General features: G+C 71.3%; 68 protein-coding genes and 1 pseudogene. 34 read left to right on the top strand and 35 right to left on the bottom strand.

Features of this window, described 5'->3' with window-relative positions; translation table 11 throughout:
* On the bottom strand, positions 1–723 hold a 723-nt coding region (locus MHY49_RS05250; protein WP_239203029.1), incomplete at its 3' end, for a pirin family protein.
* Positions 724–977: 254 nt separating this feature from the next.
* Here MHY49_RS05250 and MHY49_RS05245 point away from each other — a divergent pair.
* From MHY49_RS05245 to MHY49_RS05225, 5 genes are all read left to right on the top strand, one after another.
* Positions 978–1,757: a TetR/AcrR family transcriptional regulator gene (locus MHY49_RS05245; RefSeq protein ID WP_239203028.1), complete on the top strand. Its 780-nt coding sequence runs from the start codon at positions 978–980 to the stop codon at positions 1,755–1,757.
* Positions 1,754–2,752: an ABC transporter ATP-binding protein gene (locus tag MHY49_RS05240; RefSeq protein WP_239203027.1), complete on the top strand. Its 999-nt coding sequence runs from the start codon at positions 1,754–1,756 to the stop codon at positions 2,750–2,752. The genes MHY49_RS05245 and MHY49_RS05240 overlap by 4 nt, the downstream gene beginning before the upstream one ends.
* Complete coding sequence (locus MHY49_RS05235; RefSeq protein WP_239203026.1) at positions 2,749–4,419, top strand: ABC transporter permease; 1,671 nt, start codon at positions 2,749–2,751, stop codon at positions 4,417–4,419. The genes MHY49_RS05240 and MHY49_RS05235 overlap by 4 nt, the downstream gene beginning before the upstream one ends.
* A 255-nt stretch (positions 4,420–4,674) precedes the next feature.
* Positions 4,675–5,688, top strand: a complete 1,014-nt coding sequence (locus MHY49_RS05230) for a Gfo/Idh/MocA family protein (RefSeq protein ID WP_239203025.1) — start codon at positions 4,675–4,677, stop codon at positions 5,686–5,688.
* The gene (locus MHY49_RS05225; RefSeq protein WP_239203024.1) at positions 5,682–6,776 is read left to right on the top strand and encodes a Gfo/Idh/MocA family protein; all 1,095 of its coding nucleotides are present in this window, start codon (positions 5,682–5,684) and stop codon (positions 6,774–6,776) included. The genes MHY49_RS05230 and MHY49_RS05225 overlap by 7 nt, the downstream gene beginning before the upstream one ends.
* Positions 6,777–7,028: 252 nt before the next feature.
* Here the strand turns inward: MHY49_RS05225 and MHY49_RS05220 are convergent, their stop codons facing one another.
* The 9 genes from MHY49_RS05220 to MHY49_RS05180 all read right to left on the bottom strand — a co-directional run bounded on the left by MHY49_RS05220 (position 7,029) and on the right by MHY49_RS05180 (position 18,925).
* A complete protein-coding gene (locus MHY49_RS05220; RefSeq protein WP_239203023.1) occupies positions 7,029–8,843 on the bottom strand; it encodes an ABC transporter ATP-binding protein in 1,815 nt (604 codons plus the stop codon).
* Positions 8,840–10,714, bottom strand: a complete 1,875-nt coding sequence (locus MHY49_RS05215) for an ABC transporter ATP-binding protein (RefSeq protein WP_239203022.1) — start codon at positions 10,712–10,714, stop codon at positions 8,840–8,842. Before MHY49_RS05215 ends, MHY49_RS05220 begins: the two co-directional genes overlap by 4 nt.
* A gap of 65 nt (positions 10,715–10,779) precedes the next feature.
* On the bottom strand, positions 10,780–11,859 hold the full coding sequence (locus tag MHY49_RS05210) for a LacI family DNA-binding transcriptional regulator (protein WP_239203021.1): 1,080 nt from the start codon (positions 11,857–11,859) through the stop codon (positions 10,780–10,782).
* 18 nt (positions 11,860–11,877) lie between these two features.
* Positions 11,878–13,017 carry a Gfo/Idh/MocA family protein gene (locus MHY49_RS05205; protein ID WP_239203020.1) on the bottom strand — a complete coding sequence of 380 codons (1,140 nt, stop codon included), beginning with the start codon at positions 13,015–13,017 and terminating at the stop codon, positions 11,878–11,880.
* Positions 13,017–13,838 carry a ThuA domain-containing protein gene (locus MHY49_RS05200; protein WP_239203019.1) on the bottom strand — a complete coding sequence of 274 codons (822 nt, stop codon included), beginning with the start codon at positions 13,836–13,838 and terminating at the stop codon, positions 13,017–13,019. Before MHY49_RS05200 ends, MHY49_RS05205 begins: the two co-directional genes overlap by 1 nt.
* A gap of 82 nt (positions 13,839–13,920) precedes the next feature.
* Complete coding sequence (locus MHY49_RS05195; protein ID WP_370645990.1) at positions 13,921–14,781, bottom strand: carbohydrate ABC transporter permease; 861 nt, start codon at positions 14,779–14,781, stop codon at positions 13,921–13,923.
* 5 nt (positions 14,782–14,786) lie between these two features.
* On the bottom strand, positions 14,787–15,803 hold the full coding sequence (locus tag MHY49_RS05190) for a carbohydrate ABC transporter permease (protein ID WP_239203018.1): 1,017 nt from the start codon (positions 15,801–15,803) through the stop codon (positions 14,787–14,789).
* Between the two features lie 16 nt (positions 15,804–15,819).
* Positions 15,820–17,160 carry an extracellular solute-binding protein gene (locus MHY49_RS05185; protein ID WP_239203017.1) on the bottom strand — a complete coding sequence of 447 codons (1,341 nt, stop codon included), beginning with the start codon at positions 17,158–17,160 and terminating at the stop codon, positions 15,820–15,822.
* A 355-nt stretch (positions 17,161–17,515) separates the two neighbouring features.
* Entirely contained in the window at positions 17,516–18,925 is a 1,410-nt protein-coding gene (locus tag MHY49_RS05180; RefSeq protein WP_370645987.1) for an MFS transporter, read from the bottom strand.
* Positions 18,926–19,258: 333 nt separating this feature from the next.
* On the opposite strand from MHY49_RS05180, the gene MHY49_RS05175 reads away from it, so the two are divergent.
* Entirely contained in the window at positions 19,259–21,058 is a 1,800-nt protein-coding gene (locus MHY49_RS05175) for a dihydroxyacetone kinase family protein (RefSeq protein WP_239203016.1), read from the top strand.
* Positions 21,059–21,330: 272 nt separating this feature from the next.
* Here MHY49_RS05175 and MHY49_RS05170 read toward each other — a convergent pair whose 3' ends face one another.
* The 3 genes from MHY49_RS05170 to MHY49_RS05160 all read right to left on the bottom strand — a co-directional run bounded on the left by MHY49_RS05170 (position 21,331) and on the right by MHY49_RS05160 (position 24,582).
* Positions 21,331–22,020 carry a GntR family transcriptional regulator gene (locus MHY49_RS05170; RefSeq protein ID WP_239203015.1) on the bottom strand — a complete coding sequence of 230 codons (690 nt, stop codon included), beginning with the start codon at positions 22,018–22,020 and terminating at the stop codon, positions 21,331–21,333.
* 132 nt (positions 22,021–22,152) lie between these two features.
* The gene (locus MHY49_RS05165; protein WP_239203014.1) at positions 22,153–23,493 is read right to left on the bottom strand and encodes an MFS transporter; all 1,341 of its coding nucleotides are present in this window, start codon (positions 23,491–23,493) and stop codon (positions 22,153–22,155) included.
* Positions 23,494–23,607: 114 nt separating this feature from the next.
* The gene (locus tag MHY49_RS05160; protein ID WP_239203013.1) at positions 23,608–24,582 is read right to left on the bottom strand and encodes a 3-hydroxyacyl-CoA dehydrogenase family protein; all 975 of its coding nucleotides are present in this window, start codon (positions 24,580–24,582) and stop codon (positions 23,608–23,610) included.
* Positions 24,583–24,981: 399 nt separating this feature from the next.
* Between MHY49_RS05160 and MHY49_RS05155 the strand changes: the two genes are divergently transcribed.
* Positions 24,982–26,013 carry a 2-keto-3-deoxygluconate permease gene (locus tag MHY49_RS05155; protein WP_239203012.1) on the top strand — a complete coding sequence of 344 codons (1,032 nt, stop codon included), beginning with the start codon at positions 24,982–24,984 and terminating at the stop codon, positions 26,011–26,013.
* Here MHY49_RS05155 and MHY49_RS05150 read toward each other — a convergent pair.
* The 7 genes from MHY49_RS05150 to MHY49_RS05120 form a co-directional block, all read right to left on the bottom strand.
* Complete coding sequence (locus tag MHY49_RS05150) at positions 26,010–26,798, bottom strand: SDR family NAD(P)-dependent oxidoreductase (RefSeq protein WP_239203011.1); 789 nt, start codon at positions 26,796–26,798, stop codon at positions 26,010–26,012. The two genes, MHY49_RS05155 and MHY49_RS05150, sit on opposite strands and share 4 nt — an antisense overlap.
* Positions 26,795–28,081 (bottom strand): alpha-hydroxy acid oxidase, encoded by a 1,287-nt coding sequence (locus tag MHY49_RS05145; RefSeq protein ID WP_239203010.1) that lies wholly within the window; start codon positions 28,079–28,081, stop codon positions 26,795–26,797. Before MHY49_RS05145 ends, MHY49_RS05150 begins: the two co-directional genes overlap by 4 nt.
* An 88-nt stretch (positions 28,082–28,169) precedes the next feature.
* Positions 28,170–29,168: a 2-hydroxyacid dehydrogenase gene (locus tag MHY49_RS05140; protein WP_239203009.1), complete on the bottom strand. Its 999-nt coding sequence runs from the start codon at positions 29,166–29,168 to the stop codon at positions 28,170–28,172.
* 64 nt (positions 29,169–29,232) lie between these two features.
* Positions 29,233–30,564 carry an MFS transporter gene (locus tag MHY49_RS05135; protein WP_239203008.1) on the bottom strand — a complete coding sequence of 444 codons (1,332 nt, stop codon included), beginning with the start codon at positions 30,562–30,564 and terminating at the stop codon, positions 29,233–29,235.
* A 130-nt stretch (positions 30,565–30,694) separates the two neighbouring features.
* Positions 30,695–32,155, bottom strand: coding sequence for an MFS transporter (locus tag MHY49_RS05130; RefSeq protein ID WP_239203007.1), 1,461 nt, complete (start codon positions 32,153–32,155; stop codon positions 30,695–30,697).
* Between the two features lie 98 nt (positions 32,156–32,253).
* Positions 32,254–33,027, bottom strand: a complete 774-nt coding sequence (locus tag MHY49_RS05125) for an SDR family NAD(P)-dependent oxidoreductase (RefSeq protein WP_239203006.1) — start codon at positions 33,025–33,027, stop codon at positions 32,254–32,256.
* 54 nt (positions 33,028–33,081) lie between these two features.
* Entirely contained in the window at positions 33,082–34,002 is a 921-nt protein-coding gene (locus MHY49_RS05120) for a sugar phosphate isomerase/epimerase (RefSeq protein ID WP_239203005.1), read from the bottom strand.
* Between the two features lie 653 nt (positions 34,003–34,655).
* Here MHY49_RS05120 and MHY49_RS05115 point away from each other — a divergent pair.
* Positions 34,656–35,417, top strand: a complete 762-nt coding sequence (locus MHY49_RS05115; protein WP_239203004.1) for a triose-phosphate isomerase — start codon at positions 34,656–34,658, stop codon at positions 35,415–35,417.
* Positions 35,418–35,572: 155 nt separating this feature from the next.
* Positions 35,573–36,334, top strand: a complete 762-nt coding sequence (locus MHY49_RS05110; protein WP_239203003.1) for an SDR family NAD(P)-dependent oxidoreductase — start codon at positions 35,573–35,575, stop codon at positions 36,332–36,334.
* A gap of 57 nt (positions 36,335–36,391) precedes the next feature.
* On the opposite strand, the gene MHY49_RS05105 is transcribed toward MHY49_RS05110, so the two are convergent.
* Positions 36,392–37,486, bottom strand: coding sequence for a LacI family DNA-binding transcriptional regulator (locus MHY49_RS05105; RefSeq protein ID WP_239203002.1), 1,095 nt, complete (start codon positions 37,484–37,486; stop codon positions 36,392–36,394).
* Positions 37,487–37,813: 327 nt separating this feature from the next.
* On the opposite strand from MHY49_RS05105, the gene MHY49_RS05100 reads away from it, so the two are divergent.
* The 4 genes from MHY49_RS05100 to MHY49_RS05085 are packed head-to-tail and all read left to right on the top strand — an operon-like array spanning position 37,814 to position 42,010.
* Complete coding sequence (locus MHY49_RS05100; protein WP_239203001.1) at positions 37,814–38,860, top strand: nucleoside hydrolase; 1,047 nt, start codon at positions 37,814–37,816, stop codon at positions 38,858–38,860.
* A 59-nt stretch (positions 38,861–38,919) separates the two neighbouring features.
* Positions 38,920–40,179, top strand: coding sequence for an ABC transporter substrate-binding protein (locus MHY49_RS05095; protein ID WP_239203000.1), 1,260 nt, complete (start codon positions 38,920–38,922; stop codon positions 40,177–40,179).
* A 5-nt stretch (positions 40,180–40,184) separates the two neighbouring features.
* Positions 40,185–41,120 carry a carbohydrate ABC transporter permease gene (locus tag MHY49_RS05090; RefSeq protein ID WP_239202999.1) on the top strand — a complete coding sequence of 312 codons (936 nt, stop codon included), beginning with the start codon at positions 40,185–40,187 and terminating at the stop codon, positions 41,118–41,120.
* A complete protein-coding gene (locus MHY49_RS05085) occupies positions 41,117–42,010 on the top strand; it encodes a carbohydrate ABC transporter permease (protein ID WP_239202998.1) in 894 nt (297 codons plus the stop codon). The genes MHY49_RS05090 and MHY49_RS05085 overlap by 4 nt, the downstream gene beginning before the upstream one ends.
* Positions 42,011–42,126: 116 nt before the next feature.
* Here MHY49_RS05085 and MHY49_RS05080 read toward each other — a convergent pair whose 3' ends face one another.
* The 6 genes from MHY49_RS05080 to MHY49_RS05055 form a co-directional block, all read right to left on the bottom strand.
* Entirely contained in the window at positions 42,127–43,065 is a 939-nt protein-coding gene (locus MHY49_RS05080) for a phosphogluconate dehydrogenase C-terminal domain-containing protein (protein ID WP_255719412.1), read from the bottom strand.
* A gap of 107 nt (positions 43,066–43,172) precedes the next feature.
* A complete protein-coding gene (locus tag MHY49_RS05075) occupies positions 43,173–44,000 on the bottom strand; it encodes a TIM barrel protein (protein ID WP_239202997.1) in 828 nt (275 codons plus the stop codon).
* 229 nt (positions 44,001–44,229) lie between these two features.
* Positions 44,230–44,967: a FadR/GntR family transcriptional regulator gene (locus MHY49_RS05070; protein ID WP_239202996.1), complete on the bottom strand. Its 738-nt coding sequence runs from the start codon at positions 44,965–44,967 to the stop codon at positions 44,230–44,232.
* A gap of 12 nt (positions 44,968–44,979) precedes the next feature.
* Positions 44,980–46,977: a hypothetical protein gene (locus MHY49_RS05065; protein WP_239202995.1), complete on the bottom strand. Its 1,998-nt coding sequence runs from the start codon at positions 46,975–46,977 to the stop codon at positions 44,980–44,982.
* A 17-nt stretch (positions 46,978–46,994) separates the two neighbouring features.
* Positions 46,995–48,386 (bottom strand): MFS transporter, encoded by a 1,392-nt coding sequence (locus MHY49_RS05060; RefSeq protein ID WP_239202994.1) that lies wholly within the window; start codon positions 48,384–48,386, stop codon positions 46,995–46,997.
* A gap of 189 nt (positions 48,387–48,575) precedes the next feature.
* Complete coding sequence (locus MHY49_RS05055) at positions 48,576–49,427, bottom strand: helix-turn-helix domain-containing protein (RefSeq protein WP_239202993.1); 852 nt, start codon at positions 49,425–49,427, stop codon at positions 48,576–48,578.
* 99 nt (positions 49,428–49,526) lie between these two features.
* Between MHY49_RS05055 and MHY49_RS05050 the strand changes: the two genes are divergently transcribed.
* From MHY49_RS05050 to MHY49_RS05030, 5 genes are all read left to right on the top strand, one after another.
* Entirely contained in the window at positions 49,527–50,393 is an 867-nt protein-coding gene (locus tag MHY49_RS05050) for a DUF4232 domain-containing protein (RefSeq protein WP_239202992.1), read from the top strand.
* A gap of 180 nt (positions 50,394–50,573) precedes the next feature.
* A complete protein-coding gene (gene melA / locus MHY49_RS05045; RefSeq protein WP_239202991.1) occupies positions 50,574–51,989 on the top strand; it encodes an alpha-galactosidase in 1,416 nt (471 codons plus the stop codon).
* A 117-nt stretch (positions 51,990–52,106) separates the two neighbouring features.
* Entirely contained in the window at positions 52,107–53,390 is a 1,284-nt protein-coding gene (locus tag MHY49_RS05040) for a sugar ABC transporter substrate-binding protein (RefSeq protein WP_239202990.1), read from the top strand.
* A gap of 49 nt (positions 53,391–53,439) precedes the next feature.
* The gene (locus MHY49_RS05035; RefSeq protein ID WP_239202989.1) at positions 53,440–54,288 is read left to right on the top strand and encodes a carbohydrate ABC transporter permease; all 849 of its coding nucleotides are present in this window, start codon (positions 53,440–53,442) and stop codon (positions 54,286–54,288) included.
* Positions 54,285–55,211 carry a carbohydrate ABC transporter permease gene (locus tag MHY49_RS05030; protein WP_239202988.1) on the top strand — a complete coding sequence of 309 codons (927 nt, stop codon included), beginning with the start codon at positions 54,285–54,287 and terminating at the stop codon, positions 55,209–55,211. The genes MHY49_RS05035 and MHY49_RS05030 overlap by 4 nt, the downstream gene beginning before the upstream one ends.
* Here the strand turns inward: MHY49_RS05030 and MHY49_RS05025 are convergent.
* Both MHY49_RS05025 and MHY49_RS05020 read right to left on the bottom strand, forming a co-directional pair.
* Positions 55,204–56,691: a sulfatase-like hydrolase/transferase gene (locus MHY49_RS05025; RefSeq protein ID WP_304502667.1), complete on the bottom strand. Its 1,488-nt coding sequence runs from the start codon at positions 56,689–56,691 to the stop codon at positions 55,204–55,206. The two genes, MHY49_RS05030 and MHY49_RS05025, sit on opposite strands and share 8 nt — an antisense overlap.
* 197 nt (positions 56,692–56,888) lie before the next feature.
* Positions 56,889–58,163, bottom strand: a complete 1,275-nt coding sequence (locus MHY49_RS05020; protein ID WP_239202986.1) for a hypothetical protein — start codon at positions 58,161–58,163, stop codon at positions 56,889–56,891.
* A 386-nt stretch (positions 58,164–58,549) separates the two neighbouring features.
* Between MHY49_RS05020 and MHY49_RS05015 the strand changes: the two genes are divergently transcribed.
* The 4 genes from MHY49_RS05015 (at position 58,550) to MHY49_RS05000 (ending at position 63,090) form a co-directional block, all read left to right on the top strand.
* Complete coding sequence (locus MHY49_RS05015) at positions 58,550–59,077, top strand: Dps family protein (protein ID WP_239202985.1); 528 nt, start codon at positions 58,550–58,552, stop codon at positions 59,075–59,077.
* Positions 59,078–59,240: 163 nt separating this feature from the next.
* Entirely contained in the window at positions 59,241–60,158 is a 918-nt protein-coding gene (locus tag MHY49_RS05010; protein ID WP_239202984.1) for an endo alpha-1,4 polygalactosaminidase, read from the top strand.
* A gap of 122 nt (positions 60,159–60,280) precedes the next feature.
* Positions 60,281–61,582 (top strand): heparan-alpha-glucosaminide N-acetyltransferase domain-containing protein, encoded by a 1,302-nt coding sequence (locus tag MHY49_RS05005; RefSeq protein WP_239202983.1) that lies wholly within the window; start codon positions 60,281–60,283, stop codon positions 61,580–61,582.
* Positions 61,583–61,734: 152 nt separating this feature from the next.
* The gene (locus MHY49_RS05000; protein WP_239202982.1) at positions 61,735–63,090 is read left to right on the top strand and encodes a thermonuclease family protein; all 1,356 of its coding nucleotides are present in this window, start codon (positions 61,735–61,737) and stop codon (positions 63,088–63,090) included.
* A 52-nt stretch (positions 63,091–63,142) separates the two neighbouring features.
* On the opposite strand, the gene MHY49_RS04995 is transcribed toward MHY49_RS05000, so the two are convergent.
* From MHY49_RS04995 to MHY49_RS04985, 3 genes are all read right to left on the bottom strand, one after another.
* A complete protein-coding gene (locus tag MHY49_RS04995) occupies positions 63,143–63,880 on the bottom strand; it encodes a CPBP family intramembrane glutamic endopeptidase (RefSeq protein WP_239202981.1) in 738 nt (245 codons plus the stop codon).
* An 81-nt stretch (positions 63,881–63,961) separates the two neighbouring features.
* The gene (locus tag MHY49_RS04990) at positions 63,962–64,732 is read right to left on the bottom strand and encodes a MerR family transcriptional regulator (RefSeq protein ID WP_239202980.1); all 771 of its coding nucleotides are present in this window, start codon (positions 64,730–64,732) and stop codon (positions 63,962–63,964) included.
* Between the two features lie 49 nt (positions 64,733–64,781).
* Positions 64,782–65,522: a sulfite exporter TauE/SafE family protein gene (locus tag MHY49_RS04985; protein ID WP_239202979.1), complete on the bottom strand. Its 741-nt coding sequence runs from the start codon at positions 65,520–65,522 to the stop codon at positions 64,782–64,784.
* A 447-nt stretch (positions 65,523–65,969) separates the two neighbouring features.
* On the opposite strand from MHY49_RS04985, the gene MHY49_RS04980 reads away from it, so the two are divergent.
* From MHY49_RS04980 to MHY49_RS04970, 3 genes are all read left to right on the top strand, one after another.
* Positions 65,970–66,932 (top strand): universal stress protein, encoded by a 963-nt coding sequence (locus MHY49_RS04980; protein ID WP_239202978.1) that lies wholly within the window; start codon positions 65,970–65,972, stop codon positions 66,930–66,932.
* Positions 66,929–67,753 (top strand): helix-turn-helix domain-containing protein, encoded by an 825-nt coding sequence (locus MHY49_RS19295; protein WP_239202977.1) that lies wholly within the window; start codon positions 66,929–66,931, stop codon positions 67,751–67,753. Before MHY49_RS04980 ends, MHY49_RS19295 begins: the two co-directional genes overlap by 4 nt.
* A gap of 122 nt (positions 67,754–67,875) precedes the next feature.
* On the top strand, positions 67,876–68,985 hold the full coding sequence (locus MHY49_RS04970; RefSeq protein ID WP_239202976.1) for an iron-siderophore ABC transporter substrate-binding protein: 1,110 nt from the start codon (positions 67,876–67,878) through the stop codon (positions 68,983–68,985).
* Between the two features lie 27 nt (positions 68,986–69,012).
* Here MHY49_RS04970 and recQ read toward each other — a convergent pair whose 3' ends face one another.
* On the bottom strand, positions 69,013–70,998 hold the full coding sequence (recQ, locus tag MHY49_RS04965; RefSeq protein WP_239202975.1) for a DNA helicase RecQ: 1,986 nt from the start codon (positions 70,996–70,998) through the stop codon (positions 69,013–69,015).
* A 200-nt stretch (positions 70,999–71,198) separates the two neighbouring features.
* On the opposite strand from recQ, the gene MHY49_RS04960 reads away from it, so the two are divergent.
* From MHY49_RS04960 to MHY49_RS04950, 3 genes are read left to right on the top strand one after another with little or no spacing between them, the layout of a single operon-like run.
* Complete coding sequence (locus tag MHY49_RS04960) at positions 71,199–72,224, top strand: hypothetical protein (protein WP_239202974.1); 1,026 nt, start codon at positions 71,199–71,201, stop codon at positions 72,222–72,224.
* 47 nt (positions 72,225–72,271) lie between these two features.
* Positions 72,272–73,168 (top strand): hypothetical protein, encoded by an 897-nt coding sequence (locus MHY49_RS04955; RefSeq protein WP_239202973.1) that lies wholly within the window; start codon positions 72,272–72,274, stop codon positions 73,166–73,168.
* On the top strand, positions 73,165–73,878 hold the full coding sequence (locus tag MHY49_RS04950) for a hypothetical protein (protein WP_239202972.1): 714 nt from the start codon (positions 73,165–73,167) through the stop codon (positions 73,876–73,878). Before MHY49_RS04955 ends, MHY49_RS04950 begins: the two co-directional genes overlap by 4 nt.
* A gap of 41 nt (positions 73,879–73,919) precedes the next feature.
* Here the strand turns inward: MHY49_RS04950 and MHY49_RS04945 are convergent, their stop codons facing one another.
* The gene (locus MHY49_RS04945) at positions 73,920–74,414 is read right to left on the bottom strand and encodes a hypothetical protein (protein ID WP_239202971.1); all 495 of its coding nucleotides are present in this window, start codon (positions 74,412–74,414) and stop codon (positions 73,920–73,922) included.
* Between the two features lie 108 nt (positions 74,415–74,522).
* Between MHY49_RS04945 and MHY49_RS04940 the strand changes: the two genes are divergently transcribed.
* From MHY49_RS04940 to MHY49_RS04915, 6 genes are all read left to right on the top strand, one after another.
* Positions 74,523–74,879, top strand: a complete 357-nt coding sequence (locus tag MHY49_RS04940) for a hypothetical protein (RefSeq protein WP_239202970.1) — start codon at positions 74,523–74,525, stop codon at positions 74,877–74,879.
* A gap of 30 nt (positions 74,880–74,909) precedes the next feature.
* A complete protein-coding gene (locus MHY49_RS04935) occupies positions 74,910–75,674 on the top strand; it encodes a C2 family cysteine protease (protein ID WP_239202969.1) in 765 nt (254 codons plus the stop codon).
* Between the two features lie 123 nt (positions 75,675–75,797).
* Positions 75,798–76,790 (top strand): carbohydrate ABC transporter permease, encoded by a 993-nt coding sequence (locus tag MHY49_RS04930; protein WP_239202968.1) that lies wholly within the window; start codon positions 75,798–75,800, stop codon positions 76,788–76,790.
* A complete protein-coding gene (locus tag MHY49_RS04925) occupies positions 76,787–77,626 on the top strand; it encodes a carbohydrate ABC transporter permease (protein WP_239202967.1) in 840 nt (279 codons plus the stop codon). Before MHY49_RS04930 ends, MHY49_RS04925 begins: the two co-directional genes overlap by 4 nt.
* Positions 77,627–77,738: 112 nt before the next feature.
* Positions 77,739–79,055 carry an ABC transporter substrate-binding protein gene (locus MHY49_RS04920; RefSeq protein WP_239202966.1) on the top strand — a complete coding sequence of 439 codons (1,317 nt, stop codon included), beginning with the start codon at positions 77,739–77,741 and terminating at the stop codon, positions 79,053–79,055.
* Positions 79,056–79,061: 6 nt separating this feature from the next.
* Positions 79,062–80,162, top strand: coding sequence for an ABC transporter ATP-binding protein (locus tag MHY49_RS04915; protein WP_239202965.1), 1,101 nt, complete (start codon positions 79,062–79,064; stop codon positions 80,160–80,162).
* 80 nt (positions 80,163–80,242) lie between these two features.
* Here MHY49_RS04915 and MHY49_RS04910 read toward each other — a convergent pair.
* Positions 80,243–80,774 (bottom strand): annotated as a pseudogene (locus tag MHY49_RS04910) (MFS transporter); the annotation flags it as partial.

Raw genomic sequence — 80,774 nt, 5'->3', positions numbered from 1 at the left:
CTGCGCCTCCGCGACGAGAACAGCGGGTCCCGCACCCGAGCCCGAGCCCACCCGCACCCTCCCGATGTCCACGAGCAGGCCGTGCTCGAAGGTCGGATCCAGCGCGAGCTCGAGATGCGCACCCGCCGGGAGCAGGATCTCGGCGGCGAGGGCCGGGGTGCGGGTGACGATGGGTGAGGACGTGCCCTCGGCGAGCTGCCCGAGATAGGTGCGCACCTGCGCGCCGCCCGTCTCGACGAGCGGGGCGACGTGGTGCTGGGAGGCGGGCGCGCCGCCGCGCTCGGCATCGGGCAGCGCGTACCAGAGCTGCGCGCCGTGCAGCACGGCGGTGCTCGCGGTCGAGAACTCCGAGTGGGAGACGCCGCGGCCAGCGATCATCAGGTTCACCTCGCCCGGGCGCACCGTGTTCGCGAATCCCGTGGAGTCGATGTGGTCGATCTGCCCCTCGAACAGCAGCGTCACCGTCGCGAGGCCCGTGTGCGGGTGACGCGGGACGGCCATGCCGCCGGTCGCGGCGACGTCGTCGGGGCCGAAGTGGTCGACGAAGCACCAGGGGCCGATGAGCGAGCGGGCCCGCTGCGGCAGGGTGCGGCGCACGGTCATGGCGCGCGGCCCGCCCAGCGGCACGTCGCGCGGGGCGAGCACGTTCGAGCGCGGGGTCGGGGACGTGCTCGAGGCGGCCGAGCACAGCAGCTCGACCAGGTGCTTCTCCGTGGTGGACATCGTCGCCTCTCCTCGTCCGCCTCCGCCGTGAGGCCGCAGCGCGCAGCGGAACGCACGACCGCGTGGGAGTTCAGACTAAGCGGTCGACGCCGGGCCGCACGGTGCCGGCGCGAGCCGGCGCCCCGGGGCCGGCTCGTCGGCGCTGGGCGATGTCCTGCGGCGCTCGGTGCGGGGCTTGTGGTCCTGTGAACGCGTGTTCATACTGGGGGCAACGACCCGTGAACGGACGTTCACGCCCTGTGCCAGGAGGCGGGATGAGCAGCGAGACCACGGATGGAGGGCCGACTGCCGCTCGTGGGGTGCCCGAGGGCGGCACCGATCGCGAGAACGCGGGTCCGATCGAGGATCCGCTGATCGCCGCGGCGATCGAGCAGTTCGCCCGTGCGGGCTCGGCGGCGACCCTCCGCAGCATCGCCGCCGAGGCCGGCGTCAGCGCTGCGCTGCTGGTCAAGCGCTTCGGCTCGAAGGAAGCCCTGCACAGGGCGTGCGACGAGGCCGTGCTCGCGAAGATCGTGCGCATGAAGGAGCGTTCGATCGCCGCGGCCAGCGAGCATCAGCCGATGATGTGGGGGCTCGCGCCGGGGACCGACGGCGAGCAGTCGGTGCTGCTCGGCTACGTGCTCCACGCAGTCCTCGAAGGCGGCCCCGCGGGTCGGGCGTTCCTCGACGGGATGATCGAGGACGCCCGGAGATACACCGAGGACGCGGTCGCGCGGGGCGTCGTCCGCCCCAGCCGCGACGAGTCGGCGCGCGCTCGATACCTGGTGACCAGCGGCCTGGGCGCGATGCTCCTGTCGGTCCTCCTGCCCGAGGACCCCGAAGACACCGGGGGCACAGCGGGCACCGGGGGCACAGCGGGCACCGAGGGTGCCGACCTCTCCTCCCGACTGCGTCGCGCCCGTTCCGAGGTCACCGGTCCTCTCCTCGAGCTGTGCACCGCCCCGTTCTTCACCGATGACAGGATCCTGCGCGACTACGTGGACAGGGCCGACGTGCCCCGGAGCGCGCGGCGCGAGTCCCCGGAGGAGCCATGAGCATCATCGACATCCGCGGACTCACCAAGTCCTTCGGCCGCTCCCGGGCTCTCGACGGTCTGGACCTGCAGCTCGAACAGGGAGAGGTGCGCGGCTTCCTCGGCCCCAACGGAGCGGGGAAGTCGACGACGCTCCGCATCCTCCTCGGGCTGCTGCGGGCCGACGGCGGCACCGCCCGGCTGTTCGGCGCCGATCCCTGGAAGGATCCCGTGCCCCTGCACCGTCGTCTCGCGTACGTGCCCGGGGACGTCGCGCTGTGGCCGAACCTCACCGGCGGGGAGTGCATCGACTACCTGTGCCGCCTCCGCGGCCCGATCGACACCACGCGCCGCGATGAGCTCCTCGAGCGGTTCGAGCTCGACCCGCGCACCCGCGCCCGCGCGTACTCGAAGGGCAACCGCCAGAAGGTCGCGCTGGTCGCCGCGCTCGCGAGCGATGCGGAGCTCCTGCTGCTCGACGAGCCGACGTCCGGCCTCGATCCGCTGATGGAGGCGGTCTTCACCGACGAGGTGCGCCGTCAGCGCGAGCGCGGACGGGCGGTGCTGCTCAGCAGCCACATCCTCAGCGAGGTGGAGAAGCTCTGCGACACCGTGACCATCATTCGCGCGGGTCGAGCCGTGGAGTCCGGGACCCTCGCGGAGCTCCGCCACCTCAGCCGCACGCGCGTCAGCGCCGTCGTGCGGGGCGATCCGAGCCCCCTCGCCGCTCTCGCGGGCACCCACGAGGCGGTGCTCGAGCCGACCGAGGAGGGCACGCGCGTCACCGTCGACGTCGATGCCTCCGCTCTCGACGCGGTGCTACACGTGCTCGCGGGGCTCGAGGTGACCGCGATGACCGCGGCGCCGCCGTCCCTCGAGGACCTGTTCCTGCGCCACTACGGGGAGGAGCGGCGGCGGGCCGACGACGGACGGGGACGAGGCGAGCGGCAGGGACAGGACGAGGAAGTCCCGGGACCGCGCGGCGAGGAGACCGCGAAGGGCAGGAGAGCGCGATGAGGCCGCGGACGCCCGCGGCGCTCGAGGGCACGGGTCGGATCGCCCGCCACATCCTGCGGCGCGATCGCCTGCGCATGGCCGTGTGGGTGCTCTCGATCTCCGCATTCCTCCTCTACTTCTCCGCGGTGCTGCGCTCCGTGTTCGATCCGGCATCGCTCTCCGCTCGCGCCGCCGTCATGCGCACGCCCTCCGGAATCGTCATGGGAGGCCCGGGCTACGGGCTCGACCACTACACGCCGATGGTCGCGGTCGCGAACGAGGGCACCGGCTGGCTGATCGTCGCCCTCGCGGTGATGAGCATCCTCCACATGGTCCGGCACACCCGCGGCGAGGAGGACGCGGGCCGGGCCGAGCTCATCGAAGCGGGGCCCGTCGGCCGCCGCGCCCCTGCCGCGGCGGCGCTGCTGACCCTGCTGGGGCTGCTCGCGATCATCGCGGTGGTCGGCGCCGCGACGACCCTGGTCGCGGGGAGCGACGCCTCCTTCGTGAACGGGCTCGCGCTGACCGCGGGGAGCGCTCTCGCGGCGTTCGTGTTCGGCTGCGCGGCGCTCCTGACCAGCGAGATCTGTGCATCCGGGCGGTCCGCGACAGGCCTTGCGCTCGTGGTGCTCGGAGCGGCCCTGGTGGTGCGCGCCGCCGGTGACCTGATCCGACTCGGCGGCTCCGTCCTCTCCTGGTTCTCACCGATCGCCTGGGCGCAGCAGACGCGCGCATTCGTCGACCTGCGCTGGTGGCCCCTGATGCTTCCCGTCGCCGCGTGCGCGGCGCTGCTGGTCCTCACCGTGCTGGTCGCCGCGCACCGCGACATGGGTCGGGGAGTGCTCGCCGACAGAGTGGGGCGGGCCCGCGCGGGATCCATGCTCCGAGGGCCCCTCGGCCTGGCGCTGCGACAGCAGCGGGGCGCACTCATCGCGTGCGGGGCGGGCCTCGGCCTGCTGTGGTTCGGCACGGGCACGATGATGTCCACGCTCTCCGCCTCGGGGCGTGACCTGGTGAGCCGGACCCCCGCGCTGACCCAGATGCTGGGAGCGGACGCCGCCGACTTCGCGCCGCGGTTCTTGCAGGTCATGATGCTGTTCGTGGCGCTGTGCGCGGCGGCGTACGGGATCGTCGCGGTGCGTCAGCTCGCACGTGCGGAAGAGGAGTCGGGGCGTCTCGAGCTCGTGCTCGCGGCCCCGTCGGGCCGCATGAGGTGGTGGGGTGCGCAGCTGGTCGTCGCCCTCGGCGGGACGGCTGCGCTCCTCGCGGTGAGCGTGGCCGGGTTCGGAGGAGGGGCACTGCTGGTCGGCGTCGACGATCCCGACGCCGGTCAGTACCTCCTCGCGCTCCTCGCCCACCTGCCCTCGACCCTGGTGTTCGGCGCACTCGCCGGGGCGCTCTTCGGATGGTGGCCGCGCATGGCCGGGCTGGCCTGGCTGCTGGTGGCCGCCGCGTGCGCGATCTCCCTGTTCGGGGCCGTGCTCGACCTTCCCGCCGGGCTGCTGGGCGTCTCGCCCTTCCACTGGGTGCCCGAGGCGTTCTCGGACACGGGGGACGGTTCCGGGACCACGCCGTCGGCCGGGGGCATCGGGTCGTCGGGGCCGATCCGGGTGGCCGTCGTCGATGTCGTTCTCGTCCTCCTCGCGCTGAGCGGGTTCCGGAGGCGTGCGGTGCGCGCGGGCGAGTGAGACATGGGTGAGGGACAGCCCGGCGCGCGACGGAGCGGAGTCCCCTGGGCGTTCTCCCGCGCCCTCCCGCGCCAGGTCGGTCGCGTGGACGCCCGAGCTGCGAGGAGTCGGCGTTCGGCGCTTCCTTGCCGGGCCGTCGGGCCGACGGTAGTGTCCAGGACCAGCGCTGATACCGACGTACGCAGCGACAACAGCGGCCCGCCGGCGTCCCCGGACCCACGCGGGCGTCGCGATGAGCCTCACGAGGAGTGAGAGATGACTGCCCCTTCGACCGGCGCCGCGCGAGCGGGCGGCTCCGCCCGCCTTCGAGCCGGCATCATCGGCACCGGCGGGATCTCCCGCGCGCATGCCCCCGGTTGGATCGATGCCGGCGCCGAGCTGCACGCCTTCAGCCTCGAGGGCGCCGAGGACTTCGCCGAGCAGTTCGGTGCGATCGTCCACGAGGACCTCGACGAGCTGCTCGCCGCGGTCGACGTCGTCGACGTCTGCACCCCCACCCCCAGTCACCCCGGGATCGTCCATCAGGCACTCGATGCCGGTCGCGACGTGGTCTGCGAGAAGCCGCTCGCCCTGCGCGCGCAGGACGCCCGCGACCTCGTCGAGCACGCCGAGCGCGCCGGTCGCCTGCTGTTCCCCGCGCACGTGGTGCGCTTCTTCCCGCAGTACGCGGCGGCGAAGCAGGCGATCGACGACGGCGCGATCGGCACGCCCGCGGTGCTGCGCTTCGAGCGCACCGGCGCGATGCCGACGCAGCCCTGGTTCGCCGACGAGTCCCGATCGGGCGGCATCGTCATGGACCAGATGATCCACGACCTCGACCAGGCCATCTGGATGGCCGGTCCCGTGACCAGCGTGTTCGCTCAGCAAAACCGGCGCGGTGAAGGCGGCTCCCTGCGCACCGCGCACGTGGTCCTCACCCATGCGGGCGGCGCGATCAGCCACTGCCGCGGTCTCTGGGGCGCCCCCGGGACCGTCTTCCGCTATACGTTCTCCCTCGCGGGGGACGGCGGACGCCTCGAATACGACTCCGCGAGCGGCGACGGCGTCGCCCGGGACGAGGTCGCCGCGGCCCGCCGCAGCTCCGACGGCGACTACCTGCCCGACGTCTCCGGCATGGCGAGCCCCTACGCCCTCGAGATCCGCGACGCCGTCGCGGCCCTCGAGACCGGCTCCACCCCGCGCGTGAGCGGGGCCGACGGAGTCACGGCGGTCGAGGTCGCACTCGCCGCCCTCGAATCCATCGCGACCGGACGGAGGATCGCATGCTGACCGCGGACGACCAGGCGGCAGGCCGGCCCGAGGACGCGGCCGGTCGGCCCGACGGCGCGGGGAATCGCCGCGACGGTGCGGCGGACCGCCCTCTGCGCATCGCCCTGCTCAGCTGCGCCCACACCCACGCCGCGGGCTACGCGGCCCTGCTCGATGCACGGGAGGACGTCGACCTCGTCGTCTCCGACCCCGACGGCTTCGGCGACGTGCACGTCTCCGAGCGCTCGCGGATCGTCGGCAGCCACGAGGAGGCGCTCGACGCCTGGTCCGACGGGCCGGACGGGCCGGATGCCGTCGTCGTCACCAGCGCGAACGCCCATCATCGCGACCTCGTCCTCGAGGCCGCGCGGCGCGGCGCGCACGTGCTGTGCGAGAAGCCGCTGGCGACCACCGTCGCCGACGCCGAGCAGATGGTCGAGGCCTGCCGCGAGTCGGGAGTGCTGCTCATGACCGCCTTCCCCGTGCACTTCGCTCCGCAGGTCGCATCGTTGCGCGAGGCGGTCGCGCGGGGCGGCATCGGCGAGGTCGTCGGCGTGACCGGCACCAACAACGGCAAACTGCCCACTGGCCGCGACTGGTTCACGGACGTCGAGCTCTCCGGCGGCGGCGCGCTCGTGGACCACACCGTGCACATCGCCCAGATCCTCGACTCCGTGTTCGGGGAGCCGGAGACCGTCCACGCCGTCACCAACCGGATCCTCTTCGCGGATCGCGCCGGGGACGGCGCCGAGACCGGCGGACTCGTGACCCTCACCTACGCCGACGGGCTGGTCGCGACCATCGACTGCTCCTGGTCGCAGCCGGCCGACGCCCCCACCTGGGGCGGCGTCACCATCCAGGCCGTCGGCACCCAGGGACAGCTCGCCGTCGACCCGTTCTCGCAGCACGTGGGCGGATTCGGCCAGTGGCTGCCCTACGGCGCGAACCTCGACGAGCTCATGCTCGATGCGTTCCTCGACGCCGCGCGCCAGGGGAACGGCAGCGACGTCGAACCGAGCGGCGAGGCCGGCCTGCGCACGGTGAAGATCGTCGCCGCCGCGCAGGAATCGGTGCGCACCGGCCAGCCCGTCGCGCTCGCCGACCTCTGATCGACTGCTGACCGACGTCAGACCGGTCCCTGTCCGACCTCGGGCCCGCGCCCGATCAGTTCGTCCGACGCGTTCTCGCCCGAAGGCTCTGTCGCGGCCTCTTCCCGAAGGACGTGTCGCCGACGGGCCGATGGTGAGGAGCCGTGGCGATATCGCCACGGCTCCTCACCACAGGCCCGTCCGCGACATCGGCGTCGGGCATGCCGGTGCTGATCGCAGCTCGGGCCCGCCCAGGGCGTGCCCCGCGCCCGATCAGCGGGCCGTCCACGCCTCCCACAGTCGCGCGTAGAGACCGTCGCCGCCGGCCAGGTCCTCGTGCCGGCCGATCTCGGCGATCCGTCCCTGCTCCATGACCACCACCCGATCCGCCGAGGCCGCCTGGGACAGCCGGTGGGCGACGACGAGCCCGCCGCGACCCGCGAGCACCGCCTCGGCGGAGGACTCGAGCGCACGGGCTCCGGAGGAGCCGGCCTCTGCGGTCGCCTCGTCGAGGACCACGAAGTCGGGGGCCGCGAGCACGATGCGGGCGAGCGCGAGCATCTGCTCCTGCATCGCCGTCAGCCGGTGCGCGCCCTCGCCGACCAGGGTCGCCAGTCCCTCCGGCAGCGCCGCCGCCCACTCGAGCGCGCCCACGTGCGCGAGCGCCCGCTCGACCTGGGCGTCGTCGGCCCGGGGACGCGGAAGGCGCACGTTCTGCGCGACCGTGCCGTGGAAGACGTGCACCTCCTGGCTGATCATCGCCACCCGTCGCCGCAGCTCTCGGGCGGGGAGCGCGCGCACGTGCTCCTCCCCGAGGCGCACGCTGCCGGTGCTGGGCGGGACGATGCCCGCCGCGATCTGGGCGAGCGTCGACTTGCCCGCGCCGGTCGCGCCCACCACCGCGACCACCTCCCCGGGGGTGATCGTGAGGTCGACGTCGGCGAGCACCATGCGCTCGGGATCGTAGGCGTGGGCGATGCCCTCGAGCACGAGGGGCGCGGGACCGTCGGCCCGCTCGCCCTCGACCGGCTGGGCCGCGTCGTCGCCCTCGGCGCCGAGCAGGCTCTCGCGGACCCCGTCGGCCGGCAGGTCGATGACGCCGACCATGCGGGCGAGCGAGGCACCGGCGGACTGGATCTCGTCGAACATGCCCACGAGCGCGCCGATCGGGTTGAACAGGCGATGGAACAGCAGCGCCGCGGTCGCGACGCCGCCCGCGCTGAGGCCGCCCGACTCGACGAGGAAGAAGCCCACGACCAGCAGGACCACGAGGGTCACGGCCTCGGCGCGGTTGTTGCGCGAGAAGGCCCTGGTGAGGAAGCGGAACACGTGGATCGAGAGATCGCGGGCGCGGGAGGAGGCGGCGTCGATCCGGTCCAGCTCGGTGCGCTCGGCCTCGAAGGCGCGCAGCGTCGCGGCGCCGCCGATCCCGCCGAGCATCCGCTGCGAGCGCACCCCGAAGGCGATCCGCTCCTGCGCGTAGATCGGTCCCGACCGCGGCAGGTACCAGCGCAGCGTCAGCCAGTACATGGGCACCGCGACCAGGCCCGCGATTCCCAGCCGCCAGTCCACCGCGGTCATGCCGGCCGCGGAGACGACCACCACGAAGAGCGACTGCAGGAACATCGGCAGGATCAGCGAGGCCGCGTCGGTGACCACGCGGGAGTCCTCGGCGACGCGGGAGACCAGGTCGCCGCGGCCGCCGCTCTCGACGACCGCCGAGTCCACGGACAGCGCGGCGTCCATGACGTCCTCGCGCAGCGAGGCGACCGCCGGCTCGGCGAGCGCGGAGGTCCACCAGCGGCCGAGCCATGTGGCCAGGCCCCCGACGATCCCGGCGCCGAGCACCCAGATCGCGCCGGTCACGACCGGCCGCATCGTCGGATCCGCGGTGAGCTCGTCGACCAGGTCGCCGACGATCCACGGGCCCACCAGCCCGCAGATCGCGGAGACGACGCCGGCGGCGACGATCGCGAGCAGCAGCAGCGGGCGCCGCGTGAGCATCGGTCGGATCTCGGCGAGGATCCGGCGCGGCGGCGCGGTGGGCAGGAGCGGCGAGGCGGCCGACGGGGCGGTGCTGGTCGTCATCGCTGCACGCTCCTGACCAGGGTCGGCTCCGCGTCCTCGGGGATCTCGACGACGAGGTCGGCGAGGGCTCGGAAGGCGGGGGAGGCGGTGAGGACGAGGGTCGAGCGCTCGGCGCGCAGCGCCTGGACGCCGCGGGCGATCGTCCACTCGGTCACCGAGTCGACGGCGCTCGTGGGGTCCTCGAGCACGAGCACGTCCGGGTCGGCGTGCAGGGCGCGGGCGAGGGCGATGCGCTGGCGCTGACCGCCGGACAGGTTGCTCCCGGCCTCGCGGACCTCGTGGTCCAGCCCTGTGCCGACGGCCTCGAGCACCTCGTCGGTCGCCGAGGCGGCGAGCACGGCGGGGGAGATCTCCGGTGCGATAGCCGAGGAGGCCTCGTCGAGGTCGTGGGTCAGCGTGATGTTGGAGCGGATGGTGCCCTCGAACAGGTCTGCCGCGTGGGGCGAGAGCACCATCCGCGGGGCGACGGGACGGGACGCGCGGCTCCGGTCCGTCCCGCCCAGCAGCACATGACCGGTGCTGTCGTGGCCGGCCAGGGCGTCCGCGAGGCGCGTCGCGACGCTCGGCTGCGCGGCGTCGATGATCACGAGACCGGCCGGAGGGACCGCGAGGTCAAGGGTGCGCGGGGCCTCGGCGTCGGCCGCGTCGAGAGGGAGCCCGCGGATCTCGAGGGCCGAGCTGGTGGGGGCGGGGGAGTCGACGGCCTCGACCTCACCGGTCGAGAGGTAGTCGGCGAGGCGCTGCGCGGCGCCGTGGGAGCGCGCGAAGACGGTGACGGTCATGGTGAGCGCCTGCACGGGCTCGGAGAAGAAGGCGGCGACGCCGACGATGGAGACCAGCTGCCCGACGCTCAGATCGCCGCTGGTCACGCGCCATCCGGCGAGGAGCAGGACCCCGGCGAGGATGATCGCGACCGAGAGCGTGCCCAGGCCCGTGACGCGTCCGGAGAGGTCGGCGGTGCGCACTCCCGCGCGGGCGGCCTCGCGCGAGGTGCCGTGGTAGCGGGCCGACGCCCAGCGCTCGCCGCCGATGGCCTTGAGGATCCGCAGCCCGCCCATGGTGTCCCCGGCGGCGGCGCTGGCCTCGGCGATCGCGGCCTGCTGCACGCCGCTGCTGCGCGAGATGAGCCTCGAGGGCCCCGCGATCACGAGCAGCGTCAGCGGCACGCCGACGATCACCACGAGCCCCACCAGCACGTCCGTCCACAGCAGGTACAGCGAGGCGCCCGCGAGGCCCACCACGGCGGAGCCGCCGACGGCGAGCTGGCGGAAGATCGTGGCGGCGACGTCGGCGTCGGCCGTGGAGAGGGAGAGGACCTCGCCCGGGCGCCGGCCGCTGAGCGCGCCGCGCATGAGCAGGGCGTGGCGGGCCACCTCCACCCGCAGGGCGTGCGCCTCCCGCAGCAGCGAGAAGTGCATGCATCGGGAGCCGAAGCGGTAGGAGAAGGACAGCACCGCGAACAGCGCGAGCAGGGCGAGCATCGAGATCAGCAGTGCGAGGCGATCCATCGGCACCACCGCGCGGTCCACGATCACGCCGATCGCGATCGGCACGATCGCCTCGCACGTCTGCCACAGCGCCATCAGCAGGAAGCCGGGGATCACGGCCCCCAGGTGCCGGCGCAGGGCGCGGCGGATGAGCGCCCACGCGGTGCGCGGCGGGGCGGGACGGTATGCGGGCCCTTGTGCGGCGGCGGCACAGGTCCCGTCACCGCCGTCTGCCCCGTCGGGCCCGACGGCGGCTGCGCCGGCAGACCCGCCCGAAGCTCTCGCGCCGCGCCGTGCCTTCCGCTCGAGCGGGTCCGTCCAGGTGTCGACGGGCGGCGGGGCGGCGGCGTGCGCGGGGACGTCACGTGTGCGCGTGGCAGGCATCGTGCCTCGGGCTTCCAGGAAAAGGGCGGGTGGAGGTGAGCCCGGGGCGAAGGGCTGAGGTCAGCCTAACTCGTGGGGGTCGAGGTGTGCTCGGCGGGGGTCTGCTCCACCGGCTGCTCCTGTTCCGCCCGCTGCTCGTGCTCAGCCCGCTGCTCCTGCTCCTGCTCCACCCACTCCGGCTCCACGAGCGTCACGCGCGGGGAGGCGCCGTCCTCGCGCAGCAGGCGCACGAGCTCGCGCACGGCGAGCTCGCTGATCTCCACGCGCCGCGGGTCGATGCGGGGGATCCGCGCGAGCAGCGGACTGATGGCGGCGAGGTCCTCGTCGGTCAGCGCGATCGTCAGCAGCTCGGGGTCGGCCAGAGCGCCGCTCGCCGCGGTCGCGAAGAGCACCTCGGTGACGCCGCTGAGGCCGAACACGGCCGTGCGCCTGCCCCCGCGCGCGAGGTCCCGGGCGCGGGCGGGGACGTCCGGCAGCCCGCCTCCGTCGAGGACGACCTCGAGCCCCGTGCCCTCCGCCTGCTCCTCGATGCCGAGCAGGAAGCGGGAGACGTCGTTGCGATGGCGACGGTGCCCGGGCTCGCCGAACAGCAGCAGGCGCTCACAGCCCTCGTCGGCCGCGCGGTCCACGACCATCCGGCCCAGGCGCTCGAAGTCCAGGTCCACGACGCTGCCGTTGGGGAAGCCCACGGGCTTGCCGATGAGCACGAACGGGAGGCCTGCCTCGATCACGGCCGCCACGCGCTCGTCGTGCCGGCCGAGCTCCATGAGGATCAGCGCCTCGCACACCCCTGTGCGCACCACGCGGTGGATGCCGCGCGCACCCTCCTGCGCCGTGACCAGCAGGATGTCGTAGCCGAAGCGCTGCGCCTCCCGGGCGATTGCGCCCACGAAGCGCATCAGCACCGCATCGTTCCCGTAGGCCTCGGGCACCATCAGCCCGATCACCCCGCTGCGGCGCGAGCGCAGGGCGCGGGCCCCGGAGTTCGGGTGGTAGCCGAGCTTCTCGATGGCGTCCTCGACCCGTCGGCGGGTGGCGGCGGAGATCGGGCGGGAGCCGGTGAGCACATAGCTGACGGTGCTCTGGGAGACGCCCGCCAGACGTGCGACGTCCTGGCTCGTCGGCGCGCTCCTCCTCACCGGCATACCCCCTCCGCTCGTGCCTCACACGGCTCCGCCACCTGCGCTCCCAGTCTTCCACGACTCCAGGGCGCTGCTGCGCCCGTCGGCGCGATCCAGCTCCAGCGCCGCCGCGAGCGCCTCGTCCATGACCTCGGCGAGATCCACGGTGCGGCGGTCCTCGGCGGAGCGGACGGCCGCCTCGACGATCGCCTGGGTCCAGACGTTCTCGTGCACCTCCGACTCGGGCGTCGTGCCCTCGCGCAGCGCCGCGCAGAACGCGGCCAGCGAGGAGTCGAGCTCCCACAGGGCGTCGGCCGCAGGGACCCGGCCGGGGATCTCGCGGCCGTCCTCCCGCGTGGCCGACGGAGGGTTCTCGCCGTCCCAGGCGACGGTGCCGTGCGGGCAGCTGAGCGACCACTCGCCGTTCCAGCTGGTCTCTCGTCCCGGCGAGCACCACGAGCCCTCGTAGGTGTGCACGGCGCCGGAGTCGAAGCGGATCGTGACCGTTGCCGCCGCATCCCCGTCGTACCAGCTCCACGGCGGGTTGCTGGAGACCGCGGTGACGGACTCGGGGGTGCCGGCGACGAGCACGCGGGCCGCGTCGAAGGCATGGATGGCCATGTCCACGATCAGCGGCTGCGCCATCTCCTCGCGGAACCCCCCGAAGCGCGGCGCGCGCGAGAAGCGGGTGGCCACGATGCCCGCTCCGCCCAGCCCGCCGGCGAGCCGGGCGGCCTCCCGCAGGTGCGGGTTGTGGCGTCGCGACTGGGAGACCATGAACAGCTTCCCCGTGGACTCGGCGTGCCCGGCGAGGGAGAGCGCCTGCGCGAGGGTCGCCGCGCACGGCTTCTCGCCCAGCACCGGGTACCCGGCGTGCAGCGCATCCGCCGTCACGGCGTGGTGGGCGGCGGGGATCGTCACGTCGATGATCGCCCGCGCCCCGGCCGCGCGGGCGACCTCGAGGGCGTCGGTGCCGGTGCGGACGGCGTCCCGCTCGTCGGCCGCGACGAGCTCCGCGACGGCGCCGGCCGCCGCCCCGTCGATCACGTCGGCCACGCCCACCAGGCGCGCATCGCGCGAGCGCAGCACGGTGGAGATCCATGCCCTGCCCATCCCGCCGGCGCCGACGACGACCACGGGCAGCCTTCCCGTGCCCTGTGCTCCGGGATCCGTCCGCGCCATCACGCGCCCTTCCCCGCCGCCTCGGCGTCGCCCACTCCCTGCCCGCCGTCGCCGGTGAGGAACCAGTCGGTGGGGTAGCGGTCCAGGAAGGGCACCTCGCGGTCGGCGGTCGCGGGCCGCGCCCAGTCCACGCCGTTGGCGATCACGCGGCGCACATGGGGGTGCTGGTAGACCGGGTAGTCCTGGTCGCCGGGGGAGAAGTAGAAGATCTTGCCCTTGCCGCGGCGGAAGCAGCAGCCGGAGCGGAACACCTCGCCCCCGCTGAAGGAGGAGACGAACACGAGCTCGTCGGGCACGGGGATGTCGAAGTGCTCGCCGTACATCTCCTGCTCGTCGATGACGATCGGGTGCGGGACGCCGGCGGCGATCGGGTGCGAGGGGTTCACGGTCCACACCAGTTCGCGGTCGCGCTCGTTGCGCCAGCGCAGGGTGCAGGTCGTGCCCATCAGCCGCGTGAACGGCTTGGACCAGTGCCCGGAGTGCAGCACCACCAGGCCCATGCCGGCGAGCACGTGGCGCTGGACCCGCTCGGCGACCTCGTCGCTGACCTCGTCGTGCGCCATGTGGCCCCACCAGGTGAGCACGTCGGTCGCGGCGAGCACCTCCTCGCTGAGCCCGTGCTCGGGATCGTCCAGCAGGGCGATCCGGGTGGTCACGCCGTCGCCGAGGTTCTCGGCGACGGCGTCGCGGATGGCGGCGTGCATGCCCTCGGGGTAGTTCTCGCGCACGCGGGCGTCGCGCTTCTCATGCCGGTTCTCGCCCCAGACGGTCACGCGCAGCGGTCGTGCGGTGGTCGGGGAAGCGGGGGCGGTGGTGGTCATCGGAGTCCTCTCGGGGTGGGGTCGTGGTGAGGCGGGGTGCGGTGATGCGGGGTGCTGCGGGGCGGACGCGGGCGCGGTGGGGTCACTTCACGGCGCCCCCGGTGGCGCCCGCGGCGATGTACTTCTGGGCCGCGATCATCAGCACCACGGCGGGGACGGAGGACATCACGGCCGTCGCCATCACGGCGCTCCAGTCGGTGTCGTTGGTGCCGATGTACGTGTAGAGCCCCAGGGTGACCGGGCGGATGGTCTCGCCGGTGGTCAGCGTCAGCGCCATCAGGAAGTCGCTCCACGCGAAGAGGAACGAGAAGATCCCGGCGGTGATCAGCGAGTTCCGGCTCACCGGCAGGACGATCGAGACGAAGGCGCGCAGGTGGCCGCAGCCGTCCACGCGCGCGGCCTCGACGATCGAGGTCGGGAACGTCTCGAGGTAGGCGCGCATGATGAGGATCGAGAAGGGGATGCCCTGGGTCGCATCGGCCAGGATCAGCCCCGGGATCGAGTTGATCAGGCCCAGCGGCGTGTACGCCGTGTACAGGGCGTTCGCGATCACGATGCCCGGGATCATCTGGCTGATCAGGACCAGGAACACGAGCACGGCGGTGCCGCGGATGCGGAACTGGGCGAGTGCGTAGGCACACGGGGCGGCGATGACGAGCGACAGGATCGCCGCGCCCACGGCGACCACGAGCGAGGTCAGCAGGTTCTGGCCCTGGTCGGCGAACGCGCGCGCGTACCCGCCGACGTCGGGATGCAGGGGCAGCAGGCCCGTGTTCAGGCTGTTGCCCTGCGGGGCGAGGGAGGCGTTGACCATCCAGTAGACGGGGAAGAGCATGATCGCGACGAGCACGATGCCGATGCCGGTGTGGACCAGGCCGCGCGGGGCGCGGGAGCGCGGCCGCGCCGGAGCGGGGGAGGTACGGGGTGCGGTGGCTGTGGTCATGGCGGTCATCCGTTCTTCGCGGCGCGCGCGTTCGCCCGCAGGTAGACGACGGAGAAGAGCAGGGCGATGAGGATCAGGACGTTGCTGAGCGCGGCGCCCTGGCCGAAGTCGAACTCGAGGAAGCTGAGCTCGTAGCTGCGGGTCGCGAGCGTCTGGGTCGCGTTCGCGGGGCCTCCGCCGGTGAGGCCGATGATCAGGTCCAGCACCTTGATCGTGTAGATGACCCCCAGCAGCAGCACCACGCTGACCACGGGGCGCAGCAGCGGCAGCGTGATGTGGCGGAAGGACTTCCAGCCGGTCGCTCCGTCGAGCTGGCCGGCCTCGTAGAGCTCCTCCGGGATCGCCTGCAGCCCGCTGTACAGCAACGCCACGTTGAAGGGGATCCCCAGCCAGATGTTCACCATGATCACGGCGACCAGCGCCGTGTCGGAGCTGGTCAGCCAGCCGATGGGCGCGGAGATCAGGCCGATGGACTCGAGGAAGCGGTTCAGCACGCCGCTGTCCTGCTCGAGGATCCACCGCCACACCGCCGCGGAGACGATCATCGGCAGCAGCCACGGCAGCAGCAGGAGCGATCGCAGCACGCCGGAGAGCGGGAAGTGCTTGCGGAAGTAGAGCGAGAGGCCCAGTCCGATGACGAACTGGCCGATGATCGAGCCCACGGTGAACAGGCCCGTGTTCGCGAGGGCCTTGAGGAAGATCGGGTTCGACAGCGCGGTCGCGTAGTTGTCGAGGCCGACGAACGGGGCGCTGCCGTTGAAGAACGTCGAGAAGTCGTAGGCCTGGAAGCTCATGACGACGTTCTTCACGATCGGGTACCCGTAGAACAGGAGCAGGTAGAGGACCGCCGGGGCGATGAAGGCATAGCGCACGAGGACGCCCTCGCCGCCCCGTCGTCGACGTCGCCCGGGGCGAGCGGCCGACGCGCCGTCGGCGGTGGAGGCGCGGGGCGCGGGCCGGCTCCCGCGGGGGCCGACGGCGGTGAGTCCGTCGGCGCTGGAAGCGGTGGATGTGCTGGTCATGGCGTGGCTCCTCGTCTCAGCTCACGGTCCGGGCGGCCTCGTCGAAGGCCTTCGCCGGATCGGTGTCGTCGACCAGGACCTCCTGGTTCGCGGTATAGATCGCCTTGGCGGTGCGCGGCCACTCGGGCCCGAGCTCGCCGGTGCGGGCGCGGGCGGTGGAGACCTGCTCGACGAAGGTCGCGAGGTCGGGGTGCTCGCCCGCGAACTGCTCGGCGGTCGCGGCGTGGCCGGGGATGGTGCTGCGGGCGGTGCCCATGCGCAGCTGGTTCTCGGGGGCGACGAAGGCCCGGAGGAGCTTCGCCGCGTTGCGCTGCTTCTCCTCGTCGCCGGTCACGGGGACCGTCCAGACCTCGCCGCCGAGCGGCGCGATCGACTCGGCGCCGGAGCGGGGAACCGGGAGCGTGACCACGTCCCACTCCAGATCGGGGGTGTCGGCCTGCAGCCCCGCGATGTTCCAGGGACCGTTGACGACCATCGCCGCCTTCCCCGCCTTGAACTGGTCCATGGCATCGCCCTGTCCCCAGTTGACGACGGAGCGGGAGGCGGAGCCGTCCTGCAGGAGCTGGGACCAGAACTCCGAGGCGCCCGCGACCTCGGGGGTCGCCAGGTCCTTCTCGTCGCCGCCGTTGGACCACATGAACGGCATGAACTGGAAGGTTCCCTCGTAGGTGGCGATCGCCGAGAAGGCGATCCCGTAGGTGCCGCCGCCGGTGAGTGCGCGCGCCGCCTCCCGGGTCTCCTCCCAGGTGGTGGGCGGGTCGATCCCGGCCTTCTCGAGCATCGGCACGTTGAAGAACAGGGCGATCGTGTTGACCGTGGGGGCGATCGCGTACAGCGTCCCGTCGAGCATCCCCAGATCGGCGATCGACGGGGTGAATCCCTCGGTCGAGAACCCGTACTGCTCGAGCGGCGCGAGGGCGCCGGAGGCGGCGAGCTGCGGCAGGTCCGGGTTGTCGAGCATGAGGATGTCCGGGAGCGTCTTCGAGGACCCCATCTGCAGGACCTTGGGGATGAGCTGGTCGCCGGGGACCTTCTCGCGGCTGAAGGTGAGCCCCAGGTCCTTCGCGCTCTTCGTGAAGGTCTCCTCGATGACGACGTCGTCGGCCGGGGTGTTGTAGTAGTCGACGACCCGCAGGGACGTCGGATCCGAGGAGGACGAGGATCCGCAGCCCGCGAGGCCGAGGGCCGCGGTGGAGGCGAGCGCGGCCGGTGCGAGGAGCGCGCCGAGACGACGGCGGGAGAGCACGGGCCGCGCGGCACGGGCGGTGCGTGCGGCGTCGACGAGACGCGGCGTGCGGTCATCGCCGCGATCGGCGGGGGGACGGGGAGCGGAGGGCGGACGGGGAGCGGTGGGCACGGGGGACTCGCTTTCTCCGGCACACATCATCGATACGAATCGATGATGTGCGGTCGACGACGGCGGCGATGGAGGAACGGAGGGGTGTCGCCGACGGGCGCCTCGATGCGCCCCGGGGTCGGCTGCGGACCATCATGGCCGTCTCGGCCGGGGATTGCAAGGGTGCGTGTGCTCGCGCCGCCCCGGGGGAGAGCGGCGCCGAGGCGTCTCGCGACCCCAGTCGACGGGCTCATGGGGCTGTCGGCGCGGCTCTCCGGGGACGGGTCGTCGATTCGTATCGGTAGGTGCGCGAAGAGGGGCCGCGCGGATCCGCGCGGCCCCCCCGGTGGAGTCCTCGGTCTCTGTGACCGGGCGATCAGCCCTTCTCGGGGGAGACGAGGGCGGCGTCGTCGACCTCCGTCGTCCCCACGGCGCCCCGTGCCCGTGCGCTGCGCGCCAGCACCACCATGAGCAGTGCGGAGAGCAGCATGAAGAAGCCGACCAGGAACATGGGCGCCTCGTAGCCTCCGGTCCAGTCGTGGACCGCGCCGGTGATGTACGGGGCGCTGAAGCCGCCGAGGTTGCCGAGCGTGTTGATGAGCGCGACGCCCGCGGCCGCCGCGGCGCCGGTGAGGAACTGGGTGGGCAGCGTCCAGAAGTTCGGCAGCGCCGCGAAGATCGCGCAGGCGGTGACGGTGATGACGGCGATCGTCAGCGCCGGCGATCCCGCGTACAGCGCGAGCGGGATCGACACGCCGCCCACCAGGGCGGGCACGGCGATGTGCCAGGACTTCAGGCCGTTCCGGCTCGCGTGGCGCGACCAGAAGTACATGACGACGGCGGCGGGAAGGTAGGGGATCGCGGTGATCAGGCCCTTGGCGAGCACCCCGAAGGACTGCCCGGACTGGTCCTGGAAGCCCTCGATGATCGTGGGCAGGAAGAACGCGAGCGCGTAGAGGCCGTAGATGAAGCCGAAGTAGATGATCGACAGCATCCACACGCGTCCGCTGCGGAAGGCGAAGCGCGCCGGGACGTGCCCGGTGCCTTCGCTCTTCGCGCTCGATTCGGCGCGCAGGGAGTCCGTGAGCCACTCCTGCTCGGCGCGGGTCAGCCACCTCGCGTCGGCCGGCCTGTCCTTGAGGTAGAAGAGCGCGGCGATGCCGATGATGATCGCGGGAAGGCCCACGCCCAGGAACATCACGCGCCACCCGGCGAGGCCGAACAGCCCGTGCTGCTGGATCAGCAGGCCCGCGAGCGGGGCGCCGATCACGGTGGTCAGCGGCTGCGCGAGGTAGAAGAGCATGAGGATGCGCCCGCGGTACGCCGAGGGCACCCACAGACTCAGGAACAGGATCGCGCCGGGGAAGAAGCCGGCCTCGGCGACGCCCAGCAGGAAGCGCAGCACCGTGAGCGAGGTGAAGCCCTGCACCCAGGTGAAGGCGACTGCGACGACGCCCCAGCTGATCATGATGCGGGCCAGCCAGATGCGCGCCCCGAAGCGGTGGAGCGCCAGGTTGGAGGGGATCTCCAGCAGGATGTAGCCGATGAAGAACACCCCGGAGGCGAAGCCGAACTGCGCCGCGGAGAGCGCGAGGTCGTCGTTCATGCCGTTGGGGGAGGCGAAGCCGATGGCCGTGCGGTCCAGGTAGTTGATGAAGAACATCAGCGCGACGAACGGGACCAGGCGCACCGAGACCTTGCGGATCGCTGATCGGGCGACGGCCGAGTCGGCGACGGGCGGGGAAGCGGGCGCTCCGGGCGATGCCCCGGAGGAGGATGCGGTCACGGTGACTCCTGTGTCGGTGTGAGCGTCGGCGCGGACGGGCCGCGATGCCGGACGTCGGTCCGCTATAGTGTGGCAAACCGGTTGACCAATCGCAAGGTCGGTCAGCAGGTCGACCGACAGGCCGGTCGGCAGGATCGATCAACAGGCCGACTGGCGGGCCGACGGGCCGATCGGCAGACGGGCCGACGGGTCGGCTGGCGGTCGGACGACGGTCGGCCGGTGGCGCCGACCCAGCGACCCCCGATTCCTATAGGATTCGAACGACGCGAGCCCGTGCTCGCACCAGACCACGCCCACGCAGCCGTGAGAGCGGCCCTTCCTGGAGGATCCACGATGACGTATCTCTTCGACGAGCCGAGCGAGTTCGCGGCCGACGCGGTGGCGGGGCTGGTGGCTTCGCAGCCGGACCTGATGCAGGTCCACGGGGGAGTGGTCCGCTCCGCGGCGACGCCGAAGGGTCAGCCGGCGCTGGTGATCGGCGGCGGCTCGGGGCACTACCCGGCGTTCGCGGGCTGGGTGGGCCGCGGGATGGGGCACGGGGCGCCGTGCGGGAACGTGTTCGCCTCGCCGTCGGCCTCGCAGGTGTACTCGGTTGCGCGCAACGCGGAGAACGGCGGCGGGGTGATCCTGGGCTTCGGGAACTATGCCGGGGACGTGCTGCACTTCGGGCTGGCGGCGGAGAAGCTGCGCGCGGACGGGATCGACGTGCGGATCGTGAAGGTCAGCGACGACATCGCCTCGAACACCCCGCAGAACCATCGGGACCGTCGCGGGATCGCGGGTGACCTGCCGGTCTTCAAGATCACGGGTGCCGCGATCGAGGCGGGCGCGGATCTGGAGGCGGCCGAGCAGGTCGCGATCCGGGCGAACGATGCGACCCGCTCCTTCGGCGTCGCCTTCGCCGGCTGCACCCTGCCGGGCGCGCAGGCGCCGCTGTTCTCCGTGGAGGCCGGGCAGATGGCCGTGGGCCTGGGCATCCATGGCGAGCCCGGCGTGCGGGACGAGGCCCTGGGCAGTGCGCGCGAGGTCGCGCAGATGCTGGTCGACGGGGTCCTCGCGGAGGAGCCCGCACGCGCCGCGGACGGCGCACCCGGGTATCGGGGCCGCGCCGCCGTGATCGTGAACGGTCTGGGCACGGTGAAGCACGAGGAGCTGTTCGTGGTCTATGGGCACGTGGCGCGGATGCTTCAGGCGCGGGGGATCACGCCGGTGCGTCCGGAGGTCGGCGAGCACGTGACGAGCCTGGACATGGCCGGGCTGTCGCTGACGGTCGTGTTCCTCGACGAGGAGCTCGAGGAGCACTGGCTGGCGCCGGTGGACACGCCCGCCTTCCATCGCGGCGCGATGCCCGCGGGAGATGCGGCCGATGGCGATGACGATGACGATGCCGGGTCCGCGGGTGCGGTGCGGTGGGAGCCGGGCGTGGATCCGATCCCGCAGGCGAGCGAGGACTCCCGGGCCGCGGCGCGCAGGATCAGCGGTGTGCTGGACCTGTTCGAGGCCGTGTGCGCGCGGGAGGAGGCCGAGCTGGGCCGGATCGACGCGATCGCGGGCGACGGCGACCACGGGCAGGGCATGGCCTTCGGGTCGAAGGGCGCGGCCGAGGCCGCCCGCAGTGCGGTCGCCGATGGTGCCGGTGCGCGCACGGTGCTGGTGCATGCGGGGGAGGCCTGGTCCGAGGCGGCGGGAGGCACCTCGGGCGCGCTGTGGGGCGCGGCGCTGATCGCGGCGGGGAACACCGTGACCGACAGCGCGGGCGTGGAGCCGTCGCAGGTGGTGGAGGCGCTCGTCGCGGGCGTGGACACGATCGGCCGGCTCGGCGGGGCCGTGGAGGGCGACAAGACGATGATGGACGCGGCGCTGCCGTTCCGTCGGGTGCTGCTCGAGCAGTTCAGCGCCGCGGCCGACGGCGCCGGCGGAGCGGGCGAGACTGCGGGGGAGGACCTCGCGGGCGTGGCAGGCGCGATCACGGCCGCTGCGGCGACCGCGCGGGACGCCGCGGAGGCGACGGCACTGATCACCGCGACCAAGGGCCGCTCCCGCGTGCTCGGTGAGAAGTCCAAGGGCACCCCGGACCCCGGTGCCCTGTCCTTCTCCATCCTCATGGACGAGCTCGGAACGCACCTGCGCTGACGGAGGGGCGCGCAGGGCCCTCGACGGTGCGCCGCGCGGGTCGCTCGACGCTGCGTCCTCGAGAGTGCCCTTGTCCGGGCCTTCGCCGGTGAGCTCGGCACCGGCCCGCCGGTGGTGTGTCACGGACGGGCCGATGGTGGGGAGCCGTGCCTATATCGCCACGGCTCCCCACCATCGGCCCGTCCACGACGTCCACGACGTCCACGCGGCTGCCACCGGTCGCTGTCTCGGGAATGCGGGGCGACGGGTATCGGTCCGATGCCCCGGTCCGATCACTCCTCGGCGGCGTCGGCCATCGCGCCCGAGCGCTCGCGCACACCCTCGAGGTGGCGCCGCAGGGCCTCGAGCGCGCCATCGTGGTTGTGCTCGGCGACCCGGGCCAGGATCGCCTCGTGCTCGGTGATGGCCTCGGCGGCGTCGATCTGCTCGGGGCCTTCCGACCAGGTCTGGCGCATGCGATGGCCATGGGTGTTCAGGACTTCGCGCATCGACCCGAGGTAGTGGTTGCCGGCGTGCGTGAACAGGGCTTCGTGGAACGCGGCGTCGGCGTCGAAGTACTCGTGCAGCAGTGAGTAGTCGGGCTCGCCGGCGGCGGCGATCCGGTCGGCGATCGCGGTGTGCGCGGCATGGGCGGCGCGCAGGTCCTCCAGCAGCGCCGCCCAGTCGTCGAAGGCGCGGGTGAAGGCGGCGGTCTCGAGGATCAGGCGCGCGTCGATGAGCTCGTCGATCTGCTCGGCGCTCAGCGGCGGGGCGACCACGAAGCCCTTGAGGGCCTTGTACTCGATGAGCCCGGAGCGCTCGAGCGCGACCAGCGCCTCGCGCACCGGCGTGGGGGAGACCTCGAGCTCGCGGGCGAGGCCGTCGATGCTCAGCCGCGACCCGGGGCGCCAATTCCCCTGCACGAGACGGTTCTGGATGCCCTCCTGCACGTCCGCCCGCAGCACCTGCCGCTTGCTCGCCATGGGGTCTCCTGCTCGGTCGGGTGCACGCGTCGCATTCCGGATCCTAGAGGATCGGTCATGCGACGCGTGCAGGAATCTGCGGGCGGCCGGTGCGAGGCGACGAGCAGGGCGCGCCGGTCCGCGAGCGACGGGTCAGCCGTTCCGGGGTGAGACCGTCTCGCCTCGTCGGCCGACCGTCTCGACCTGCTCGGGGTTCCGGCCCGCCCAGACGCGCATGCCGATGGTCGTGCCGATCGCGCCGAGGATCAGCACGGCGCCCAGGAAGTACATGCCGTTGGCGGCCTTGCCCGTGGCCTCGGAGACCGCGCCGACCACGTACGGGCCGACGAACCCGCCGATGTTGCCGAAGGAGTTCACGAACGCGATGCCGATCGCCGCGGTCGCGCCCACGAGGTAGCGGGTGGGCAGCGCCCAGAACACGCCGGCCACCGAGTACAGGAAGAACGCGGCCATGGACATCGCCGCCAGCTGCAGGAGTCCGGCCGGCGCGAGCGCCGACAGCAGGATGCCCACCGCGCTGCCGATGTAGATGACGATCAGCGGGATCCAGTTCTCTCGCATCCGTGAGGCGAGGCGCGAGGTCACGAAGATGCCGATCACGCCGAACACGTACGGGATCGCGGAGAGCCAGCCGGTGGCGACGTCCGATCCGCTGAACGCGCTCACCACCGTGGGCACCCAGAAGCTCAGCCCGTAGATCCCGACCGTCGAGGGGAAGAACAGCAGCGCGAACACCCACACGTACTTCGAGCCGAGCGCCTTCCAGGGGTTCGCGTGGGACTGCTGGCCGAGCTCCGCACGGTCCTTCTCCAGCTGACCCTCGATCCAGTCGGCCTCGGACGCGGTGATCCACGGGGCCGCGCGCGGGGTGTCCCGCAGCCACTTCAGGGTGGGCACCGCGGCGATCATGGCGGCCAGGCCCGAGAGCACGAACAGCCAGTGCCAGCCGCGCAGTCCCAGCCAGTCCAGCCCCAGGATGGACCCGGCGAGCGGGCTCATGACCAGGAAGGCGATCGGCGCCGCGAGCACGAACGTCCCGGTCGCCTTCGTGCGATGGCGCTGCGGGAACCAGAAGGTCAGGTAGTAGAGCACGCCCGGGTAGAAGCCGGCCTCGGCGACGCCCAGCAGGAAGCGCAGCACGTAGAAGATCTCGGTCGACGGCGTCAGTGCCGTGAGCGCCGTGATCAGGCCCCACGTGAACAGGATCCGTGCGAACCAGATGCGCGGGCCGACCTTGGGCAGCAGGTAGTTCGAGGGCACCTCGAACAGGAAGTAGGCGAGGAAGAACAGCCCCGCCCCGAGGCCGAATGCGGCGTCGCTCAGGCCGATGTCCGTGGACATCTGCAGCTTCGCGTAGCCGATCACGGAGCGGTCGATGTAGGCGATGGTGTACAGCACCATCACGAAGGGGACGATGTGCCAGGTGATCTTCTTGATCAGGGCGCGCTCGTCGACGGTCGTGGTCGAGTCCACGGTGACTCCTCGGATGCGGGCCCCGGTCGGGGCCGTGTCAGTTGGTGGCCAGGGTGAGGGCGGTGCCCGTCCCACAGGGACGGGCACCGTGCGGTGCGAAGGAGGTGAGGTGACTCAGGCCGACGGGCGCTTGGTCCCGCGCGGCGCGGGGCCCAGCTCGCGCAGCACCTCGCGCATGCGGGCGTAGGCCTTGTTGCGGTAGGCGATGAGCTCGGCCGTCGTCTCCTCGTCGTAGTCCTCGACGAGTCCGTGCCCGTTCTTCAGACCCTTGCGGTCCTCGGCGACCGCGTCCTTCAACAGCTCCGGGGTCGCCAGACGCTCGCCGTAGGCCTCCTCGAAGGTGCGGAAGCAGTTCGCGTAGACGTCGAGCCCGGCCTGGTCGGCGATCGCGAAGGGCCCGAAGAAGCCCAGGCGGAAGCCGAAGGTGGTGCGCACGATCGTGTCCACGTCGTCGACCGTCGCCACGCCCTCCTCGACCACGCTCGTGGCCTCCTTGAGCAGGGCGTACTGCAGGCGGTTCAGGACCATCCCGGGGGTGTCGGCGACCTGTGCGCCCTCGCAGTCGGCGCGGGCCAGCAGGTCCTTGATCGCGTCGATCGCCTCCTGGGTGGTGGCTTCCCCGGCGACCAGCTCGACGCCCGGGATGAACGGCATCGGGTTGGAGAAGTGGACGGTCAGGAAGCGCTCGGGCCCGGTGACGGCGGGCGCCAGCACGTGCACGGGGATCGTCGAGGTGTTCGTGCCGATGATCGCGTCGGGACGGGCCGCGGCGGAGATCCGGCCCAGCACCTCCTTCTTCACGGCGGGGTCCTCGAAGACGACCTCCTCGATGAAGTCGGCGTCGGCCACGGCCTCCTCGATGGTCTTCCCGGCGCTCAGGTGCGCGGCGACCGAGTCGGCGCTGCCGGCGGGTACGAGGCCCTGGTCCTCGCTCGCGCGGGCCTCGCCGAGGATCCGCTCGAGGGCGGCGTCGGCGGCCTCGACGCTCACGTCGGCGATCTGCACGGGGAGGCCGGCCATGGCCAGCACCTGGGCGATGCCTCCGCCCATGTAGCCGGCTCCGACGACGGTCACGGTGCTGATGGTCATGAGGGGACTCCTTCGTCTGATGTGCGCGGCGCTCCGCCGTGCGGGAGTGCGCCATGCCGAGATTGCCTCGAATGATCCTATGGGATCACCTTTAACTGCGTGCGATCAACCCTGTCTCGCGTCTGCGCTCCTGTGGAGGGCGCTGCGGCAGGATTGCGCACGCGATCGGGGGAGCCTCGGTCGACACGGCGATCGCGATCGCGCAATCCTGGAGAGGTTGACGTGTCCGCGTTCACGTTGAATCCTATAGGGCAATCGGTCCTCGGCGCGTCTCGCTGCGAGGTCGAGGAACGGGAGACGGCCGTGCGGCCGCGCCCGACTGCGGGGCACCGACGCCCCGCAGCGCGAAGCAGGAGAGAGCGCGAGGACGCGCCTCCGAGAGCGGAGAAGAAGGACGAGATGACCGCATCGACGACGACCGGCCGGACGCTGGGTTCGCCCATCTACGGCACCCTCGACAAGATCCCCGGCGGGCTGATGGTGATCCCGCTGATCCTCGGCGCGATCGTGGGCACGCTCGCCCCCGGTGTCCTCGAGATCGGCAGCTTCACCACCGCCCTGTTCGCGACCCCGATGCCGATGATGGCGCTGGTCATCTTCGCCACCGGCATGCAGATCACCCCGCGCACCATCGGCCCCGTCGCGGGCACCACCGGCACGATCCTGCTCGCCAAGAGCCTGATCCCCGGTCTCCTCGTCGTCGCGCTGGGATCCCTGGTGGGGATCCAGGGGGTCCTGGGGATCTCGATCCTGGCCATGCTGGCGACCTTCGACAACTCCAACGGAGGGGTCTGGATCGCGTTCACCGGGAAGTACGGGACACGGACCGATCGCGGTGCCTACGTCGCCTCCGCATTGAACGACGGACCCTTCTTCACGATGCTGTTCATCGGCGCTGCGGGACTCGGGTCGATCCCGCTCGAGGCCTTCGCCGCCGCGGTGATCCCGCTGCTCCTGGGCATCGTGGTGGGCAACATCGACCACCGGTGGACGGAGGTCATGCGACCTGTGCCCAACATCGTCATCCCGTTCTTCGCCTTCGGGCTCGGCACCGGGATCGACCTGTCCGCGGTGCTCACGGGCGGGGTGACGGGGATCCTGCTGGGGCTCGTCGTCACGCCGTTCACCGGTGGGCTCACCTACTTCGCCTACCGGTTCCTGCTGCGACGCGGGCGCCGCTCGGGGATCGGCTTCGTCGCGGGCACCACCGCGGGCAACTCGCTGGCGACCCCCGCGATCGTCGCCGCGGCGGACCCGCGGTTCGAGCCCTACGTCGGCGTCGCGACCGTGCAGATCGCGACCGCCGTGCTGATCTCGGCGATCACAGCGCCCCTGGTGGCGGCCTGGGTGCTGCGCAGGAACGGCGCGCTCGACGATCCGGAGGCCGACGAGCTGCCGACGGAGGCCGAGTCCGCGACCGTGACGACCTAGCCGATGCGCATGCCGCCGTTGAGGTTGTAGGTGGCACCGGTGGTGAATCCGCCCGAGGGGCCGGTGAGGAAGGCGACCAGTGCCGCCAGCTCGTCGACCGTGCCGAGCCTCCCCACGGGCGTGCGGCCGATGAACTCCTCGCGGCGGGCCCCTTCGAGCGGGCCGCCCATGATGTCCGTGTCGATGTTCGCGGGGGCGATGGCGTTGACGGTCACGCCGGTCCCGGCGGTCTCCTTGGCGAGTCCGCGCACGAGGCCCTCGAGCCCCGCCTTCGATGCCGCATAGGCCGTTTTGGAGAAGTTTCCGCCGCCGTCCTGCCCGGCGGTCGAGGAGATCGCGACGATCCGGCCCAGCTGCTGCTCCAGCATGGTGGGCAGCAACCTGCGGCACAGGTGGAAGGCCCCGCCGATGTTGACGGCGAGGGTGCGGTGGAATTCGGCCGAGGTCACGTCGAGGAAGGCCGTGGGGTTCGCGATACCGGCACAGCTGACGAGCGTCCCGATCGCGGGCGCCTCGGCCTCGCAGCGGGTGATCGCGGCGTCGACGCTGTGCTCATCGGCGATGTCGGCGGGAGCGGTGACGACGACCGGGGCGCCCGCGGCGCGCGCCTGCTCGGCCACGTCGGCCAGTCCCTCGCCGTCGCGATCGAGGAGCGCGAGCGGGCGGCCCTCGCGCGCGAATCGCAGCGCCACCCCGCGGCCGATGCCGCGCGCGGAGGCGGCTCCAGTGACCAGGGCGGTCAGGCACTGCACGCGGGCCTCGTCCTCCAGGGCCCGCGCGGTCACGAGCCCGACCTTCCGTCGGCCCGGGCATCGCCCTCCGGCTCCCGATGCAGCCCCACCCCGTGCCACGCCTCGGGGTAGTCGACGAACCCGCGGTCCAGCGCCCCGATGCTGGTCGCGCCGAGCTGGCCCATGGCGAGGGCGAGCTCCTCGTCGAGGATGTCGATGACGCGGGTGACGCCGCGCTCGCCGGCGGAGGCGTTCGCATATCCCCAGGCGCGGCCCACGGAGACCAGGTCGGCGCCCACGGCGATGGCCTTGGCGATGTCGTCGCCCGTGCGCACGCCGGAGTCGAAGACGACGGTCATGTCCTCGCCCACGGCGTCCACGATGCTGGGCAGCACGCTGATGGTGCTCGGCGAGGAGTCGAGCTGGCGTCCGCCGTGGTTCGAGACGTAGATGCCCTGCGCGCCCGCGTTCCGTGCGCGCCGGGCGTCCTCGGGCGTGAGGATCCCCTTGATGTACAGCGGGCCGTCCCACTGCCGGCGCACGTCCTCGATGCTGTCCCAGGTCAGGGTGAGGTTCGCGAGGTACTTCGCGACGAACTCCTGGTGCGAGACGGCGTTGTCGCCCTGGATCTCGCCCACCAGGTTGCGGAAGCCGATGGCCGGCGGGCGCATGACCGCGAGCGTCCAGTCCAGGTGCCGCACCGCCTCCAGGGCGTTGCGCGCGGTGACCTTGGGCGGGATCGACATGCCGTTGCGGTGGTCGCGGTAGCGCTTGCCGTTCAGGGGGACGTCGACCGTGACCACCATGGCCTCGGCGCCGATGGCCTTCGCGCGCTGGATCAGATTGGTGACGATCCGCTCGCTCTTGTACATGTACAGCTGGTACCAGAGCGGCCCGGTCGCGACGTCGGCGATCTCCTCCATCGACCAGTTCGAGGCGGTGGAGATCGTGAACGGGATCCCCGCCCTCCCGGCCGCCCGCACGGCGGGCAGCTCGCCGGTGCCGCCGATCATCCGCTGCAGGCCCAGGGGACCCAGCACGTAGGGGCGGGCGAGCGCCATCCCGTCGACCTCGGTGGAGATGTCGACGTGCGAGATGTCGGTCAGCCACCGGGGCCGGAACCTCACCCGGCGCAGGTCCTCCTCGTTCACGGATTTCGTGATCTCGTGGTTCGAGGCCCCGTCGATGATGTCGAAGGCCATCTTCGGCAGGCGTCGCCGTGCGAGGTCGCGGAAGTCCTCGACCGACGGGGCGGACTCGACGGGATCAACGCGCAGACCGCCCGCGGCGATCATCTTCGCGAACTCGACGGCTCCGGACAGCGGATTCTCGGGCATGTCTCCTCCTCGGATCGGGCGGCAGGGTCGGACTGCGGGGTCGGACGGTTGGTCAGGGGGCTGAACAGGCGGCTGAACAGGCGGTCGGTCAGGAGGGGCGGGGGTCGTTCACCAGGTGCGCGGGCTCGCGGCCGTCGGCCACGGCGATCACCTCGCCGAGGGCCTCGGCGCCGGTGGCAGCCGTGAAGTCCGCGGTCCAGCACAGCGAGTGCGGGGTGAGCAGCACGTTGTCGAGCTCGAGCAGCGGGCTCGTCGTCGACAGCGGCTCGGTCTCGAAGACGTCCAGTGCGGCCCCGGCGATGGTGCCCTCGCGCAGCGCCTCGACGAGCGCCCGCTCGTTGACGACCGCGCCGCGGGCGACGTTGATGAGGTGCCCGTCGGCCCCGAGGTCCTCGAGCTCGCGCGCGCCGATGAGGTGCCGGGTCTGCGCGTTCGAGGAGACGGTGAGGATCGCGAAGTCGCTGCGGCGCAGCAGCTCCGGCAGATCCACCTGCTCGACGCCCTGCTCGGTGCAGAACTCGGGGCGGGGCGTGCGGTTGTACGCGATCACCTCGAGGCCCAGCCCGCGCAGCAGGCGCACGGTCTCGCGGCCGATGCCGCCGAGGCCGATCACGCCGATCGTGGCGCTCGCGAGTCCGCGTCCGCGCAGCCCGGCCCGCTGGTCCCAGCGGCCCGTGCGCACCAGCTGCGACTTCGGGAGGAGCTGGTGGGCGAGGGCGAACAGGAGGGTCAGTGCGGCGTGGGCCATCGGCACGCGCAGGCCCGTGGGCGCGTTGGTCACCGGGATCCCGCGGGCCGCGCAGGCGGCGAGGTCGACCTGGTCGAAGCCCGCCCCGAAGCGCGCGACGTGCTTGATCGTCGTCTCCTCGCCCAGCTGCTCTGCGCCGAACGGGGACTCGCCCATCAGCAGCACCGCGTCGAACCCGTGCAGCGCCTCGGCCGTGAGCTCCTGCCGGGCCACGTCGATCGGCGACCACTCGATGCCGTGCTCGGCGAGCGAGCCCAGGCCGATGTCGCCGTGGATGGTGCGGCCGGACGCGTCGATGCCCTCGGCGGCGACGGCGAGGCGCCAGGGTGTGCTGCTCATGGGAGCCTCCTGGTGGGAGTGGTGGGAGTGGTGGGGTTGGTAGGAGCGGCAGGAGCGGGGGCGGTCATGCGGCCGCCGCCTCCGAGGCCTCGGCCGCCGCGCGCTGCGGGATCGGACGGCGGATCAGCAGCCCGAAGAACAGGGCGCCGCAGGCCGCGATGACTCCGGCGAGCACGAACGAGGGCGAGTAGCTGCCGGTCGCGTCGAAGACCATGCCGGTGATCACCGGGGCGAGCGCGCCGCCGAAGTAGCCGCCGAAGTTCATGATGCCCCCGAACCGGGCCGCGTAGGCGTCGGGCACGATGTCCGAGGTCACGGCCCAGGCCTGCGCCTGCACGAGCGCGATGAGGCCCAGTGCGAGGCTGAGCACGACCAGGGCGAGGGCGAGCGTCTGCACCAGCGGCACCAGGCACAGGAGCACGCCTGTCGCGATCGAGGCGATCACCAGCACGACCCGCTTCGAGGCGAGCGGGCTGCGGCCGCGTCGGGCGAGGACCAGGGTGATGCGGCCGCCGAAGATCGCGCCGAGCGCGGCGACGACGTAGGGGATCGCCGCGACCCCGCCGGTCCCGGCGATGGAGACGCCCAGGGAGTGCTGGAGGAACAGCGGCAGGAAGGTGATGAAGATGTTCCAGATCCAGATCGAGGTGAAGAAGCCGAGCATCATGCCCCAGGTCTGGCGGAACGTGAACAGCTTCAGCCAGGGGATCCTCTCGGCGTCGGCCGATTCGGCGGCGTCCCGGCCCGCGAGGATATGCCGGTACTCCTCGTCCGAGAGGCGCTTGGCGTCCTCGGGGGCGCGGTAGAACGCCCAGAAGGCGGCGGCGAGCACGATGCCCGCGACGCCCATGGCCAGGAACATCGCGCGCCAGCCGAAGGCGAGCATGAGCACGGTGAGCACGGGCGGGGCGATCGCCGAGCCCCACTTCGAGCCCGAGTCCCAGATCCCGGCCGCCTGACCGCGCTCGGAGCGCGGGAACCAGTGGGTGGAGATCTTCGAGCTGTTGGGCGAGTTCGGGGACTCGCCGATGCCCAGCAGCACGCGGAACAGCAGGAAGTGGCCCAGCGTGTGGCCGGCGGCCATGAGCGCGGAGGCGATCGACCAGATGCCCACGGCCAGGAAGTACATGCGCCGCGGGCCGACCTTGTCGATGAGGTACCCCACCGGCAGCTGGCAGATCGCGTAGGTCCAGGAGAACACGCTGCCCATCAGCCCGATGTCGGTCTGGGTGAGCCCCAGCTCGTCGATCATGTGGGGCGCGGCGATGGAGACCGACGCGCGGTCCATGTAGTTGAGGACCCCGGCCAGCAGCAGCCAGATCAGCACGACGTAGCGGAGGTTGCGGACTTTCCGGTGGTCCCGCGCGCGGCGGGCGTCCTCGGCGTCGAGGCTCATGGTGACCTTCTCGGGGAGGTGAGGGGAGGGGAGCGGCGGTGCTCGGGTGGGGAGAGGCCGACGGGGGCGTCGGTCCGGGATCGGTCCATCGACCCGGGACGGGCCCGTCGGCCGACGGATCCCGGCGGCCTCAGGCGGCGCCCGGACCCGTCCGGACGGCGCGGTCGCGTCGTTCGAACAGGGCGGTGCCGGCGACCAGGAGGGCGCCGACGAACGGGGCGATCGCGAGCATCACGAGGCCGGCGGCCTCGCTGTCGAACGCGGTCACCATCCACGAGCGCAGGTTCGGGGCGATGAAGCCGCCCAGGTTCCCGAGCCCGTTGATGAGGCCGACGCCCGCCGCCATGGCTGCGCCGGAGAGATAGCCGGTGGGGATGTTCCAGAAGATCGGCTGCGCGGAGACGAAGCCGATCGCCGCGAGGCACAGCGCGGCCATCGCCAGCACGGGCTGGCTGAGGAAGGCGCTCGCGGCCAGCCCCACGCCCGAGAGGGCGAGCATGAGCGTCGCGGTCGAGCGGTAGGCGGCGCGCCGGTCCGCCCATCGGCCGACGAACAGGTTCACGACCAGCGCGCACAGCCACGGGATCGCGACCAGCAGTCCCACCAGGAATCCGACCTCGCGGCCCGTGATGCTCGCGACCTGCGCGGGCAGGAAGAACGTGAGGCCGTACACGGCGACCTGGATGGTGAGGTAGATGAGGGCGAAGTAGAGCACCCGCGGGTTCAGCAGCGCCCGCCACCAGGAGAGCTTCGCAACCTGCTCCTTGGTCTGCGCCTCGGCGGCGAGGACGCCCTCGAGGGCGTCGCGCTCGCCGGCGGTGAGCCAGCGGGCGCGGGCGGGGCGGTCGGTGAGCGCGAAGACCGCGACCACGCCGACGATCACCGCGAGCAGGCCCTCGAGCAGGAACATCCACTGGAAGCCGTGCAGCCCGAGCACGCCATCGAGCTCGAGGAGCCCGCCGGACAGCGGCCCGCCGACCACGTTCGCGATCGGCAACCCCAGGTAGAACAGGGCCGTGGCCTGGCCGCGCGTGCGCCGCGGGAACCAGTAGGTGAGGTACAGGATCACGCCGGGGAAGAAGCCCGCCTCGGCGACGCCCAGGAGGAACCGCAGGACGTAGAACATGACCGGTCCGGTCGTGAACATGAACAGGCCGGCGACCACGCCCCACGAGACCATGATCCGCGCCATCCACCAGCGCGCCCCGACCCGGTGCATGATCAGGTTCGAGGGCACCTCGAAAACCGCGTAGCCGATGAAGAACAGCCCCGCGCCGAAGGCGTAGGCCGCGGCCCCGAGACCGGCGTGAACCTCGAGGGACTCCTCGGCGAAGCCGATGTTCGAGCGGTCGATGAACGCGATCACGAACATGAGCATGAGGAAGGGCAGCAGCCGCCAACGGGCCTTGCGGGTGGCCGAGGCGACCTCGGGGGAGAAGGCGAGCTCCTCCGCCTCGTCGACGGTGCGCACGGACCGGGCGGTGTGCTCGGGATGGGCGGGGCGCGCGGCCCGGGGCGCGGACCGGGCGTCGGTCGTCGCGGTGCTGGGCTGCTCCGGACCGTTGCCGGAGGGGGATGACGTCGTCGTCACGGAATGCTCCTCAGGACGTGCAGGAGGGGTCGGCCGGGCACGCGCAGGGCATGCGGCGGGTGCTGCGGGGGTCGCGCGGGCCCGGCCGACGGGCAGGGTCAGACCATGTGCTTGCCGCCGTCGACGAAGACGGCGTCCCCGTTGACGAAGCTGGAGTCCTCGCTGACCAAGAACTTGATGAGGCCCGCGACCTCCTGCGGCTGGCCGACGCGCTGCAGGGGGATGTCGGAGGACATCCCGGCCTTTCGCTCGTCGGTGAGGGTGCCGCCCATGATGTCGGTGTCGATGGGGCCGGGGACGATCGCGTTGCAGGTGATGCCGTGCTTCCCGAGCTCGCGGGCGCCGCCGCGGGTCAGGCCCAGCACGGCGGCCTTCGCCGCGGCGTAGCCGGTCTTGGAGAAGGTGCCGCCGCCGTCGTAGGCGGTGATCGAGGAGGTGTTGACGATGCGTCCGCCGTGGCCGCCGTCGATCATGCGGGTCGCCGCGGCCTGCATCATGAACAGGGTGCCCTTGGCGTTGACGTCCATGACGCGGTCCCAGATCGCGGCGTCGAGCTCGAAGATCGTGTGGGGGCTGGGAATGCCGGCGAGGTTCACCTCGGCGAGCACGGGCGGCAGCTCGCGGTCGATGATCGCGAACGCCGCCTCGACGGACTCCTTGTCGGAGATGTCGACGCCGATGCCGACGACGCTGCGACCGGACTCGGAGGCGAGCTCTGCAGCGAACTCCTTCACCGAGGCCTCGTCGATGTCCAGGACGGCCACGTCCCAGCCGGCGCCGGTGAGGGCGCGGGCGACGTGGCGGCCGATGCCGCGCGGGGCGCCGGCCCCGGTGACGACGGCGGTGCGGTTCTCGGGGAACGTGCTGGTCATTGCTGCTCCTTCGCAGAGGTGGGGTGGTGCGGGGTGACGCTGGGGCGGGCGTGCTCAGGCGAGCGCGGAGGCGAGCACCTGGCGGATGTACTGGATGTTCTCGGCGATCACGCCCAGGGAGTCCGAGCCGTAGTGCTCGCAGCAGAAGGGTCCGGTGTACCCGAGCTCCAGGGCGCGACGGATCACCTGCCGGTAGTTCACGTAGCCGTACTTCAGCGGCATGGGCGCCGAGGTGTATGCGCCGGTCGCCGGGTCGAAGTCCCGCGTGTAGTTCTTGATGTGCCAGAAGTTCGCGTGGGGCAGCACCGTCTCGTACATGTCGCCGGGGTGCGGCATCGGCCGGTGCAGGCGCACCAGGTTGCCGAGGTCCGGGTTCAGGCCGACGGCCTCGTGGTCCACGTCCTTCAGGAACGCGACGGCGTCCTCGGGAGTGCCGACGTAGGTGTCCTCGTACATCTCGAGGCTGAGCTGGAGGCCGTTCGCCTTCGCGTGATCGCCCAGCTCGCGGGTGCGCTCGATGGCGAGATCGCGCAGCGCCGGGTCGTCGTGGTGGCCGTCCTCGAGCCAGAACCAGACGGCGTCGGCCTGGGCGGGGGTGAGGGCCTGCATGAAGCCGATGTTCACGACGCTCGCCCCGAAGCTCGGCGCGATGTCCATCAGCCGGTGGGCCTCGGCGAGGAAGTCCTCGCCCTTCTCGCGGTCGACGACGGAGCTGCGGGTCATGGAGATCGACGGGATGGTGAGGCCCGAGTCCTCCAGCGTGCTGCGGAACTCCTCGACGCGTGCGTCGCTCAGACGGGCGAGGGGCACCCAGGCGTCGGTCGGGTCGATCTGGGTGATGCCGAGGTCGCGGGCCTGGCGCATCTGGGAGGCCCACACGCTCGCGGGCGCGTCCTTGATGTGGCCGCCGTCGGGCGCGGTGGCGCCGAACGAGAGCATGTTGGCGGCGATCGGCCAGGACTCGGCAGTGAGCATCTTCGGTCTCCTTCGCGACGACTGTTCCTATAGGATTTCTACAACGAGGGTGGATGTCAAGCGGGCTTGCGGAGTGCGCGTGGGTGCCACCTATAGGATCGCCCGCCGTGGTCAGGGTCGTGTGCCGGGCTCAGGCTCGTCCGCCGCGCTCGGGGAGTGGGGCGCGTGGTCCCGGCGCGGGTGCACGCCTTCGGCCTGCTCCGGCTCCAGCTCCCGCTCCGGCGAGGGGTAAGGGGTGAACGGTGAAGGACAGGGGTCCTGGAGGGTACGAGTTGCGGTGGAAAAGCGACGGAATGTCGTGCAGGCCGACGGACCCGCGGCGAGCGCATGGGATCGAGAACCCACCGCAACTCGTCACGCCCTGACACCTCGACCGGCATGCTGCCGCGAATCCGCCCTTCACCGAGTCCGCGCATCGGGCGTCGGCGGCGATCCGTTCCGCCGATCGGGAAGAATCGGCTCGACAGGCGAGAGTCTGCGTTCCCGCGGGAACGCCTCCCGGTAGCGTCCCCGTGCGGCCGACCGTCCCCGAAGGTCGACGGCGGTCCTCGTCCCCGGAGTCCGTGCGATCCGCTCACGTCGCGAGCCGCGGACCGTCAGGGCTCCGCGCCATCACCGCTCTGCACCACCACGAACAGCGAGGAACCACTCCCATGCAGCCCCTCTGGATCGGCACCAGCTGGAAGATGAACAAGACTCTCGCCGAGGCGCGCGAGTGGACGTCGGCGCTCGTCGGACACCTGGACGGCCGCGCCCCCGAGGGCGTGCAGCCCTTCGTGATCCCCTCCTTCACCGCCACGTCGACCGTCGCGCAGATCCTCGGCGAGGATTCGCCCGTGCTGCTGGGCGTGCAGAACGCGCACTGGGAGGACGCCGGCGCATGGACCGGCGAGGTCTCGGTGCCGCAGGCGAAGGACGCGGGCGCGCAGATCGTCGAGATCGGCCACTCCGAACGCCGCGAGCACTTCGGCGAGACCGTCGAGACCACGCGCCTCAAGGTCGCAGCCTCGCTGCGGCACGGGCTCACGCCCCTGCTGTGCATCGGCGAGAGCGCCGAGGTGAAGGACGCCGGGGGCTCCTCCGCCTTCATCCTCGAGCAGGCGCGCGGCGCCCTCGAGGGGCTCACGGAGGAGCAGCTCGCCGACGTCGTCATCGCCTACGAGCCCATCTGGGCGATCGGGGAGAAGGGGCGCCCGGCCACCGTCGAGGAGCTCGTGGAGCCCTTCGCGGCCCTCGGCGCCGAGTACTCGGGCCGCGTGAAGGGGCTGCTCTACGGCGGCTCGGTGAACCTCGAGAACGCGGCGGACCTGCTCGGGATCGAGCACGTCACCGGCCTGTTCGTCGGCCGCACTGCGTGGAAGGTCGAGGGGTACCTCGAGCTGCTGCGCATCGGGGCGGAGCGCGCGAGGGGCTGACCCTGCGGGGAGCGGTGTCGATGCGCCCCGGGTCTGGCTCCCGAGGGCTCGACCCACTAATCTGACCTCGAGTGGTGAACCGGTTGGTCGCAGGGGGTGCTGGTGCCCGAGCCGTCGACCGGCCGCCCGCCCGCACCCCCGACGATGGAGGACCGATGACACCCACCACCCCGCGCCTCGACGGCAGGACCACTCTGGTCACGGGCGCCGGCTCCGGGATCGGCCGCGCGATCGCCGACCGCTTCGCGGCGGAGGGCGCGCGCGTGGCCTACGCCGACATCGACGAGCGGGCGGCCCGCGAGGCGGCCGACGCGTCCGGTTCCCAGGCCGTGCGCATGGATGTCTCGGACGAGCAGAGCGTCGAGGCCGCGTACGCGGATCTCACCGCGCGCGGCGCCTCGCCCGATGTCATCGTCGCGAACGCCGGCGTGCAGCTGTTCGGCCAGGACGCGAAGACCGCCGACGTGCCGCTCGAGGCCTGGAACAGGACCCTCGCGGTGAACCTCACCGGCACCTTCCTCACCGTCAAGCACGGCGTGCGCGCGCTGCTCGCCTCCGGCGGCGGCTCCATCATCTGCACCGGCAGCCCCACGGGCCTGAACGGAGAGGGCGCCGACTTCGCCGCCTACAGCTCCACGAAGGGCGGCATCCACTCCCTCGTGCGCGCGACCGCGATGGCGTACGCGGGCGACAACATCCGCGTGAACACCGTGGTCCCCGGATACACGGAGACATCGCTGGTCACCACCATCTCCGAGGATCCGGGCGCCCGTGAGGGCATCGTCGGACGCACACCGCTCGGCCGCGCGGGCACCCCTGACGACGTCACCGGCATCATGGTCTACCTCGCGAGCGACGAGTCCAGCTTCGCCACCGGAGCGATCTTCCGCGTGGACGGCGGCATGACCTCGCTGTGACCGGCGCGGATGCGGACTGACGTCGTGCTGGCCGGGGCGTAGCTCAGACCTCGGTGCTCAGTGCCGAGGCAGGGGAGCGGTCGATGCGCGCGCGACGAGCTCGGGGAGGATGGGCGAGGCTGGGCCCTCTCCGTCGCCGCCGTCCTCGTTGCCCGCGGTGATCACGTGGTGGAGCCGCCGCAGAGCCTGCTCGCCGACGGCGAGGAAGTCGATCCGCATCGTCGTCAGCGGCGGCTGCAGGTAGGCGGCGGCGGGCATGTCATCCACGCCCACGATCGAGTAGTCCTGCGGTGCCTCGAAGCCGCGCGTGCGCAGGGCGCTCATGAAGCCCAGGGCGAGTTCGTCGTTCGCGGCGAACACGGCTGTGAAGTCCAGGTGTGCGGAATCCTTCGTGGTCCCGTCGCCTGTCACCTGTCCGGCTGCGGCGGCGCCCGACCAGGCCCACCAGTCGGCCGCGCCGGAGAGCACACGCGGGACGAGTCCCGCCTGCTCCATCGCGTCCCGGTACCCGGCCTCGCGATCGCGGGCCTCGTTGCGCGTGCGCGGTCCCGCCACGTGCAGGATGCGCTCGTGCCCGAGATCGATGAGGTGACGGGTGGCCTCGAATCCGACGGCCGACGGCGCCCCGTCGCCGCCCGGGGGCGGCGACCCCTCGGCCTGGGCCCGAGTGAGGCGCCGCGAGAGGTTCACGACCGGCACGCGTGAGCGCGCTCGATCGAGTTCGGCGTCCACGCCGGGGATGGCTGTGGAGACCACGATCCCGTCGACCGGTGCGGAGAGGAAGTGGTCGATCGTGCGGCGCACCTCATCCCGCCAGCCCGTGGCCTCGAAGTCGGTGTCGATCTCGGCGATCATCAGCGTCTGGTGCAGCTCGCGTGCGGTGCGGCTGAGGCCGGTGAGGATCTGCGCGCTGCCGTAGTTCAGCTCCCCGATGGTGAGCACTCCGAGGGTTCCCGTGCGACCGGCGCGCAGCGTTCCCGCGGCGCGGTTGGGGACGTAGCCGAGCTCCTGGATGGCCGCGGCGATGCGCGCGCCGGTCGCCTCGCCCACGTATCCGGTGCCCGAGCAGTAGCGGGAGACGGTCTGTGCGGAGACCTCCGCCAGCCGGCCGACGTCCGCCATGCTCGGCCGCGAGCTGGAGCTCCGTGCCACCTGATCTCCGTTCCCGAGGCCTGTCGTCGGCACGAAGCTACCACCGTTCCTGAGGGCCCTCGACGGTCGCTCCGCGGTGCTGGGAACGGCCCCGGGGACGGGGCTGCTCGTGACGGCCGTCGGATCCGTCCGCGCCGCCCTCTTGCGCTTCGGCGGAACGTCGCTACGATAGGTGACCGATCACATGTGTTACCGATAACCTATCAACCGGATGTCCGCTGATTGGTCATCCGCACAGGTCACGAGGCCGTCACCGATCTTCGGATCGCACTACGTTCCGGGACTCCTTTCCCCTCGCCCGCCGCTCACCCACCTAAGAGGTCGACGATGACACGCATCCCCGCCGCGCCCACCACTCCTGAGAACCATGGCGTCAACGCCCGCTGGCGCCTGGGCGAGACCCCCTGGCAGCAGCTGCCCACACCCGGAGGCGCGCGCTGCCGGGTGATCATCGACAACGACTTCTCGGGTGATCCGGACGACCTCTTCCAGCTCGTCCACCATGTCCTCTCCCCGAACACGGAGATCCGTGCCGTGATCGCCTCGCACCTTCGCGAGGGCGACCGCTTCGATCCCGGCCCCGACACCTCGGCCAATGCCCTGCGCGTCGCCGAGGACGTCTTCGCCCGCATGGGCCTGGTCTCCACCGAGGTGCTGGTGACGGGTGCCCCTCAGGCACTCGACGACGCCGACTCCCCGTACCGGGGTGAGGCCGTCGACAGGATCATCGCCGAGGCCCTGCGCGAGGACACCGACCAGCCGCTCTACTACGTCGCCGGCGGCGGCCTCACCGACCTCGCGTCCGCGCTCCTGATCGAGCCCCGCATCGCCGAGCGGATGACCCTCATCTGGATCGGCGGCAACGAGCACGAAGGCATCGCGTACCCGCCGCCGGACGCCATGCCGATCGAGTACAACCTGCTCATCGACCCCCTCGCCGCGCGCGTCGTCTTCAACGACACCCGGATCCCGATCTGGCAGGTCCCCCGGGACGTCTACCGCCAGTGCCTGGTCTCCGACGCCGAGCTGCGGATCCGCGTGGCCACCGCCGGCCCGCTGGGGCGCTATCTCTACGACGAGACGATGCTCGTGGTGCAGGCGACGACAGACGCCGGCCGCGGCCCCGCCGAGACCTACGCCCTCGGCGATTCGCCGCTCGTGCTGCTCACCGCCCTCCAGTCGATCTTCGAGGCCGACAGCTCCTCGAGCAGGCACGTCGTGATGCCGACGCCGATCCTCGAGGCCGACGGGTCCTACACACCCCGCCCGGACGCGCGCCCGATGCGGGTCTTCACCCAGGTCGACGTGCGCCTGATGTTCGAGGACCTCTTCCTCAAGCTCCGCGAGTTCAGCGACTGGCAGGCCTCCGCCTGACCCACGCGGGCCGGCCCGACCGCATCCACCCTCCCCTCGACGAAGAGACGGGACCACCCATGCACCATGCACTTCCACGCCGCGCCCTCGCGGCGATCCCCGTGGCGGGAGCCGCGCTGCTCGGCGCCGCCGGCTGCGCCCGTTCAGGGCCCGACGACCTCTCCCTGTGGATGGTGACCCAGGACGGAGCCCAGGGCACCACCATCCAGGCACTCATCAGCGCCTTCGAGAAGCAGAACCCGGGCACGTCGATCACCCTCGAGCAACGCTCGACCGACGACCACAAGAACGCCCTGCGCCAGTTCGCCGGCACCTACCTGGTGCCCGACATCTACTGGTACTGGGAGGGCTCCGGTCTCGGCGGCGAGCTCGTGGACGTCGGCATGAGCCGCGATCTGAGCGACGACTACACGCGCCTGGGATGGAAAGACCGCTTCACCGACGCGGCCCTCGCGGGCATCACCCAGTACGGCGGCTATCAGGGCGTCCCGTGGACCTTCCAGGGCCAGGGGCTCTACTACTCGAAATCGCTGTTCGCGAAGGCGGGGGTCGGCAGCCCGCCGACCACGTACGACGAGCTGATCGCCGCTGCCGACGCCCTGGTGGCGGCCGGCATCACCCCCATCGAGTTCGGCGGCACCGTGAACTGGCACGTCATGCGCCTGCTGGACTGCCTGCTCGAGACCACCTGCGGAGCCGAGCTCAACGACGCACTGACCACGGGCGACGGGGACTGGGGGAGCGAGGACGCCGTCACCGAGGCCTTCACCGAGCTGCGCACATGGGGGAAGAAATACCTCAACGACGGCTTCATGGGCATCAACAACGATGACTCCTCGCAGCTCTTCTTCACCGGCAAGGCCGCGATGGCACTGGAGGGCACCTGGTTCAACGCCTCCGTCGTGGACAACGGCATGGACCCCGACGACGTCGGCATCTTCCCGTTCCCCACCGGCACCAACCGCCTCTACGGCTTCGGCGAGGCGTTCTACATCAGCGCGAACACCAAGAAATCCGATCTCGCCGCCCGCTTCCTCGACTTCATGACCTCCGAGGACGGCCAGAAGATCGCTGGCGACGCCTGGTCGGCGATCTCCGTGAACGCCTCGATGCCCGTGGACGAGGACAACCCTCTGAACCCCGTGTGGGCGCAGATCTTCGAGGACGTCGACGGCGGCATGTTCGCCAACAACGACCAGAACTTCTCGACCGCGCAGACCACCGAGTTCTGGCGCATCCAGAACGCCGTCCTCACCGGGGACATGGACCCGGCCGACGCCGGGACGACGTTCCAGCGGTTCCGCGAGCAGGAGGGATGAGACCGATGACGACCACCGACGCCCGCACCGGCGCGCGCGGGAGACAGACCCGCACGGTCCCTCCGCACCGCCGATTCCGCCTCGCCCTGCCCTACCTCGCACCGGCCCTCGTGCTCTATGCCGTGTTCCTCGTCTACCCGATGATCGACGCCGTGCGCCTCTCGTTCTTCGAGTGGTCGGGCTTCCGCATCGAGAAGCCCGAGTTCGTGGGGCTCGAGAACTACGTGCGCCTGTTCACCGCCGACCCCGTGTTCTGGACGGCGCTGCGCAACTCCGTGATCTGGGTGATCGCCTCCCTGCTGGTGCCCACCGTGATCGCCCTCCTGCTCGCCCTCGGGCTGAACCGGCGGATGCTCGGGCGCAACCTCATGCGCGCCGTCTTCTACATCCCCGCGGTGTTCGCCTCGATCACTGTCGCCGCCATGTGGCGATGGATCTACAACCCGACCCTGGGGTTCGTGAACCAGCTCCTGCGCGCCGTGGGACTGGGCGACCTCGCACAGTCCTGGCTGGGCGACCCCCAGTTCGCGCTCGCCTCGATCTTCGTGGCGAACATCTGGCAGGCCGTGGGGTTCTCGATGGTGCTGTTCCTCGCGGGTCTGCAGAGCGTCCCCCTGGAGCTCGTGGAGGCCGCGAAGCTCGACGGCGCGGGCGCCTGGCAGCGCTTCCGCACCGTCACGGTCCCGGCGCTGCGGCCGACGACAGTCGTGGTCGTGATCCTCACGATCATCAACGCGCTCAAGGTGTTCGACCTCGTCGTCGGCCTCACCGGCGGTGGGCCCGCGCAGTCCACCCAGGTGCTCGCGCTGTGGTCCTACACCCAGTCGTTCACCAACCACGAGTACGGCATGGGCGGCGCCGTGGCGACCGTGCTGCTGCTGGTCACCCTGGCCCTCGTGATCCCCTACATGGCCTGGTCGATGAGAGGTGACGAGTCATGACCGCGATGACGACGACGCGGGCGGCGACCCGCAGGACGGCTGCTCCCGTGCGCGAGCGCGAGAAGCCGCGCGACTGGGTCGGGATCGGGCTCTGGCTCGCGCTCGGCGTGACCGCGCTGATCTGGTTCGTGCCCATGCTGCTGATGTTCCTCACCTCGGTGAAGTCGAAGACCGACATCAACGAGCTGCCCATGTGGGGCCTGCCCACGGACTGGGCCTGGGGGAACTACGCGAGCGCCGTGGAGATCGGGAATCTCTGGGTGACCGCGGGCAACAGTGCGCTGATCGCCCTGATCAAGGTGCCGCTCGGGCTGGTCATCGCGGCCGCCGCCGCGTTCGCCCTCTCGCGGATCCGCTTCCGCGGGGCGCGGATCCTGCTCGCACTGATCGCGATCGGCTCCATGATCCCCGTGCAGATCGGGCTGGGCCCGTTGTTCTCCACGATGCTCAGCGCGCACCTGTTGGATTCCCGGCTCGGGCTCGTGCTGCCCTACCTGGCCTTCGGCATCCCGTACCAGATCTTCGTGCTCTACGGCTTCTTCCGCAGCGTGCCCGAGGAGCTCGAGGAGTCCGCCCGCATCGACGGCTCCTCGACCTTCCGGATCTTCTGGCAGATCATCCTGCCGCTCGCCAAGCCCGCGCTGGCGGCCCTGTTCGTGCTGGACTTCGTGGCCACCTGGAACGAGTACGCGATGGCGACCACGCTGCTGATCTCCCAGGACAACTACACGATCCCGCTGGCCGTGCAGTCCTTCTCCACCCAGTGGGGCACCGACTACGGGCCGCTGAACGCCTTCATCTTCATGTCGGCGATCCCGGTGCTGCTGGTCTACCTGCTGTTCCAGCGCTACTTCGTGCAGGGTGCCTTCGCTGGCGCTGTGAAGGGATAGCGGTCGACCGGTCGCGCGGGGCCGATCGGGCCTCGCGCGCTCCCGGCGCTCAGCGGAAGGGCCGCCCTCGAGAGTTCTCTCGAGGGCGGCCCTTCTCGTCGGCCGATCCGGCCGGATCAGCGCTTCACGGCGTCGATCTTCAGCATCTTGGCGATGACGGAGTCGAGCTCGGAGTCCTTCCAGATCTTCTGCCAGTCCTCGCGGATGATCGACTCGCGGCCGTAGTCCATCGCCAGCAGGCAGGCGTCGGAGAACGGGTTCGAGCCGCGCAGGGCGTTGGTGAGCGAGATGAAGATGTGCCCGTAGAAGATCGCCTTCACGGCGTCCTCGGGGATGCCCTGCTCGTTGATCGCGTAGTCCATGGAGTCCTTGAGGAACTGGCCGATCATGCAGCCGGTGGTCTCCACGAGCGTGGGCTCGAGCTGGGCGAGCTGCTTGACGGTCACCCAGTGCACGCCGATCACGGGGGCGTAGATCGCGCGGATGACGTCCTCGACGCGCTTCTTCGCGGCGGCGCGCTCGCCGTCGGCCCCGGCCGAGGCGTCCTCCTCGCCCTCGAGGGCGGCGACGACCTCCTGCGGGGCGGCGATGCCGCCGAAGGTGTCCGCCCACTCCTCGGCGCTGGTGCGCTCGAGGAACACCGAGGGGTGCGCCGGGTGCGCGCACGCCTGGAGCACGCCGTCCTGGGTGGCGAGCAGGCCCGCGTAGGCGGCGGCGGGGTCCAGGGTGAGCAGCACCGAGCCGGCCTTCATCTTCGGCACGACCTGCTCGGAGACCTTCCCGAGGACCACGTCGGGCACGGCGAGGATGACGACGTCGCACACGCCGGCGACCTCGTCGATGTCGCTCACGGTGCGGCCCAGCGCCTCGACGCGCTCGATGCCGGAGGGGGAGGACTCGCAGTAGTGGATCGTCGCGTCGGTGAGGTTGAGGTTGTTGGACACGCGCGTGCCCATCTTCCCGGCGGCGCCGACGACGGCGACGGTGAGGCTCGGATCGAGCTCGACGCTCTTGCCCTTCAGCGGGTTCAGCTCGCGGCTGTCGGTGGTGGTCATGGGGTCCTCCTGGTCGGTGGTGGATGAGTCGGTGGTGGAGTGGTCGAGTGGTCGAAGGGGCCGGGGCCGCGGGCCGACGGGGAGGGCCTGCGGCGCGGGCCGACGGGTCATCGGCGTGCGCGCAGGGCGGCGAGCGTCGCCTCGGTCCAGTCGCGCTCACGGGCGATCGTGGTGGCGGCATCGCCCTGCCACGGCAGCCAGTGCTCGGCGATCGCGGCCGGGCGTCGGCCTTCGCGGTAGACGGCGTCGAGCTCGTGATCGAGGTCCAGCAGGCCCTCGCCCATGCGGGCGCCGGAGAAGGTGAAGCCCACCCAGCCCTCCTGGCGGGCGAAGTGGAAGTCCTTGACGTGCAGGTCGAGGGTGAAGGGGGCGACGGCGTCGATGACGTCGTCCGGGTGCTCGAGCGCGGAGACGCAGTTGCCGGGGTCCAGGCAGATCCCCACGAGCGGGGAGTCCAGGGTGCGCACGACCCGCAGCAGGTCCTCCGTGGGCAGCTGCTCGTAGGTCTCGAGCGCGAGGGCGATGCCGGCGGACTCGAGCAGTGGGAGTGTGGTGCGCAGGGCGAGGACCGCCTGCTCGATGCCTCCGGAGACCTCATGGGTCTGGATCATCGAGCGCAGCACGCGCGCATCGAGGGCACGGGCGATCGCGACGTACCGGGCGAGGTGGTCGGGATCGATCGTCCGGGTGCCGAGCTCGAGGCGCAGGCCGTGCCGTGCGGCGCGCTCGCGCAGGGCGGCGAGCTCGTCGGCGTCGGCGTCCTCGATGCGGGCGTCGTCGCAGATCTGGAAGACGTCGCAGTCCAGCTGCGCGGCACGGTCGATCATGTCCGCGATGCCGAGGCGATCGGGATTGCGCTCGCTGCCCTCCCAGAACAGGGCGTAGCTGCCGATGCCGATGTCCATCCGGCGCTCAGAACTGCTGGCCTGGGCCACTCGCGTCACCTCTCGCCTCACCTCGTCGTGGCGCGGGGGAGGGTGCACCGCCCGCGGTCGTGATGGGTCCAGCGTAGGCGCGGGAGCGCATATTGGTCAACCGGTTGAGCAACAGTGAGAGCCGAGGACGGGCTCCAGCTGAGGGCTGGGAGGCTCTCGGAGTCGGAACGCCGGCCTCGGCGGCTCGTGTGACGACGTCCGCGGGCCTGTGCGGCCCCGCGCGCCGACCTCAGTCCTCGGTGGCCTCGAGGATCCGGTCGCGAGCGGTCGCCATGTGCGCGACCATCGCCGAGGCCGCGCGCTCGCCGTTGCCCTCCTCGAGGGCGGCGAGGATCTTCGCGTGCTCCGCGTGGGCGGCCTCCATGTCCTCGCGGTCGCGCACGGCGCGGTCGTTGTAGACGCGCAGCAGACTGCGGGTGACCTGCAGCAGATCGGTGAGCATGGCGTTGTCGGCCGCGGTGGCGAGCACCTCGTGGAAGGCGGCGTCGGCCGCGACGAAGGCCTTGAGGTCCTCGAGGCTCTCGGCCATGGTCGCCGTGGTCCCGCGCAGCGTCTCGAGCTGCTCCGTCGAGATCCTGTCGGCCGCCAGACGCGCCGTATAGCTCTCGAGCCCCGCGCGCAGCTCGTTGAGCTGGTCGGTGTTCTGCTTGCCGATCATCAGGCCCCACCTCAGGGTCTGCGGGAGCAGGTCGCTCGCGGATCCGCGCAGGTAGGTGCCCGATCCCGGCCGCACGTCGACGATCCCCAGGATCTCGAGGGCCGCGAGGGCCTCGCGCACCGCCGAGCGGCCCACGCCGAGCGAGGTCGCGAGCTGGCGCTCCGGGGGCAGGCGCGTGCCGGGGGCGACGTCACCGCCGGTCAGGAGCTCCAGCAGCCGACGTGCGACCTCGGAGACAGGGGTGCCGGCGGGCACTGCTGCCAGCGACGATGCGATCGCGTCGGAGGCGCTGTCGGAGAAGGCGGGCATGAGGTGAAGGTATCAAGCCGTCGGCCCAGGACCGGTCCCATCCGCGCGGCGCTGCGCGGGGTTCCGCGCCCCGGGCGTCGCCTCGCCGGCAGCCGAGGCGACGATGCGACGCACGGTGCCCGCGGGCACGCGCAGAGACTCGCCCTCACCCGCGTCCTCCGCCGCCACCCAGTCCTCGAGGCGGGCGTTCACCAGCAGCACCTCTTCTCCGCGGGTGATCAGGACGGTGCCGGGGCCGCCCGGTGCGCGGAGCACGCGCACCTCGCGTCCCGACCAGGCCGCGAGGTCGACGAGGAGCTCGCCCAGCGGCGTGGGAGGAGACTCCGGACTGTCCGTGAGCACGCCGCGCGCACCGGCGAGCTCGCCCAGGGTGACCGTCTCGACGCCGGCGTGCGCGGCCTCCGCGAGCGCGGCGGCGGCCCAGGCGGCCGCCCAGGCGGTGCGCTGCCGGGGATCCGTGCTGCCGGGCACGAGGTGCGCGCCCCAGCCGGTCTCGTCTGCGCGGTCGACGAGCTCCGCCTGCGTCGCGACCGCGTTCACCCGCGGGCGCAGCGTGAGCGGACCGAGGTGCAGCCGCGCCGTCGGCCGCAGCATCCGCGCCGAGACGAGCACGTCACCGAGCGCGGCCACGCTCTCGACCACGTGCCAGCTCTCGCGCATATGCATCTGCGGCGTCGAGGGGAAGGAGAGGAGCTCCGCGCCGGGGATCGCGTAAACCTCGCGGTTCAGCTCCGTGAAGTGGGTGCGCGAGCCCGCCACGAGCTCCGCGTCGCGCTCCCGGCAGGCGGTGCGCAGGCGCTCCCAGAGCTCGGCCGTCGTCACGTGCCGCGCCTCGTCGACGATGCCGATCCGCCGCACGGGCAGGCCCGCCGCGTCGGCCGCGGCGAGGAGTCCGGGGATGTCCGTGCGCTCGGAGGCGATGATCCGCAGGTCGACGGGCAGGCCCGTCGCGGCGGCCTCTCGGGCCGCCGCGGCCAGCACCCATTCGGGGCCGAACCGCTCGCTGACCTCGACCATCAGGTGGTCGAATCCGGCGTCTGCCGAGATCGGCAGCGGACCGCCGCTGCGCACCGCCGCCGCCTCCGTGGTGGCGCCCAGACCCAGGCGCGGGAAGGTGCACGGGGTGGACGCCGCGAGCAGATCCGCCAGGTGCGCCGGCGCGGACGGGCGACGAGCGGGCTGCGTCGGGGCGGTCGGTGTCAGCGAGGACTGCGCCGAGGCGGCCTGGCCCGGCGCGGCCTGGGGCGCAGCGACCGAAGGCTCCGGGACCAGGGTGATCTCCTGGGTGACGCTCTCGCCGGCGGCGACCTCGTAGGGGAAGGGCAGGGCGAGCGGCCGCGAGTAGATCTTGAAGCTCGCGTCGGTCCAGTTCCGCTGGTCCTCCATCTCGAACACGTCGCCGAGCAGCTCGAGACGCGCTCGCTCCCCGGCGTGGTCGAGGTCGAGGGCTCGGATGTCGAACAGCGGCTGCCACGGGGAGATCTGTCGGGGGAACCGGAAGTCCCGCCGATCACCGCGGACGGTGGTCACGACCGCGTCGTCGCCCGCCATCGCCCGCGGGAGCATCGCCGTGAGGCCCACGCGGTTCGTGGTCAGCCCGACATCGGGAGTGATCGTGAAGTGCAGGCTCAGACGCTCGGGCGTCACCGTCAGCACTGAGACGGCGCTCGCCTCGCCGCCCGCGCCGTCGTATCGCACGCGCAGGGTGCGGGTCATTTGCGGGGCGACATCGGGGGAGAGCGCTTCGTCGGCCCCGGGGTCCGTCCACTCCTCCTCGAGAACCTGCGGGGCCACGGTGTCCCAGTCGCGGTCGCGCAGCGCGGGCCGCACGGACTCGAGCAGCACCGTGCCGCGCCAGGCGATCTCGCTGATCTCGTCGCCCTCGCAGCGCAGGGACCAGGGTCCGAGGCGGTGCGCCGTGCGGGCATCGGCGATCGTCCCTCCGCTGGGGGAGCTGGGGGCGCCGGGTGCGGAGGGCGCGTCGGCCATGGGCTCTGCTCCGTCGGTCATAACGTCTCTCCCTCGGGTCAGCGGGCGATCGCCTCGAGCTCCTGGCCGGGCGCGACCCGGGGCAGGAACAGCGTCGAGACGGCCTGGGCGGCGCCGAGGACCACGGCGATGATGATCCACGTGCTGGTCAGCGAGGTGGTCGCGGTGAGCATCGCCCACAGCAGACTGCCCAGCATGAAGCCTCCCACGAGCATGCCGCTCATCCAGCTCACGCCGAGCGCGCGCACGCGGGTCGGGTAGACCTCGGCCTGGTAGGTGTAGCCGACGCCCGACCAGGTGCCGTTGGTGGCCTGGAACAGCAGGAAGATCGCGACCAGCAGGACGCTCGAGCGGTCCGAGACCAGGATGATCAGCGCGAGCGGGGCGATCGCCGCCGCCGAGCCGATGAGCACGGAGCGTCGGCCGAAGCGCTCGCCCAGGAGCCCGCCCACCAGGTAGAACACGACGCCGGCGGCGCCGCCGACGAGGAGCAGCGCGGCGACTGCGGAGGACGCCCAGCCCTTCACCTCGGCCATCCAGTAGGCGAGGTAGATGTTCGTGGCGACATAGGACATGCCGTACAGCAGCCAGGTGACCGAGAGGCTCACGGCCGTGCGCCGCACCCCGCCGGCGGCCGAGAACAGCTGGCGGAACGTGCCCTTCTCGAGCTGGGAGACGTCCACGGGCATCACCCGCTGCAGGCGAGCGATCTCCGCGTCGTCCCCGCGGCCGAGCGCTGCGCGCAGAGAGCGGATGTGCAGGTAGCGGGGCGATTCGCGGACCTTCGCGCGGGCGATCGCGACGAGCACGAGCGGCAGCACGCCGAAGAGGAACACGGCCCGCCAACCCAGGCCCGAGACCAGCAGGTACATCCCCGAGGCCATGAACACGCCCACGGTGTACCCGGACTGGACGATCGAGTAGAGCATGCCGCGGCGCCGCGCTGGAACCTGCTCGTTCACGAGCGTCACGGAGACCGCGAGCTCGGCGTTGGCGAAGCCCGAGGCCAGCGCGCGCACCAGCACCAGGCTCCAGAATCCCTGCACGAAGAACGTCAGGCCCGTGAACACGCCGGCCGCGATCAGGCACAGCATCCAGGCGAAGCGTCTGCCGCGGGCGTCCATCACGCGGCCCATCCACAGCGCGATCGCGAACTCCGCGGCGTAGACGAGCATGCCCATCACGCCGAGCGCCGAGGCCGAGATGCCCAGCTCGGAGGTGATGTCCGCGATGGTCAGGTTGAACAGGTTGGTGTCGTAGGCCGCGAGCGCCCAGCCCAGCAGCGCGACGATCACGAGGTAGATCGTGTACCGGCGGCCGGGCTCGGTGTCGAGCGAGCCGGGGCCGACGGCAGGCGGGCCGACGGGGGAGTCGCCCACCGGCGCACGGGAAGCGGTGGCCGGATCGGACTGCGGGATGCGTGAGTCCACGATGACTCCTCGTCGAGTGGGTGTGCGGCGGCGGGCGCGCGGGGCGGGGCCTCGGCGCGGCGGGTTGCGGGGCGCTTCGGGGCCGCAGGGGCGCTGAGGTCGCGGGGCTCCGCGGCTCAGGCCAGACCGTAGACCACAACCGGTTGACCGGTCAATGGTGGGGTGGGGAAGTGCGGAGCGGCGCAGGGGTCAGCGCCCCAGCCGCCGGTACTCCCGCGGAGCCATGCCGCACGCGGCCGTGACGTGGCTGTAGAAGCTGCTGAGCGAGCCGAATCCGCTGGCCGAGGCGATCTCCGCCGTGGTGAGGTCGCTCGTGATCAGCAGGCGCTGCGCCTCGGCGACCCGGCACATGGTGAGGTACTCGCCGATGGTCACGCCCACTGCCTGGCGGAACACCGTCATCGCGTGCGAGGGCGCGAGGTGGACCGCGCTCGCGACGTCGGCCACGGCGAGCTCCTCCGTGAAGCCGTCCATCACCACCTGCGCCATCGTGCGCACGTGCTCCAGGCGCTCGGCGGTCAGGCCGCGCCTCCCGCCGTCCGACGGGCCGGCCGGGGAGGCGTGCTCGGTCTCCGTCTGCAGGATCCGCAGCAGCGCGGCGCGGATCTCGAGCAGGGCGAACTCCTCACGGGTGCGGTCGCCGATCTCCTCGAGCCAGAGGCTCGTCATGCCTGCGAAGCGCGCCACCAGATCGGGTGCCTCGATCACCAGCGGCCGGGCGCGCAGCAGGGCGGCCACCGCATCCTCGGGAAGTCCCCAGCGCATCGCCGTCCCGAGCGGGACGTGCACCCAGCACACGTCACCGGGCCGGGAGTCCACGAGGCCGTGCGGCTGGGTCGCCCAGAACATCGCGATCCGGCCCTCGCGGACGATGAGCGGAGCCCCCGCATGGAGGTACCGCAGCTCCCCGCGCACCACCACGTTGATCTCGATGTCGTTGTGCCGGTGCATCGTCTCCATGACGGGCGGGTCGCCGCGGCGGCACCACAGTCCCTGGTCCGCGGCGACGACCTCGGACCTCGAGCCGGGTGAGCCTGCCATGGCATCACAGTAGGCGTCGCGCGCGGGCCGCACGCCTGCCCGGACGCCCCGGGGGCGTAACGTCGAGGCCCCAACGGGCAGAAGGATCGAGGCGACATCATGCGCAGCAGCGTCATGAGCATCCGCACCATCACCCGCAGCGCCTGCGCGCTCTCGGCGACCGCGCTCCTCGCGCTCGGGGCGGCGAGCTGCGGGAACGGGTCCGACGACGGCTCCGCGGACACGGCGCAGGGCGGCGACTCCGCGGCGAGCGACGGCGGGGGAGCGAGCCAGGAGCCGGCCGACGGCGCCTCCGACGGCGGAGGCGCATCCGACTCCGGCGGGTCCTCCGACGAGTCGTCGGACGACTCCTCGTCCGCGAGCTCCGACTCCTCGACGCCCTCGGACGACTCCTCCGACGGCCCCTCGAGCAAGGGATCCTCGGACAAGGGGTCGTCGGACAAGGGGTCGTCGGACGACGACTCCTCGGTCGCCTCCAAGGGAGCGGGCTCCGGGACCGCCTCCGGCAAGGCCGACGGCGGCGGCAGCAACGACACGGTCTCCGACTGCACCGCCTCGAACCTCGACGTCTCCGTCAGCCGGGGCGACCCCGCGGCCGGGAGCGTCATGTACACCATCTCCTTCACGAACACCGGCGACGACCCCTGCCGCATCGGCGGGTATCCGGGCGTCTCCGCCGTCGGCGGCGGGAACGGCACCCAGCTCGGGAAGGCCGCGCAGCGCGGGCAGGCAGGCAAGGCCGCGGTCCTGATCCCCAACGGCCACGCCGAGGCGTCGCTGAAGGCGGTCGACGTGGGCGACGGCGGCGGTCCCCTCGGCGACGAGTGCAAGGCGACCGATGCCGACGGCTGGCGCATCTACGCGCCGGGCTCGAAGAAGGCGGCGTACGTCGAGCAGGACGGCCTGCACGGCTGCGCGGGCGACGTCGACTGGCTGACCGTCGACGGGGTGCACGGGATGAAGTGACCGGTCCGCCGCGTCGCTGAGCGACGGCGCCCGCGGATCCGGGCCGGCGACCGGGGATCCGGGCCTGCACCTGCGGAAGCGGGCCGACGGCCACGGATCCGGGTCAGCACCGAAGGATCCTGGAAGAACGGCGCACGATCCCGCGAGACCTCCCCCGTGGTGCGTCCATAGCGTGGGCCCATGACCACGAAGACGTTCGTCGCATCCCCCAAGATCACCATCATCGGCGCCGGCGGGTACGTGTTCCCGTTCCGTCTGATCGGCGACATCCTCAGCTTCCCCGCCCTGCGCGACGCGACGCTGTGCCTCATGGACGTGCGGCCCGAGAAGCTCGGCCCCGTCGCCCAGGCCGCCCGCGACCTCGTGGCCCATCACGGCTTCGCCACGCGGATCGACGAGACGACCGACCGGCGCGCGGCCCTCGAGGGCGCCGACGTCGTCGTCATCACCTTCCAGGTGGGCGGGATCCCGTCCTACCGGCACGACGTCGAGATCCCGCGGAAGTACGGCATCGACCAGGCCGTCGGCGACACCGTCGGCCCCGGCGGGGTGTTCCGCTTCCTGCGCTCCGTCTCCGCGTACGCCGAGATCGCGGCGGACGCCCGTGAGGTGTGCCCCGACGCCGCCTTCATCAACTACGCGAACCCCATGGCCATGGCGACCGCGTACCTCAATGCCCAGGGCCTGCGCACCGTGGGGCTCTGCCACAGCGTCCAGGGGACCACGCGGATGCTCGCCCGCACCCTCGAGGTCCCCTACGACGAGGTCTCCTACCGCTGCGCGGGCATCAACCACCAGGCGTGGGTGCTCGAGCTGTTCCGCGGCCAGGAGGACCTCTACCCGCGGCTGCGCGAGGTGATGGCGCAGCGGCACCGGCCCGGCCGCGCCGCCGCCGACCTCGCCGGCGACGACGGCGACCACTCCGAGGCGGCCGAGGCGGCCAGCACCTACGAAGGCGGCAACGAACAGGTGCGCACCTCGATCATGAACACCTTCGGGTACTTCCAGACCGAGTCGAGCCACCACGCCTCGGAATACGTTCCCTACTTCCGCAAGGACCCCGAGACCACGAAGGAGTACATCCCCGAGCGCTGGGACTACTTCGAGATCTGCGCCGCGCACGACGACCAGGGCGACATCGATGCCCAGCTCGAGCGGTTGAAGGCCGAGCTCGCGCCGAGCGTCGAGTACGGCGCGCAGATCGTGAACTCCCTGGTCACGGGAACACCCAGCGTCGTGCACGGGAACGTGCCCAACCGCGGCGCCCTGATCACGAACCTCCCGGCCGACGCCTGCGTCGAGGTGCCCTGCCTCGTCGACGCCCGCGGGGTGCAGCCGACCTCCATCGGCGACCTCCCGCCCCAGCTCGCGGCCCTGAACCGCACCAACGTCAACGTGCAGACCCTCGCCGTGCGCGCCGCGCTGACGGGGGACGTCGAGAACGTGTTCCAGGCCGTGGCGCTCGACCCCCTGACGTCGGCCCAGCTGACGCTCGAGCAGTCGCGCGCGATGACGACCGAGCTGCTCGAGGCGCACCGCGACCTGCTCCCGGTGGAGCTGCGCCCTTCGGCGCAGCCGCGCGGCGCAGAGGGCTGACACCAGCGTGACGCGGGACTGACGCACTTCGTCCCGCGTCCGCCGCCCCGTCGGCCGGTGCTTCTGGGGCATCGGCCGACGGACCCACCCAGCCGTGACTCGAAGGAGAGTGACAGCGTGAGAGCCCCCGACATCGGGCGTCGCCAGATCCTGGCCGTGGCCGGCATCTCGATGACCGGCGCGCTTGCCGCATGCAGCGGCGGTGCCACCGGTGCGACGCACCTGAGATTGAGCTCGTGGAACATCCCCGTCGATCTGGACTCGTATCAGGCGATCGCCGATGAGTTCGTCGCCGACCACCCGGGCACGTCGGTGTCCGTGGAGGTCACCACGGGCTCATTCCACCAATGGTTCATCACCCGCCTGGCGGCGGATCTCGCTCCCGACATCATCAGGATCACCCCGCAGCAGATCGGCAGGTATGCCGCCAACGGCAGTCTCGTCGATCTCACGGGCGCTGTCCCGAAGGACTACCGGAAGGACTGGAGCGACCCGTTCTGGGCCATCGGCCAGCGCGAGAACGGCCTGTTCGGCATCTTCCAGCACACCGACAACTTCATCACGTTCTACGACCGCGAGGTCATGGACACCATCGGCGTCGAGCCTCCGCAGCGCCTCGAGGATGCCTGGACCTGGGAGCAGTTCCTCGAGATCGCCGAGGAGATCAAGAAGGCCACGGGCAGGTACGCCTTCTCCTACGGGTGGAGCGGCGCGGACACCGCCTACCGCTGGATGCCGCTGATCTACCAGAACGGCGGCACCTTCCTCGGGGACGACGGGCTGACGCCCTCGATGGACTCCGATGAAGCGATCGAAGCTCTCGCCTTCGGACGCAGCTGGTACGAGAAGGGGCTCGTCAGCCCGAGCAACATGAGCAAGTCGGGCGGAGGGCACGTCGACCACGACCTGTTCCTGACGGGGCAGGTCGGCATGGCGCTGACGAACCCCGAGGCCATCGCCGCCTTCGACGAGACCATGAAGGGGCAGTGGGGGACGGCCCCCATGATCAGGAACTCGGGGGAGGCCTCCGACCTCGGAGGGAATGCCCTCGCCGTCACCCGGTCCTCGAAGAACCCTGAGCTCGCAGCCGAGCTCGTCGCCTATTTGACCAGCAGGGATGCCATCCAGGAGTTCTGCCACAACGGCAACTGGATCCCCTCCCGGACGTCCCTCGACGCGGAGTCCATCGAGTACGCCGACCACACCGACGTCATGCAGCAGTTCATCGACCAGGGCTCCACGATCCCCCTGTCGATGGTGAAGGCGCAGTCCGGGGAGTTCTTCAGCTCCCTCAACGCGGTCTTCGGCGACTACCTGGATCTGTGCCTGCTCGGCGAGCTCACTCCGCAGGAGACGTCGGCCCAGATGATGGAGGCGATGCTCAGTGTCACGCAGCGCTGAAGCCCTGAACCGGGGAGGGTCCCCGACGTCCCGCCGTGGCGGGCGACTCGTGCCCTATGTGTTCGTCGGACCGGCCGCGATCCTCTTCCTCGCCTTCTCCCTGGTGCCGATCATCATCGCGATCACCCTCAGCTTCCAGGACACCCAGACCCTCGGCGAGGGGAGATGGGTGGGCCTGGACAACTTCGCCCAGCTCGGCTCCGACCGTCTGTTCCGCACGGCCCTGGTGAACACGCTCGTGTTCACCGTGGGCACGGTGCCCACGGCGATGGTGATCGGCCTGGGGCTGGCGATCGCCCTGAACCGGCCCCTGCCCGGACGCTCGGTGCTGCGTGCCATGTTCTTCGTCCCCATGGTCGCTGCCGGCGTGGTCGTCGGCGTGGTCATGTCCTGGATCTTCAACACCGACTACGGCGTCGCCAACAACGCGCTCGAGATGCTCGGCCTCGAGCGCCTGCCGTGGCTCACGTCGCCGAAGATGGCGATGTTGACCCTGATCATCGTGGTGGTCTGGACCCGCATCGGCTTCTGCATGGTCATCTACCTCGGCGCACTGCAATCGATCCCCGCGGAGGTGCGCGAGGCCGCCGCGATCGACGGCGCCGGGCCCTGGGCGAGGTTCCGGGCCATCACCCTGCCGATGCTCACCCCGACCACGTCGATCCTGCTGATCCTCAACGTGGTCTTCTCCCTGCAGGCCTTCGACGTCATCTACGTGATGACCGGCGGCGGGCCCGGATTCTCCACGACAGTGCTGATCCAGTACGTGTTCCGCTCCGCCTTCCAGGACGCCCGCATGGGCTACGCGGCGGCTCTCGGTCTCGTGCTGGTCGCGATCCTGCTGATCTTCACCCTGCTGAGGCAGCGTGCGTCCAAGAGAGCGGAGAGCTTCCTGTGAACACGACGACGATTCCCGGGGCCATCGAACCCACGGAGCGCGGGACGATCCCACGCCCTCGGGCACGATCGAGCGGCCGAGGACGCGTCGGCGGCCGCCGGGTCACGAGCCCGCGCAGCTGGCTGCTGGCGGCCGCGCTGGCCGTGCTCGCCCTCCTGATGGTCTTCCCGCTCTACTGGATGCTGGTCTCGGCGCTCACGCCGGGAGGCCAGTCGCAGAGCTCCGCCTTCTACCTGTGGCCCTCGCACCCGAGTCTGGCCAACTACGCGGAGGTCTTCTCCACCCAGCCCGTCTGGCGATGGATCGAGAACTCGCTCCTGATCGCGGGCGTGACCACAGCGATCTCCGTCGCGGTCTCCCTCGGTGCGGGTTACGCGCTCGCGAAGTTCCGCTTCCGGGGCAAGGGACTGATCTTCGCGGCATTCATGGTCACGATCATGATCCCGATCCAGGTGACGCTGGTGCCGTCGTTCCTGGTGGTGGCCCGGCTCGGGCTCGTCGACTCGCCTCTCGCGGTGATCCTTCCCACCGCGTTCGACGTGGTGGGCATCTTCATCGCCAGGCAGTTCATGCTGAGCGTCCCCGATGCCCTGGTGGAGGCGGCGCGGGTCGATGGCGCGGGGGAGCTGCGGGCGTTCTTCTCCGTCGTGCTGCCCACGTGCGGTCCCCTGATCGGGGTGCTCGTGATCCTCGCCTTCATGGCGCGCTGGAACGACTTCCTGTGGCCGATGGTCGTGCTGCAGGGCAACGAGAACCTGACGATCCCGGTCGCCCTCTCCACGCTGACCAACAATCCCGCCTTCGCCTCTCCCTGGGGTGCGGTGATGGCGGTCGCCTCGATCACCGTGCTGCCGATCCTGGTCGTGTTCCTCGCCTTCCAGAAGCAGTTCGTGCAGGGCATCGCCAGCACGGGGATCAAGTGATCTCGCGACCCGCCCACCGCCAGTTGTGCGGGGCCTCCCGGGGCCGGTAGGCGCCGACGGGGAGGTCGTCGGCCACGCGCATCATCCACAGGGAGAGCCGACGCAGCAGGCGCTCCCGCACCTCGGCGAGCGCGGGGTCGTCGATCAGGTCGTGGACCTCGGCGGGATCCTGCTGCAGGTCGTGGAGGGAGAAGGTTCCGAGGTCGTCGGCGATGAGCTTGTACCGGCCGTCCACGACCATCCGCATCTCGCCGCTCTGGGTGACCGAGTTCAGCTCGTCGAAGGAGCGCCCCTCGTAGGGGAAGTGCAGGGGCGGCCGGTCCCGCTCGCCGTACGAGACGCCCCCGTACCCGTGCTCCGCGTACATCGTGGAGAACTCCTCGGCCGGCACGTCCTCGCCCTCGAGCAGGGGGAGCAGGGACCTGCCCTGCACACCCGGCGGGAACGGAGCCCCGACCAGCTCGCAGAGCGTCGGAAGCACGTCCACGATCGAGACCGGCTCCGCTCGTCGCTGGGCGCTGACGCCGGGGCCGGCGACGCCCAGCGGGATGCGCACCAGCGCCTCGGGCAGGCCCGCGCCCTTGCGCTGCAGGCCGTACTCGCCGACGAGGTCCCCGTGGTCGCTGAGCACGATCACGACGGTCTCCTCCAGCGCGGGTCCCAGACGGTCCAGCAGCCGGCCGATCTGGTCGTCGATGAGCCGCAGCATCCCCAGATAGTTCGCCCGCAGTCGCCTCCATTCGGCGTCGAAGCCGGGACGCTTGTCCTCGATGAGCGCGTGCAGCCAGCGGAACCTCCACCCCACCCGGTCCAGGACCTCGGGACCGACCGTCCGGTCGGGGACCTCGGCGGGGTCGAACATGCTGAAGTACGGCTCGGGCACCTGGTAGGGGTTGTGGGGTTCCGGGAACGAGACCCACAGCAGGAACGGGTCCTCGCCGGTCATCGCGTCGAGATCCCGGATGGCCCCGTCGATGATCCGGGAGGGCAGCTGCACCTCCGGCGCGAAGGGCGCCGGCTCGTGGGCGACCGAGTGGTCCAGCTCGTGCAGCCAGGCGTCGAAGGCCTCCTCCTCGGCGCTGTCCGCGGGGCCTCCCTCGTGCATGAACGGCCCGTGGTAGGCGTCGAAGTCCTCGGGCCGCGCGTGCATGTGGGGCTTGCCCGCGAAGTGCAGCCGATAGCCCTGCCCACGCAGCACGTCCAGCAGGTCCGACGAATAGACGGCGTGCTGGGGCGTGGAGTTCTGGCGCACCCGGTGCGCCGAGGGGAAACGGCCGGTGAGCAGGCTCGTGCGGGCCGGGACGCACGCGGGAGCGCTCGTGTACGCCCTCTCGAAGCGCGTGCCGTCCTCGAGCAGCGCATCCACGCGGGGCATCGAGTCCGGGCCGCCCGCGCCGGCGGTGAAGCCGGTGCGCTGCTGGTCCGTCATCAGGATCAGGATGTTCGGGCGGGCTGGGGATGCGGTCGGTTCGCTGCGCATGTGCCGGGGAGTCCTTCCGGTGCGGCATCGGCGCCGCGCCTCGCCGCAGATGCTACGGGTCGGCCCGTCGTCGGGCACGAGATGCCTCGCACCCGGCGCCGGTACGGATCGATGGCCGTGAGGACGGGCCCCGATCGCACGAGCCCCTGTAGATCAACGACGACGCAGAGACCTGCAGGGGCGTGGCGGCGGCGGGATCACCAGCCCTGCTGGCCGGGCTGCAGCGTGACCTCCTTCAGCTTGAGGTCGTTGGAGAGCGTCTTGGGCTCGTTCTTGAGCTCATCGATCGCGTACTCGTTGACGTCGGACTTCTCGTAGGTGCCCGAGCGCGACACGGTGCCCGAGACCTTGAGCTCCTTCGTCCCCGTCGGCACCTCGGCAGTCACAGCGATCTGCTGGTCCTTGCCGGTCCAGTCGTCGTCTGCCCGGGGCTTGACCTTGAGCGACGAGGCATCGACCTTCACGTCTTTTCCGTCGGCCGTGATCTTCAGATCCTTCACCGAATACTTGACGTCCTCGTCGTAGACGAGCGTGTCCCCGAAGCCGTCCGTCTCCTCCGTGTACTTCGACTTCTCGTCGAAACCGATCTGCAGCTCGAGACGGTCCTTGCCCTCCGATGCCCAGGAGTCCTCCTCGTTCCAGGACGAGATCTCTCCGCTGACGTCGAACTGATAGGACGTCGACGCGCCCTTGTTCTCATCACCGATGAGCTCGTCCTTGGGGGCATTCACGGCGGTGAAGGACTGATCGGTGTACGGGTGCCCGTCGACCAGCTTCTTCTCGGCGAGGGAGACCTTCTGGACGTTGCCGTCGTACTCGATCTGCACCTGGGCGTCTTTGCCGTCGCCGTCGACGGCAACGGCGCTGGAGCCGTCGGACGGGATATCGACCTTCTTGCCGGCCACCACCAGAGTCGCCGCGCTCGTGTTGCCGTTCGGGGCGTCGGGCTTCGAGGTTCGGGACATATCGACGGTCACGATCGACCCGCCTTCGGGCGCGTCCACACGGTCGGCCCCGTCCCCTGCATGGTCGGAGACGCCGAGTGCGCTGAAGGAATAGTCGGCGTCGGGCGTCGAGACCTCCAGGGAGTCTTCGCCGAGCGAGGAGTCCTCACCGGCGGGAACCGAGTCCCCGACCTTCGCCTTCGGCGCTGCGGGTGCGGAGACCTCGAGATCATCCGGAGGGGTCTTGCCCTTGGCGTCGAGCAGTTCGGCCTGCGCATCCGGCTCGACCGTGGAGAAGTCTCCGGCGTCCTCGGCGACGAGCTTGACCTTGTCCTTCTTCGCGGGGGAGCCGACGATCGTCGTCCCCACCCAGCGGTCCTCCTCGTCGCCGAGCATGCGGATCGGCCCGCACGCGACCTCCTCGCCCACCGTGGTCTCGCCCTTGACCTGCACGTAGCAGCGGGCTTCGTCCGGAACGGTCGACGGCGTCTCCTCCTCAGCGACAGCGTCCTGGAAGGAGGATGTCAATGAATCGAGCGACTCGTCGACATCGACGAGCTCGCTTCCCTGGAACGTCCAATCCGACGTCGGATTGCTGCAGCTGGCAAGAGGGCTGATAAGAGCCAAAGCAGCGAGAGCTGTCGCCGATCGTCCGTATCTGGTGCGGATCATTCGATTCCCCTCTATCGCGGCGACGCCGGTGTGTGTCGCCCCCGTGCACTCAGTGTCTTCTAAGGAACGTACCAAGCGCTGTGCAGGTTCCGCACTCCCCGTCGATATTGTGGATTTCGGGGTGGGGTCCCGCGTCTCGCCGACGCGCTTCCCCGCTCCCGCGCCCGCTCGCGACCCCTTGTCCACCATGTGGTCGCCGCGTAGCGTCGGAGGCGTCCACCGTCGAACGAAGGAGATGCACGATGAACGAGACCGTCGACGTCCCGACCCCGGCCGGAGCCGAGCGCACGCGGCCCGAGAACGCCGAGGGCGGCTTCCTCGCCTCCGACGCCCTGGCCAAGAATCTGCAGCGCGTGCTCGTGGAGCTCACGGCCCTCCACCTCGTGGGCAAGCAGGCCCATTGGAACATCGTGGGCCCGAACTTCCGCGACCTGCACCTGAACCTCGACGAGGTCGTGGACATCGCGCGTGAGGCTGCGGACGACGTGGCCGAGCGGATGCGCGCCCTGCACGCCACCCCCGACGACCGCCCCGCGGTTGTCGCCGAGCAGAACTCGCTGCCCGAGTTCCCGCAGGGAGAGGTGCTCACGCATGACGCGATCGACCTCGTGACCTCGGCGATCGAGGCGACCGTGGGCAGCATGCGGTACGTCCACGACGAGGTCGACGAGGCCGATCCGACCTCGGCCGACATCCTCCACGGCATCATCGAGAAGCTCGAGCAGCAGGCCTGGTTCATCAGCGCCGAGACGCGCACGCCGGCCTCCTGACGCCCTCCCGGGCGGCGCCGCGCGGCTCGCATGCGCCGCTCGCGGCCCGCGCGGTCCATCGGTGCCGAGATACTGCCTGCGGAACCGAGATGCCGCGGCACCAAGATGCTGCGGCACCGAGGCGCGGCGGTGCCGAGAGGAAGAGAGCGGGCCGATGGGGCGGATGGGTCGAGGCACGGCGACGGCGGCGCTGGTGCTGCTGATGGCGACGGACTGCGGCGGGCAGGACGCGGAGGCCGACGGCAGGTCGACGTCGTCGGAATCGACGTCGTCCGCCTCGGCGACGTCGGCCGAGGGTGCCGCCGCGGCGCCCTCCGGCCGTCCCTCGTCGGACGGGGCAGCCACCCCGGAGCCGCCTCCCACCAGCGGGGCCTTCGATTACCAGCTCGGCGGCGCCTACATGCCGTCGGCCCCGATCGACGTGGTCGTGCGCGACGCGACCGCCGAACCGCTGAAGGGTGCCTACAGCGTCTGCTACGTCAACGGCTTCCAGACCCAGCCCGGGGATGCCGCGATGTGGAGGGACCACGCCGACCTGCTGCTGCACGACGCGCACGGCGACCTGGTCACCGATCCCGACTGGGACGACGAGTACATCCTCGACCCCTCCACTGCGGCGCAGCGCGAGGACATCCTCGAGATCCTCTCTCCGGTCATCACGGGCTGCGCCGAGGCCGGGTACGACGCCGTCGAGATCGACAATCTCGACACCTTCGACCGCTTCGACCGGATCGACGAGCACGGCGCGATGGTCCTGGCCGGGTCCTATGTGGATCTCGCCCACGAGTCCGGGCTCGCGATCGCCCAGAAGAACGCCGCCGAGATCACGGCGACGGCGCACGAGGGCCTCGGCTTCGACTTCGCCGTCGCCGAGGAATGCGGCACCTACGACGAATGCGCCGCGTACACGAGCGTCTATGGCGCCCATGTCCTGCAGATCGAATACTCCGACAGCCTCGAGGACGCTGGGATGACCTTCGCTGACGTCTGCGCGCTCCCGGACCGCGCGCCGCTGACGATCCTGCGGGACCGCGACCTCGTCGCCCAGGGCGTCGCGGGATACCGCTTCGAATCCTGCTGATACCGGCGCTGCGACCTGCGCGCGTCCGACCGTGGGCTGAGGGGGAGATCCGCGCACGGTGGCAGTGCCCAGGGACCCCAGCATGACGCGAACGCGCTGGTGGGAGCGAGAGTCTCGAGGGCATGCACACCACCGCGTCCCCTCGTCCCCGTCCAGCGCCGGTCAGCCACGACACCGTGGCCGGCCCCTCTCCTTCCGATGTCGCCACCCGCCCTGCCCGCCTCGAGGCGCTCGATCTCGCGCGGCTCGTCGCGATCGTCGGCATGATGACCGCCCATCTGCTGGTGCCCCTGGGTGCCGCGCCCGGTGGCTCTGCCTGGCAGAACGCGGCGGCCCGGATCGCGAGCGTCCTCACCGAGGGCACGTCCGCGGCGCTGTTCGCCGTGATCGGCGGCTGCAGCCTCGTGCTCGCGTCCCGGAAGCGGCTCGCGGCCGGCGACCGCGCCGGAGCCGTGCGCAGCGGCATCGTCCGCGGCGCGGTCGTGCTCGCGATCGGCCTGCTGCTCGGCTTCGTGCCCACGTGGGTGGTGGTCGTCCTCGTGCCCTTCGGCCTGGGCATGATGATCACCGCGCCCCTGCTGCTGTGCTCGAGCCGCGTGCTGGCGGCGATCGCGCTCGTCCTCACCGCCGTCGGCGGCTGGCTGAACGCGACCGTCCGCTTGGACCTCGGCATCGTCCAGGAGATCGGGAACGTGACTCCGCTGGACGTGCTCGAGCCCGTCACGCTCCTGCGCGGGCTCGCGCTCACCGGCATGTACCCGCTGATCACGTGGCTGCCGTACCTGCTGCTGGGCGTCGTCCTCATGCGTTCCCTGCTCGGCGCGATCGAGGCGGGACGCGTGCGTCGCTGGTCCCTCACGGCGCTCGGCATCGGCGCCGGCACGGCGGTGCTCGCCTACGGCACCTCGGCCGCGGTGAAGTCGTGGGCGCTTGCGCAGGGCGAGGACAGGATGCTCCTGGACCTCCACGGTTTCGGCTCGCCGCTCCGTCCCGACCTCTGGATGCAGGCCCTGGCGACCCCGCACACCGGCACGATCGCCGACATCGTCGCGACCGCGGGCGTCTCCGTCGCCGTGATCGCCCTGCTCGCGCTCGTCATCGCGCCGACCCGTCACCTCGCGGGCGCGCTGCCGCGGGCACTCCGTGCGGCCGGCGCCGCGCCGCTCACGATCTACACGATCCACGTGCTGCTCACCGGCATCTCGATGATCGCCGCGCTGGTCCTCGCCGGGCCCGGAGCCTTCGAGAGCGCTCCGTGGTTCATCGCGGGGGTCTGGATCCTGCTCGCGCACCTCGCCGTCGTCGTGCTGGTCGGCCTCGTGCTCAAGGCCCGCGGCTCCCGCGGACCGCTCGAGGCGCTGGTCAGCAGGATCGCGGGACGTGCCGGCGGAAAGGTGCGCGGCAATGTTCAGAAACAATCCTGAAATATCCCAGGTTCCTCGTAGTCTTCCCTCATCTGCGGGGCGCATGGGCGCCAGCACTGAGTCCGGGAGACGAAGCCGTGCGTATTCAGGGCGGAGCGAGACCCGTTGTCGGATCGCGGCCATCACGGGGACCGACATGGGCGGTCCGGTTGTTGGCAGTCGGCGCCGTCGCCGCAGTCGGGATCACCGGGGCGGTCGCAGCCTTCGGGGACGACGACACCCGCGGTGAGGTCGTGCGGGTGATCGACGGCGACACGCTGGTCGCCCGCATCGACGGGGACGATGTCCGAGTGCGCCTGCTGAACGTGGACACCCCGGAGACGAAGGATCCCGACGAGCCGGTGCAGTGCATGGGACCGGAAGCGAGCGCGTTCCTCGAGAAGAGGCTCCCAGCCGGCACCGAGATCGAGCTGGAGTACGACCAGGAGCGCACGGATCGGTACGATCGCACGCTTGCGGCGGTGTTCGAGTCGGGCTCTCTGGTGAATGCAGAGATCGCAGCAGAGGGCCTCGGCCTGCCCGTGCTCTTCGAGCCCAATGATCGCTTCCTCGGCGAGGTCACTCGTGCATCCGAAGCGGCGGAGCGCGAGCAGAAGGGGCTCTTCGCCCCGTCGGTCGAATGCACCCTCCCGGCAAAGGCGCAGCAGGTCACGGAGGCCGTCGACGGCGTGCCCGCGCAGGTGGACGGCGACCCGGCCGAGGCGCTCGGGCACGCGGAGGACGCCGTCGCCGATGCTGACGCGTTCGTCGTCGCGCTCGATGCCCGCAATTTCTCGGACCTCGGGAACGTCGTCTTCGCGACGAGCACCATGACCCCCTACATCGACTCCCTGCGCGAGAGGGCGACGGAGCAGCGCGACTCCGCGAAGCAGAAGCGATCCGACCTCAAGAAGGCCAAGACCACCTTCGACGACAGGCAGACACAGGAAAGCCACGAGAAGGAGCACGCCGAGAGCGAGGCACAGGAGGAGAAGACACGCCAGGCGCGCGCATCGGAGAGTGCGGAGCAGAAGTCGAGGTCATCGCAGCAGGAGCGCACGACGAAGAAGAAAGCCACGGGGACGTCGAGCCCCTCGAAGCCCTCGAGCTCCTCGAAGAGATCGCCGTCGAACCCGTCTTCCGCTCCGAAGACGCCATCCTCGTCCAAGCAGTCGTCGCCCTCGAGCGGCGACGAGGCCGCCGGCTCCTCCCGTACGAAGAGCCGCAGTGGATCCACCAGCAGCGGGAGCAGCTCGAGCTCATCGCGCAGCACAGGGAGCTCGAAATCGTCGTCCTCGAAGGGCTCGAAGGGCTCGAAGAGCTCCGGCGGGACGAAGAGCGGGCCGAAGAGTTCGAGTTCGAAGGGCCGGTCGGGCCCGTCGAGCGGCTCGAAGCGGAGCTCGGGGTCGTCCTCCTCGGGATCGAGCTGCGCGCCGTACGGCCCGGAGATCCCGTATTCGAACCCGGGCGGCTACACCGGCAAGCGATACGGCATGCCCGGAGGCAAGACCTTCCGCAAGTGCAGGTGACGCGCCTGGACTGCGAGGGATCAGGCGTCGAGTGCGCGCCCGCCCGCGCCCCTCACGCCCCCGCGGCCATGCCCGCGAGCGCGAGCGGGAGCAGCGAGCTGACCAGGTTGTTGGTGCCGTGCAGGACCACGCCCGGCCAGATCGAGCCGGTGCGGCGGAACAGCAGGGCGGCGAACAGGCCGACCATGAAGGCCGAGGGCAGCACCGTGTTGATGCCGTGGAACAGGGCGAAGGCGATCGCGCTCGCGAGCACGCCGATCCATGCCCCGTACCGGCTGAGCAGGGCGTTCGCGACCACCCCGCGGAACAGCGACTCCTCGCCGATCGGCGTGATGATCGACCCGCCCACGAGCGTGAGCACCAGGGACAGCGCGCCGCCCGTCGAGGCCGCCTGGTAGCTGGACTGGGGGGACTGCATGTCGCCGGAGAGCGTCACGTAGACGACGGTGAGCGCGGTGCCGATGATCGCCGCGAGCACGCCGAGCCCCGCCCCGGCGAGCAGCTGCCGGCCGCTCGCGCGTCGGAACCCGAAGGCCGCGGCCGAGCGGATGCGGATCGCCCAGGCGGCGCCGAAGGCGATCAGCCCCATCACGCCGGAGACGAACAGGCCGATGATCCCGCCCAGGGCGCCGCCGCCCGCGAGCGGCAGCAGCAGGAAGACGAGTCCGAAGCAGATCACGTAGGCGACGAGGCCCACGAGGATCTCCGGCCAGCCCGGGGTCGACGGGCGCGCGGTCGGTGAGGCGGTCGGGGGAGCGGTCGATGCGGGAGCGGTGCGTCGGTCGGTCATCGTGGTCCTCCTTCGTCGGCCCTGGTGAGCGGACCGGTCGGTGACGAGAGCACCAGACAAGACCGTGTGGTCACCACAGGGTCAAGGGGTCTGTCCCTCTGCGAGTCTCTCGACGCGCGCGATGACGTCGATCTGGGCGTCGTTGTAGATCTCGTGCAGGGCATCGCGCAGCGCGTTCCGCGTCTCCGACCTGCTCTTCTGGTACTGGGGCGCAGGGTCCCGCAGCCACGGGTGCGCCTCGAGCTGGACCCGCAGCCGGGGCAGCAGCTCCTCGGCGAGCCGCTGGCGGGAGGTCTCGTCGGCGTCGGCGGGCAGCTCGTCGAAGCGTCGCGACGTCTCGTCGGCCGCCTCGACCATCGAGCGCACGTCGGCCAGGGCCTCGGGACGGTACAGCTCGGCGTAGATCTGGATCAGCGATCGATCGGCCTCGCTCATGCCGGCGCTCACCGACTCGAAGCCCGGCGGCGTATGGGCGGGCGCGCCTCCGGCGAGCAGTGCCGCGATCTGGGTGCGCGCCTCCTCGAGCTGGGAGATGCGCGACTGCAGCTCCTCGTCGAGCTCGCGCAGGGTCGCGGAGACGGAGTTCGGGTCGTCCCCTCCCGCCTCGCCGTCGCTCGCCGCCTGGCCGTCGGCCGGCGCGAGGTCCTCGATGCTGTCGATCCGCGCGAGCGGGACGCCGAGGTCGGCGAGCCGACGGATCCGCAGCAGGCGCACCAGGTGGGGGACCGTGTACTGCTTGTAGCCGTTGCTGCGGCGCTCGGGTTCGGGCAGAAGACCCGACTGGTGGTAGTGGCGCACCGTGTTCACGGTGGTGCCGGCGAGGTCGGCGAGCTGGCGCGTGCTCCAGGGCATGGGGGTCCGTTCCACGGGGCGCGAGGGATTCCGAGCCTAGACCCCGCCCTCACACCAGCAGCAGCACGCCGCGCACGAGCGCCATCAGCGCCCCCGCGAGCGCGACCACGAGCACGATCCGCATGGCGCTCTCGCCGTCGATCCGCCGGGAGACCCCGCCGCCCGCGATCACGCCCAGCAGCAGCGCCGCGATCAGCACCGCCCAGCCGGTCGGGGAGAGCGTGGGCAGGGACCGCTTGGCCAGCAGCGAGACGACGCTGAGGATCATGAACTGCACCTGCGCGGTCGCCGCGAAGCCCCGGTGCTCCCAGCCGGTGGCGCGCGCGTAGATCACGACGCCCGGTCCGCCCACGCCGGCCGTGACGTTCATGAAACCCGACGCCAGGCCCCCGGCGACGCCGAGCGCGGGGGAGTCGGGGACCGTGCGGCCGCGCATCGCGAGGGTGAGCAGCAGCCCCAGCAGCACGATCGTGCTCACGGCGATCATCAGGGATGCCGCGGGCAGGAGGGCCACGGCGATCGCTCCGGGGATCACTCCGATCACGCCCATCGGCGCGAGCACCTTCAGCCGCTTCCGGTCGACGTCCTTCCAGACCTGGGTGAGGTTCAGCAGCGCGGACAGCGCTCCGCACACGTTGACCACGAGGATGCCCTGCAGCGGCCCCAGCACGAGGACCAGGAACGGCGAGGCGAGAAGCGCGAAGCCCATGCCCGTCGAGCGCTGCGCGAGCGCCCCGACGAACGTCGCCGCCGCGAGCCCGAGCAGCACTGCGGCATCCGTCCCGATCACACGCTCGAGGGTATCGGGCAGGCCGACACGGGCAGGGTCGTGGGGGAGGGGCATGGCAGCGCCGACGGTCCGGCCCGTCTCCGAGGGGCTCGCTCGTTCCCGTGGGTCTCGTGCGGCCGCGTGCACTTCGCGTAGTCATAGGTCGGGTCGCGACGAATAGAGCACGTCACCCGACCTCTGACTACGCCATGTGCACGCCCCCTCCGGAGACCCGCGCCGGGAAGGATGGGGAATGGGTGCAGCGCTGCGCTGTGGCGAGGACCGCACGTTCACGAGAGTGCAGCTCCGCGGCACCAGGACGGGCCGCTCGCGACCACCGAGCCGCGCCCGCCTCCTCCGCCCAGGTCTGGTCCTCCTGCCGCCTCCGTCCGCCCCTCCCGCGCCTGCGGCCCGGTTGCTAGCCTGAGGGGCACGGAACCGCTGGTCACTCTTGCCGGGAGGTCAGTCATGGACGACCAGATCCCCTTCGACTCCGCAGACCGCGACCTGGAGGTCCTCGTCGGCTTCGACGGGTCCGAGCAGGCCCGATCCGCCCTGCGCTTCGCCGCCGAGGAGGCGCGACGGCGCGGCAGCGGGCTCACCGTCGTCACCGCCTACGCCGCTCCGGGCGCCTTCTACGCGAACCTCGCCTCGATGCCGCACGAGGCCGACGACGCCGGGAAGGCGGCCGCCCGGGAGACCCTCGAGGAGGCGGCCGAGATCGTGAAGGACCACCCCGGCCCGCTCACCTTCCGCTCCGCCAGGGGCGACGCGACCGGGGTGCTCGTGGACGCCTCCGGCGCCGCGCAGCTCGTGGTCGTGGGGTCGCGCGGACGCGGAGGCTTCGCCGGTCGCGTGCTCGGTTCGGTCGCGTCCGGTCTGCCCGCCCACTCCCGCTGCCCCACGGTCGTCGTGCCCCGCCGCGAGGCGGCCGACGGATCGTCCGACGGTGCCCCTGCGGCCGCCAGCGCCCCAGCAGCCGGCCGCGGCCCCGTGGTCGCCGGGGTCGACGGGTCGGAGCAGAGCGGCCTCGTGCTGCGCGTCGCCGCCCGTCAGGCCGAGAGGCTCGGAACGCCCCTGCGGGTGTTCGTCGCGATGCCGCTGCTGGACGAGTGGACGTACTGGTACCCCACGTACACGGACGACCACGTGTCCGTGGAGGAGCGCCGCGTCGAGCTCGAGGGCATGGTCGAGGACCGCATCGCCCCGCTGCGCGCGGAGCACCCCGACCTCGAGATCGAGGTCGTCGTCGAGATCGGCAACAGCATCGAGCTGCTGGCCGAGCAGAGCCGCGTCGCCCCTCTCACCGTGCTCGGCACGCGCGGGCGGGGCACGGTGAAGAGCGCCCTGCTGGGCTCGGTCTCCCGCGGCGTGCTGCACGGCGCCGGCGGACCGGTCATGGTGGTCCCGACCCGCGCGGCCCAGGGGTGAGCGCTCTCGCGAGCCTCGGCGCCTGGACGCGCGAGTCCGGCACCGTCACCTACGACGTCGCCCCACTGCCCGAGGACGCCCCTGCGGCGTTCACGATCCACGCCGAGTCGCATCCGTCCGGTGCGCCCTCCGAGTACCCCGCCCACACCCATCCGCTGCACGAGCTGGTGTGGGTGCGCGGCGGGACGATGACCGCACGCGTCGACGACCTGCTGGTGACCGTCCCCGAGGGCCAGGGCCTGTGGATCCCCGCCGGGGTCGAGCATGCGGGCCGGCTCACGGCCGACGTCGAGCTGTGCGACGCGTTCTTCGCGCCCGCCGCCCTGCCGGAGCCGCTCGACGCGGCGACGACCCTGGTGATGACGCCGCTGCTCGAGTCCCTCCTGCTGCATCTGACCCGCCGCGACCTCGTCCCCGCCGCGCGGGCGCGTGCGGAGGCCGTGGTCCTGGACGTCCTCGAGCCGTCGGCCCCCGCCCTCGACCTGCGCCTGCCGGGCGATCCCCGCATCGATCCGATCGCGCGAGCCCTGCTCGCCGATCCCGCCGACCCGCGGGACCTGCCCGCCTGGTCCCGCGAGGCGGGGCTGAGCGCGCGCACCGTCAGCCGGGCGTTCCGCGCCGCGACCGGGCTGTCCTTCGCGCGCTGGCGGCAGATGCTGCGCATCCATCACGCGCTGCGACTGCTCGGGGAGGGCCGCGCGGTGCAGGAGGTCTCGCGGATCCTCGGCTACTCCCAGCCCAGCACCTTCATCGACGCCTTCCATCGCGTCACCGGTCGCACGCCGGGCGCGCACCTCGCGGCGAGTGTCCGAAAACCCTGATCAGGCGTCTGGAGGTCGTGATTGCGGACTCGGTGAGGGTCACCTAATCTGATCGCGGCACCGCTGCCCTCACCTCGGGCGCCTCCGGAGTCCGGGTTCCCGCGCTCCCCGAAAGGCCCTCGATGTCCTCCTCCCGCCCTGTCCGCTCGCGCCGCCTCGGCGCGGCCGCCTCCGCGCTCGCCGTCGGCGCTCTCACGCTCGCCCTGGGCGCCTGCGGGACGACCGATGTCTCCTCCTCGTCGGCCGACTCCGCGGCGTCCGACGGCGGCTCGGCCGCGGCGGCGATCTCGAAGGACTGCGCGCAGGACACGACCGCCACCTCGGACGACCCGGTCTCGATCACCGACGGCGTGGGCCGCACGGTCGAGCTCGAGAAGCCCGCGCAGCGCGTCGTCGTCCTCGAATGGCAGCAGGTCGAGGATGCCCTGAGCCTGTGCGTGCAGCCCGTCGGCGTTTCCGAGCCCGACGGCTTCCGCACCTGGGACAGCGCCGAGACCCTCCCCGAGGGCGTCGAGGACGTCGGCACCCGCGGCGAGCCCGACCTGGACACCGTGCTCTCGCTCGACCCCGACCTCGTCGTGGTCGAGGCCTTCAGCAAGGACGACGAGATCATCGGCCAGCTCGAGAAGACCGGCGTGCCCGTGCTCGCGACCCTGGGCGCGGACCCCGACGACCCGATCGGCAACATGAAGAGCGTCTTCACCATGATCGGCGAGGCCACCGGGCGCTCCGAGCGCGCGGATGCGGTGCTCGGAGAGTTCGACGACCACCTCGCGGCGGCCAAGAAGGAGGTCCAGGACGCGGACCTGGAGACGAAGGAGTTCCTGTTCTTCGACGGCTGGATCGAGGGCGGCAATCTCACCATCCGCCCGTACACCGACGGCGCCCTGTTCACCGAGCTCGGCAAGGAGCTGGGCCTCACGCCCGCCTGGGACGACGACCTCGAGGAGGCCTACGGAACCGGCGGCGTGAGCGAGGAGTACGGCCTCACCCAGACCGACGTGGAGGGCCTCACCGCGGTGGGCGACGCGAACCTGTTCTATGCGAACGACGAGGGCACCGGCGAGGGCAGCTACATCGACGAGATGCAGAAGAACGACATCTGGAGCTCCCTGCCCGCCGTGAAGGCGGGGCGCGCCCACGCCTTCCCGCCGCGCATCTGGGGCGCCGGCGGGCCCCGCTCGAACGAGCAGGCCATCGACGCCTTCGTCGACGGGATCACCGAGGACTGAGCACCCGGGTGGGCCCGCCCCGGGACGTCAGCTCTCCGCGAGCACCTCGAGCACGTCGTCCCCGTACTCGGCGAGCTTCTTCGCGCCGACGCCGCTGACGCCGCCCAGCTGGTCCACGCTCGTCGGCCGCAGCTCGATGATCCCCACCAGCGTGGCGTCGGAGAAGACCATGTACGGGGCGATCTTCTTCTCCTTCGCGACAGAGGTGCGCCACGCCCTCAGGCGCTCGAAGACCTCCTGCTGCGCGGGCTCGAGCGAGGCCGCCGCCCGCGGCGCGCCGCCCGCTCCGCCGCGCCCCGCACCCCGCGAGCGCGGGGCCTTCGCGGGGGAGCGGTCCACCGCGAGCTCAACGGTGACCTCGCCGCGCAGCACGGGCCCCGCGTGCTCCCCGGGGACGAGCACCCCGTACTCGCCGATCGCCTCGACGATCCTCCGGGCCAGCAGCTGACGCAGCACCGTGCGCCACTCGCGCTCGGAGAGGTCCTCGCCGATGCCCCAGACGCTCAGCTCCTGGTGGCGGGACTGCGCGGAGCGCTCGTTGTCCTTGCCGCGCAGCACGTCGATGACCTGCCCCGAGCCGAACTGCTGGCCGCGCTCGCGGTCCAGACGGATCAGCGCCGAGAGCAGCTTCTGCGCGGGCACGGTCGCGTCCCAGGTGCTGGGCGGGTTCAGGCACACGTCGCAGTTGCCGCAGGGGTCCGACTCCTGGCCGAAGTAGTGCAGCAGCTGCACGCGGCGGCAGGTGACCGTCTCGCACAGGGCGAGCATCGCGTCCAGGTGCGCGCGGGCGTTGCGCTTGAAGGGCTCGGACCCCTCGCCGGTGTCGATGAAGCGGCGCGGGCTGACGAGATCGCCCAGGCCGTAGGCCATCCACGCGGTCGAGGGCTGCCCGTCGCGGCCCGCGCGGCCGGTCTCCTGGTAGTAGCCCTCGATGGACTTGGGCAGGTCCAGGTGGGCGACGAAGCGGACGTCGGGCTTGTCGATCCCCATGCCGAAGGCGATGGTCGCGACGATGACCAGGCCGTCCTCGCGCAGGAAGCGCTCCTGGTGCTCGTGGCGCACGGCCGCGTCGAGGCCCGCGTGGTACGGCAGGGCGGCGACGCCGCGCTCGGCGAGCCAGGCCGCGGTCTGCTCGACGCCCTTGCGCGAGAGGCAGTAGACGATCCCCGCCTCGCCCGGGTGCTCGCTGCGGATCAGCCGCAGCAGCTGCTCGCGCGGGGACGCCTTGGGGTCGATGCGGTACTGGATGTTGGGCCGGTCGAAGCTCGAGACGAAGTGCGCCGCGTCCTGCATCCGCAGGTTCTCGGTGATCTCGCGGTGGGTCTCGCGCGTCGCCGTCGCGGTGAGGGCGATCCGGGGGACCTCGGGGAAGGTCTCGGCGAGCATCGAGAGGCCCAGGTAGTCGGGCCGGAAGTCGTGGCCCCACTGGGCCACGCAGTGGGCCTCGTCGATCGCGAACAGGGCGAGCTCGGCGCGCTGCAGCAGCTGGACCGTGCGGGGCAGCACCAGGCGCTCGGGCGCCATGTACAGCAGGTCGAGCTCGCCGGCGAGGAGCTGCTGCTCGACGGCCTGCGCCTCGTGCATCTCGAGCGTGGAGTTGAGGTAGGCGGCGCGGATGCCGTTGGCCTCGAGCGCCGCCACCTGGTCCGCCATCAGCGCGATCAGCGGGGAGATCACGATCCCGGTGCCGGGCCTGATCAGCGACGGGATCTGGTAGCACAGCGACTTGCCGCCGCCGGTGGGCATGAGCACGACCGCGTCGCCGCCGCCGATGACCTGGTCGATGATCTGCGCCTGCTCGCCGCGGAAGGAGTCGTAGCCGAAGACCGTGGAGAGGACCTCGAGGGCGCGCGGGTCGCCGGCAGGGGTCGGCGCCAGGGCCGACGGGGCCTGCTCGTCCGGTGCGGCCGGGTCGAGCTCGGGCCCGAAGGCCGAAGGGTCCGACGGTGCCGAGGGGCCCGACGGTGCCTGCGGATCGGTCGGAGCGGGCGCGTCGGCGGGGGCGTCATGCATGCGTTCCAGCCTATGCGCGCGCACCGACCCGCCGGACCGGCGGGCGGCGGGTGGTGGATAGGGGCGGAGGGGGGTGGCGCGACGACGGGTAGGTGCGGCGCGAGGCCCTGGACCCCATGGGGACTTCTCCCCATGGCGGCGCGGACCGGGCCTGCATATCCTCGCTGCGGAGCGCGTCGAGGATGAGAGAGAGGGGTTCCGTGACGTTCTACGGTGCAGACACGGACGCATTGCGCGACGTCGCCGACAGGTTCCGCGATGCCGGGCAGAGGCTCGACGACATCAGGACCCGGCTCGGGGTCGCCATCATGAATCCGGTCATCTGGCAGGGCCCGGACGCGGAGCAGCTGCGCACTACCTGGGCCTCGGAGATCGAGCCCCGTCTCGGTTCCCTCGCCGACGAGATCGGCGGGCGCCGCGAGGTGCTCGTGGGCCACGCCGACGAGCAGGACGAGGCATCGCACCAGCGAGGGGCCCTCGAGACGATCTGGGACGCCATCAAGGTGGGGGTGAAGGGCTACTCCGTCTACAAGGCAGGGAAGTCGCTGCTGTCGGGCATCGATGACATGAAGCGCCTCGCGAAGGCCGCCCACCTGGGACCCGAAGAGGTCAGCAAGGTATGGGCGGAGCTGAAGGATCGGGGTGCGAAGGAGCTGGCCGAGGGCGGGTTCGGCAAGCTCGCCAAGACGGTCGCGGGTCAGATCCCCTTCGCGAAGGACGTGGGACCGCTGTGGGAGGCGCTCGGCAAGAAGGTCGACGCCATCCCGACGAAGCTCGCCGAAGGCGGGAAGATCGTCACCGCGATCGGGGACAAGCTGGGCCCTGACGGGCTGGCGAAGCTCGGCAAGACCTCGAAGATGCTGGGCAAAGTCGTCCCTGGCGTGGACATCGGTGTGGGGATCGGCCAGATCGCCATGGCCGACGACGGGTACGGCAAGGTCTCCGGCGCTCTCTCGGTCGCGGGAGGTGCGCTCATGCTCGCCGGGGTGGCCTTCCCGCCGCTCGCAGTCGTGGGCGGCGTCCTCTCCGGCGCGAGCCTGGCCATGGACCTCGTGGACCTGGGTGGCGAGCTGTTCGGCGCCGATCCGTCGAAGGCGGTCTCGGAAGCGGTCGGCAATGCCGCGGGCGCTGCGGGGGACGCGATCGGGAACGCGGCGAAGTCCGCCGGAAACGCGATCTCGGACGCGGCCGGTGGGCTCAAGGAGGGACTGGGTAGCATCTTCTGACGCAGCAGTCCCGGAGAACGCCCGACCCCCGAAGACGGAGCCGCCGCATGACCTCGACCACTGACACATCGACCGACGGACGTGCGGGTGACAACCCGGTGGATGAGCGGTCCCTCGCATGCGCTGCAGGACTCATCGAGGCGGGGCGCAGCCGTGTCGAAGAGGTCGCCGTGCTCACCGACGAGGAGCTGGCCGCGCTCGACGGGATCAGCACTGCCCAGACGACCGCGATGCCCTATCTCGAGGAGCACACGGCCGACGAGGCGGCACGGGTGCCGATCGCCCGCACGGCGATGCGGTCGCTGATGGCGCGCCGCCTGGTGATCAGTGAGATCGAGGCAGCGGAGGGAGAGGATCGGCCGCTGGCGGACGACAAGCTGCAGAGCGTCACGGCGGAGCCGCGCACCACCGGTGCCCTCGTGCTGCGACGCACCAGTCGGATCCTGGTGTGGTTCGAGCGCGAGGTCTCCACGCAGATCCATCGCCTGTACTACTACCCGCACGTCGACGACGTCGTGCTCGAGGAGGAGGTCACGGCCGACGGCGTCCACATGTTCACGATCATGCCCATGTCGAAGGTGCCCACGCGCGTGAGGCACCTGATCGACCAGCCGGGGGTGGGCGGCCAGGACGGCCCGGCCGCCACCCTCGCCGTCGCGGACGTGGAGTCGGATACCGAGATGGGGCCGCGACTGGCGGACACCCGAGCCCTCACGGTGGGGTCGATGGTCAGCCGGACCACCGATGTCACCAAGCGCGTCCTCTTCCATCTCACCTCGAGCGAGGTCATCGCCGGCCAGCCGTCCCCGGAGGGCGAGGAGATCACGCTCATGCAGGTCTCCGCCGACTCCGTCGAGGAGATCGTCGCGGATCTCTTCGACGATGACGGGAGCGCCGGCGAGAGCGAGAACGACCGAACGGACGAGGACGAGGAGGCCCGATGATCCCGCTGCGGGCACGTCTGATCGCCGGTCGTCACCAGGAGATCGTCGGCAGGCCGGTGAAGTCCTGGCGCGTCGGCGCGGGGCCGCTGCTCCCGGCGGTGCTCCTCGCCGTCCTCGTCCTGGTCGGGATCCTGCTGGTGCTGGTCCCGGGCGATCATCTCGCCCTGACCGTCGGCCTGATGGTGGTGCTGGCGCTGATCCTTCTGGGGGCATACCTGGTCACGGTCGACGCGCGCCTGGTCGTGTGCGAGCGGGGCCTGATCATGGGGCGTATGGTCCCGGGACTCCCGCTGAGCCCCACCTACGTGATCGCAGGACGCGAGATCGATCCGCGCACGATCTGCGTGGTCGCCGACGGGGCGAAGGCCGCGCAGGAGCTCGGGATGCCGTTCTTCTTCTTCCAGTACAAGACGTTCCCCGGGGCGCTCGGCGTGCCGGCTCTCGTGTTCAACGGCCCGTGGGGCGCTGATGTCAGTGCACCGCGCCGCTCCGGCCCTCTCCCGCCCCGGGACAAGTCCCTGTTCATCTTCTCCCAGCGCAGAGCGGCCGACATCGCCGATCAGATGCTCCGCATGATCGGTCGGGAGGGCGCGATCCCACCGGGCTTCGCCCCGCATGGCGGGCTGCAGCCGATTCCGGTGACCGGCAGGCGCCAGGACGCGGTGTCCCAGATCCCCGGCGCGTGGGCGCCCGAGGCCGGCGGACGCTGACCGGCCGCCCGCGACGAGCCGACCGGGCGCTCGCGACGAACTCAGCCGATCCCCAGCGCCTCCGGCGTGCAGGACCCGGCGTCGACGACGGCACTGTGGATGAACAGGTCGCCATTGCCGGAGATCGTGGCCGTCGCGCCGTGCGCGTCCGTGCTCTGCAGGAAGGTCTGGGCCTCCTGCTGCGTGGGCTTCGCGATGCGCTCGAACCCGTTCTCCTCGAGGACGGGGTTCACGGCGGCGATGCGAGTCCTCCACTCGTCGCTCTCGGGACCAGGGTGCTCGAGCGGATCCTCGAGGTCCCACCGGCCGGCGGTGTACATGCATTCCCCGTTCTCCACGGTCACATGCCGCGGGCGCTCGTTGAACGTCCACTCGGCGTCCTCGCCGCCGATCGCCGCGGTGAGACCGTCGGCGACCTCGTCGTAATGGGCGACGGCGTCCGACGCGGGGATCGGCTCGGCCCTGCCGCACGACGCGAGCACCAGGAGTCCGAGCAGCGCAAGGGCCGCAGGACCATGGCGAGCAGTCGGCTTCATGGGGTCCTCTCGGTGCGTTGTCCACAACGGCGTCCGGTCCCTGGTCGTCGGCTCAGGGGTCGAATACGGTCGACCGTATCCCGCATCGTCGCTCGACAGGAGAGGGTTGTGGACGGATTCCTCGGTGCCGACACCGATCAGCTCCTCGACGTGGGGCGGCGCGTGAAATCGGCCGGCGCACGATGCGCGGAGCTCGCCGATGCGCTCGCCGCCGCCTCCGAAGGCCTCGAATGGCGCGGATCCGACGGGGACGTCTTCCGGGACCGGGTGCGCCGAGAGGCCGCCGAGGCCCTGCGCGATGCGGGCGCGCGGCTGGATGCCGGGAGTCGAGCACTGGGGACGCAGGCGGCGCAGCAGGATGCGGTGTCGGACCCGCACGGGGAGCTCGACGATGCGCGCTATGCCGAGCTCATGGGAGCACAGGGCCTGTGGTCGGATCTCACGAATGCGGGCCAGGACCTCTAGAACCAGCCCCTGAACCCCTTCGCCGATCCCATGACCATCGAGGACTTCGGCGGCCAGTACGTCGGGACCGACGCGGGGCGCGGCTTCGATCCGGCCGAGGTCGACCTCTCACCCGAGGCGATCGGCTCCCAGACCATGCGTCAGGGGAGCATCGGCGACTGCTGGCTCCTCGCCGCGCTCATGGCGGTGGCAGCCTCCGACCCCTCCTTCCTCTCCCGCAGCATCACCCTGCGCGAGGACGGCACCTGGGACGTGACGCTCTACGAGGGCGGGGAGCCCGTCGTCGTCAACGTCGCGCCGGAGCAGATCGCGGCGGACGGCGCGCGCGTCGACGACGATGGGGCCGACTACTCCCCGGACGACGACCCCATCGGGTTCATGTCCATCTACGAGCAGGCGGCGGTCAACCACCTGGGACCGGATTACGAGTCCGTCATCGCCGACACCCCTGGGGCCGGCCTCGAGCTCATCACCGGACAGAGGGCCCCGGATGACTCCTTCCTGGGGAACAGCCCCACGTTCGAGGAGTTCGAGACCGCAGTCGAGGAGAAGCGACCGATCACCGTGATGACGAAGCTCGTCGAGACGGGGCGGGAGGACGTGGCCCCGGCGCACGTCTACCAGGTCAGCGGGGTGGACCGCAGGACAGGAGAGCTGATTCTGGAGAATCCGTGGGGCGATGGCGGTCCGGACCATCTGCCGCAGACCGTACGGATCCACATGGACGACTACGACGACAACATCATCATGGCCGGGATCGGAGCGAAGCCGGAGGATTTCGGCACGGCTTCGTGACCGCTGCCGCGCGGATGGCGACGGCCCCGAGTCCGGACAGAGCGGGTGTCCGACGTATATCGGACATCGGGCGGTCGCGGGGGAGTCGCCTCGCATTCACCGGCGACCTCTAACTTCGCGCGGGTGACGTCCCCCGAACGCACCGCTGACGCGGTGCCCGACATGCGCGGCGTGCTCACCCCGGACAACGGCGGCGAGCCCGACATCGCGAGCGAGGCCGAGGTGCGCCGTGCGCGCCGGCGCTCGACGCTCGGCCATTGGGCCCTGTTCCTCGTCCTCGTGCTGCCGAATCTGGCCCTGCTGGCGATGTTCACCTACCGCCCGCTGCTCGACAACATCCGGCTGTCGTTCTTCGACTGGAACATCTCCTCGCCGATCGCCACCTTCATCGGGTTCCAGAACTACGCGGAGTGGGCCTCGAGCCCGGAGTCCTGGCAGATCGTGCGCACCACGGTCGTCTTCACGGTGTGCGCGGTCGCGGGCTCGATGGTCCTGGGCCTGGCGATGGCACTGCTGCTGGACCAGAAGCTGCGCGGCCGAAACATCGTGCGCTCGGCGATCTTCGCGCCGTTCGTGCTCTCCGGAGCGGCCGTCGGCATCGCGTTCAGCTTCGTCTTCGACCCGCACTTCGGGATGATCCGCGATCTGCTGGGCAAGGTCGGCGCGGGCACGCCGGACTTCTACCAGAGCCCCGGCTGGGCGCTCGCGATGATCACGATCACCTACATCTGGAAGAACGTCGGCTACAGCTTCGTGATCTACCTGGCGGCGCTCCAGGGCGCCCGCGCGGACCTCTACGAGGCCGCGGCGATCGACCACGCCTCCACCTGGACCACCTTCACGAAGGTGACGCTCCCGCAGCTGCGCCCCACCACGTTCTTCCTCTCGATCACGGTGATGCTCAATTCTTTGCAGGTCTTCGACATCATCAACGTGATGACCCGCGGCGGCCCGCAGGGCACCGCGACCACCACGATGATCTACCAGGTCTACCTCGAGACCTTCCAGAACCAGCGCGCCGGCTACGGGGCCACGGTCGCCACGATCATGTTCGTGGTGCTGCTGATCATCACGCTGATCCAGGTGCGCGTGATGGACAAGGACCAGACCCGATGACCGACGCGACCACGCCCCTCCGACGGGTCCTCGGCTACCTCGCCATGCTCGTGGTGCTCGCCGTGATCCTGGTGCCGCTGATCTGGATCCTCGTGGCGAGCTTCAAGACCGCCCCGGACATCATCTCCAGCCCCGCGAACTGGCTCCCCAGCCCGCCCACGGGCGAGAACTACCGGACGCTGTTCACGCAGATCCCGTTCCTGACCTACCTGCGCAACTCGATCATCATCGCCGGCACCCTCACCGTCATCAAGGTGGTGCTGGGCGTGCTCAGCGCCTTCGCCCTGGTGTTCTCCGAGGTCTCCCGCCGGGTGCGCAGCGTCCTGTTCCTGGTGATCGTCGCGGCGCTGCTGATCCCCAACCAGATCACGGTGATCTCGAACTACGCGATCATCGCCCAGGCCGGTCTGCGCAACACCTTCGCGGGCATCATCGTGCCGCTCGCCGGGGTGGCCTTCGGAACCTTCCTGATGCGCAACCACTTCCTGAGCCTGCCCACCGAGGTGATCGAGGCGGCGAAGATGGATGCCGCCGGCCCCCTGCGCACCCTGTTCCGCGTCGTGCTGCCGATGAGCTGGCCCACCCTCGTCGCCTTCGTGCTGATCACGCTGGTCAACGAGTGGAACGAGTACCTGTGGCCGTTCCTGATGTCGGATCAGGCCGACACCGCCCCGCTGCCCATCGGCCTGACGCTCCTGCAGCGCAACGAGGGGACGTCGAACTGGGGCCCGGTGATGGCCGGAACGATCATCACGATCCTGCCCATCCTCGTCGTCTTCCTCATCCTGCAGCGCCCGATGATCAAGGGCCTCACCTCGGGTGCCGTCAAGGGATGAGGGCCCTCGTCCACGGTCTCGGCCCCGGCCCCGGCCCCGCCCTGGCAGCGCCGCTCCGTCGTCCCACCAAGATGCCCGTCGTCCGACGCGGCACGATCCAGAAGGAGTCCTCATGACCCGCATCCCCCGCTCGTCCCGCGCCCTGACCCGTCGCAGCGTGATCGGCGGCTCGGCCGCCCTCGCGGCGACCGCCCTCGCCGGCTGCGCCGGCACCGGAGAGGACTCCGCCCAGGGCGGAGACGCCAAGAAGCTGCAGTTCTGGTCCAACCACCCGGGCACCTCGAAGTCCATCGAGCAGGAGCTCATCAAGAACTTCGAGAAGCAGTCCGACGGCATCAGCGTCACCCTCGTCGACGGCGGCGCCACCTACGAGGACACCCAGCAGAAGTTCAACGCGGCGCTCTCCGGCGGGGACCTGCCCGACCTCGTCGTCGTCTCGGACGTCACCTGGTTCAACTTCGCGCTGAACAAGCAGATCACGCCGCTCGAGGACCTCTTCGAGAAGGCCGACGTGGACCCCGGCGCCTACGTGAAGCCGCTCTACGACGACTACCTCTTCCAGGACAAGCACTACGCGCTGCCCTACTCCCGTTCGACCCCGCTCTTCTACTACAACAAGGACGCGTGGGAGAAGGCCGGCCTCGAGGACCGCGGCCCCAAGGACTACGACGAGCTGCGCGAGTGGGCCGACGTGCTGAAGGAGAAGGCGGGCCTGGACCTCTCCTTCACGACCGGCGACGGCGTGGGCTACCTGGGGTGGGTCGGCCAGGGCATGTTCTGGGCGATGGGCGGCGCGTACTCCGACGAGTACACGCCCACCTTCACCGGGGACGGCGCCCTGAAGGCCGCCGCCTGGCTGCAGGACTTCAAGAAGTCCGGCCTCTACGACGTCTCGAAGGACCCGGCCACCGTGTTCGGCTCCGGGCAGTCCGCCGCGTGCATCGAGTCCACCGGCTCGCTCTCGGGGATCCTGGAGTCCGCGAAGGGGAAGTTCGAGGTCGGGACGGCGTTCCTCCCCGGACCCGAGGGGGATGCGTGCCCCACGGGCGGCGCCGGGGTCGCGATCCCCGCGGGCATCTCCGACGAACGGAAGGTCAACGCCCTCAAGGCGCTGGGCTTCCTCACGAACGCCGAGTCGACCGCCACGTTCTCGCAGGGCACGGGATACATGCCGGTGCAGACCGCCGCGGTGGACTCGGACAGCATGAAGAGCTACCTGAAGAAGACCCCGCAGGCCAAGACCGCTCTCGACCAGCTGCCCACCACGAAGCCCCAGGACTACGCGCGCGTGTTCGTGGCCGGCGGGGACCAGCAGATCGGCGGCTCGTTCGACAAGATCGTCGGCGGCGACTCGGTCGAGAAGACGCTCGAGGCGCTGCAGTCGTGGATGGAGCCCAAGCTCGAGCAGCTCGCCCAGAAGGCGAAGTGAGGGTCGATGGCATCGGTCAGCTACCAGGGCGCCACGCTCACCTATCCCGGCAACGATGAGCCGTCGGTCGATTCCCTCGACCTCGAGATCGCCGACGGCGAGTTCCTCGTGCTCGTGGGTCCCTCGGGGTCGGGGAAGTCGACGGCGCTGCGCATGCTCGCGGGACTCGAGAAGGTCTCCGCGGGCCGGATCAGGATCGGTTCGCGGGACGTCTCCCAGGTCTCCCCGAAGGACCGGGACGTGGCGATGGTGTTCCAGTCCTACGCGCTGTACCCGAACATGAGCGTGCGCGAGAACATGGGCTTCGCCCTGGCGAACCTGCGCACGCCGAAGTCGGAGATCGAGGCCCGGGTGGACGAGGCCGCCCGCATCCTGCACCTCGAGGGCCTGCTGGACCGCAAGCCCAAGGCGCTCTCAGGAGGGCAGCGCCAGCGCGTCGCGATGGGGCGGGCGATCGTGCGGAGGCCGTCGGTGTTCTGCATGGACGAGCCGCTGTCGAATCTCGACGCGAAGCTGCGCGTCTCCACCCGCGGCGAGATCGCGGACCTGCAGCGGCGCCTCGGCGCGACCACCGTCTACGTCACCCACGACCAGGTCGAGGCGATGACCATGGGACACCGCGTGGCGGTGCTCGCCGACGGGAAGCTGCAGCAGGTGGACACGCCCGACGAGCTCTACCAGCGCCCGGCGAACCTGTTCGTGGCGACCTTCATCGGCTCGCCGGCGATGAACCTGTTCACCGCGCCCGTCCGCGAGGGCCGCGCGGTCCTCTCCGGAGACGCGTCGCGGCATCCGGTCGCCGTCCCCGCGCCGCGCGGGGCGGGGGAGCGCGTGGTCCTCGGGGTGCGCCCCGAGGAATGGGAGCTGCTGCCCGAATCCAGCGCCGACGGGCTGCACCTGCGGGTGCGCCAGGTCGAATCGCTGGGCTCGGAGTCCTTCGCCTACTGCGAGCCGACGGACCTCGGCGAGCACGTGGAGCTCGCCTCCCCGCGCGTGGTGGTGCGCCTGGACCGCAAGGTCTCGGTCGCCGCCGACGACGAGCTCACCGTCGCGCCTGTCCCCGCCGACGTGCGCTGGTTCGATCCGGGGACGGGGCGCGCGCTGTGAGCTGAGGGCGGGGCGGGGCCGGCAGCCGCGGCGGCCCGGCATCCGCGTGCGACCGCCCGCGGCTGCCGGCGCTCGAGCGTTCAGTCCTGCGGGGCCGGGTCCGGGATCTCCTCGGGCCGGTAGCGGGGGAGCCTGGACGCCGGCAGCGCGGCGGCCGCACTGATGCCCGCGAGGACCAGGAAGCCCAGTTTCAGGGTGCGCAGGCGCTCGGCCTCGTTCACCGCGACCGCGGCGTCGACCTGCTGGGGCGTGGCGGTCGTCCCCTCGAGCAGCTGCTCGAGCTCGGCGTTGCTCACGAAGTTCGCGTTGTCGAGGTCGACCTGCGAGACGAGCTCGGGCGGGAGCTCGGTGTGATCGACGACCGCACGGCCCACGTTCACGCCGAGCAGCGTCACCAGCAGCGCACCCATCACGGCCGTCCCCACGGCCGACGCCAGGTTCTGCGTGGTCCCGCGCAGCGATCCGACGTCCCCCGCGAGCCGCTTCGGTGCGCTCGTGACCAGCACGTTGAAGACCAGCGTGACGAGTGAGCCCTGGCCGATGCCGAAGACGATGAGCCCGAGGATCGTCGGCAGCGTATCCCAGGCGGATCCGACGCTGCCCGAGGGGTGG

It is taken from the genome of Brachybacterium sp. ACRRE, assembly GCF_022346485.1.
GTDB lineage: Bacteria > Actinomycetota > Actinomycetes > Actinomycetales > Dermabacteraceae > Brachybacterium > Brachybacterium halotolerans.
The sequence above is the reverse complement of the archived record's forward strand: the minus strand, read 5'-3'. Positions and strand labels throughout refer to the sequence as shown.

What these genes read in the sequence shown, in the direction of transcription:
- MHY49_RS05245 (WP_239203028.1), top strand. Translation starts at nt 978, where the DNA reads ATGAGCAGCGAGACCACGGATGGAGGGCCGACTGCCGCTCGTGGGGTG.
- MHY49_RS05240 (WP_239203027.1), top strand. Translation starts at nt 1,754, where the DNA reads ATGAGCATCATCGACATCCGCGGACTCACCAAGTCCTTCGGCCGCTCC.
- MHY49_RS05235 (WP_239203026.1), top strand. Translation starts at nt 2,749, where the DNA reads ATGAGGCCGCGGACGCCCGCGGCGCTCGAGGGCACGGGTCGGATCGCC.
- MHY49_RS05230 (WP_239203025.1), top strand. Translation starts at nt 4,675, where the DNA reads ATGACTGCCCCTTCGACCGGCGCCGCGCGAGCGGGCGGCTCCGCCCGC.
- MHY49_RS05225 (WP_239203024.1), top strand. Translation starts at nt 5,682, where the DNA reads ATGCTGACCGCGGACGACCAGGCGGCAGGCCGGCCCGAGGACGCGGCC.
- MHY49_RS05220 (WP_239203023.1), bottom strand. Translation starts at nt 8,843, where the DNA reads ATGACGACCAGCACCGCCCCGTCGGCCGCCTCGCCGCTCCTGCCCACC.
- MHY49_RS05215 (WP_239203022.1), bottom strand. Translation starts at nt 10,714, where the DNA reads ATGCCTGCCACGCGCACACGTGACGTCCCCGCGCACGCCGCCGCCCCG.
- MHY49_RS05210 (WP_239203021.1), bottom strand. Translation starts at nt 11,859, where the DNA reads ATGCCGGTGAGGAGGAGCGCGCCGACGAGCCAGGACGTCGCACGTCTG.
- MHY49_RS05205 (WP_239203020.1), bottom strand. Translation starts at nt 13,017, where the DNA reads ATGGCGCGGACGGATCCCGGAGCACAGGGCACGGGAAGGCTGCCCGTG.
- MHY49_RS05200 (WP_239203019.1), bottom strand. Translation starts at nt 13,838, where the DNA reads ATGACCACCACCGCCCCCGCTTCCCCGACCACCGCACGACCGCTGCGC.
- MHY49_RS05195 (WP_370645990.1), bottom strand. Translation starts at nt 14,781, where the DNA reads ATGACCACAGCCACCGCACCCCGTACCTCCCCCGCTCCGGCGCGGCCG.
- MHY49_RS05190 (WP_239203018.1), bottom strand. Translation starts at nt 15,803, where the DNA reads ATGACCAGCACATCCACCGCTTCCAGCGCCGACGGACTCACCGCCGTC.
- MHY49_RS05175 (WP_239203016.1), top strand. Translation starts at nt 19,259, where the DNA reads ATGACGTATCTCTTCGACGAGCCGAGCGAGTTCGCGGCCGACGCGGTG.
- MHY49_RS05170 (WP_239203015.1), bottom strand. Translation starts at nt 22,020, where the DNA reads ATGGCGAGCAAGCGGCAGGTGCTGCGGGCGGACGTGCAGGAGGGCATC.
- MHY49_RS05160 (WP_239203013.1), bottom strand. Translation starts at nt 24,582, where the DNA reads ATGACCATCAGCACCGTGACCGTCGTCGGAGCCGGCTACATGGGCGGA.
- MHY49_RS05155 (WP_239203012.1), top strand. Translation starts at nt 24,982, where the DNA reads ATGACCGCATCGACGACGACCGGCCGGACGCTGGGTTCGCCCATCTAC.
- MHY49_RS05145 (WP_239203010.1), bottom strand. Translation starts at nt 28,081, where the DNA reads ATGCCCGAGAATCCGCTGTCCGGAGCCGTCGAGTTCGCGAAGATGATC.
- MHY49_RS05140 (WP_239203009.1), bottom strand. Translation starts at nt 29,168, where the DNA reads ATGAGCAGCACACCCTGGCGCCTCGCCGTCGCCGCCGAGGGCATCGAC.
- MHY49_RS05135 (WP_239203008.1), bottom strand. Translation starts at nt 30,564, where the DNA reads ATGAGCCTCGACGCCGAGGACGCCCGCCGCGCGCGGGACCACCGGAAA.
- MHY49_RS05125 (WP_239203006.1), bottom strand. Translation starts at nt 33,027, where the DNA reads ATGACCAGCACGTTCCCCGAGAACCGCACCGCCGTCGTCACCGGGGCC.
- MHY49_RS05120 (WP_239203005.1), bottom strand. Translation starts at nt 34,002, where the DNA reads ATGCTCACTGCCGAGTCCTGGCCGATCGCCGCCAACATGCTCTCGTTC.
- MHY49_RS05115 (WP_239203004.1), top strand. Translation starts at nt 34,656, where the DNA reads ATGCAGCCCCTCTGGATCGGCACCAGCTGGAAGATGAACAAGACTCTC.
- MHY49_RS05110 (WP_239203003.1), top strand. Translation starts at nt 35,573, where the DNA reads ATGACACCCACCACCCCGCGCCTCGACGGCAGGACCACTCTGGTCACG.
- MHY49_RS05100 (WP_239203001.1), top strand. Translation starts at nt 37,814, where the DNA reads ATGACACGCATCCCCGCCGCGCCCACCACTCCTGAGAACCATGGCGTC.
- MHY49_RS05095 (WP_239203000.1), top strand. Translation starts at nt 38,920, where the DNA reads ATGCACCATGCACTTCCACGCCGCGCCCTCGCGGCGATCCCCGTGGCG.
- MHY49_RS05090 (WP_239202999.1), top strand. Translation starts at nt 40,185, where the DNA reads ATGACGACCACCGACGCCCGCACCGGCGCGCGCGGGAGACAGACCCGC.
- MHY49_RS05085 (WP_239202998.1), top strand. Translation starts at nt 41,117, where the DNA reads ATGACCGCGATGACGACGACGCGGGCGGCGACCCGCAGGACGGCTGCT.
- MHY49_RS05080 (WP_255719412.1), bottom strand. Translation starts at nt 43,065, where the DNA reads ATGACCACCACCGACAGCCGCGAGCTGAACCCGCTGAAGGGCAAGAGC.
- MHY49_RS05070 (WP_239202996.1), bottom strand. Translation starts at nt 44,967, where the DNA reads ATGCCCGCCTTCTCCGACAGCGCCTCCGACGCGATCGCATCGTCGCTG.
- MHY49_RS05065 (WP_239202995.1), bottom strand. Translation starts at nt 46,977, where the DNA reads ATGACCGACGGAGCAGAGCCCATGGCCGACGCGCCCTCCGCACCCGGC.
- MHY49_RS05055 (WP_239202993.1), bottom strand. Translation starts at nt 49,427, where the DNA reads ATGGCAGGCTCACCCGGCTCGAGGTCCGAGGTCGTCGCCGCGGACCAG.
- MHY49_RS05050 (WP_239202992.1), top strand. Translation starts at nt 49,527, where the DNA reads ATGCGCAGCAGCGTCATGAGCATCCGCACCATCACCCGCAGCGCCTGC.
- melA (WP_239202991.1), top strand. Translation starts at nt 50,574, where the DNA reads ATGACCACGAAGACGTTCGTCGCATCCCCCAAGATCACCATCATCGGC.
- MHY49_RS05025 (WP_304502667.1), bottom strand. Translation starts at nt 56,691, where the DNA reads ATGCGCAGCGAACCGACCGCATCCCCAGCCCGCCCGAACATCCTGATC.
- MHY49_RS05015 (WP_239202985.1), top strand. Translation starts at nt 58,550, where the DNA reads ATGAACGAGACCGTCGACGTCCCGACCCCGGCCGGAGCCGAGCGCACG.
- MHY49_RS05010 (WP_239202984.1), top strand. Translation starts at nt 59,241, where the DNA reads ATGGGTCGAGGCACGGCGACGGCGGCGCTGGTGCTGCTGATGGCGACG.
- MHY49_RS05005 (WP_239202983.1), top strand. Translation starts at nt 60,281, where the DNA reads ATGCACACCACCGCGTCCCCTCGTCCCCGTCCAGCGCCGGTCAGCCAC.
- MHY49_RS04995 (WP_239202981.1), bottom strand. Translation starts at nt 63,880, where the DNA reads ATGACCGACCGACGCACCGCTCCCGCATCGACCGCTCCCCCGACCGCC.
- MHY49_RS04990 (WP_239202980.1), bottom strand. Translation starts at nt 64,732, where the DNA reads ATGCCCTGGAGCACGCGCCAGCTCGCCGACCTCGCCGGCACCACCGTG.
- MHY49_RS04980 (WP_239202978.1), top strand. Translation starts at nt 65,970, where the DNA reads ATGGACGACCAGATCCCCTTCGACTCCGCAGACCGCGACCTGGAGGTC.
- MHY49_RS04970 (WP_239202976.1), top strand. Translation starts at nt 67,876, where the DNA reads ATGTCCTCCTCCCGCCCTGTCCGCTCGCGCCGCCTCGGCGCGGCCGCC.
- recQ (WP_239202975.1), bottom strand. Translation starts at nt 70,998, where the DNA reads ATGCATGACGCCCCCGCCGACGCGCCCGCTCCGACCGATCCGCAGGCA.
- MHY49_RS04955 (WP_239202973.1), top strand. Translation starts at nt 72,272, where the DNA reads ATGACCTCGACCACTGACACATCGACCGACGGACGTGCGGGTGACAAC.
- MHY49_RS04950 (WP_239202972.1), top strand. Translation starts at nt 73,165, where the DNA reads ATGATCCCGCTGCGGGCACGTCTGATCGCCGGTCGTCACCAGGAGATC.
- MHY49_RS04945 (WP_239202971.1), bottom strand. Translation starts at nt 74,414, where the DNA reads ATGAAGCCGACTGCTCGCCATGGTCCTGCGGCCCTTGCGCTGCTCGGA.
- MHY49_RS04935 (WP_239202969.1), top strand. Translation starts at nt 74,910, where the DNA reads ATGACCATCGAGGACTTCGGCGGCCAGTACGTCGGGACCGACGCGGGG.
- MHY49_RS04925 (WP_239202967.1), top strand. Translation starts at nt 76,787, where the DNA reads ATGACCGACGCGACCACGCCCCTCCGACGGGTCCTCGGCTACCTCGCC.
- MHY49_RS04920 (WP_239202966.1), top strand. Translation starts at nt 77,739, where the DNA reads ATGACCCGCATCCCCCGCTCGTCCCGCGCCCTGACCCGTCGCAGCGTG.
- MHY49_RS04915 (WP_239202965.1), top strand. Translation starts at nt 79,062, where the DNA reads ATGGCATCGGTCAGCTACCAGGGCGCCACGCTCACCTATCCCGGCAAC.